Here is a 113,883-nt window from a genome sequence, read left to right as displayed (position 1 = left end):
AAGCCGTATGTCTCCGGCCACTACGCCCCTGTCGTCGACGAGATCACCGCCCACGAACTGACCGTCCACGGCACCGTCCCGCCCGAGCTCAGCGGCCGCTACTTCCGCAACGGCCACAACCCCCGCCCCGGTCAGACCCCCACCCACTGGTTCAAGGGCAGCGGCATGATCCACGGTCTGCGGCTGCGCGACGGCCGTGCGCAGTGGTACCGCAACCGCTGGGTCCGCACCCCCGCCCTGGAGGGCGTTCCCTATATGGGCGCCGACGGGGTACCCGACCTCCGGGCCAGCGACGCCGCCACCCACGTCATCGAGCACGCAGGCCGCATCCTGGCGCTGCAGGAGGTGAACCTGCCGTACGAGATGACGCCCGAGCTCGACACCGTCGGCGCCTTCGACTTCGGCGGCAAGCTGCGGACGGCGATGACCGCGCACCCCAAGACCGACCCGGTCACGGGCGAACTGCACTTCTTCGGCTACGGGCCCTTCCCGCCCCATCTGACCTACTACGTGGCCGACGCCAAGGGCGAGATCGCTCGCGCCGAGGTCGTCGAAGGGGCCGGCCCGTCCCTGATGCACGACTTCGGCATCACACGGCGGCACGTCGTATGGCTCGATCTGCCGGTCGTCTTCAACCCGGCCGAGCAGTCGGGGATCCCATACCGCTGGAGCGACACCTACGCCCCGCGCATCGGCGTGATGCCCCGCTCAGGACCCGCGGTGGTGCAGTGGTTCGAGGTCGAGCCCGGCGCACTGCTGCATGTGGCGAACGCGTACGAGGACGAGCACGGCCGGATCGTCCTGACCGGTCCTCGCTACGACCGCGGCGCCTGGGAGCAGACCTGGAAGTGGTGGGTCGGTGCGCCCGGCCACGCGCCTCAGCCGATGGTCGGTGCGACCGCGCACCGCTGGATCCTCGACCCGGCCACGGGCAGGGCGACGGAGGAGGCCGTGGACGAGCTCGTCACCGAGTTCCCGACCATCAACGAGGAACTGACCGGACTCCCCCACCGGTTCAGCTACTCCGTGGCCTTCCCCGGCCCCGGTCTGAACGAGTACGCCGTCGCCAAGCACGACCACGCCACGGGGAAGCGTGAGCTGGTGCCGATGGGGCGCGGCCGGATGCCCGGCGAGGCCGTCTTCGTACCGGCCGCGGGCGCCACCCGCGAGGACGACGGATATCTGCTCACGGTCGTCAGCGACCTGGAGCAGGACGCCTCGCAGTTGCTGGTCCTCGATGCCTCGGCACCGGCCGGCGCCCCTGTCGCGACGGCCGAACTGCCGCGCCGGGTTCCGTCGGGAATCCACGGCTCCTGGATCGCCGACGCCGACACCCCCACCCACGCCCACACCGGCGAGGAGACCTCGGCATGATCACGACCCGTCACGAGATCACGATCGGCGCGCCCATGGAGACGGTCTGGCGCCTCCACACCGACATCAACGCCTGGCCGGACTGGAACACGGGCATCGACACGGCCGAGCTCTCCGGCGAGCTGGAGGCCGGAGCCTCCTTCCGATGGCTCACCCACGGCCTGGACATCACCTCCACGGTGACGGCACTCGAGCCGGGCCGGCACATCGCCTGGGGCGGACCGGCCTCAGGCATCGACGGAGTTCACCGCTGGACGCTGGAGCCGCGGGAGGACGGCGGCACGCTGGTCGTCACCCAGGAGTCGTGGTCGGGGGCGCCCGTCGACGCCGACCCGGAGGGAATGCTGGCGGCCCTCGACGGCTCCCTGGTCGCCTGGCTGCGGGACCTGAAGCGGGCGGCGGAGAACGCGTTGCCGTAGTCCCGCGCGGGACGCGCCCGCGGACGGCCCGGGCCTCTGTCGCACGGCCGGGACCGGAGCCCGGTGCCACGGCCCGGCCGCCCGCGTGAGCGTCAACGGTCGCCCGTCGCGGCTGCGAGCCGCAGGGCGAATCGACGCAGGGCCCCCGCTCGCCGTGATGCGAGCGGGGGCCCTGTGGCGCTGCTGGTGGGTCTCAGCCCTGCCAGCTGTGCGGGGCGCGGAAGCCGGACTGGCGCTCCAGACGGCGCCACCCGGCGGTGCTGCGGCCGCGGCGCGCCGGGGCGTCCGGCTGTGCGGCGGCGCGAGCGAGCAGGACGGCCGTGATCGCGGCCAGCTCCTCGGGGTCGGCGTGGCCCTTCTCGACGCGGAGCAAGGACTCGGCGGGCATGGTCATCTGCAGTGTTCTCCTCGTGGGTTACTGCGGGGGGTTGCCGTGCTTGCGGGACGGCAGATCGGCGTGCTTGGTGCGGAGCATGGCGAGGGAGCGGATGAGGACCTCGCGTGTCTCGGCCGGGTCGATGACGTCGTCGACCAGTCCGCGCTCCGCGGCGTAGTAGGGGTGCATGAGCTCGGCCTTGTACTCCTTGACCATGCGCGAACGCATGGCCTCGGGGTCCTCGGCGTCGGCGATCTGCCGGCGGAAGATGACGTTGGCCGCGCCCTCTGCACCCATCACCGCGATCTCGTTCGTCGGCCAGGCATAGGTGAGGTCGGCGCCGATGGACTGGGAGTCCATGACGATGTACGCGCCGCCGTAGGCCTTGCGCAGGATCAGCGAGATCCGCGGCACGGTCGCGTTGCAGTACGCGTACAGCAGCTTGGCGCCGTGGCGGATGATGCCGCCGTGCTCCTGGTCGACACCGGGCAGGAAGCCGGGCACGTCCAGCAGGGTCACGATCGGGATGTTGAACGCGTCGCACATCTGGACGAAGCGCGCGGCCTTCTCGGACGCCTCGATGTCGAGCACACCGGCCAGCGACTGCGGCTGGTTGGCGATGATGCCGACGACCTGGCCGTCGAACCGGGCCAGCGCGCAGATGATGTTGCGCGCCCAGCGCTCGTGGATCTCCAGGTAGTCGCCGTCGTCGACGATCTCCTCGATCACCTTGTGCATGTCGTAGGGACGGTTGCCGTCCGCGGGGACCAGGTCGAGCAGCACCTCGGAGCGGCGGTCGGCCGGGTCCTCTGTGCTGACGTGCGGCGGGTTCTCGCGGTTGTTCTGAGGCAGCATCGACAGCAGGTACCGCACCTCGGCGATGCAGGTCTCCTCGTCGTCGTACGCGAAGTGCGCCACACCGCTGGTCTCGGCGTGCACGTCGGCGCCGCCGAGCCCGTTCTGGGTGATCTCCTCACCGGTGACCGCCTTGACGACGTCGGGGCCGGTGATGAACATCTGCGAGGTCTCGCGGACCATGAACACGAAGTCGGTCAGCGCCGGGCTGTAGGCGGCGCCGCCCGCGCACGGGCCGAGCATCACGCTGATCTGCGGGATGACACCGGAAGCCCTGGTGTTGCGCTGGAAGATGCCGCCGTAGCCCGCGAGGGCGGAGACGCCTTCCTGGATGCGGGCGCCGGCACCGTCGTTGAGGGACACCAGAGGGGCGCCCGCCGCGATGGCCATGTCCATGATCTTGTGGATCTTGGTGGCGTGCGCCTCACCCAGCGCGCCGCCGAAGATCCGGAAGTCGTGCGCGTAGACGAAGACCGTCCGGCCCTCGACCGTGCCCCAGCCGGTGACCACACCGTCGGTGTACGGCTTCTTCGCCTCCAGGCCGAAGCCGGACGCCCGGTGCCGCCGCAGCTGCTCGACCTCCCGGAACGAGCCCGCGTCCAGCAGCAGCTCGATCCGCTCGTGTGCGGTCAGCTTGCCCTTGGCATGCTGCGCCTCGGTCGCGCGCTCACTGGGGCCACGGCGCGCCTCTTCGCGAAGGGCGTGCAGCTCTGCCACACGCCCGCGGGCGTCGGTCGGCTCGCCGGCGGTCTCGTCCAAAACGGTCATGTAACGACCCTACGGACCCGAACAAGAAAATCCCGCCGTTGACTCCGTACAGTCTCGCGACCGTTCTCCTGTCAGCCTCGGACAGAACCACTCCGCACTGCAGGCGAAGTACCAGTGTGGGGCTGCCCCGGATTGTCTGGGTCCGACAAGAGCGTCATCCGTCCGTCAGCCGGTGGCCACCTGACCGCGGGGGTGGCGACGGACGCCCACCGGGGTGGTGCGCCACCACGGCGAGCGGCTCCTGGTGAGGGCCTCGGCGGACGGATCACCGGTCGGGTTCCGCCGGAGCGGGCGGCGCCGGGCGAGCTCCAAGAGTTGCCCGGAATGTACTGGTTCATCGAGGTGAGGTGCGGCCGTCCGGCCCGGCCGCGTCCGGATGCGCACCCCCGTCGGGGCCGTCGCGGTCGGCCCGCCCCACCGTACCCGCCGGACGGAACTCCTCTGCGGTGGATCCGGGGGCGCGGACGGCGACCGTCCGAGGCTCGGCGGTCTTGTCGGGGATCTCCAGCCGACCGGGGTTCGCCGCGCGGGCCGTGAGGGCCTTCCGGGAGGCGTCGGGCAGCAGCAGATACGCACGCGCGCCATTCACCGGATCGGCCCCACGGCCGAGCCGGAGGGGCTGACCGGCGGTCCTGCCGAAGGGTTGTGGAGCAGTCGCTCGGCCGTCGCGGCGAGGGTGTGCGACGCTCCGGCCGGCCTCGCGGGGACGTGGTGCGGGCCCGGCCGTCGGCCGGTCCCGGCTCAGGGCCCGCAGTGGAAGCGTGCGCTCCCCCAGTCCGCGTGGTCGTTGCCGTTGCCGTCGCCCCCGTCGTCCACGACGAGTTCCACGTACTTCGCGCCCGTCACGTCGGCGCTCAGGCTCCAGGCGGAGTCCGTGGCCTTCAGCACGGGCGAGGACACTCTCTCCGCACCGTCGGCCGTCACACCGAAACGCACGCTGCCGCGCGACGCCTGGACGTCGTCCACACCCACCTCTGCCGTGAAGGAGGCACATCTGCCGCCCAGGTGGTAGCGGACCTTCGCCGGGGCGTGGGTGCCGAGGCCCTTCTCGTACCCCACGCCCCCGATCGTCAGCGGGCTGCCGTCACCCGTGCCCGTCCCGCCGTTGGAACGGTCCCGCTCGACCGGTCCCCAGCCGTTCTCGGCGGCCGTCCAGTCGAGATCGCTTGCCCATGCGTCGCCTGCGGGCGGGGGCGGCAGGGTCCGCACGGTCGTGACCGCTCCGAGAGTGCGCCCGAGGCCCCCTGTGGTGTACGAGGCCGACGAACCCAGCTCGTACGTGCCGTACCCGGCGTCCACGGGCGGGGTGACCTGCCAGTCGGCCGTGGCCTTGGCGCCGGGGGCGACCGACGCGAAGGAGACGGGGCCCCCGGGCTCTGCCGTCCAGCCCTCGGGGAGGCTCAGCCTCAGCGACACATCGGTGACGGCCGTCGCCTCGTCGTTCGTGAAGACGGCCTTGACCGCGTTCCCTGCGCCCGGCTCCAGCGCTTCGGCCGCGGCCGCCACGCTCAGGGTGCCGCACGCGGGCGCCCGCCCCGACCGTCCGAGATCCGTCACCGTGAAGTTGTCGAGGACGAAGTCCGCCCCGTCCGGTGCGTCCCCGCGCTTGCGCAGTCCGGTCCAGGTGTCGCCGCAGCCCGCGGTGACGGTCCCGGTGTAGCGCCCGGTCGTCCTCCGGGCGCCGATGGGCGTGCGGCGGGTCTCGACCTGGCCGCCGCGGACGCGGTCGTAGCCGGTGACCCACTCGTACGCCCCCGCGTGGCTCGACCGGTAGTCGTACTCCACCTGGTAGCTGTGCCCGTCCCGCATCGGTACGGTCCAGGGAGCGGTCCGGTAGACGAGACCCGCGTTCTCCTCGTGGGACTTGAGGGACTCCGTGCCGCCGAGGACGTCGTCGACGAGCTTTCCGTTCCAGCCCGCCTGTGTGTACGGGGCGTGCAGTCGGCTGATGTGGGTCCGGGGGTCGGTGGCGCCGCCCGCGTCACCCTTCAGGAACGGTCCCCAGCCCTGGTCGACGGCTTCGAAGTCCTCGTGGACGACGGTGCCCGCCTTGGTGGCAGGGGCGTTCCGGACGAGGCGGACGTCGTCGACGCGCACGGTCGCCGCGCTCCCCGCCGCCGCCTCGATCCGGAGGGTCGCGGTCCCGCCGCGCGGCGCGGTGAAGTTGACCTTCGCGCGCTGGAAACGGCTGCCGTGCCGGTCGGACGCGGCGACCTGGTCCTCGACCGCCGACCGCTCGACGGTGACGGACCGGCCCCCGACGCTGAGCGTCGTACGCCGCTCCTTGCCCGGTTCGACCTCGATGAGCGCGGATGCGGTGTACCGCTTGCCCGCCTTCAGGCCGGTGATGCGCTGGGAGAGCGCGGCGGGGGCGGTCCCGGATCCGGCGAGCCGGGCCGCGTTGCGGCCGTGGTCGTCGGTCTCACGGGTGACGGTGCCGGTCCTGCGCCAGTCGCTCAGCTCCAGGTCGTTGAACCCCGGGTCGGCCACGGGCGTGCCTTCGCCCCAGCGGGGTGCGGCCTGCTCGGGCGCCGCCCTGCCGGGGTAGAGGACGTACGGCTGCCCGGCCTGTGCGTCGAGGGTGATCCTGCCGTCGGCCGCGTGGACGGTTCCGGTCTTCACGCGGCCGTTGTCGGTGAGCCGGTGGACGGTGTACGAGGTGCCGGGCACCGCCCAACTGCTGGTTCCGCCGGCCTTGTTGTAGTGGAAGAGCTTCTTCCCGCCGTTCCACGGCAGCAGGTAGCGGTCCCCGTCGAGGACCTTGCGCCCCTGGTCGTAGAACGTCCGGCGGCCGTCCTCCACGGTTGCCCGCATGCCGCCCGTGAACGTGATGTCGTTCCCGTGCCAGCGGGTGATCTCCTGCCGCTGAAGGAACTTCGCGGGAAGGTTGCGCTCCCAGATGTTGGCGTAGAACTTCGTCCAGTCGGTCTCGCCGGTCCAGCCCTCGAAGTCCTCGAGTGCGCTCTGGCCGAGGACCGGGTGGTTGTTCCAGATGTCCTTCTCGCCGTTCCGTATGAACCGGATGATCTGCGAGTTCAGGCCCTTGTTCGTCGCGCCGCCGTAGTCGAGGTCGTTGGCCCAGTGCGACCAGAGCGAGGCCCGTTCGAACTTGTCGGACCACTCGGTCCCGATGGTCCAGCCCTGCGCCTGCACGGCCTGGACGGTCTTGTCGGCGATCCAGCCGTGCGAGTGGTACACGTCGATGTAGAGGAAGCTCAGATTGCGGTCGGTCTCGTCGCGGAGCTGCCGGAATCTGCGGGCGAGGTCACCGCTGCCGATGTCGCGGCGCTGGTCGATGTAGTAGCTCTGGTTCAGCCAGTTCCAGCCCGGCCTGGTCCTGTCGACGAGGGTCTCGCTGAAGTTCCTCGCCTCGGGGTACGACTCGGTGGCGTTGACGTGCACGCCGAAGGCCGCGCCCCACTTCCTGCCGCTCCTCAGCAGCTTGTTGAGGTCGCCGAGTCCACCGGCGCGCTTGTTGTAGTTGCCGCCGTAGTCGGGGTGGGCGGAGTCGTGCCCTTCCGCGCCGTACCCCTTGAGGACGGCGAGCTGCCCCAGGCCGTCCGTGGCGAGCGAGATCCGCTTGACGTCGTCGAGAGTGCGCAGGAAGGGGTGGGTGGCCTGGCTGGCGAAGTTGAAGGGGATGTGGGTGACGACCCGGTCGGGGGTGTCGTCGCTGCCCGGTGCCCTGACGCCGATCGAGCGGAAGGCAACGGCACCGTCCTGCCAGTCGGTCTTCCCGTCACCGTTGGCGTCGGGCGTGACGACGACCTTGGCCCAGGGCAGGTTCCTGCCGCTCTCTGCCGCGGGCGCGCCCGCCCCCCGGTAGGTCCACTGGCCTGACCACACCCCGACCCGGGCGCTGCCGTCCGCGTCCCTGCGGGCCTGGTGCCAGAAGCGGGCGTCGTCGCCGTTCGTGGCGCCGGAGGGCCTGTCGTAACTGGAGTTCGACTCGACGGCGGCGGCGAGGGCGCCGGTGCTGACGAGGGCGTACGAGGCCCCGACGGGCACGGGCTCGGGGGCGGTCGCCTCCGTGACCCGGCCGAACACATCGGCGGTCCTCGTCGAGTCGGGGTCGAGTCGGGTGAACGCGGTCGCTGCGCCCGTATCCGTGCTTGCGACCGAGACCAGGTCGTGCCCGGGGATGTCGATGGTCCCGACCCGGAACTCCTCCGTGTCCCGGACCGCCGTGACCCTGAAGGCGGTGGCGCGGCCTGAGACCGAGAGCGTGGCGTCGATCTCGACACGAGGGAGGCCCGGAAAGGTCAACGTGTACGCGGCGCTCGCGGCCCCGACGACGGGCGCGGCCTTCAGTCTCACCGGATGGGCGGTGCCGTTGATCGTCACCTCGGTGACAGGCCGGGTGCTGCCGGCGAGACGGGCGCCGGTGGCGCGGTCGGTGTAGGACAGCACCCGCGGGAAGTCCTCCGCGACGGCGACGGCCAGCGGGCCCGAGAGGAGGACGGGCGTTCCGCCGTCCGGTTCCGGGGCGGCGGTCACGGGGCCGGAGAGCGACACGACGGCGGCCATGGCGACGGCCACGGCGAGGAGGGTGCGGGGGCTGCGGGTGAGCGGCATGGGGACTGGGTAGCCGCCGCGTCATGGCCCGGTCAACGACGTCGTACGGCTGCGGCGAGCCCAGTCCAAGAAGCCTGTTCTGTCAGTCCAAGTGGACGACCTACGACTCCGCCCGGACGGACAGCCCGCCGTCCGGCGGCGGTTGCCGGGGCGACGGTCACCTCCTGACGCCCGGCCGGTGTCCCGGGCCGTCGGTCGACAGCCCGGGACACCCGCTCGCGTCAAGGCCTCCGTGCGGCTCAGCAACCACCGCAGTTGTAGTACGTCACATCCCAGTGGCTGCCCTCGTCCGCGTAGACGTTCCCTGAGCCGGACCTCCACTGCGGGGCGCCGTCTCCGGGACGGGCGCCGATGTAGGTGAAGGTGTTCTTGATGTAGTTCCCGATGCATGTGTACTTGCTGTAGTCGAGCTTGTAGCCGTTCCAGTGCGAGTACGTGCCTCCGGCGTGCCCGGTCTCCGTACCGCCGGTGATGTTGAGCGCGCAGCCGCTCGCGCTCCTGAGGGTCTGCGCGCCCTTCGCGGTGGCGAGGTTGAGCTGCTCGAAGGACGTGCACGACGGGTTGTTGCGGTCCGAGCAGCCACCGGACGACGACCAGGTGATCCCGGACGACCTGAACATCGAGGTCGCGGTGGCGTGACTGATCTTGGAGACGGCGTAGGCGTCGGTGGCGCCGGTGACGACACCGAATCCAGGGGCGAAGAGTGCGCCGACGACGAGCGCGAGCGCGCTGAGGACCGTGCGGACCTTCATGGCGGGTTCCCTCCTGCTGACCGTGCTGAGCGTGACCGAACGTTGCCGACCGCTACTGACTCATGACGGCACTGAACCGATGACGGAGCTGAACCGATGACGGAGCTGGTGCTGGTGCCCGTGCTTCCGACGGGACCGGGGGTGCAGGTGGAGCAGACCGATGGTGCCCGAGGGCTGCGCGCGTCCGCCAGGGGGCCGCGGCGCCCTCCGGGTGAACTCCGGGAAACCCACACCCGGAATTGTTGAAAGTTGAACGGGAATGGCTCTATGGTGGTCTTTGTTGAACCATCAACGAGTGGCCGGGAAGGTCACTCCACCGCCCGCCCACAACGTCCCAAGGAGCAAGTCATGGGTCTGTTCAACCGCAAGAACAACGAGACCGCCGTCGCCACCGCCCCGCGCGAGGTCGACCCCGCGCTGGCCGCACTGACCGGCGAATACACCATCGACCCGGCCCACAGCAGCATCGGCTTCACCGTCCGCCACGCCATGGTCACCAACGTCCGCGGCACCTTCGGCGAGCACGAGGGCAAGCTCAAGCTGGACGGCTCCGACCCGGCCTCCTCCACCGCCGCCATCGACGTCAAGATCACCAGCATCGACACCGGCATCGCGGACCGCGACGGCCACCTGCGCAGCGGAGACTTCTTCGACGCCGAGCAGTTCCCGCTGATGAGCTTCCGGTCCACCAAGGCCGAGCAGCTGGGTGGCGAGACGTACCGCATCACCGGCGACCTCACCATCAAGGACGTCACCCGCCCGCTGAGCATCGACCTGGAGTTCAACGGCTCCGCCACCGACGTCTACGGCGCCGAGCGCGTCGGCTTCGAGGGCAGCGCCGAGATCCTGCGCTCCGAGTGGGGCCTGACGTGGAACGCGGCGCTGGAGACCGGCGGCGTGATGGTCAGCGACAAGGTCAAGCTGAACTTCGACATCTCCGCGGTCAAGGCTGCCGCCTGATCCCGCTGCCGGGAGCTTCTCCCGGCGCCCTTGCCACGAGCACGCCCGCTACTCCGCTTCCCGGGAAGTCCTCCGGAAGCCGGAGGGGCGGGCGCTCGTGCGTCTGCCGGTCTCGCCTCGGAACGACGGGCCCCTGCGTCACCGGTCAGCCGCGCTTCAGATCCAGGTCACCTGTCGGACACTCCCGCCTCCAGGTCCACCGGACACCGCCCGCGTGGCCTCGTCCTCGACAGCGCGGAGTTTCGTCCGTGGCAGCCCGGAAGTCCGGCGTGAAGTCGGCAACCGTCGATAAACTCCCCCTCATGACCGGGGGACGCGTCGACGATCAAGGCTGGGCGGCCACTCGCGCATGGGTGGAGAAGGGGCTGCCTGCGACCGCCCGCATCGAGGGTGTCGAGCGACTGCGTGGCGGCTGGACATCGGAGATGCGAAGACTGAGCATTTCCGGCCCGGGAGGGAGCGACGGGCATGTGCTCGTGCTCCGGTCCTTCGTCAAGGAGTTCTACGTGCGCCACGCGGAAGGGCTGCTCACCCGCGAGGCCGGCATCCTGCGTCTGCTCGCCGATACGGACGTCCCGGCAGCCCTGCTCCACGACGTCGACGCAACGGCGACGCACTGCGACCACCCTTCTCTGCTCATGTCGCTGCTGCCCGGCAGTGTGCGAGCGGATGACGAGGGCTCGCAGAAGCGGGCCGAGCTCCTGGCCCGTCAACTGGTCCGTATCCACCGGGTGGACGTTCCGGCGGACGCCCGCCCTCGTACGTACGAGGCCTGGACCGCGCCCGATCGGGTAAGGCTCCCCGAGCCCACCGAGCGCCCGGAGCTGTGGCGCCGTGCCGTGGACGCCATCCGCCACGAAGCCCCGGCGTACCACGGCTGCTTCCTGCACCGGGACTTCCACCCCGGCAATGTCCTCTTCGGCGGAGCCGGCGAGGAACTGCGGATCACCGGAGTCGTCGACTGGGTGGAGACCTCCTGGGGACCGGCCGACCTGGACGTGGCCCACTGCTCCACCGCGCTGGCCCTGCTGCACGGCCCCGCCGCCGGAATGCAGTTCGCCGACCGGTACGTCGCGGCGGGCGGCACCTTGGACGAGGATCACGCCGGCCATCTGTACTGGCGGCTGCTCGACGCGCTCGCCTTCGCCCCGGACGCGGAAAAGGTCGCCGTGCCCTGGCGCGAACTGGGGCGGGACGACCTGACTCCCGGCTTCCTCACGCAGCGCCTGGAGGACTACATCCAGGCGCTCTTCGACCGGTACGGCTGAGCCGCGGAACCTCTGCCAGGTCGGCGAATTCGCACCACACGACCTTGCCCGGGTTCCGCTCCCCCACCCCCCATTTGTCGGCGACCGCGGCGACGAGCAGCAGCCCGCGCCCGGACTCCGCGTCGGCGTCACCGACCGGTTCCGGGGCCCGGACCTCGCCGTCACCGCTGTCGTGGACCTCCACCCGCAGCACCTCGTCCAGGCGGAGGTGCAGCCGGAAGCCACGGCCGGGCGGCACCCCGTGCAGCAGGGCGTTCGTCGCCAGCTCGCTCACGCACAGCAGCACGTCGTCGGCACGGCGGGTCACCCGCCAGTCGGCGAGCGCCCTGTCGGCGAACTCACGTGCGGCGGGCACGGATCGGCGTTCACGCCGGTAGAACGCCTCGCGGACGAGGGCGGGTTGGATTGCGTCGTTCATGCGCCCACTGTCACAGCACGTAACTATCGTGGAGCAGTGAGTCAGGCCGTACAGCCGAGTTGTACGGCTCGTGACGGATCGTCGGCGGCGTGCGGCGGGAAGGGCAGCTTCATGCACCCAGCGAAGCGCAACAAGAGGGTCACCTCCTGGCATGTGATCGGCGCCCAACTCGCGGGCTTCCGCAAGGAGGCCCGGATGACCCAGGCCGCGCTGGCCACCCGGTTCTGCGTGGGCGAGGACACGATCGCGTCCATCGAGCAGGGCCGAAGACCGCTGAAGCTGGATCTGGCGATCGCGCTGGACGAGCTGCTCGACACGAAGCGGGCGTTGCAGATCGCGGTGGAGAAGGTGCCGGAGAGGGAGCGGTTCCCGGCGTTCGCGCAGGACTTCGTGGAGCACGAGCAGGAGGCGGTGACGCTGCTGTCGTACCAGACACAGGCCGTACCGGGGCTGCTGCAGACTGAGGACTACGCGCGTGCGGTGTTCTCCTGCCTCTACCCACCTCTGGATGAGGAACAGTTGGAGGAATGGGTACAAGCACGCTTGGACCGGCAGAAGGTCTTCGCGCGCAGACCACGCCCGATGGTCAACTTCCTGCTGGAAGAGTCCATCCTGCATCGCCCGATCGGTGGCCCGGAGGTGTTGCGGAGCCAGAACCAACAACTGCGCCGATGTGCCGAGCTTCCCTTCCTAGGACTCCAGATCATGCCGACAGACCGCGTGACACATGCAGGACTCGACGGTCCGATGGTGCTGCTGGAAACCCCGGATCACCATCAACTGGCCTACATCGAGGGGCAGCTGATCAGCTTCCTTCACGATGACCCGGACAAGGTCAGTGAGCTTCAGCAGAAATATGGGATGCTGCGCTCGCAGGCACTCTCCCCCGACGAGAGCAAGCGCCTGCTGGACAACCTGCTAGGAGCGACATGACCGGCGCAGCAGACCTTGACTGGTTCAAGTCCAGCTACAGCGGCAGCCAGGGCGGCGACTGCATCGAAGTCGCCTACGACTGGCACAAGTCCACCCACAGCGGCAGCCAAGGCGGCAACTGCGTCGAGATCGCCGCCCACCCCTCCGCCGTCCACATCCGCGACACCAAGACCCCCGACGGCCCCGTGCTCACGGTCTCCCCCGCAACCTGGGCCAGCTTCGTCTCCGAGCGCTGACTCAACTGATCGCTGAGTTGCGCAGGCCGAGCCCAAAGATCCGCTTCCCCGGCTCTCCCCGAACCGGGCGTCGGCCGCGGCCGCCTGGACGGACGTCGACGGGCCTCGCAACCGGCCGCTCCGGTAGTCGGGGCGATGCCGCAGCAACCTCCGGAATCGTGCCGCTCACCAGCACGCGGCCGGGGCTCGCAAAAGCCCCGGCCCGCGAGCCGGGCGCCACGCCATCGGCAGGTACCGCGCCGGGCTGACACCGCAACCGGTGGGAGGGACGCGGTGACATCCACGAAGCTTCCTTTGCCCCGGCCACCTGGCTCATCACCGACCAGCACAGCGAGCGTCCTGGTCAGGACTTCTCAGGCAGGGGACTGAGGCACAGGGTGAAGCCGACTCGGCCTCCGGACTCGGCGTACTCGGCGTATTCGGCAAAGCGCTCGCGGTCGCAGCGCGCGTCGACACCTTCGTGTCGCTCCTCGACCTTGAACTGCGCCTCGGGCGAACGGCAGTCGACGACAGCGAAGTCAGGGGCTCTTTCCGTGCCGCTGTTGCGCAGGCACTCACCGACAGCCGCGGTGTTCGCGCTGTCGTCCAGCTTCGCGGTGATCGCGAGGACACCGACGATGAGGAACGGCGCGAAGACGCCGAGCGTTCCGGCACGTCGTACGACCGGCTTGCCGGGATCGAGCGGAGGTCGCAGGCCGTTGGCGGGAGGTGCCATTCGACCGAAGCGGGCGCGAGCGACAAGGTTGGCCAGCAGGGTGACCGGAGCGATCACGAAGGAGGCGATGCCCCACCAGCCCTGCCACAGCGTCTTGGTGGTCATCTCACGGTGAAGGGCGATCCCGCAGGTGCGACAGAAGTACCCCCGCTGCTTGAGGAACCGCATGATGACCAGTAGTCCCTGATGTCCCCGGACTGTGGCCTTGATCGCCGGCAACCCCCCGCAGAACTGGCAGCCTCGCGGGTCGACCCCTGAGGGCCCGTGAAGCGGTGCTGCTGCAGGCCGAGGCTGCGGGGCAGGATGCGGATCAATGTTCTGTGGCGGTGTCGCCATGTTCTTTCCCCCCTGGGAAATGGCCTCTGGATCCCTTGCGGAAGCTGAAGAGTAGGGCAGAGGACCGACACGGCGTCCGTGCGGCGGCTCCGGGCCAACAGCTCCAAACCGACCAGCGGTCGATGAAGTGGCTCTCGCCGCCCTTCACCCCAGTCATGCCTCTGACTGCCGGAACCGCTCAGACGCCGGTCCGCCCGTGTCATCGGGTCACATGATCGTCGACCGCCCACCCCGTGTCGAACAGTTACTCAGCCGCACACGCCACGTTCCACGGCGACGTTCTCGGGCCCCGGCCGATGCATTACTCCCGCAGCCGTCCCACCCGCTCCCCCGTCCGGGTCTCTATCTCCGAGGCCACCTCGTGCATCAGCTCATGGCTCACGCCGCTGAGCGCCCGTGCCACCGCGAGTTCGTCGCCGATGTGGGGGATGTCCTGGTCGGCCCGGTTGCGGTGGGCCGTGCCCTCGCCGACGATCAGTTCTTCGTTCTGGCCGCGGAGACGGGCCTCGGCCGTCGTGGTGCGGTCGTTCTCCGTGATGACGATCTCGACGTTCCACTTCTTGGTGCGCATCAGAAGCCTCCGCCCGCATCGAAGCCGCCTCCGCCGCCCCAGTCGCCGCCACCGAAGCCGCCACCGAAGTCGGAGGAACTGAAGTCCGCGCCGGAGACGTCACCGCCGCTGAAGTCGCCGCCGCCGTACTCGGTCGCGTACGCCGGGGTGGACAGGGCGCTGCCCAGCAGGGTGCCCACCAGCAGACCCGGCAGGATGCCGCCGCCGAAGTAGCCGCCGGCCCAGGGGCCGTACGCGGGGCCCGCCTCCCAGTAGGGGCGGGAGCCGGATTCGGTTTCGACGTGGCGGGCCAGCGGGTCCTGGCCGTCCGCCAGGCGGGCCGCGTCGGCCGCGCAGACGGGGACCTCTCGGGCGACGCCGGTGGCCGGGGTCCAGGTCATGTCGGTCGTGGAGGGCCCGTGGCGCGGGTCGAAGAAGCAGGGCGCGCGACGCTCGGGGAGCGGGGCGCCTTCACGACGGGCGGCGAGGGTCGCGAGCGAGAAGCGGCCTGCTTCCAGGGCCTCGGTCACCGGCCGGACGTCGTGCGGGCGCCGGGCCGCCGCCATGGCGGATTTGGCGTTCTCGTAGGAGTCGAGGGCGCGTTCGTAGTCCGCGCGCATGGCGTCGTCGGCCCCCGGCTCCGACGGGTGGAAGTCGAGCCGGTCGAGTTCCTCGCCGTAGGCGGTGATGTCCTCGTCCACGACGACGCGCAGCTTCTCGAGCGCGGCCCGCTCCTCCTCGGCGCGGCGACGGCGGTTGCGGCGGACGACGGTGTACGTGCCCACGCCACCGGCGAGGAGGACCGTGCCCAGTACGATCAGTGCGCTGAGGGAGACGCCGCCCGCTCCGGCGCCGGATCCGGAGTTCCAGGAGGCGGGGCCGGTGCCCTTCACGGTCGGGAGTGCCTGGTCGACGAAGTTGTTGAGCTGGGTGGCGGCGTCGACGCCGGGGGTCCTCACTCCGGCCACGATGTTCTGTACGGCGTTGGCGGGCATCACGGCGGCGTCCGCGCCCGCGTCGAAGCGGTCTCCGAGGCGGACTCCGTACAGTCCCGTGATCCCGGTCGAGGTGCGCAGATCACGCAGAACGCTGTCCGCGGGGAAGGCCGGGCTTTCGGGCAGTACGGCGATGAACACGGGCTTGTCCGCGTCCTCGATCTTCTGCTCGAGGGCCTTCTCGTCGGCCTTGGAGAGCTGGGAGCGGGCGCCCGGATCGACGTAGACGGGGCCCTGCTTCAGGGCCTTGGCCGCGTCGGAGATGTCCGTGGCCCTGGCGCTCGCGCCAGGGGCCAGGGCCAACAGCAGGAGCAGCGCCAGCCCGGCGAGGGCCGACAGCAAGGTGAACGGCCTGATCCTCATGCTTTGACGCTACCCGAGGGGAACAAATAAGGACATAGCTCACAAGTCAGAGGGAGAGCTCCCGCTCACTCTCCGCGACTTGTCGGCTCCACCGGGCTCTCCGGGGCGACCGGCCGGCCCACCGCTTCGGTGCGGCCGACCGGCGCACTCCGTCGGCTCGGTCTGCCCGGCTACTCCGCCGGCTCGACCCCGGCCCGCACCAGTCCGTATGTGTACGCGTCCTCCAGCGCCTGCCATGACGCCGCGATCACGTTCTCCGCGACGCCTACCGTCGACCACTCGCCGCTGCCGTCGCTCGTCGTGATGAGCACCCGGGTGGTGGACTCGGAGCCGTGGCGGCCCTCGAGGATGCGGACCTTGTAGTCGACGAGCTCCAGCTTGGCGAGCTGGGGGTAGATCCGCTCCAGGCCGACCCGCATCGCCCGGTCCAGGGCGTTGACCGGGCCGTTGCCCTCGGCGGTCGCGACGATCCGCTCGCCCTTGGCCCACATCTTCACCGTGGCCTCGTTGGCGTGCGTGCCGTCGGGGCGGTCCTCGACGATCGCGCGCCACGATTCCGTACGGAAGTACGTGCGCGGTCTGCCCTCCGCCTCCTCCCGCAGCAGCAGCTCGAAGGAGGCGTCGGCGGCCTCGTAGGTGTAGCCCCTGAGCTCGCGCTCCTTGACGCGCTCGACGACGCGGCCGACGAGCTCGCGGTCGCCTCCCAGGTCGATGCCGAGCTCCCGGCCCTTGAGCTCGATCGAGGCGCGGCCGGCCATGTCGGACACCAGCATCCGCATGGTGTTGCCGACCTGCTCGGGGTCGATGTGCTGGTACAGGTCGGGGTCGACCTTGATGGCGGATGCGTGCAGGCCCGCCTTGTGGGCGAAGGCGGAAACACCCACATAGGGCTGGTGCGTGGAGGGCGTCAGATTGACGACCTCGGCGATGGCGTGCGAGATCCGGGTCATCTCCTGGAGCGCGCCCTCGGGGAGGACGCGCTTGCCGTACTTGAGTTCCAGCGCGGCGACGACCGGGAAGAGGTTGGCGTTTCCGACGCGCTCGCCGTAGCCGTTGGCGGTGCACTGGACATGGGTGGCGCCCGCGTCCACCGCGGCGAGGGTGTTGGCGACGGCGCAGCCCGTGTCGTCCTGGGCGTGGATGCCCAGGCGGGCGCCGGTGTCGGCGAGGACGGTGGAGACCACGGCCTGGACCTGGGCGGGCAGCATGCCGCCGTTGGTGTCGCAGAGGATCACGACGTCCGCGCCCGCCTCCGAGGCCGCCCGGACGACGGCTTTCGCGTATTCCGGGTTGGCCTTGTACCCGTCGAAGAAGTGCTCGCAGTCGACGAAGACCCGGCGGCCCTGCTCGCGCAGGTAGGAGACGGTGTCGCGGACCATCGCGACGTTCTCGTCCAGGGTGGTGCGCAGCGCGAGTTCGACATGGCGGTCATGGGACTTGGCGACCAGTGTGATCACGGGCGCGCCCGAGTCAAGGAGTGCCTTGACCTGCGGGTCCTCGGCGGCCGAGCCACCCGCGCGGCGGGTGGCGCCGAAGGCGACGAGCTGGGCGTGCTTGAACTCGATCTCCTGGCGGGCGCGGGCGAAGAACTCGGTGTCGCGGGGGTTGGCACCGGGCCAGCCTCCCTCGATGAAGGCCACGCCGAAGTCGTCCAGGTGCCGGGCGATCGTCAGCTTGTCCGCGACGGTCAGGTTGATGCCCTCGCGCTGGGCACCGTCGCGCAGTGTCGTGTCGAAGACGTGGAAGCTGTCGTCGACATGCGAGCTGTCGTCGCGACTGGCGTCGAGGCTGCTGCCTGTCGTGGTCATGGCGGTGGTGACTCCTGTCGGAAGAGTGGCTCCGGAACTTCTGGCTCCACTTGCCCCCATCTTCGCGCGCGTTCCGAGTCCGGCCGGGGTGTGGCCGAAAAACGAAAAAACCCCTCGCGGGTGCGAGAGGTCTGCGCGCGGGTCTGAGGCACGGTGCCACTGTCACGAAGGTTGCGTCGTGGTCAGTGATCACTGCGGACCGGCGCGCTGCTGCCGATAATCATGGCGAATGCGAGCACGGTGGAAGTCTGCCACAGGTCCACGCATACGTGGACGCCGGTCTCACCATGCGGGCCGCTCTGTGGGCAACGGGACGACGCGCGATCGAGGCGATCCGAGCGCGGGCGCCGTCCGGCCGGCGCCCAGCCGGAGGGACAGCGCCCGCGAGCGATTCCGCCGTCAGATGGAGGCGCCGGTCGTCGATGCCCGCTCGGTCGCCGGGGCCGCCTCGGGATCGGACCTGCCGACCCGGCCCAGATCGATGTCCCGCGTCTCGCGCATCGTCAGGTACACCACCAGCGAGACCGCGGCGCACCCGGCGACGTACCAGTAGAAGCCGGACTCCAGGCCCGCGTCCTTGAACCAGAGCGCCACGTACTCCGCCGTGCCCCCGAAGAGCGCGTTGGCGATGGCGTAGGGAAGCGCCACACCGAGGGCGCGGATCCCCGTCGGGAAGAGCTCGGCCTTCACACAGGCATTGATCGAGGTGTAGCCGGTGATCACGACGAGGGCGAGGAGGGAGAGCCCGAGGGCGGGCCAGAAGGAGCCCGCGTGCTTGAGCATCGTCATGATCGGCACGGTCAGGAAGGTGGAACCCAGCGCGAAGGTGATCAGCAGCGGGCGTCGGCCGATGCGGTCGGACAGCTTGCCCGCGAGGGGCTGTAGGCACGCGAAGACGATCAGCGCGCAGAAGGAGACGAGGGTGGCCGTCTGCTTGGGCAGTCCGGCCGAGTTGGACAGGTACTTCGTCAGATAGGTGGTGTACGTGTAGTACGCGACCGTCCCGCCCATGGTCAGTGCGACGACCAGGAACGCCTCGCGCCTGTGCGCCCACAGTTCCTTGAGGGTGCCCTTGTCCTTCGCCGGGGTGTCGCCGGCCGACTCCTCGTAGACCTCGGTCTCCAGCATGTTGCGGCGCAGATAGAAGACGACGGCCGCGCCGAGGGCACCGATGATGAACGGGATGCGCCAGCCCCAGCTGTGCAGGGCCTCCTCGGACATGGTGCGCTGGAGCACGATCTGCAGCCCGAGGCCGACGATCTGGCCCGCGGTCATCGACACGTACTGGAAGCTGGACGCGAAGCCGCGGTGCTGCGGCGCGGACGCCTCTGTGAGGTAGGTGGCGCTGGCTGCGTACTCCCCGCCGACCGACAGCCCCTGGAGCAGCCGGGCGATCAGCAGGACGGCGGCTCCGCCGTACCCGGCGACCCCGTACGTCGGCGCGATCGCGATCAGCACGGCGGAGGCGGACATCAGGGAGACGGTCAGGGTCAGCGCGGCCTTACGGCCCCTGCGGTCACCGACCCGGCCGAGCAGCCAGCCGCCGACGGGGCGCATGAAGAAGCCGACCGCGAAGATGCCCGCGGTGTTCATGAGTTTCGCCGTGTCGTCGCCGTCGGGGAAGAACGCCCCCGCGAAGTATGTGGCGAAGCTGGCGTACACGAACCAGTCGAACCACTCCACCATGTTGCCGGCGGACCCGACCCAGATCTTTTTCCAGTGCTCTCGTCCCATGTTGGGGAACCGTGCCGCAGGGGGCGGGAGCGGGCAAGGATGCATGCGGCAACGATCGGGAGTACTTGCGTTCGTTATGTTCCCGGAATGAGGGCGTCCGAGAGGAACTCCCCCACATGCTCGAGCACTTGAGCCCGGCTCGTACCCGGTATGCCGACGGCGACATGCACGCTGAAGCCGTCGAGAAGAGCCCGCAGCCGGGCAGCGAAGCGGTCCGGATCGACGGCGCGGAACTCGCCGCGCGAGATGCCCTCTGCGAGCAGCGCGACCAGATCCCGGTGCCAGGCCCGCTCGATCGCGGCCTGACGGACGCGGGCGTCGTCGTCGGCGTTCTGCGAGCGGTTCCAGACCTCCAGCCACAGCGTCCAGTGCGGGTCACGGGGGCCGTCGGGCACGTACAGATCGACGTACGCCTCGAGCCGCTCCCGCACCGGGCCGAGCCTGGACAGCAGCGCGCTGCGCTCGGCGCCGAGGCGGCCCTCGCTCCACTCCAGGGTCTGCAGCAGCAGCTCGTCCTTGGTCCGGAAGTAGTAGAGCAGGTGGCCGCTGCTCATCCCGACCTCCCGGCCGAGCCCGGCCATGGTGAGCCCGTCGAGCCCGCGCTCGGCGATGGTCGCCATCGCCGCGGCCAGCACCTCTTCCCGGGGCGGGGCGACATTGCGACGGCGGCCCGCGGGTGTCATTCGGCGATCTCCAGGAACGGTGGCTTCACTCGTACGTTCTACCTGATCCGGCTCGGTCGGCGTCGCTGATCGTCCAGCCTTCGTCGGCCATGCGGGCGCGAAGCGCCCGGACCTCGCCAGGGGACGGCCTGCCGTGCGAGAGCGCGGACGCCGCGGCGGCGACGGCCTCGTCGCGGTCGATGCCGAAGGCGCCCTCGACCACGAGGCCCACGTCGTGCTCGGAGTGCAGACCGGAGAGAATCACGAGCAGGGGCGGGTACTCGTCCTCGGCGACAACGCCCAGGAACACCTGGCGCAGCTGACGGATCGTCTCGACCAGCTCCGGCTGCAGCCCCATCCAGCCACGACTGTTCCTGATCTCCTCCGCGACCTGGTCCATGAACCAGCGCATGACCTCGTACGGCACGTCCCGGTGCCCGGCGTCGGCGTTGAAACAGACCGTGGGCTCACGACCGGGCTCCTCGTCCGGGACGATCGCGGTCATCAGTGTGGTCCCCTTCGCGGCGTCGTCCAGTTCCAGATACCAGGCGTCGTCGGGCACGGAGTAGAGGATCTGCAGTGCGTACGCGCCTGCGTCGTGCTTGATCAGGGGCATGGCCGCAGGCTGTCACACCCGCGGCCGCCCACCCAGCGGATTTCAGACCTTCGGCTGCTGCTGTGTGATGCAGTGGATACCGCCGCCGCCCGCGAAGATCGCCCGCGCATCCACGGGAGTCACCGTGCGGTCCGGGAAGAGACGGCGGAAGATGCCCGCCGCCACCTCGTCGTTCGGGTCGTCGAACGCGCACAGCACCACACCGCCGTTGCAGAGGTAGTGGTTGATGTACGAGTAGTCGACCCAGTCGCCCTCCTCGTCCTTGAGGACCGTCGGGGCAGGGACCTCGACGACCTCCAGGGCGCGGCCGCGCGCGTCGGTCCGACCCCTCAGGATCTCGATGTACGTGCGGGAGCGCTCGTGGTCCGGGTGGGCCGGGTCCTGCTGGCTGTGCACCAGGACGACCCCCGGCGCGGCGAAGGCCGCGACGATGTCGACGTGCCCCTGGGTGCCGTACATGCCGTAGTCGCCGGTGAGCCCGTGCGGAAGCCAGATCGCCTTCTCGGTGCCGAGCCTGGCGTGGATCTCCGCCTCGACCTGCTCGCGGGTCCAGCCGGGATTGCGCCCGGCGCCGAGCTGGACGGTGTCCGTCAGCAGGACCGTGCCCTCGCCGTCGACATGGATCGCGCCGCCCTCGTTGACCAGGTCCGAGGAGTGGACGGGAACATGGGCGAGGTCCGCGACATGGCGGGCGATCTTGGAGTCGTGCTCCCAGCGCGCCCAGTCCTGGGCGCCCCAGCCGTTGAAGACCCAGTCCACGGCGGCGAGGCCGCCTTTGCCGTCGGTGACGAAGGTGGGGCCGATGTCCCGCATCCAGGCGTCGTCGAGCTCGTGTTCCGCGATGTCGATGTCCGCGCCGAGGAGCTCACGGGCGCCTTCGGTCTGGCCGGGGCCCACGACGACGGTGACCGGCTCGAAGCGGCTCACGGCGCGGGCGACTTCGGCCCAGGCGGCGCGGGCCTCTGCGAGCTCCTCGTCGTTGGTGAAGGTCGGGTTGGGGCCGGGCCAGGCCATCCAGGTGCGCTCGTGGGGGGCCCACTCGGGTGGCATACGGAACGTCATGTCGGGTCCTTGGGTACGGAGATTCGGCGGAATCGGGGAAGGCCGGGGAAGACCTGAGGGGTCGGGGCGGCTTCCTCAGAGGAAGTAGAGGCGGTTCAGGGACATGGACTCGACCGGGTCCGAGCGGATCGGATCGCCGTCGAGGGTGACCAGTCCGCTGTGCGGGTCCACGGCCACATCACCGACCCGGGAGTTGAGGAGCAGGTCCTTCGGGCCGATGCCCCGGGTGCCCCGTACCCCGACCCGGCGGCGCCGCGTGGGCATCCTGTCGTCGCCGAGCGCGGCGGCGGCCCGGGACACGAAGGCCACGGAGATGTCCGCGGGAGTCGCGCCATGGGCGCCGAACTGGGGTCCGAGGACAAGGGGTTCGCAGGTGTCGGTGGCGGCGTTCGGGTCGCCGGTGACTCCGTAGGCGGGGAAGCCTGCTTTGAGGACGAGCTGCGGCTTCGCGCCGAAGAACTGCGGCTTCCACAGCACGATGTCGGCGAGCTTGCCGGTCTCGATGGAACCGATCTCGTGGGCGAGGCCGTGGGCGATCGCGGGGTTGATCGTCAGCTTGGCCACGTAGCGCAGGACGCGCGCGTTGTCGTCGTGCGCGCCGTCGCCTTCCATCGGGCCCAGCTCTGCCTTCATCTTCCCGGCCATGGCGAAGGTGCGGCGGACGGTCTCACCGGCGCGGCCCATGCCCTGCGCGTCGGAGGAGGTGATGCCGATCGCGCCCAGGTCGTGCAGGACGTCCTCGGCGCCCATCGTCCCGGCGCGGATGCGGTCGCGGGCCATGGCGGCGTCGCCCGGCAGATCGGTCTTGAGGTCGTGGACGGAGACGATCATGCCGTAGTGCTCGGCGACCGCGTCCCTGCCGAAGGGCAGGGTCGGATTGGTGGAGGAGCCGATGACGTTTGGTACGCCCGCCATCCTGAGCACGTTCGGTACGTGTCCGCCGCCGCACCCCTCGATGTGGAAGGCGTGGATCGTGCGGCCGTCGAGCACACGCAGGGTGTCCTCGACGGAGAGGCACTCGTTGAGGCCGTCGCTGTGCAGGGCGACCTGGACGTCGTACTCCTCGGCGACCCGCAGCGCGGTGTCGAGCGCGCGGGTGTGCGCGCCCATGTCCTCGTGGACCTTGAAGCCGGATGCGCCGCCCTCGGCAAGTGCCTCGACGAGGGGGGCGTCGCCGGACGACGAACCGCGGGCGAGGAAGCCGATGTTGACGGGCCAGGCGTCGAACGCGTTGAAGGCGTGCTTGAGGGCCCATGGCGAGTTGACGCCAACACCCCAGACAGGGCCGAACTCCTGACCGATGATCGTGGTGACACCGGATGCGAGGGAGGCTTCCATGACACGCGGCGACAGCAGATGTACGTGGGTGTCGACGGCGCCGGCGGTGGCGATGAGGCCCTCGCCGGAGACGATGGACGTGCCGGTGCCGACGACGACGTCCACGCCGTCGAGGGTGTCCGGGTTCCCCGCTCGTCCGATACCGGCGATCCGGCCCTCGCGAATACCGACGGACACCTTGCGGATGCCCTGAACGGCGTCGATGACCAGGACGTTGCTGATGACGACGTCACAGGTGTCGCGAACGGCGGAGGCCTTGAGGTGGAGTCCGTCACGGGCAGTCTTGCCGAAACCGGCGAGGAATTCGTCGCCCGGCTTCTGGGAGTCCGACTCGACACGGACGACCAGTCCGGAGTCACCGAGGACGACACGGTCCCCGGCGCGTGGGCCGTGGACGCTCGCGTACTCGCGCGGATCCATGCCGGTCACTGGTCCTCCTCCGTGGCCGGCGGTGCGGTCCGCGAGGTCCCGGTCCGCGCGGTGCCGGTCCGCGTGCTCTCCCCGGTCTCGGTCGACCCGGCGGTCTGGGCGCCGAGGTAGCCACACGCCACTGCCCTGCGCAGGGCCTCCGTCCGCGCGCCGGGAGCGTCCAGCGGGCCGTCGACCAGGCCCGCGAAACCGATCGCGATGCGCTCGCCACCGATCGGCACCAGTCCGACCTCGGCCTCTCCGCCCGGGTCGAAGCGTACGGACGAGCCGGCGGGGACGCTGAGCCGCATGCCGTAGGCCGCCGCCCGGTCGAAGTCGAGGCGGGGATTGACCTCGAAGAAGTGGAAGTGGGAGGTGACGCTGACGGGGACGACCGCGGTGTTGTGCACGGTCAGCCGGATCGCGGGCTCCGCCTCCGGGTCCGCGGGCACCGGCAGCACGGCGCCGGGCGCTTCGTCGCCGAGGCCGCCGCCACCGATGGGGTCGGAGACGACCGCAAGGCGGGATCCGTCGTCGAAGACGGCCTCGACGTGGACTTCCGTGACGACGTCGGCGACGCCGGGGAGAACGTCGTCGGGGCCGAGGACGGCGCGGGCGGCCGCGATGGCCTCGGCGAGCCGGCGACCGTCACGGGCCGCCTCGCACACGGTGTCGGCGATCAGCGCGGTCGCCTCCGGGACATTGAGTCTGAGCCCTCGGGCACGCCGCGCCCGGGCCAGTTCTGCGGCGCCGAACAGCAGCAGCCGGTCACGCTCGGTCGGGGTCAGTCGCACGTGCCCACGCCTCCCTGTAGATACCCCACACCGGAATCCCCACGTCCGATTCCGGATGATTGAACGACACTCTAACCCTCGCTTTCCCTTATCGAAAGCATTGACGGCAGCTCATGACTCGGCTCATATAGAGCAACACTCAAACACTCGCCGGCGTAGCAGGGAGAGCCCGATGCCGATCGAACAGCGTGGAGTCGACACCATCCCCGAGGTGGAACGGACCAGTGGTCCCCGCGATCTCGTGGCGATCCTGCTCGGCTCCAACCTCTGCCTCGGCGTGATCGTCTTCGGCTGGCTTCCGGTCTCCTTCGGTCTCGGCCTGTGGGGCGCGGTGACCTCGGTGGTCGCGGGTACCGTCGCCGGTGTGGTCGTGACGGCGCCGCTCGCGCTCGTGTCCCTGCGCACGGCGACCAACCTCTCCACGTCCAGCGGCGCGTTCTTCGGCGTGCGCGGACGGCTCATCGGTTCGGTCGTCGGCCTCCTGCTGTCGCTCGGCTACACGGCGCTGACCTTGTGGACAGGCGGCGACGTCATGGTCGGCACCCTCGCCCGGATCGCCGGGCTGCCGGCCGGCGACGTGACCCACTCACTGGTCTACGCCGTGCTCGCCGTGCTCACCGTGATCGCCGCCGTGTTCGGCTACCGGCTGCTGCTGCGGATGAGCAAGATCCTCACTTTCGGCATGATCCTGCTGCTCGCCGTCGGACTCGCCGCATACGCCCCCGACCTGACCGTCACGGCGCCGCCCGGAACTCCATATCTGCTGGGCTCCTTCTGGCCGACCTGGGCGCTCTCGGCGGTGGCCGCGGGGCTCAGCGGCCCGATCGCCTTCATCACCCTGCTCGGCGACTACACCCGCTACATCTCCCCACGGCGGCACGCGCCCCGCACGGTACTCAGGGCAACATGTCTTGGCCTGTTCGCCGGTCTCCTGGTCCCCCAGCTGTTCGGCACCTTCACCGCGCTCGCGGCCCGCGCCTCGCTCGACTACGCGGATCCGCTGGTCGCTGCGGCACCCGCCTGGTATCTGATCCCGTTGCTGCTCGCCGCCGCGGCCGGCTCCGTCGGAAACGCCGGTCTGATGCTCTACTCGATGGGCCTCGACCTGGACGCGATCGTCCCGAGGGCGAGTCGCACGATGGCCACCGTGATCGTCGCGGTCGTCGCCACCGCGTTCGTCTTCCTGGGCCACTTCGCCTGGAGCGCCCGGTCGGCGATGACCTCGTTCGTGCTCGTCCTCACCGCGATAGGCACGCCCTGGGCCGTGATCACCCTGATCGGGCATCTGCGCTGCCGCGGGGCGTACGACGCCGACGCGCTCCAGGTCTACAACCGGCGCGCCCGGGGCGGCGTCTACTGGTTCCGGGCGGGCTGGGAGCCGCGGGCGACTGCCGCCTGGGTGGCCGGCGCGGCGGTGGGTCTGTTCTCGGTCTCGACGCCGTTCTACGAGGGGCCCCTGCTCACGTTGACCGGCGGTGTGGACTGCAGCTTCGTGCTCTCCGGCGTGGTGGGAGGCGTGGTCTACGCGGGGCTGCTCCTACGACCTGGGGGAGCACCCGTCACCGAACCGGCCAGTAAGATCATGGCCGCCGTGGACTGACGGCAGTCGGGGGAGCACATCGGGGAGGAATCATGGAAGAGGCGGCGCTCGTCCTGGGCAAGGTCGTCCGAGGGCTCACGAGCCTGATCTACGTTTTCGGCGACGTCCTGGTCGGTTTCGGGCCGGACGGCTCGTCCAAGGTCGCCGAGCGCAAGCGCCGGCGGGGACGCTGACCGTACGGCACTACGGCGAAGGCCCCCGCCTGCGTGTAGCGCGCGGGGGCCTTCACCGTATGGCGGCAGGGACCAGGGACCTAGGCGAGTTCGTGCACCCAGCCGTGGACGTCCTCGGCCTTGCCGGTCTGGATGTCCAGCAGCGCCTTGCGCAGCTCCATCGTGACCTTGCCGGGCTCGCCGTCGCCCTGCGTCCACTCGGCACTCGCGGACTTCACCTGGCCGATCGGGGTGATGACGGCGGCGGTGCCGCAGGCGAAGACCTCGTGGAGCGTGCCGTTCTCGGTGTCGCGCTTCCAGTCCTCGATGGAGATCCGGCCTTCCTCGGCCTCGTAGCCGAGATCACGGGCGAGCTTGAGCAGCGAATCACGGGTGATACCCGCGAGCAGCGAGCCGGTGAGCTCGGGCGTGATGATCTTGTTGCCGTACACGAAGTAGAGGTTCATGCCGCCCAGCTCCTCGACCCACTTGTGCTCCACGGCGTCGAGGTAGGCGACCTGGGCGCACCCCTGCTCGGCCGCTTCGGCCTGGGCGAGCAGGGACGCGGCGTAGTTGCCGCCGGTCTTGGCGAAGCCGATGCCGCCGGGGACGGCGCGGACGTAGTCCTCGGAGAGCCAGATCGAGACGGGCTTCACGCCGCCCGGGAAGTAGGGCCCGGCGGGAGACGCGATGACGATGAAGAGGTACTCGTTGGCCGGCTTCACACCGAGACCGACCTCGGTCGCGATCATGAACGGGCGCAGATAGAGCGAGGCCTCGCCGCCGTGCGCCGGGACCCAGTCCTTGTCCTGCTGGACCAGGGCGTCACAGGCCGCGATGAAGGTCTCGACGGGCAGCTCCGGCATGGCCAGGCGCCGGGCGGAGATCTGGAAGCGCTTGGCGTTGGCGTCGGGACGGAAGGTCGCGACCGAGCCGTCGGGCCTGCGGTAGGCCTTCAGCCCCTCGAAGATCTCCTGCGCGTAGTGCAGGGTCATGTTCGCCGGGTCGATGGACAGCGGCGCGTAGGGCGTGAGCTGGGCGTCGTGCCAGCCGCGGCCCTCCGTCCACTTGATCGTCACCATGTGGTCGGTGAAGTGGCGGCCGAATCCGGGGTTGGCCAGGATCGCCTCGCGCTCCGCGGCGGACAGGGGGTTCGAGGAGGGCTTGAGCTCGATCGTGGTCGTCGTCATGTCTGCGTGTCCTTCACCGTGTGTGTGTGACGGACCGCTTTCACGTCTGCTGCCGGAACGCCGGTACGTCAGTACTTCTGTACGTCGGTACCAGGACGTCCGGGCTTCCCCGCAAGGCGCGGCCCCACGCTCGATTATCGCAGTGCGTGGGACCGGAGCAGAAACAGCGTGATTGCGGCCCGTGGGTCGATGGTGGCACCCGGAGGCCGCATAGGAGAAGCCGCCGGGTTGGTGGGCCCGGCGGCTTCGAGGTTTCGAGAGTCGACGGGTCAGCCCGCTACTCGTACGGCGAGCGCGTCGCCGATCTCGTCGGTGGTACGGGCGGTGCCGTCCCGCTCCGCCAGGTCGGCGGCGACGGCGTCCTCGATCCGCGCGGCCTCTGTCTCGTGGCCGAGGTGACGCAGGAGGAGGGCGACGGACAGGATCGTGGCCGTCGGGTCGGCCTTGCCCTGGCCCGCGATGTCGGGCGCGGACCCGTGGACGGGCTCGAACATGGACGGGAAGTCCCCCGTGGGGTTGATGTTGCCGGAAGCGGCCAGGCCGATGCCGCCGGTCACGGCAGCGGCGAGGTCGGTGAGGATGTCGCCGAAGAGGTTGTCGGTGACGATCACGTCGAAGCGTTCCGGCTGGGTGACGAAGAAGATCGTCGCGGCGTCGACGTGCAGATAGTCGGTGGTGACCTCGGGGTACTCCTGGCCGACCCTGTCGAAGATGCCCTTCCAGAGGTGGCCCGCGTAGACGAGGACGTTGTTCTTGTGCACCAGCGTCAGCTTCTTGCGGGGGCGGGAGTTGGCCCGCTCGTAGGCGTCGCGGACGACGCGCTCGACGCCGTACGCCGTGTTGACGCTGACCTCGGTCGCGACCTCGGCGGGCGTACCGGTGCGCAGCGAGCCGCCGTTGCCGGTGTAGGGGCCTTCGGTGCCTTCGCGGACGACGACGAAGTCGATGTCCGGGCGGCCGGCGAGCGGGGTCGCGGTGTTCGGGAAGAGCTTCGACGGACGCAGGTTGACGTAGTGGTCGAAGGCGAAGCGGAGCTTGAGCAGCAGCCCCCGTTCCAGAACGCCGGACGGCACGGACGGGTCGCCGATCGCGCCGAGCAGGATCGCGTCGTGGTTCTTGAGGGAGTCGAGTTCCGCGTCCGGAAGGGTCTCGCCGGTGCGGTGCCAGCGCTTGGCGCCGAGGTCGTACTCCTTGGTCTCCAGCTTCACATCCTCAGGGAGGACGGCCGAGAGGACCTTGAGGCCCTGGGCCACGACCTCCTGACCGATGCCGTCACCGGGGATCACTGCGAGATTGATGCTGCGAGACATACCGGAAACCGTACTCCGCGTCCCAGCGCCTGACACGCACCGTCCACCATGCGGACGAGCTTGCGAAGGCCCGCACGCGATTTCGTCGCACTTCGTTCACCCGGCGTCCGGTCGACGGTCGTAAGTTACTGGCAAGTTACCCCGCATGACCGAAGACACCCCACGGGTCGGGATCCCCGACCGGCTTGCACGCGGCATGAGCATGCCCGAGCAGCACGAGTATCTGCGCGCACGGCATGCCCGCCCCAAGGTCTCCCGGCGTGGCGCGCTGACCGGCGGCCTCGCGGGCGGTCTCGCCGCTGCCGGCGGCGGGCTGCTCGCCGGCCGTGCGGGCGCCGCCACCACTGCTCCCACGCTGGTCACCACGGCCGCCGCGGCGAAGGTCGACGGTTCGCTCGTCGCCCCGTTCGGACGTCATCTGGCCTTCGGAGCCGACCCGAAGACCCAGATGCGGATCTCCTGGCAGGTGCCGTTCGCGGTGCGCCGGCCGTATCTGCGGGTGGGACTGAAGCCGTGGGACCTCAGCCGGAAGATCCAGGCCGAGGTGCGTCCGCTGCACACGCCGTCGCTGTCGCGGAAGCTTCCCGCGGTGGACCAGTACTACCTGCACGTGGGTCTGGACGGGCTGAAGCCGGGCACGACGTACTACTACGGCGTGGGCCACGACGGCTTCGACCCCGCCGACGCCTCCCGTATGTCGACGATCGGTTCGTTCCGTACGGCACCGGCGACGCCGGAGAAGTTCGTCTTCACCGCCTTCGGCGACCAGGGTGTGAGCTATGACGCGCTCGCCAACGACCAGTTGATCCTCGGTCAGAACCCGTCCTTCCACCTGCACGCGGGCGACATCTGCTACGCCGACAGCAGCGGACAGGGCAAGGAGTCGGACACGTACGACGCGCGCGTGTGGGACCAGTTCCTGGCGCAGACGGAGAGCGTCGCCTCACGGGTGCCGTGGATGGTCACCACCGGCAACCACGACATGGAGGCCTGGTACTCCCCGAACGGCTACGGCGGCCAGTCCGCGCGCTGGTCCCTTCCCGGGAACGGGCCCGACGCGAGGAACGCTCCCGGGATCTACTCGTTCGTGTACGGCAATGTGGGTGTCGTCGCGCTGGACGCGAACGACGTCTCGTACGAGATCCCCGCCAACAAGGGCTACACGGACGGCGCGCAGACGGCGTGGCTGGACAAGCGGCTCGGCGAACTGCGGGCGCGACCGGAGATCGACTTCGTGGTCGTCTTCTTCCACCACTGCATGTACTCGACATCGACCCACGCGTCGGACGGCGGTCCGCGCGACGCGTGGCTGCCTCTGTTCACCAAGCACCAGGTGGATCTGGTGATCAACGGGCACAACCACGTCTACGAGCGCACGGACGCGATCAAGGGCGGCGAGGTCGGCAAGCCCGTGCCCGTGGGGGCGACGACCGACCCGACGCGCGACGGCATCGTGTATGTCACTGCGGGCGGTGCGGGTGCCGATCTGTACGGCTTCGGACCCGGGGTGAAGGACAGCTACGAGGGCAACGTCCATGACCACGACCACATCGTGACGTTCCACTGGACGAAGCTGCGGCTGCCCGACCCGGACGCGGTCGAATGGTCACGCGTCCGGTACACCGGTTTCTCCTTCCTCGCTGTGGAGGCGGAGACCGGCACGGCTCCGAGGCTCAAGGTCTCCGCGCTCGCCGAGAGCGGCGAGCGCATCGACTACTTCGAGGTCAAACGCTCTGCCTAGTGGCCCGTCTCGCCGCCGTTGTCCCTGCGGTCGAGGGCTCGCTGCAGGGCGGCGGCGGCGTTCTTTCGGTCGGACTCGCTACCGCGGGGCGTGTGGCGGACGCGGCGGCGGAGGATCGTCTCGGACATGATGGTCGACTCCTTGAGATGAGGTGCCACGCGGCGCGGCCGCATGACGTATCTGCGAGGGGCCGGAAGGGGCGGGGAGCGGGCCGCAGGGGTTGCCTGCCTGGAGGCACCGGCTCACGACCGCCATTCGCTGGATCTAGCGAGACGTTCGGCTTCTACAAACGTAAGGGAGCCGGGCCGCTCTGTCTCTACAATTAGTCGGACTTCCTACTATCTGAGACGCGATCTTGAAGCGGTGCTGGTGAGAGAGTTCCGGGCTCTCCTGGGAACGTGCACGGCGAGCGCCCGTGGCGAGGGGACCGAGAGGACCGGGTCGTAAGGAAAGGTCCCTCAGAGCAGATCCCCGTCGCGCCAGTCGAAGAGCAGCGCGCCCGCGCCGTGGTCGGGGAGCTCACGGCCGGCGGCCGGGCGGAGGTATGTGGAATCCTCCTCGCCCGGGAGGCGAACGGGACCCGCAGGGCCGAGCGCCTCGATCCTGCCTTCCCACAGCCGCCAGCCGCGGGAGCGGTACAGCCCGGCTCCCTCGTCGGACGCGGACAGCGTGCCGAAGTCGTACGCCTGGTCGATCACCGTCTCCAGCGCCAGCATCACCCGGCCGCCCAGGCCCTCGCGCCTGCGGTCGGCGCGGACCGCGACCGCTTCGACATGGCCGACGCGGTACGAGCGGCCCGCGTGCAGCACACGGCGCATGATCACACTGCCGTGGGCGGCCGGGCCGCGCCGGTCGCGGACGAATGCATGGATGCCGCCGAGTCCGTGGGTCCAGTCCTCGTCACTGAAGTCACCGCAGAAGGCGGCGTCGAGCATGTTCCTGATGTCGGCGAGCCCGGCCTCGGACAGCTGGTGGGTGTGCGCCGTGCGCAGCAACTCCCTCATCCGCCCACTCTCGCAGGGCCGCCCGCCCGGACGGCACGCGAGCGGGCGGCCCTGACGCGAAACCGCCGTGGAAGGTGAGCCGGGACCATGAACCGCCTTCGCGCTCCCAAGCCACGTGGCGTCGTCCGCGGAACGCGCGGAACGGCGCCGGCCGCCGGCCACCGCCGCGCCGGGCGCGTCAGAGGCGCCCACCGCTGAGGCGGGACAGCGGGCCGCGCTGCTGAAGGCCGGCGCGGCGGCCGAGGGTGTAGGAACCGGCCACCGCAGTGGCGACCCCCACTCCGGCGCCCGCGACAACGGCCTTGCGGGCCTTGACCATCGTCCACACGACGGTTGCCGCCCCAACGGCCTGGCCGGCGGCCGAGGTGGCCGTCCGCTGGACCGCCCGCGCCGCGGACATGGCCTTTTCGGCGGTAGCGCTGCCGACGTCGCGGGCGGACTCGGCAGTGTCGCGGGCCGAGTCCCGCGCGGTCGTCGCGGCACCCCCGGCGGCCTTCTTCGCGGCGCCCTGAGCGCTCTGGGTCTGCTTCTTGGCTGTCGTACGTGCCTGGCTGGTGTTCTTCGTGGTCTCCGTCATGCTGCCCGGGTAACCGCCCTCCGCCGCGGCAAACTGACTCGCCCTCAATCCGCGCCAACCGTCAAACCCACATTGAAGAGTCAGGTCGGTCATGGGGCCGGGTCCAGCTGCTCACGGTCGGGGCGCGTACGAGCCTCTCTCCTGACGTCCGAGCAGGACGCTCACGCCGCGCTGACGCCGTTCGGCCGGTTCATCGCCGCGGAACACGGTGGTGCCCCCGGCCGCGCGGCCAGGAGCACCCTGTGTTCCTACGCCGCCAGGGCCTCTCGTTCGGATCTTGCCGGGCTCGCGTGCCCTGGCGCACCGATCCGGCCTGATCCGAACGAAAGACCCTAAGCGGTGGCCTTCTCGAGCTGCCCGGCCAGTCGTCCCACCCACTCGGTGAACTCCTCGCGGCGGTGCGCCTCGCCCCCGCACAACGCCGCGACCTGCGGGTCCGTGATCCGGTTCGGGCCGCTCTCGGTCAGCAGGCGGTGCATCTCCTTCATCACGGAGGCCAGCCGCCGCGCATCGGTGTGCTCGATCGAGTCGACCCCGTGGCCGGGGCCGAGAGTCGTGGAACCAGGCATGTTGCTCCTCCTCGGCGCGGGCCCCCCTTCCCCAGCAGCGTATGCCTGGGCGGCCGCGCCCGCCGAACGTGAGCCGCCCCCGGCCGGAATTGGGGGTACCGGCGGGGGGCGGGGTTCACGGGACGGGCCGCTCGGGCCCGCTGCGGGCGTCAGCCCATGTGCGGGTAGCCGTAGTCCGTCGGCGGGACCAGCGTCTCCTTGATCGCGCGGGTCAGCGTCCAGCGCATCAGGTTCTGCGGGGCGCCGGCCTTGTCGTTCGTACCGGAGGCGCGCCCGCCGCCGAACGGCTGCTGGCCGACGACGGCACCGGTCGACTTGTCGTTGATGTAGAAGTTGCCCGCGGCGTAGCGGAGCTTCTCCATCGCGTCGGCCGCTGCCGCACGGTCACCGGCGATGATCGAGCCGGTCAGCGCGTACGCGGACACCGACTCCATCTGCGCCAGCATCTCGTCGTACCGGTCGTCCTCGTAGACGTGGACGGCGAGGATCGGGCCGAAGTACTCGGTCGTGAAGACCTCGTTCTCCGGGTCGGTGCACTCGATGACGGTGGGCCGGACGAAATAGCCGACCGAGTCGTCGTACGTACCGCCCGCGACGATCGTGCAGGTCGGGTCCTCCTTCGCACGGTCGATCGCGGCCTTGTTCTTGGCGAAGGCACGCTCGTCGATGACCGCACCGATGAAGTTCGTCAGGTCGGTGACGTCACCCATCCTGATGCCGTCGACCTCGGCGGCGAACTCCTCCTTGAGCCCCGAGTTCCAGATGGAGGCCGGGATGTAGGCACGCGAGGACGCGGAGCACTTCTGGCCCTGGAACTCGAAGGAGCCACGGGTGAGCGCGGTCTTCAGGATCGCGCGGTCGGCGCTCGGGTGGGCGACGACGAAGTCCTTGCCGCCCGTCTCACCGACGATGCGCGGGTAGGAGCGGTACTTCTCGATGTTGTTGCCGACCGTCTTCCACAGGTGCTGGAAGGTCTTGGTCGAGCCGGTGAAGTGGATACCGGCCAGGTCGGGGTGGTTCAGCGCGACCTCGGAGACGGCGATGCCGTCACCGGTCACCAGGTTGATCACGCCCTTGGGCAGACCGGCCTCCTCCAGCAGCTGCATGAGCAGGACGGCGGCGTGGGTCTGCGTGGGGGACGGCTTCCAGACCACCACGTTGCCCATGAGGGCGGGGGCGGTCGGCAGGTTGCCGGCGATCGCGGTGAAGTTGAACGGCGTGATCGCGTAGACGAAGCCCTCCAGCGGACGGTGGTCCAGCCGGTTCCACACACCCGGGGAGTTGGCCGGCGGCTGCTCGGCCAGGATCTGGCGGGCATAGGCGACATTGAAGCGCCAGAAGTCGACGAGCTCGCACGGGGTGTCGATCTCGGCCTGCTGCGCGCTCTTCGACTGGCCCAGCATGGTCGAGGCGGCCAGCGTCTCGCGCCAGGGGCCGGCCAGCAGCTCGGCGGCGCGCAGGATGATCGCGGCGCGGTCGTCGAAGGACATCGCGCGCCAGGCCGGGGCGGCGGCGAGCGCGGCGTCGATCGCGTCCTGCGCGTCCTGCTGGGTGGCACCGGCGAAGGTGCCGATGACGGCCCGGTGGTTGTGCGGCTGTACGACGTCGACGCGCTCGCCGCCGCCCATGCGCTTCACACCGTTGATGGTCATCGGGAGGTCGACGGGGTTCTCGGCCAGCTCCTTGAGCTTGGCCTCGAGGCGGGCGCGCTCGGCCGAACCGGGGGCGTAGCCCTGCACCGGCTCGTTGACGGGCGTGGGGACCTGGGTCACAGCGTCCATGAGTTCCTTTGACTCCTTTTGAGAGGGGTGGGAGGGCTCAGTCCTGGGGCCCTGGGGTCAGTTCTTGGTGATCATCGAACGTACGAAGAACAGCAGGTTGGCCGGCTTCTCCGCGAGCCGGCGCATGAAGTAGCCGTACCAGTCGGTGCCGTACGCCGTGTAGACGCGCATCCGGTGGCCCTCCGCCGCCAGCCGGAGGTGCTCGTCGCTGCGGATGCCGTACAGCATCTGGAACTCGTACTCGTCCATCTTGCGCCCGGCGCGGCGCGCGAGCTCCTGTGCGACGGCGATGAGCCGCGGATCGTGGGACCCGATCATCGGGTACCCCGCACCCTCCATCAGGATCTTCAGGATGCGGACGTACGCCTTGTCGGTCTCGGTCTTGTCCTGGTACGCGACGGAGGCGGGCTCCTTGTAGGCGCCCTTCACGATGCGGACGCGGCTGCCGCTCGCGGCGAGGCGGCGGGCGTCGTCCTCGGTGCGGAACAGATACGCCTGGATCACACAGCCGGTCCGGGGGAAGTCCTTCCGCAGTTCCTCGTGGATGGCGAACATCGAGTCGAGGGTGGTGTGGTCCTCCGCGTCCAGGGTGACCGTGGTGCCGATGGCGGCGGCGGCCTCGACGACACGGCGGACGTTCGCGAGCGCCAGCTCGTGGCCGCCCTCGAGGGACTGGCCGAACATCGACAGCTTGACCGACATCTCGGCCCTGTCCCCGAGACCGAGGTCCTCGAGCCGTGCGATCAGCTCCAGATAGGCGTCGCGGGCGGCCGTCGCCTGCTCGCGGGTGGTGATGTCCTCACCCACGACGTCGAGGGTGACCTCGAGCCCCTTGCCGGTCAGATCCGCGACGATCGGGATGACCTGCTCGACCGTCTCCCCGGGGATGAACCGGTCGACCACCGGCTTGGTCACCGGCGCGGCCGACACAAGACGGCGCATCTTGTCGCTGCGCGACGCGGCGAGGATCACGGGACCCAGCACGGGGCACCTCCACGGAACAAGGGGTTGAAGGAGGCCGGAACCGGGCGGCCCGGGTACGGCACGGAGAACCACCCCGAACCTAAATATCGCTCCGATGCTGGGCCATCGACAGCTGTCACGCATCCGGACTCCGCTCTTCATACATATGTCTGAAGAGAGGGCCTTCCGATGCGAGAATGTCCGGGTGAAGGGCGATTACCAAGAGCTGGTGGACGAGATCTCCGGGCTGCTGGGCGCCCCCGCCACGCTGGAGAACCGGGACTTCGGGCTGATCGCCTTCGGCGCGCACGACAGCGACGACGACAGCGCGATGGACCCCGTGCGTACGCGCTCCATCCTGACCAGGAAGTCCACACCGGCGGTGCGCGCCTGGTTCGAGGGCTTCGGCATCGCCCGCGCCACGGGTCCGGTGCGGATCCCGGCGGCCCCGGAGGCCGGGGTCTTCCGCCACCGGATCTGTCTGCCGGTCCGCCATCACGGGGTGGTTCTCGGCTACGTCTGGCTCCTCGACGCCGAACCGGGCCCCACGCATGACCGGCTGGCCGCGGCCATGGAGGTGACCGAGCGGATCGGCGGACTGCTCGCGGACGAGGAGCGGGCGGGGTCGGATCTGTCGCGGGAGTTCCACGCGGTGCTCACGGCGGAACGGGGCTGGCAGTACGACATGGCGCTCGCGGCCCTGCGCACGGCTCTGGGCCCGGCCGCGGACGGTCTTCACGCGGTGGTGTGCGTGGCCCCGTGGCCGTCCGCCGAGGCCCCTTCCCCGCATACGGTCCCGGGAACGTCCGCGCTGTGCACGGTCCCGTGGAGCGGACCCGAAGCGAGTCGAACGCCCCGGGACGGCACGCCGGGCGCGGGGACGCTCGCACTCGCCGCGCTCGTACGGCTCCGCTCGTCCGACGCCCTCGGCCCCGCACACTCCGCGGCGGCACGACTCGGCGGCACGGCGGGTGTGGCGCTGCCCCGCCGCGGCATCGCCGAGCTCAACACCTCCTGGCGGGAGGCAGCCTCCGCCGCCCGTGCCGCAGTCGCGTCGCCCGGGCTCGGCCCGGTTGCCGACTGGTCCTCGATCGGCCCCTACCGACTGCTGACGGCGCTTGCCCAGTCCCCGTCCCCGGACCCGGCCGCAGCTCCCCTGCTGGCCCCCGCGCATACCGAACTGGCCCGTACGGCAGAGGTGTTCCTGGACTGCGCCGGCCAGGCGGGCCGTGCGGCCTCGGCCCTCGGCATCCACCGGCAGACGCTCTACTACCGCCTGTCGCGGGTCGAGCAGCTGACCGGACTCGATCTGGACGACGGTGAGGACCGTCTGCTGCTCCACATGGCCCTCAAGGCGGCGCGGCTGTAAGAGGCTGTGGCGGGTCTATGACGTCTCGGTGGCGGCCTGGACGACGCGTCGCAGCCCCTCGGTCAGCTCGTCGGCCCGCGTCGCCGTCCCGGGATCGAAACTCCACTGGGCGATGAGACCCATCATCAGGGTCATGTAGAACTTGCCGACCGTGTCGATGTCCTCGTCACTGACCTCGCTCTCCTCGCCGCCCATGAGCCCCGGGATGAGACCCCGCGCCCCCTCGCGCTGGGCCTTGGCCAAATGGTCGCGCAGCTCGGGCATTTGATCGCCCAGAACCACGATCTCCATGCTGAGCCGCCACAGCGAGTCGGGCCCCTGCATGGTGCCGATGACGTTTCCCCAGATCTCCTGGAACCGCTCCAGCGATCCGGGCCGCGACGTGGGGGCGGCCGGCTCCGTGACGGTGAAGTCGTCACCGATCTCCTCGACAAGCGCGACATAGGCCTGAGCGAGCAGCGCGTCCTTCGAACCGTAGTGGTAGCCGATGGACGCCAGGTTCGTTCCCGATTCCTTGACGATGTCGCGCGCCGTGGTGCGCGCGAAGCCCTTGTGGAGCAGGCAGCGCTTCGCGCCTTCGAGCAGATCCTCGCGATGTCCCATGGCGGCAGCGTACCCCGGGCCATACAACCGTCCTATACCGGCGTTTTACACAGTCGTACTAGACGCACGTTTAATACGCCCGTACATTGCTCTGCATGACGAACGCTTCCGCACGTCGCGCAGGCCGTAAGGAATGGACCGCCTTTGCCGTCCTCCTCCTGCCGCTCCTCCTGGTCTCGATGGACGTATCCGTCCTCTACTTCGCGATCCCGGCCATCAGCCGGGAGCTCGGCCCGAGCAGCACCCAGCAGCTGTGGATCTTCGACATCTACGCCTTCGCCCTGGCCGGTCTGCTGATCACCATGGGTTCGCTCGGCGACCGCATCGGCCGGCGCAGGCTGCTCCTGCTGGGCGCCGCCGCGTTCGGAATCGCCTCCGTCGGAGCGGCGTACGCGCAGAGCGCCGAAATGCTCATCGCCGCACGGGCGTTGCTGGGCATCGGCGGGGCCACCCTGATGCCCTCGACCGTGGCGCTGGTACGCAACATGTTCCACGACGACCAACAGCGCAGCCAGGCGATCGGCATCTGGTCAGGCGCGATGGCGGGCGGCATCGCACTCGGCTCCGTGATGGGCGGCTTCCTGCTGAACCACTTCTGGTGGGGCTCGGTGTTCCTGGTCAACGTGCCCGCGATGCTGCTCCTGCTGGTGCTGGCGCCCACGCTGGTACCGGAGTTCAGGGACCCGGCGCCCGGCCGCTTCGACCTGCTGAGCGTCCCGCTGTCGATGGGCGCGGCCCTGCCCGTCGTCTACGGGCTCAAGGAGATCGCGGCCGAGGGGTACAGCCCGGCCAGGGCCCTGTGCGTCACCGGCGGCCTGGCCGTCGGCTTCCTCTTCGTACGGCGTCAGCGCAGCCGGGACGACGCCATGATCAGCCGGGACCTGTTCAGCGGCCGCGGCTTCGGTGCCGGGGTCGCACTCAACACTGTGGCCGCCTTCACCATGATGGGCTCCGCCTACTTCACCACCCAGTACCTTCAGTCGGTGCTCGGCATGGGCACCATGGAGGCCGCCCTGTGGAGCCTCGCCCCCTCGCTCGCCGTCGGCGCCGCCGGACCGCTCGCCGGGGCGGTCGCCCAGAAGGTCGACCGCGCCTATGTGGTCTCGGCCGGATTCCTCGTCACTGCCGCCGGATTCGCGGTGCTGCTGCTCACGGACACCGACTCGCTGTGGATCCTGCTGACCGGCGCGGGCGTCATCGGCTGCGGCGTGGTCACCGTGATGGTGCTGGTCTCCGACCTGGCCATGGCCACGGCCCCGGCCGAGAAGGCCGGTTCTGCGGCCTCGCTCCTGGAGACGGGCCAGGAATTCGGCGGCGCGCTGGGCATGGCCGTCCTGGGCAGTCTCGGCACCGCGGTCTACCGCGACGACATCGCCGGCGCCGCGCCGACGGGGCTGCCGGCCGGGTCCCTGGAGACCGCGCGCGAATCACTCGGTGGCGCGACCGCCGTCGCCGGGCAGGTCCCAGGACGGCTGGGGGACGCCCTGCTGGAGGCCGCCCGTGAGGCCTTCGTCCACGGGATGCAGATCGCCTCGGCCGGCGGTGCGGCGCTGCTCGTCGGCGCCTCGCTGCTCGCCGCCGTGATCCTCCGCTCGGCGGGAACGGCCGAGGCGCCCCGAAAGGCGGACGAGGAAGCGGCCTCCGAGCCGGTCTCCGCTCACTGATCCGCCCCTGTGGACACTGAAGAGGGCAATGACGAAGGGCCCGGTCTCCCGGGCCCTTCGGCGTGCTCAACGGTACGGAGCTCAGTCGGTCAGGTTCACCGAACGGGCCGACGTCGCACCGATCTCCTCGGCGATCTCGTTCAGCACGTTCTGCGGGACGGTGTCGTCGACGGTCAGCACGACCAGCGCCTCGCCGCCCTCCTCCGTGCGCGAGACCTGCATGCCCGCGATGTTCAGCCCGGCCTCGCCGAGGATCCGGCCGACCGTACCGACCACACCCGGACGGTCCTCGTAGCGCGCCACGACCATGTGATCGGCCAGCGCCAGGTCGATGTCGTAGTCACCGACGGCAACGATCTTCTGAAGATGCTTCGGGCCCGCCAGCGTGCCGGAGACCGCGACCTCCTCGCCGTCGGAGAGCGTGCCGCGCACGGTCACCACATTGCGGTGGTCCGGGGACTCCGAGCTGGTGGTGAGGCGGACCTCGACGCCGCGCTCCTGCGCGAACAGCGGTGCGTTGACGTACGACACGGTCTCGTCGACCACGTCCTCGAACACGCCCTTCAGAGCGGACAGTTCGAGCACCTTCACATCGTGCTGGGTGATCTCGCCGTAGACCTCGACATCGAGACGGACCGCGACCTCGCCCGCCAGCGCGGTGAAGATCCGGCCGAGCTTCTCGGCGAGCGGCAGACCCGGACGCACGTCCTCTGCGATGACACCGCCCTGGACATTGACCGCGTCCGGCACGAGCTCACCGGCAAGGGCGAGGCGCACCGACTTGGCCACCGAGATACCGGCCTTCTCCTGCGCCTCGTCCGTGGACGCGCCCAGGTGCGGGGTGCAGACGACCTGGTCGAACTGGAAGAGCGGGGAGTCCGTGCAGGGCTCCTTCGCGTACACGTCCAGGCCCGCGCCGGCGACCCGGCCCTCCTTGAGCGCGCTGGCCAGAGCCTCCTCGTCGACGATCCCGCCACGTGCGGCGTTGACGACGCGGACGGTCGGCTTGACCTTGTGCAGCGCCTCGTCGCCGATGAGTCCCAGCGTCTCGGGGGTCTTCGGGAGGTGGACGGTGATGAAGTCCGAGACCTCGAGCAGCTCGTCCAGGGTCAGCAGCTTGACACCCATCTGGGCGGCGCGTGCGGGCTGTACGTAGGGGTCGTACGCGACGATCTTCATGCCGAAGGCGGACATCCGCTGGGCGACCAGGACGCCGATTCGGCCCAGGCCCACGACGCCGAGGACCTTCTCGCTCAGCTCCACGCCTGTGTACTTGGAGCGCTTCCACTCGCCGTTCTTCAGCGCGGTGTTGGCCTGCGGGATGTTGCGCGCGGTGGCGACGAGCAGACCGCAGGCGAGCTCGGCAGCGGTGACGATGTTGGACGTCGGGGCGTTGACGACCATCACGCCGGCCTTGGTGGCGGCGGAGACGTCCACGTTGTCCAGGCCGACACCCGCGCGGGCGACGACCCTCAGCTTCTTCGCGACCGCGATCGCCTCTGCGTCGACCTTGGTGGCGGAGCGGACGAGGATCGCGTCCACATCGGCGATGGCAGGGAGCAGCTCGGCTCGGTCCGCGCCGTTGCAGTGCCGGATCTCGAAATCCGGACCGAGCGCGTCCACCGTCGCTGGCGACAGTTCTTCGGCGATGAGTACAACGGGTTTACGGGGCGCAGTGCTCACGTGAGTCCTCACTGATCCAATGCGGACGGCCGTCCCGACGGCCGCAGGCTGTGGAGGGGGCTAGCCGCGTGGAAGACGCACGACGCTGTGGGCCTGACCTGACGCGTATGTGTTGACCACTCTAGTGGTGCGGGGGTGCAGGTTTTCCGCCTTGGCGGAAGGATCACCCGTCCGTGGTTGGACCGGTTGTCCAACGGCGTGCGGCGGGCCCGGAGGACCCGCCGCACCGAGGCCTACGCCTCCTCGTTGTCGACCCAGCTCATGAGCTTGCGCAGCTCCTTGCCGGTGGTCTCCAGCAGGTGGTTCTCGTCCTGCGTCTTGTACTCGTTGTACTTCTTCAGACCGCCGTGGTACTCGTCCATCCAGTTCTTGGCGAACGTGCCGTCCTGGATCTCGGCGAGGACCTTCTTCATCTCGGCCTTGGTCTGGTCGTTGATGATGCGCGGGCCGGTGATGTAGTCGCCCCACTCGGCGGTCTCGGAGACCGACCAGCGCATCTTCTCCAGGCCGCCCTCGTACATGAGGTCCACGATCAGCTTGAGCTCGTGGAGGCACTCGAAGTACGCGATCTCCGGCTGGTAGCCGGCCTCGACCAGGGTCTCGAAGCCCGCCTTGACCAGCGCGGCGGTGCCACCGCAGAGAACGGCCTGCTCACCGAACAGGTCGGTCTCGGTCTCCTCGGTGAAGGTCGTCTTGATGACGCCCGCGCGGGTGCCGCCGATGCCCTTGGCGTAGGAGAGCGCCAGGGCGAACGCGTTGCCGGTGGCGTCCTGCTCGACACCGGCGATGCACGGAACGCCACGGCCCTCCTCGTACTGGCGGCGGACCAGGTGGCCCGGGCCCTTGGGAGCCACGAGCGCCACGTCCACGCCGGCCGGGGGCTTGATGAAGCCGTACCGGATGTTGAGGCCGTGGCCGAAGAAGAGGGCGTCGCCGTCCTTCAGGTTGTCCTTGATGGACTCCTCGTACACCTGGGCCTGGATCGGGTCCGGGACCAGGATCATGATGACGTCGGCCTCGGCGGCGGCCTCCGACGGCGTCACCACGCGCAGGCCCTGCTCCTCGGCCTTGGCCTTGGACTTGGACCCCTCGTGCAGACCGACGCGGACGTCCACACCAGAGTCGCGGAGCGACAGCGCGTGGGCGTGACCCTGGCTGCCGTAGCCGATGACCGCGACCTTGCGGCCCTGGATGATGGACAGGTCGGCGTCGTCGTCGTAGAACAGCTCGGCCACTGGGTTTCTCCTTGTTGACTGGTCTTGCTGGCTTTGCGTCCCACCGTACGGCGGGGAGGGACGAGAGGGCTTTACGGTCTCGCTCTGCGAGCACATGTCACAGCGCTCTGCGAGCACATGTCACAGCTCTGCGAGCACATGTCACCGGGTGTCCGGGCGGTGCCGGACCGGTGCCGGAGCTATGCGCTGCGGTCCAGGGCCCGCAGGCTGCGGTCCGTGATGGACCGGGCGCCGCGCCCTATGGCGATCGTGCCGGACTGGACGAGCTCCTTGATGCCGAACTGCTCCAGCATCTTCAGCATGGCGTCGAGCTTGTCACTCGATCCGGTGGCCTCGATGGTGACGGCCTCGGGCGAGACGTCCACGGTCTTGGCGCGGAACAGCTGGACGATCTCGACGATCTGGGAGCGGGTCTCGTTGTCGGCGCGGACCTTCACCAGGACGAGCTCGCGCTGGATCGCGGCGCTGGGCTCGAGTTCGACGATCTTCAGGACGTTGACCAGCTTGTTGAGCTGCTTGGTCACCTGCTCCAGGGGCAGGTCCTCGACATTGACCACGATCGTGATGCGGGAGATGTCGGGGTGCTCGGTGACACCGACGGCGAGCGAGTCGATGTTGAAGCCTCGGCGGGAGAACAGCGCGGCGATCCTGGCCAGGATGCCCGGGGTGTTCTCCACCAGGACGGAGAGCGTGTGCTTGGACATGATTCGTTACGTCTCTCTCTAGTCTCGCTCGGCCTCAGTCGTCTTCGCTGTCGCCGAAGTCGGGGCGGACGCCGCGCGCGGCCATGACCTCGTCGTTGGACGTGCCGGCGGCGACCATCGGCCACACCATGGCGTCCTCGTGGACGATGAAGTCGATCACGACGGGGCGGTCGTTGATCGCGTTGGCCTCGGCGATGACCTTGTCCAGATCGGCGGGGTCCTCACAGCGCAGGGCGACACAGCCCATGGCCTCCGACAGCTTGACGAAGTCCGGGACCCGGGTGCCCTTGCGGGGCGAGGTGGACGCTCCGAGCTGGGAGCCTGCGGTGTGGTGCCCGGTCTCTTCGGCGTGCAGGACGGTGCTGGAGTAGCGCTCGTTGTAGAAGAGCGTCTGCCACTGGCGCACCATGCCCAGCGCACCGTTGTTGATGATCGCGACCTTGATCGGGATGCCGTTCAGCGCGCAGGTGACCAGCTCCTGGTTGGTCATCTGGAAGCAGCCGTCGCCGTCGATCGCCCAGACGGCACGGTCCGGCATACCCGCCTTGGCGCCCATGGCGGCAGGGACGGCGTAGCCCATGGTTCCGGCGCCACCGGAGTTCAGCCAGGTGGACGGCTTCTCGTAGTCGATGAAGTGGGCCGCCCACATCTGGTGCTGGCCGACACCGGCCGCGAAGATGGTGCCCTCCGGGGCGAGCTGGCCGATCCGCTGGATGACCTGCTGCGGGGCGAGGCTGCCGTCGTCCGGCGTCTCGTAGCCGAGGGGGTAGGTCTCGCGCCAGCGGTTGAGATCCTGCCACCAGGCGCTGTAGTCGCCGGTGTTGCCCTCGCTGTGCTCGGCCTGGACGGCCTGGACGAGGTCGGCGATGACCTCGCGGGCGTCACCGACGATCGGGACGTCGGCGGCGCGGTTCTTGCCGATCTCGGCCGGGTCGATGTCGGCGTGGACGATCTTGGCGTACGGGGCGAAGCTGTCCAGCTTTCCGGTGACGCGGTCGTCGAAACGGGCGCCGAGGGCGACGATCAGGTCGGCCTTCTGCAGCGCGGTGACGGCGGTGACCGCACCGTGCATGCCCGGCATTCCCACGTGCAGCGGGTGGCTGTCGGGGAAGGCGCCCAGCGCCATCAGGGTGGTGGTGACGGGGGCGTTGGTGAGCTCTGCGAGGACCTTCAGCTCGGCGGTGGCATTGGCCTTGAGGACACCGCCACCGACGTACAGGATGGGCCGCTTGGCCTGCGTGATCAGCTTCGCGGCCTCGCGGATCTGCTTGGCGTGCGGCTTGGTGACCGGCCGGTAGCCGGGCAGTTCGGTGTGCGGCGGCCAGCTGAAGGTGGTCTGCGCCTGGAGTGCGTCCTTGGCGATGTCGACCAGGACGGGCCCCGGACGGCCGGTGGAGGCGATGTGGAAGGCCTCTGCGATCGTCTTCGGGATGTCCTCGGCCTTGGTGACCAGGAAGTTGTGCTTGGTGATCGGCATCGTGATGCCGCAGATGTCCGCCTCCTGGAAGGCGTCCGTCCCGATGGCCCTGCTCGCCACCTGACCGGTGATCGCCACCAGCGGGACGGAGTCCATGTGCGCGTCGGCGATCGGCGTGACCAGGTTGGTCGCACCCGGCCCTGAGGTGGCCATGCACACGCCGACCTTGCCGGTGGCCTGGGCGTACCCCGTGGCGGCGTGACCCGCACCCTGCTCGTGGCGAACCAGGATGTGGCGGACCCGGGAGGAGTCCATCAGCGGGTCGTACGCCGGGAGGATGGCACCGCCGGGGATGCCGAACACCGTCTCGGCCCCGACCTCCTCGAGAGAACGGATGAGGGACTGCGCGCCCGTGACGTGCTCAACGGTGGCGGAGGTCTGTCCGCCGGTACGGGCCCGCGGCTGCGGATGGGCCCCGGTGGCCTGGTCGGTCATCGGCATTCTCTTCTCGAAGCTGAGGGTTCTAGCGGGGATTTTGCGGTGGTTTGGCACGGTGCCGGTGCAACAAAAAACCCCTCGTGCCGGTAGGCAAGCGAGGGGAGCGCGTCGGTGTGGTCTGCAGGTCCATGCATGGACCTGCTTCAGCCGACGCGCTTTCCAAGTACGAGAATTCGGGTGCGCATGGCACTGACCCTCCCCCCGGCGGCATATCACTGTCAAGTGGGTGGGACAGGCGTCTCATTATTTGAGCGGATCGGCGCACGGCCGATGACCTCGGAACCGGTCGCCGCCGAACGGCGTACGGGCAGGCAGCCCCCGGTGAGAACCGGCAGTGCGCCCGCGTCGGTGCCTCCGGGCACCGGATACACCCCGCGCACCAGGGCACGGCGCAGCCGGTGCTCGTCCAGTGGACCCGAGAATGCCATCCCCTGGCCGTGGCTGCAGCCCATGGCGCGCAGAGCCACCACTTGCTCCGGGCCGTCCACTCCGTCCGCCACGGACTGCATGCCGAGATCGCAGGCGATCCTCAGCAGCCCCGCGGTGATCTTGTGCAGCCTCGCGGACTCGACGACGCCCTCGACCAGTCCGCGATCGAGCTTCAGGACGTCCACGGGGAGCCGGCGGAGTGCGTTGATCGCGGCGTAGCCGCTGCCGAAGCCGTCCAGGGCGATGCGTACGCCGAGCCTGCGGAGACCGACGAGGCGCTGCTCCAGCTCGTCGAAGGAGATCCTCGGATCGCTGTCGGCGAGCTCGAGCACCAGCGAGCCGGACGGCAGGCTGTGCCGGGTGAGCAGGGCCTCGATCGATCCCAGGGGCATCGACCGGTCCAGCAGCCGGCGGGCGGAGAGCCGGACCGAGACGGGAATCGCGTGCCCGAGGCGGCTGCGCTCGGCGGCCTGCTCGACGGCCTCCTCGAGCAGCCAGCGGCCGAGCTCGGCGGTGCGGTCGCTGTCCTCGGCGACCCGGAGGAACTCCGCGGGCGTGAAGAGGATGCCCTGGGCGGAGCGCCAGCGGGCCTGCGCGGCGACGGAGGCGATCCGGCCGGTGGTGAGGTTGACCACGGGCTGGTGGAGCAGGGCGAACTCGCCGTCGTGGAGGGCTGTGCGCAGCCGGGTGGCCAGTTCGGTACGGCGGACGACCTCGGCCTGCATCTGAGGGGCGTACAGCTCGACCCGGTCCTTGCCGCCCGCCTTGGCCCGGTACATGGCCAGGTCGGCGTTGCGCAGCAGATCGCCCGCACTGATGCCGGGCTCGGCGAAGGCGACGCCGATGGACGCGGCGACCCGCACCTCGTTGCCCTCCACGCGGTAGGGCTGGGAGAGCATGAGGCGCAGCCGGTCGGCGATGTCCCGAACCTGGTGCTCGCGGGCCGAGCGGTCACGGGTGCCGTCGCCGAGGATCAGGGCGGCGAATTCGTCGCCCCCGAGCCGGGCGGCGGTATCACCTGCCCGTACGGACTCCTGGAGCCGGCGGGCGGCCTGGATCAGCAGCTCGTCCCCGGCCTGATGGCCGAGGCGGTCGTTCACCCCCTTGAAGCCGTCGAGGTCGATGAAGAGCACGGCCGTGCCGGGGTCGCTCGCGCGGCGGCCGCCGAGGGCCTTGCGGACCCGCTCGGTGAACAGCGCGCGGTTGGGCAGGTCGGTGAGCGGGTCGTGCTCGGCGTTGTGCTGCAACTGGGCCTGGAGGCGCACTCGTTCCGTGACGTCCCGGCTGTTGAAGATCAGCCCGCCCTGGTGGCGGTTGACGGTGGACTCGACGTTCAGCCACTGGCCGGTGCCGGATCTGAAGCGGCACTCGATGCGGGTCGTGGGCTCCTCCGAGGGAGGAGCGGCCAGAAAACGGCGCACCTCGTGGACGACCCGCCCGAGGTCCTCCGGGTGGATGAGGGACGCGAGCTCGGAGCCGATGAGTTCGTCGGCGTCCCGCCCGTAGACGCCCGCGGCTGCGGGGCTGACGTACCGCAGCACGCCGGTCGGCGCGGCGATCATGATGACGTCGCTGGAGCCCTGGACCAGGGAGCGGAAGTGGTTCTCCTTCTGGGCCAGTTCATGTGTGAGCGCGATGTTGTCGAGCAGCATGATGCCCTGCCGGACGACCAGTGCCATCACGACCGTGCAGCCGGTGAAGACCACCACCCGGTCGACCCGGCGGCCTTCGATCACGTTGTAGAGAATGCCGAGGGTGCATACGGCGGCGGCCAGATACGGGGTGAGAGCGGCGAGCGAGCCCGTGATGGGGCGGCTGAACGCCGGATGACCGGCCGGCCGGGGTCCCCGTGGGGGCTGGGCACCGGCCTCCAGCCGACGCACTCCCCAGGGCGCGTACGCGAGGAGGAGCGACCCGGCGAACCAGCCGGCGTCCAGCATCTGGCCGGATCGGTAGCTCTCCCGCAGCAGCGGTGAGGTGAACAGCGCGTCGCAGAGGACGGTCAGGGCGAGGGCCGCGATGGCGGTGTTGATCGCCGGCCGGTTGGCGTTCGACCTCCGGAAGTGCAGGGCGAGGACCATGCTCACCAGGACGATGTCCAGCAGCGGATAGGCGAGCGAGAGCGCCACCTGTGCCACGCTCTCCCCCTGGAAGTGCGCGGTGTGGGCAAGCGCGAGGCTCCAGGAGAGCGTGAGCAGGGAGCCGCCGATCAGCCATGAGTCGAGCGCGAGGCACACCCAGCCGGCCCGGGTGACGGGCCGCTTGGCGAGAACGAGCAGACCGACGATGGCCGGCGGCGCGAAGCAGAGGAAGAACAGATCGGCGAGGGAAGGGCTCGGCACCGGGCGGCCCAGGACCACCTCGTACCAACCCCAGACCGCGTTTCCGCATGCGGCCATCGCGGAGGAGAACGAGAACAGTATCCAGGCGGGCCGGAACCGGACACCGCGTGTGCGGGCGAAGACGCAGCAGGACACCGAAGCGAGCAGGGCGGCGAAACTGAGCCCGAAGTCGCCCATGAACAGGGCAAGTTGGACGGAGCCCCACCCGAATGCGGCGCCCGTCGCGTAACCGCCGGCGGCGAGGGCGAGAAGGACCTGGGGCAGCCGTCCCGTGCTGCCCTCGGAGACGGGCGAACGCGTGAGAACGGCTCCCGGGGCACTCACCGCGCCGCCCCTGACAGAGCTTTCGGCCGGCGCCGTCCTCGCGGACGGCGCTTCAGGGCGCGTTCCGGGGCGCGCTTCGGAAAGCGCGAGACTGGTCGGCGGCACCCCTGCCGCGTCGGATCGTTGGTCCATTGGCCGTGCATCGCCCGTCGCCCCCCTCGAAGTCCGGTCGCTCCGCGGCGCCGCCCCGTGCACGACGCAGCCCCCAACTCGGGACGATACACCAGTCTCGTCACTCAGGGACAGGGGTTCTCTACTCTCAGTGACGAGATGGAGCATTGTCGACACGCGGTGCATCCGAGCGACTCCCCTGAGTGTCCGCCGGGTGCGGGGAGACGTCCACCGGGTGGTGGGGCTCCGCTCCTCCGCCCCGGCGGGCCGGACGCGCTCCCCTGGGCCTACCCGGTGGTCAGGACCACGTTCGCCAGGGGCTCGCCGGCCGCGAAACGCGTGATCTGCCCGGCCAGCAGGCGCTTGGCGCGCGGCATGAACGCCGAAGTGGAGCCGCCGACATGAGGACTGATCAGCACGCCGGGAGCGTGCCAGAGAGGATGCCCAGGCGGCAGCGGCTCCGGGTCGGTGACATCGAGGGCAGCGGTGATCCGGCCGCTCTCGAGCTCCGTGAGCAGCGCTTTGCTGTCGACGACCGGTCCGCGGGCGACGTTGACCAGCAGGGCACCGTCCTTCATCCGGGCCAGGAAGGCGGCATCGGCCAGGTGGTGCGTCGCCGAGGTGAGCGGCGTGGAGAGGATCACCACGTCGGCCTCTGGCAGCAGGGCGGGCAGTTCGGAGAGTGGGTGCACGACACCGCGCTCCGTGGTGCGGGCCGAGCGCGCGACGCGCGCCACCCGCGCACATTCGAAGGGCGCGAGCCGGTCCTCGATGGCCGCGCCGATCGAGCCGTATCCGACGATGAGCACGGACCTGTCGGCGAGCGCCGGATAGAAGCCGGCCCGCCACTCCTCCTGGCGCTGCCCCTCCACGAAGCGGGGAATTCCGCGCAGGGACGCCAGGATCAGGGCGAGGGTGAGTTCGGCGGTGCTCGCCTCGTGGACTCCCCTGGCGTTGCAGAGGCGTACGCCCGCGGGCAGCGATCCGAGACCGGGCTGCACATGGTCGATACCCGCCGAGAGGGTCTGGACCACCCGCACGGAGGTCATGGCGGCCAGCGGACGCACCGCGACCTCCGTGCCCTTCATGTACGGGACGACATAGAAAGCGCAGTCGGCGGGATCGGCGGGAAAGTCCTCTTCGCCGTTCCAGAATCGGTAGTTGAGGCCCGACCCGGCGTGAGCGGGAAGCCCTTCGATCTCTTCGGCCGGGATGGGGAGCCACACATCTGCTGCAGTCATGGTCAGGAGGCTATGCGAAGGCCGGCGGGAGCCAGACGTTAGTTTTGGGGCCGGCACAAGGAGAGGTACGGGCAGGTGGAGCGCAGGACAATCGGCGCGGCGGCGCTCGAAGTGGGCGCGATCGGCCTCGGGTGCATGCCGATGAGCTGGGCGTACACCGGCTCGCAGCAGCGTGGTGACCGCTCGCTTCGCACGGTGCACGCGGCGCTCGACGCCGGTGCGAATCTGCTCGACACAGCGGACATGTACGGCCCGTTCACCAATGAGCTGCTGCTCGGGCGCGTTCTGAAGGAGCGGCGCGCCGACGCGTTCGTGTCGACCAAGGTCGGGCTGCTCGTCGGCGATCAGCACATCGTCGCCAACGGGCGGCCGGGATATGTGCGGCGGGCGTGCGACGCGTCGCTGCGGCGGCTCGGCACCGATGTGATCGACCTCTATCAGCTCCACCGGGCGGACCCGGAGGTTCCGGTGGAGGAGACCTGGGGCGCGATGGCGGATCTGGTCTCCGCCGGGAAGGTACGCGCTCTCGGGCTCTGCGCAGTGGGGGCACGGGCGTCGCGCAGACCGGGCGCGGGTCCGTCCGAACTCTACGCAGGAACGATCCGGCAACTGGAGCGGGTGCAGCAGGTGTTCCCCGTCAGCGCGGTGGAGGCGGAGCTGTCGGTGTGGTCGCCGGAGGCTCTGTCGGCGCTGCTGCCCTGGTGCGAGGCGCACGGTGTGGGCTTCCTGGCGGCGATGCCGCTGGGCAACGGCTTTCTGACCGGGACACTGACGCCCGGCGGTGGCTTCGAGCCCGACGATCTGCGGGCGCGGCACCCTCGATTCACGGCCGAGATGATGGCGGCGAACCAGCCACTGGTCGTGGGACTGCGGAGGATCGCGGAGCGGCACGGGGCGGCGACGACTCCGGCTCAGGTCGCGCTGGCCTGGGTGCTGGGGCAGGGCCGGCACGTGGTGCCGGTGCCCGGGGCCAAGCGGGAACGGTGGGCCGTGGAGAACGCGGCGGCCTCGGGGCTCGGGCTGACGACGCGGGACGTCGCGGAGATCGCGGGACTGCCGCCGGCCAGGGGATCCTGGGACTAGACGGCGTCTTCCGGATCGGGCCGGATCATGGCTCGTTCCAGGGCACGGGAGTCCGGCAGGATCCGAAAGGCATCCCCTGAGTGCCTGTCTCGGGGCTCCCGCGCGGAGATCGGGAACCTGGGGCGGCGCTGCGGTGTATGAACAGTAGACGTGCGGCTCCTGGGGCTCGCACACAGCCCGCTCCCCCGGCGAAGGGACAAGAACAGTGCAACGTCCAGCTGTGACGGCCGTGCTGGCCACTGCCGCCCTGCTGCTCACCGCCGGGTGCTCGTCCGGCGGCGGCACGGGCGGGACGGGTGGCGGGGACGGCGCGGCTTCGCGCCCCGCGTCCTCTCCCGCCACGAGCGGCGGCGCCACTCCCGGACCCCCGCCCGCGAAGGGGACGGTGAAGGTGGCGGCGACGCTGACCAAGGATCTGAAGTCCCCGTGGGGCCTGGCCTCGCTGCCCGACGGTGATCTGCTGGTCTCGTCGCGCGACGAGGGCACGATCACACGCGTCGACGCGACGAACGGCAGGAAGACCGGGATCGGCTCGGTTCCGGGTGTCGCGCCTGCCGGTGAGGGAGGCCTGATGGGCCTCGCCGTCTCGCCGTCCTTCGCCTCGGACCATCTGGTGTACGCCTACTTCACGACGGCGTCGGACAACCGCATCGCCCGCATGCTGTACGACGAGAAGAAGCCGGCGGGGCAGCAGCTCGGCGCACCGGACACGGTCCTCAGGGGCATTCCCAAGGGCATCGTCCACAACGGCGGCCGGATCGCGTTCGGCCCGGACAAGATGCTGTACGCAGGCACGGGTGAGACGGGCGACACAGGCCTGGCGCAGGACAAGGATTCGCTGGGCGGCAAGATTCTGCGGATGACGCCGGACGGGCAGCCGGTGCACGGCAACCCTTGGGCGGATTCCGTGGTGTATTCGTACGGGCACCGCAATGTGCAGGGCCTCGCCTGGGACTCCCGGAAACGGCTGTGGGCCGCCGAGTTCGGCCAGAACACCTGGGACGAGCTCAATCTCGTCGAGCCCGGCAAGAACTACGGCTGGCCCGAGGTGGAGGGCAAGGGCGGCAGGTCCGGCTTCGTGGACCCGGTGGCCCAGTGGCGGACGGACGAGGCGTCGCCGAGCGGAATCGCCTATGCCAAGGGATCGATATGGATGGCCGGCCTCAGGGGCGAGCGGCTGTGGCGGATCCCGCTGGCCGGTGCGGAACCTTCCGCGGACCCCCAGTCGTTCCTCCGGGGAGAGTACGGCCGTCTGCGTACCGTCCTGCCGGTCGGCGGGGCCGGCGGCGGCTCGGCCGTCTGGCTGGTCACCAGCGAGACGGACACCAGAGGCACACCCGAGGCAGGAGACGACAGGATTCTGCGTCTCGAGGTGGAGTGAGAGGTGGGCGGCCTGTGTTCAACCTGATCGAGGAGCTCTTCGCGCCCGGCCGCAAGCACACAGAGGACGAGCGCAACCGGCTGCAGCTGACGCGGGTGGATGTCGGGGACGGCGACCCCGGGCACGGCGAGATAGATCTGGCCTCCGGGAAGGTCGTCATACGCACGCGCCGCGCGGAACCGGAAGCCTGACCGTCCCGCGCCGGCCGGGCGCGGGACGCTCGGGGGCCTCAGGCGGTCGCGGGGAAGAGGCGCAGACGGTGGGCGAGCGCGGCTGCTTCGCCCCGCCCGGTCACACCCAGCTTGGCCAGAATGTTGGAGACGTGGACGCTCGCGGTCTTGGGTGAGATGTAGAGCTCCTCGGCTATCTGGCGGTTGGTGCGGCCGACCGCGACCAGGCGCAGGACGTCCCGTTCGCGTGGGGTCAGCCCCAGTTCCTCCACCGGGGCCGGCGCGGCCGCCTCGACGGCCTGGGGGCAGGGCTCGGTGAGCCGGAGGCGAGCGCGCCGGGCGAGCAGGGCGACGTCCTCGGCGAGCGGGCGGGCTCCCAGCCGCTCCGCGGTCTCATGAGCCTGGCGCAGCAGCCCGGAGGCGCGGTCCCGCTCACCGGCGGCCAGCAGTGACTCGGCGCAACGGTGGCGGACACGGGCCACGTCGTAGGGGCGGTCGACCGTGGCGAAGGCGTCCATCACGGCGGCCCAGGCGTCCGGGGTGTCGCTGTTCTCGGCGCGGAGCAGTTCGGCGCGGACCCACTCGGCGTACGCGATCCAGACCGGCACGGCGGTGGGCACGGCCTTGGCGGCGCGGCGGATGGCGGCGAGTGCCTCGGCTCGGCCCGCCTCTGCGGCCGGCAGCCCGCGGGCGTCTGCCTCGGCCGTGGCCGCGGCGAGCAGCAGCGGCCACGCGTAGCGCTGGGTGCCGGGCGGGAATCCGGCGGCCACGGCACGGTCCAGTTCCGCGCGGGCGTCGAGGATGCGGCCCTCGCCGGCCGCGATGCCGACCGCGATGCGGGCCAGGGGTATCGACTGCTGCGGCATGGGGTCATGGGTGCCGTAGTGGTCGCGGGCCGCGGCGAGCCGGCGGGCCGCCTCGGGCATGTCACCCCGCGCGAGCGCCAGATAGGCGAGCCGGGATGCGCCCATGCCTCGCGGCTTGGCGCTCGGGCCGACGCGCTCGGCGTGCGCGGCGGCCTCGGCCGCCGCGTCCCAGTGGCCGAGGGCATAGCGCGATTCGGACAGATTGCCCCACACCCACGCCTCGGAGTCCAGCAGACCGTACTTCCTGGACAGCACCAGGCCCTCTTCGAGGATGCGCGCAGCTTCCTCGGAGCGGCCGACGCCTTCCAGGACGGAGGGGAGGTTCACATGGCTGCGGCCCACGAGGAAGGCGAAACCCAGCTCGGCGACCCGGTCCTTCACCTCGTACATCTCGGCGAGTCCGGCCTCCACATCACCGGCGTCGACCATGAGACCGCCGAGGGTGATCCGGGCGTTCATCTCGATCTCGTCGGCGCCGACCATCCGGGCGTACTCGACGGCGCGTTCGGCTGCGGCCAATGCGTCGGGTCCTGGTTCATGGAGCATGCACCAGCCCGCGACGGCGACGAGGACCTCGGCGTGCACCTCGGACGGCGGCAGTCCACGCACCAGTTCCAGCGCGGTGGCGAGTTCCTTCCAGCCGTCGCCGCGGGACTGGCTCTGCACCAGCCTGGAGCGCTGGGCCCAGAACCATGCGGCGCGCTGGGGGTCCTTGCCGCCGGCACCGGTGGGCTGGTCGTTCTCCTCCTCCAGCAGCCGCAGGGCCCGCTTGATGACCTTCAGTGCGCGTTCCCGCTCGCCGCTGAGCCGGCCCGCGACAGCCGCCTCGGCCATGAGGTCGAGATAGCGCAGCGGGGTGGTGGCGGCGTCGCAGCCGCAGGGCGGGTAGACCTCGGCGTAGTCGACGGGCCGCAGTTCGGCCCGCACGGCTTCGGGGGTGTCGTCCCACAGCTCCATCGCCCGTTCCAGCAGACCGAGTTGCTCGGAGTAGGCATGCCGTCGGCGGGCCGCGACGGAGGCGTGGAGCACGGCGGGGAGGGCCTTGGCTGCGTCGTGTGCGTAGTACCAGTAGCTGGCCAGCCGGGCGGCCCGCTGGTCGGCGGGGACCAGTCCCGGACCTGCTTCCAGGGCTTCTGCGTAGCGGCGGTTCAGGCGGGAGCGCTCGCCGGGCAGGAGGTCGTCGCTGACGGCCTCGCGCACCAGCGAGTGGCGGAAGCGGTAGCCGTCACCGTCGGGGGTGGCGAGCAGGATGTTGGCGCCGACGGCGGCGCGCAGGGCCTCGATCAGCTCGTCCTCGCAGAGGCCGACCACGGCGGCGAGCAGCGGGTACTCGACGGTGGAGCCGCCCTCGGCCACGATCCTGGCGACCCGCTGTGCGTGTTCGGGCAGGCTCTCGACCCGGACGAGAAGGAGGTCGCGGAGGGAGTCGGTCAGCTCGCAGGGGGATCCTTCGCCCGCGGCCACGGCGAGCTCCTCGACGAAGAAGGCGTTGCCGTCGGAGCGTTCGAAGATGTCGTCGACCAGGGGCGGTGCCGGCTCGCTGGCGAGGATTCCGGCCATCTGGCGGGCCACCTCGTCGCGGCTGAACCGGGGTACCTCGATGCGCTGGACGGTACGCAGCCGGTCGAGTTCGGCGAGGAGGGGCCGCAGGGGGTGGCGACGGTGGATGTCGTCGGCGCGGTAGGTGGCGATGACGACGAGCCGGCCGCGGCGCAGTGTGCGGAAGAGGTAGGCGAGGAGATGGCGGGTGGAGGCGTCGGCCCAGTGGAGGTCCTCGAGCACCATGACGACCGTGCGCTCGGCGGCCAGGCGTTCCATGAGGCGGACGGTGAGTTCGAAGAGCCGGGCCATGCTGTCCTCGTCGTGCCGGACCTGATGGCGTGCCGCCTCGCCGAGCTCCGGCAGAAGCCGGGCCAGCTCCTCCTCCCGTCCGGCGGCCGCCGCGGCGAACTCGTCCCTCAGCCCGCGGCGCAGGCTGCGCAGTGCGGCGGAGAACGGCGCGAACGGCAGCCCGTCGGCGCCGATCTCCACACAGCCGCCGATGGCGAAGACGGCTTCCCTGCGGCAGGCCTCGTCGCGGAACTCCTCGATGAGCCGGGTCTTGCCGACGCCCGCCTCACCGCCGACGAGAAACGCCTGCGGCTCGCCCGCTGTGGCGCGGGCGAGCGCATGGCTGAGCGCGGTCAGTTCGGCGGTGCGACCGACGAACACCGGACTGACGGACCTGGTCTCCACGTCGCCGAGCATCGCACAGCCGTCCGGTTCGACGGCACCGGATTTCGGGGTGACCACCATCGGGATGACCGTCATGGCGCGGACTCAGGCGGCCCGCTGGAACCGGCTCCTGATGTTCACCCGCCCCTCTGGGGCGTTGTCCGCGGATCGGCGGGCCTGGCGCAGCTGACGGGCCAGCCGCTCGGTGTCGGCCCGGCGGACCAGCTCGGCGTGGTTCACCTGGTGCAGCTCGTACTCGAACATGTGGTTCTCCTGGTGGCGAGGGGTGAGTGGCTCGTGCGAGCCTCGCTCTCTGCGATGCCTCAACTCTCGTCTCCCAGGGGGTCCGGCCACATCGGGAGCCTGCCGCATCTTGGCGGCGCAAGGGCCTTAGGCGGCGGGGTCCGGTTCACCGGCCCGCCTAAGGCATGCCCCTCCGGTACTCAGGAACGGCCGGCCCGGGGCCGTTTGCGCCAGTCGGGGGCAAGGACGGACCAGACTTCCATGTCGTGTCGCACGCCCTGCCAGGGGAAGCTCTCGCGGAGCACCCCGTCGCGGCTGAAGCCGAGCCGCTCGGCGGTGCGGACGGAGCGGTGGTTGGCGGAGGAGGCCAGCCATTCGACGCGGTGCATACCGCGCTCGTCCACGGCCCAGTCGACGATGTGCTCGACGGCCCGGGTGATCAGTCCCCGGCCGGCCGCGGAGGGCTCCAGCCAGACCCCGACCTCGCAGCACTCGGTCATGGTGTCGAAGATCCGGAAGAGCACGCCGCCGACGATGGTTCCGTCGAGCCGGATCGTCCACAGCCAGCCGGTGTCCGCGGCCTGCTTGTCGGCAAAGTCCTGGAGGAAGGTGCGCGCGGACTCGAGGTCGGTCACCCTGACCGTGAACGGAACCCACGGTCCGGTGTACTCCCGAGCCCGGTCGACATGGGCGAGGAACTCCTCGCTCTGCCAGGGGCCGATGGGCCCCAGCTCCGCGCCGTCTCCCAGGGATATGGAGAACATCCCGCTCCTTCTCGTCGATGTGCCCCGGTGCTGAGGTACCTGGGCGCCCGGGCGCCCGGGTGCTGGGGCGCCGGGCTAGCGCGCGAGCGGGCTGTCCTCGCTCACACGTATTTCCGGGATCTTCGCATGTGCACGCTTCCGGTTCCCGGGAGTTTCGATGCTGATCCGCGGCAGGCACCGGTCCAGCCGGCGGGGCAGCCACCAGTTGGCGCCGCCCAACAGGTGCATGAGCGCGGGCACCAGGAGCGTACGGAGGACGAAGGCGTCCAGGGCGACGGCCGCGGCCAGGCCGATGCCGAACATCGCGATGACCCGGTCGCCGCTGAGGACGAACGCCAGGAAGACGGAGATCATGATGACCGCCGCGGAGTTGATGACGCGACTGGTCTCGGTGAGTCCGACGCGGACCGCCCGCCGGTTGTCCCCGGTCTCCAGCCATTCCTCGTACATCCTGCTGACGAGGAACACCTGGTAGTCCATGGAGAGACCGAAGAGCACGGAGACCATGATCACCGGCAGGAAGGGCTCGATCGGCCCGGCGCTGCCCAGACCGAGCAGTTCGCTCCCCCAGCCCCACTGGAAGACCGCGACGACGATCCCGAAGGCCGAGGCGACGGCGGCCACGTTCATCAGCGCGGCCTTGAGCGGGATGCCGAGGGAACGGAAGGCGAGCAGGAGGAGCAGACAGCCCAGTGCGATGACGGCACCGACGAACAGCGGCAGCTTGCCCACGATGATCTCGGCGAAGTCGTCGTAGCTCGCGGTCACACCGCCGATATGGATGTCGAGGGAGGTGCCGCTCGCCGCCGCGGGAAGCACGTCGTCACGGAGATGGTCGACGAGCGCGCTGGTCCGCTCCGACTGCGGTGACGTCTCGGGCACGACGGTGAGGACGGCCGTGTCGGTGCTGCCGTTGTACGTGACGGGCCCGACGGAGGCGACGCCAGGGGTGTCCCGGAGCGTAGCGGGCAGTCCCTCGAGCGCCAGCCGGTCGTCGGCACCGTCGAGTTCGGCGACCAGGGTGAGGGGGCCGTTCACGCCGGGCCCGAATCCCTCGGCGATCAGGTCGTACGCCTTGCGGGTGGTGCTGGAGGCGGGGTTGTTCCCCTGGTCGGACGTGCCGAGATGGAGCGAGAACGTGGGCAGCGCCAGGACGAGCATCACCACGGCCGCGACCGAGCCGAGCAGCTTGGGGTGGCGTTCGACGAAGACGGACCAGCGGGCGGCGAATCCGGTCGGGAGCTCGGGCCGCGGGCCGCGCCTGGCGAGCCTGCGCCGCTCGGGCCGGCCCAGTGCGCGCATCCCGATGAAGGACAGCAGGGCGGGCAGAAGCGTCACGGAGGCGGCCACGGTGAGCAGGACCGTCAGACAGGCCGCGATCGCCACGCCGTTGAGGAAGGAGAGCCGCAGGACGAGCATGCCGAGCAGGGCGATGCAGACGGTCGCTCCGGCGAACACGACGGCGCGCCCGGTGGTCGCCACGGCATGCTCCGCCGCCTCGGCGACGGGCAGTCCGCGCCGGAGGCCTTTGCGGTGCCGGGTCACGATGAACAGCGCGTAGTCGATTCCCACCCCCAGCCCGATCAGCAGGCCCAGCATGGGCGCGAAATCCGCGACGGCCATGGCGTGCCCGAGCAGCACGATGCCCGAGTAGGCGGTGCCGACGCTGACGAGTGCGGTGGCGATGGGCAGCAGGCTGGCCGCGAGCGAGCCGAAGGCCAGGAAGAGGACTACGGCGGCGACGGCCACGCCGACGGCCTCTGCGATGTGTGCGGAGGGCGCCTCGGTCAGGGCGGTGACGCTGCCGCCCAGTTCGACCTGCAGCCCGTGGTCCTCGGCGGCTTCGGCCGTTGCGACGACGGCCCGGGCCTGCGCCTCGGGGATCTGGTCGGCCCGCTTGTCGAAGGTGACGGTGGCGTAGGCGGTGTGCCCGTCCTCGCTGATCTGCCCGGTGCCGGAGGAACGGGTGGCCTGCGCGCCGGTCTTCCCGGTCTTCCCGGCGTCGGCGTTGTCGGCGGCGTTGTCGGCGGCGTTGTCGGCGGCGTTGTCGGCGGCGTTGTCGGCGGCGACATCGTCGCGCTTGCCTGCGGCGCCCGCGCTCCCCGCCCGGTCCCCCTTGCCCGGCCTACCCGGCTTGCTCGCCTTGCCCGGCCTGCTCGCCTTGCCCGCTTCGGCCGTCCTGCTCACCTCGGCCGTGCCTTTGGAAGCGCCACCGGCACTGTCGTAGGGGCCGATGACCGAGGCGACCCCGTCCAGTCCGGCGATCTCGTCGAGCGCCTTCTTCATGGGCTGCTGGACGGCGGCGGCCCTGACACTCCCCCGGGGTGTGTGCCAGACGACGGTGTCGCTCGCTCCGCCCTGCCCGTGGAATCCCTCCCGCAGCAACTCGGTCGCGCGGCCCGACTCGGTGCCGGGCACCTCGTAGTCGTTGGAGTACGCGGCGCCCGCGAACACAGCCGCGGCCGTGACACCGCCGAGGGTGAGCAGCCAGAGAAGTACGGCGAGAAGGCGATGTCTCACACACCACCGGGCAATGGCTGCCAACGGACGAGCTCCCTGTGGGTTCCTGGATCTTCACTGGGAACTGCCCGCAAAGAACGCACGACCTTCGGGGGCTCACTCTCTCAGGAGACGGTGATCGTTTGGTGATCGTTCGCCCTGTTCGTGGTGATACTCACATTCATGGTGGTACCTGCAGGGGTGCACGGAAGCTCCGGAACGGGATCCCCGCTCCCGCGCACCCCTGGGTATCAGCCGGAGACGCTGGGGCGCCCGTTTTCGATGTGGCCCATCAGGCGCCTCCGGAAGCCGCTGTCGCCGTCGGCGGTCACCTCGACGTCGTACCAGCCGTGGGCGTCGGCGGCCGAGTGGACGACGCTGCGGCTGCGGCCGGGCTTCACCTTGAGCTCCCTGGTCCAGTCCCGCAGGTCCTCTTCGTCGACGTAGCCGAGCGGACGGACGGTGAAGGTGACGGCCCGGTCACCGTTGTTGCGGAACGTGAGGTGCAGATCGCGGTCGTGGTGGTCGATCCGCGACGTGACCTCGGCCCCGGCGCCGTCGGCGCGGCCGGCGAACTCACGCCGGAAGCCGTTCGGCCCGGTGATCGTGAAGCGGTACGCGTCCCCCGCGAGGGGCACGCTCCACTGCGCCCTGCCCTTGACGTCCTTGTGCTGCGGGACGGGGAACTCACCGGCGTACGGGTAGAGCGCGAAGTGGGCGCTCGCGCGCCCCGTGTTGCTGAGCGAGACCGTCAGCGCGCCGCCGGCGAGCTTCGCGGAGGCGTCCGGCTGGTACGGCAGCGGGCGGGCTCGCCGGGTGCCGGGCTCCTGCACGGGCATGTGCTGGACCAGCGGGGGCTGCGGGCGCCAGCGGCCGGTGAACGCCGGGATCTCTCCGGGCTGCTCCACCTCCGGCTGCGGGTGCCCGCGCCGGAAGTCGAAGGCCGAGCTCAGATCGCCCGTGACGGTGCGCCGCCAGGAGGTGATGTTCGGCTCCTCGATGCCCGTCCACTTCTCCAGGAAGCGGACGACCGAGGTGTGGTCGAAGACCTCGGAGCACACATAGCCCCCGACGGTCCACGGCGAGACGACGAGGAGCGGCACGCGGATGCCGAGGCCGGTGGGCTTGCCCTGCCAGCGCTCCTCGGTGTTGTCGGCGGGCGGGACCGGCGGGGGTACGTGGTCGAAGAAGCCGTCGTTCTCGTCGTAGTTGATCAGGACGACTGTGTGCCGCCAGACGTCGGGGTGCGAGCCGAGGGCGTCCAGCACCTTGTAGACGAGGGTGGCGGAGGCGATGGGCGAGGACGAGCCGGGGTGCTCGGAGTCGATCGCGGACGGTACGAGGTACGACACCTCGGGCAGCTCGCCGGCGGCCACGTCCGCGCGGAACTGCTCGGCGAGCGACCCGGTCTCGCCGCGCCGCAGCCCGCGCTCGAAGAGCGAGCGCTCCTCCTTCGTGAGCGTGGCCACGCCCTCCTCCAGGGCGGCGAGCAGCCGCGCCCGCTCCGCGGTGTCGGCGGTGTCGCGGACCTTCGCGTAGAAGGCCTCCATGAAGGTGAAGCCGCCGGCCTTGGCGAGGGCCTTCCGCGCGATCTTCTTGAAGGTGGTGAAGAACTCGATGTTGTTGTCGGTGAAGTTCTCCCACTCCTGGTACGTCTTCCAGGTGCGGCCGGCCTTCTCCAGACGCTCGGCGTACGTCGGCCACGGGTAGCCGGGGTGGGTGTCCTCGGCGTACGCGGCGTTGGTCACGGCGCGGCTGCCGTCGGCCTCGAAGCCGGTCCAGCCGCTCCACAGATGGTTGCGGTTGGGGCTCGTCGACGTATGGATCGAGGAGTGGTAGGCGTCGCAGATGGTGAACGTGTCCGCGAGCTCGTAGTGGAGCGGGATGTCCCGGCGGTCGTAGTAGGCCATGGTCGCGGCGGTCTTGGCCGAGACCCATCCGTCCATCCAGCCGTCCCGCCAGGCCTTGCCCCCACCGCTCCAGGAGTGATCGAGGTCGCCTATGTACTGCAGGTCCTTCTTCTGCGTCTCCGCGGCGTCGCGCACCGGGAAGGGCAGCACGGTGCGCAGCGGGCCCGGCTGTTCGAACACCGGCTTCCCTGAGGGAAGTTCGACGGCGTTGCGGTCGCCGAAGCCGCGGACGCCCCGCAGGGTGCCGAAGTAGTGGTCGAAAGAGCGGTTCTCCTGCATCAGGACCACCACGTGCTTGATCGCACGCAGTCCGCCGGACGGCGGCTGGTGGGCGAGCGCCGTCTGCAGCGAGGGCGGCAGCAGGGACCCGGCGGCTGCGGCACCGAGGGCGCCCCCGCCGAGTGCGAACAGCCGTCGCCGTGAGATGTCCGTGGCCAAGTGATCCTCCTGAGTCGCGCGTTACCGCCCGGAAGCTAGTGAGAGCAGATGGCGCCGGAAAGACCCGTGGACGACAGCCGAATGAACGTCCAAGACGACCTGCGGGGAGTCCAGGCGAGATCACGCCGTCCGGCCCGGAGTCGGAAGATCTGGAAATGGCAGCGTTGTCAGCAACGCCTGGCAGCATGGACACATGACCAATACGGGGGCATCGAAGACCATCGCCGTCAGTTCACCGGAGGAGGCTGCCTGGCTGGGCCGGCAGCTGTACGACGCACCGGAGGAGCACTTCGGCCGCCCGCCGGTCACGGTCGTGTCCTACGGGCCGGGGGCCGGGCGGATGGAGCGGCGCGAGGCCTTCCGCGAGGTGTACGACGCGATCGTGGCCCGGATCGGCGAGCCGACGCTCTACGGCGGTTCTGCGCAGGGGCCGAGCATCCGCTGGCGCGACGACCGCCGGCTGGTGCTGTTGTCCGGCGACCGGTTCGGCGCCCGGCTGTCGGTGCACCGTCCCGAGGCGCTGGAGGCCGAGGAGTACCGGAGCTTCGAATGGAGCGGCGCCGGGTCGGCGGCGGAGCCGCATGACTTCGATCTCCTGCCGTACGTCTGGCAGTTGTACCGGGGCGGGACGGGGGAGCGACCGGTCACCCGGCCCGGTGCGCGGCTCGCCGGCTGCTGGGAGCATCTGGAGACCGGTCTCGAGCTGATGCTCGCGGCCTGGGCGGAGCAGCTCCCGGTGCAGGTGCCCGGCGACTGGGCCGGCTTCATGATCCTTTCCCGCCGGGACAGGGGGCGCCATGTGGTCGTCTCGTACAGCCCGGGCGAAGGGCTGGGGGTGGCCGTCGACGACCGGGACGCCGAACAGGGGCCGGAGCGCGAGCGGCAGATGATGATGCGTGGCTGGCAGACGAGCGACCGGGGCTGGTGGCAGTCGGCGTTCCTTGAGGCGGACGAGGGCTCGGCGGCAGCGGCCGCCCGTCTGACCGTCGCCGAGCTGAGGGCGCGAGGCGCAGTCTCTCCCGAGGAACTCGAGGCGCGGGATGTGAGCGTCAACGACCGGGGCGAGCTGTGGCTCCCGGGCCTGGGCATCCGGACGGGCTGAGGGCGTACCGCGGGCCGGGCAGCGCGGCCGGGCGAGGCGTCCGGGCGAGGCGTCCGGGCGGCATGGCCGGACGCGAAGGGCACCCTGACGGTTTCCCGGCGGCGCGTGCGGAGCCGGCGGCGTACGCACGGGCGCGGGTTCGGCACCGGAGCGTCGAAGGACCGGCGCCTCCGGACGGACCTCCGGACGGAAGCGGGATCTCTCAGTCCCCTCTCGCCCGCCCCGAGCTGCCTTGTGCGGCCGTTTCCGCGGCCGTTAGATTCTGCTCGCCCTGACCCCCCAGACGTGATCGCCTTGCGCGCCCGTACTCCGGCGTGCCCCGGCGCGTCCCCGAGGCACGGTGGTGAGCACCGCGATGCAGACGTACAGGAAGTCCGGCGGCACAGGGTTACGACAGCTCCTGCTCGCGCAGTCGCTCAGCCAGTTGGGCTTCTGGCTGATGAGCCTGGCGATGCCGCTCCTCGCCGCGACCACACTGCACGGGTCGCCGTTCGAGGTGAGTGCGGTGTCGGCCAGTCAGACCGCCGCGTTTCTGCTGGTCGGGCTGCCCGCCGGGGCATGGGTGGACCGGATGCGCAAACGGCCGGTGATGATCGTGACCGATCTGGGCCGGGCCCTGGTGCTGGGCAGCGTGCCGGTCGTGTGGGCCCTCGACGGGCTGTCGATCGGCTATCTGTGTGGCGTCGCGCTCGCGACCGGCGTGCTGACCGTCTTCTTCGACATAGCGGACCAGAGTTTCCTGCCCCATCTCGTCGGTCCCCAGGAACTCGTCCCGGCCAACGCCAAGCTGGTCGGCGTCGAACAGGTGGCGGCGGTCTCGGGCCCGGGCGCGGGAGGGTTCGTCATCCAGCTCGCCGGAGCGCCCCTGGCGTTGATGGGCACGGCCCTCGGATATCTCTGGTCAGCGGTGTGCCTGACGTTCATCAAGGACCACGAGCCCAGGCCGGTCCGGGACAGGGACGCGCGCCTGCACCGGGATGTCGCGGACGGGGTGCGGTACGTGGTCGCCGACCGTTTCCTGCGTCCGCTCGTCTGTTGCTCGACCACGATGACGTTCTTCTGGAGCATGGGGTACGCGATGCTCCTCGTCCTGCTCGCCCAGGACCTGGCCGTACCGGCCGGCACGATCGGGCTGCTGTTCACGTTCGGCAGCCTCGGTGGTCTCGGCGCCACGTTCGTGGCCCGCCGGATCATCGACGCCCTCGGCGACAGCACCACGGTCAAGCTCAGCGTGGCCGTCGCCGCCCCCTTCACCCTGCTCTCGGCCCTGGCCGAGCCGGGCTGGCGGCTGGGGTTGGTCAGTCTCTCCAGCTTCGCCTTCGGAGCGGGGCTCGTCCTCTACAACGTCGCCCAGGTCAGCTTCCGTCAGCGCAGTGTCCCGGCCGCCCTGCTCGGCCGGGTCAACGCCACGGTGCGGTTCTGTGCCTGGGGAGCCCGGCCGCTCGGGGCGCTGTGCGGCGGTGCGATCGCCGAGATCGCGGGCGTGCGCCAGGCCGTGTGGGTCGGGGCGGCCGGCACGTCGCTGGCGGTCGTCTGGCTTCTCCTCTCCCCGCTGCGCGGCCTGCGCTCGCTGCCGGTCGATGCGGCGCTCACCGGCGCCGGCGGCGATCCCGTCGCCTCGGGCCCCGGGGACCCCGGCCCGGTCTCCGCCGAGGCCGACATCACCGACAAGGAGCGAACATGACCGAGCTCGTCTGGATCACCTGCCCCGACAACTACGATCCCGTCGTCCAGGAACGGCTCCGGCGCGCGGGCTCCGAGCGGGTCGACCTCCTCAGGTCGCGGGGCTTCGACCTCACCGTGGTGCACGCCAACGAGATCGTCCCCGCGTGGAACGACGGCCCCCGCCTGTGGCAGGGCGAAACGGATCTCCTGAGCAAGGGCCGCGGCTTCATCCTGTCCTCCTGGACCTGGGACGCGGGCGCCGGCCGTCACCTCCAGGCGATCGCCCGTACGATCCGGGCCTCCGACAGCGTTCTGCTCAACGACGGCATCAAGGACCCGGAGGCGCTCGGCAACGACAAGCTCGCCATGTACCACCACGCCGGTACGCTCGGGATACCCGTACTGCCCAGCGTGTCCATCCCTTTCGGCCGCTACGCGCGCCGCGCCCTCGCCACGGTCTCCGCCCGGCTGGACGGCGCCGACGGCTATCTGGTGAAGCCCCGCGAGATGGCCATGGGGTACGGCGTGCTGAAGGCCGACACCTTCGAACAGCTGACCGCGGCCATCGATCTGCTCACGCCGGGCGCGCTCGGATGCATCGTCCAGCCTTTCCGTCCGAACTCCGGCGATGTACGGGTCTACGTCCACAACGGCACGTTCGTGGCCGCGCTGCTGCGTGAACCCGCCGAGGGCAGCTATCTGGCCAATGTCAGCGAGGGCGGTACGGGTTCGGCCCTGCCGGGAGAGGTGCCGGCGGAGGTGTCCGGGATGAGCGAGCGGCTGGCGCGCAGCCTCGACGCGCCCTACCTGTGCGTGGACTGGCTGCTCTCACCGGCCGGGCCCGTGCTCAACGAGTGGATGACCATCTCGGCGGCGTACGAGGATCTGCCCGAACCTCAGCGTTCACGGGTCGAGGACGCCCTCATCGCCTGCATCGGCGACCGGCTGAAGGACGCGGGCGAGCCGGCCGCCTCCTGATCCGGAAGGACCGGAACACCGCGGGACCGAACACCGCAGGACGGAAAGCTGTAGGGCGAACGCGGAAGCACCCACAGCACAAGGGCGGGACACCTGTCGGTGTCCCGCCCTCCGTGCGACCGGTCGAGGATCAGCCTTCGGTGACTCCGAGCTTCTCCAGGATCAGTTCCTTGACGCGCGCCGCGTCGGCCTGGCCCCGGGTGGCCTTCATGACCGCGCCGACCAGGGCGCCGACCGCGGCGACCTTGCCGCCGCGGATCTTGTCCGCGATGGCCGCGTTGCCGGCGATGGCCTCCTCGACGGCGGTGCCCAGCGCGCCCTCGTCGGAGACGACCTTCAGGCCGCGCTTCTCGACGACGGTGTCCGGGTCGCCCTCGCCCGCGAGGACGCCCTCGATGACCTGACGGGCCAGCTTGTCGTTCAGGTCACCGGAGGCGACGAGCGCGGTGACCCGGGCGACCTGCGCCGGGGTGATCGGCAGCTCGTCGAGCGACGTGCCCGACTCGTTGGCGTTACGGGCCAGTTCACCCATCCACCACTTCCGGGCGGACACGGAGTCGGCACCCGCGTCGATCGTGGCGACGATCAGGTCGACCGCCCCCGCGTTGAGGATCGACTGCATGTCGTGCTCCGAGATGCCCCAGTCCTCACGGAGCCGGTTGCGGCGCACCCGCGGCAGCTCGGGCAGTCCGGCCCGCAGTTCCTCGACCCACTCGCGGGACGGGGCGACCGGGACGAGGTCGGGCTCCGGGAAGTACCGGTAGTCCTCGGCCTCCTCCTTGATCCGGCCGGACGTCGTCGAGCCGTCCTCCTCGTGGAAGTGACGGGTCTCCTGGACGATCGTCCCGCCGCCGCCCAGTACGGCGGCGTGGCGCTGTACCTCGAAGCGGGCCGCACGTTCGACGGAACGCAGCGAGTTGACGTTCTTCGTCTCGCTGCGCGTACCGAACGTCGAGCTGCCCTTGGGCATCAGCGAGAGGTTCACGTCGCAGCGCATCTGGCCCATCTCCATCCGGGCCTCGGAGACACCGAGCGCACGGATGAGCTCGCGCAGCTCGGCGACGTACGCCTTCGCGACCTCGGGGGCACGCTCACCGGCACCCACGATGGGCTTGGTGACGATCTCGATCAGCGGGATGCCGGCGCGGTTGTAGTCCAGCAGGGAGTGGGACGCGCCGTGGATACGGCCGGTGGCGCCGCCGACGTGCGTCGACTTGCCGGTGTCCTCCTCCATGTGGGCGCGCTCGATCTCCACCCGGAAGACCTCGCCGTCCTCGAGCTGGACGTCCAGATAGCCGTTGAAGGCGATCGGCTCGTCGTACTGCGAGGTCTGGAAGTTCTTCGGCATGTCCGGATAGAAGTAGTTCTTCCGGGCGAAGCGGCACCATTCGGCGATCTCGCAGTTCAGCGCGAGACCGATCTTGATGGCGGACTCGACACCCACGGCGTTCACGACCGGCAGGGAGCCGGGCAGGCCGAGGCAGGTGGGGCAGGTCTGCGAGTTGGGCTCGGCGCCCAGCTCGGTCGAGCAGCCACAGAACATCTTGGTCCTGGTGCCGAGTTCGACATGGACCTCGAGGCCCATGACGGGGTCGTACGACGCGAGGGCGTCCTCGTACGACACCAGGTCAGTCGTGACGGTCACGGTGAAACTTTCCCTCTCAGCCGAACAGGACGTCGTCGTCGCCCAGGCGCTTCAGCTCCCGGTAGAGGATCGCCAGTCCGGTGACGATGGCGGCGGCGGACACGGCCGCGTCGATCAGCCGGAGCGTGTCGTTGTCGAGGCGGGCCTTCTTGGCCTGCTTCGCGACGCTGATGGCTCCGAATGCGGTCGTGGCAATGGACAGGTAGGTGCCTGAACGGGACTTCTTGAACCCCTTGGCCTTGGTCAGTGCGCTCACAGTGACGGTGCCTCCTCCAGCAGCGGGTGGCCCCAGCGTGCCACGAAGGCGGCCTCGACGGCGGCACCCACCTTGTAGAGGCGGTCGTCCTTCATGGCGGGGGCGATGATCTGCAGACCGACCGGGAGGTTGTCCTCCGGGGCCAGGCCGCAGGGCAGCGACATCGCCGCGTTGCCGGCCAGGTTGGTCGGGATGGTGCACAGGTCGGCGAGGTACATCGCCATCGGGTCGTCGGCGCGCTCCCCGATCGGGAAGGCGGTGGTCGGGGTCGTCGGGGAGACGATCACGTCGACCTGCTCGAAGGCCTTCTCGAAGTCGCGGGTGATGAGCGTACGGACCTTCTGGGCGCTGCCGTAGTACGCGTCGTAGTAGCCGGACGACAAGGCGTACGTGCCGAGCATGATGCGGCGCTTGACCTCGTCGCCGAAGCCGGCCTCACGGGTGAGGGCGGTGACGTCCTCTGCGGACTTCGTGCCGTCGTCGCCGACCCGCAGGCCGTAGCGCATGGCGTCGAAGCGGGCGAGGTTCGACGAGCACTCCGACGGCGCGATCAGGTAGTACGCGGACAGGCCCAGGTCGAAGGACGGGCAGTCCAGCTCGACGATCTCGGCGCCCAGCTCGCGCAGCAGCTCGACGGACTCGTCGAAGCGCTGCACCACACCGGCCTGGTAGCCCTCGCCGCGGAACTGCTTGACCACACCGACCCGCATGCCCTGCACACTGCCGTTGCGGGCGGCCTCGACGACCGGCGGGACCGGGGCGTCGATGGAGGTCGAGTCCAGCGGGTCGTGCCCGGCGATGACCTCGTGCAGCAGCGCCGCGTCCAGGACCGTACGGGCGCACGGGCCACCCTGGTCGAGGGACGACGAGAAGGCGACCATGCCGAAGCGGGAGACCGCGCCGTAGGTCGGCTTGACGCCGACGGTGCCGGTGACGGCCGCCGGCTGGCGGATCGAACCGCCGGTGTCCGTGCCGATGGCGAGGGGGGCCTCGTAGGAGGCGAGGGCGGCCGACGAGCCACCGCCCGAGCCGCCCGGGATCCTGGTCAGGTCCCACGGGTTGCCGGTCGGGCCGAAGGCGCTGTTCTCGGTCGAGGACCCCATGGCGAACTCGTCCATGTTGGTCTTGCCGAGGATCACGACGTCGGCGTCCTTCAGGCGCTTGGTGAGCGTCGCGTCGTAGGGCGGGATCCAGCCCTCGAGGATCTTGGAACCGACCGTGGTCGGGATGCCCTCGGTGGTGAAGATGTCCTTGAGCGCCAGCGGAACACCGGCCAGCGGGCCGAGCTTCTCGCCGCGCTCACGCTTCTGGTCGACGGCGCGGGCCTGCGCGAGCGCACCCTCGCGGTCGACGTGGAGGAAGGCGTGGACCTTCTCGTCCACGGCCTCGATCCGGGCCAGGTGCGCCTCGGTGACCTCGACGGCCGTGAGCTCGCCCGAGGCGATCCTCGAGGCGATCTCGGCAGCGGTGAGCTTGATGATGTCCGTCATGACTGCTTAGTCCTCCCCCAGGATCTGCGGCACCTTGAAACGCTGCTGCTCCTGGGCAGGCGCGCCGGAGAGCGCCTGCTCGGGGGTGAGCGACGGACGGACCTCGTCCGCGCGCATGACATTGGTCAGCGGCAGCGGGTGGGAGGTCGGAGGTACGTCTTGGTCGGCGACCTCGGAGACGCGGGCGACCGCGCCGATGATGTCGTCGAGCTGTACGGCGAAGTGGTCGAGCTCTTCGGCCTTCAGCTCCAGACGTGCCAGCCGGGCGAGGTGGGCGACCTCCTCGCGCGTGATGCCAGGCATGCAGCGATCCTCAGGGGTGAGTGTGCGGGTTTTGGCCCAATCCTATGGGGCCGCCGCCCATCCCCGCGAAACGCTTTGCCCGGCCTCGCACCGGCTCCCCGTGCGAGCCGGGCCCTCCGGCTCCCGCAGCCGGGCCGCCCGGCCCGTTCCAGGCCTGTCGGCCCCGGCCCTCGACCTGCCCACGGAGCCGCGGTCTCCTGCTGCCCCGCCCGGCCGGGAGTCGCGTTTCCTGCTCCGCCGGCCCGCCCGCGGGGCCGCTGTTCCTCGCGCGACTGAGACCCGCGGGCCTCGAGCCGGTCCCCGACGACGAGCGCACCGGCCACGTCCGCCCCTCCGCCCGCCCAGGGGGCCGCGTTCCGCCGCTCTCCGGTCGCCGGTCATGTCCTGTTCATGTCGAGTGCGCCGACACCTGGCTCACTGAACGAAGTTGTCCGAACAACTTCAGGCACCGGGGGTCCCTCCCGGGGCGGAGAGGACCTTCAGTCCGGTGTCCCCACTCAGAACCGCCGCCGCGTCCGGCAGCACACTGTCGCTGCTGTCACCCACGAGCCCTCGCGAGGGCGACCGGCTCACCTTCCGCTGGTCCACCGACGCGCCCCACGCCAAGAACTGGATCGGCATCTACGACGGAGACCGCAAGCCCGGCGTCGGCTCCTCGCTGGTCTGGTCGTACGTGACGGCCGCGTCCGGCGACGCGGTACTCGACACCTCCGGCCTCGGCGAGGGCACGTACACCGCCTATCTGCTGGCCAGGGACGGGTACGACATCCTCGCCAGGACCGAGCCGTTCGCCGTCGCGCTCAGGCCGCCCGTCACTCCCCCGCACTGCGTCGTCGACTCCTTCACGACCGGCGACTGCGCGCCGGGCTCCCGCGTCTCCGTCGCGCTGGGCCCGCTGTGGATCCGGCCTGAGGGCAATGCTTCGGGCACACCGTCGTTCCGGCGGCTGGCCGGGGACTCCTGGCTGGGCGTGTCCTCCGACGGCCGGATCAGCGGCACCGCGCCCACCAGGCCGGGCACGCACCCGGCAAGGATCACCGTCGCCGTGAAGGACAGCGCGGGCGGCGCCGACACCGTGACCGTGCAGGTTCCGGTCCGGGCCGCCTCTGCACGGACCCGGCTGACGGTCGCCTCTCTGAACCTGTGGGAGGCGGGCAGCAACACGGCCGGCGGTCACGAGAAGCTGCTCCGCCTGATCCTCGGGCAGGACCTCGACGTCGTGGCCCTCCAGGAGACCGGTGGCACCGCCGCCGGGCCGCTGGCCGAGGCGCTGGGATGGCATGCCTACGACACCCCGGCAGGGGTGGGGCTGATCAGCCGCTTCCCGCTCGCCGCCGCCTCGGCACCGCTCGCGGACCTGCCCGCGGTGGTGGCGACCCTCCAGTTGCCCGGCGACCGGACCGTACGGCTCTGGGCGGCTCAGCTCGACGAGACCGCCTACGGCCCGCATGCGCTCAGGGAGGGCCGGACACCGGCCGAGGTCGAGGCCGCCGAGCTGAAGACCGTCCGCTACCGGCAGACCGGCATGCTGCTCGCCGCCATGCGGGCCGACCTGAGCGCGTGCCGCACCACGCCGGTGGTCCTCGCCGCCGGGCTGGCATCCCCCTCGCACCTGGACGCCAAGGGCCGGGGCACGGTCCGCTGGCCGGTCACCAAGGCCCTCGGCAAGGCGGGGCTGAACGACGCCTTCCGGGATGAGCACCCGGGCGCCGCGCGAGAGCCGGGCACCACCTGGTCACCGGTGCGCCCCGAGGAGCCGCAGGACCGGATCGACCAGGTCCAGTACGCCGGGCCGTTGCGGGTCGAAGGCGCGTACACCCTCTGCACCGGGTGGCCGCTGCCCGTCCCGGGCGCCTCCGCGAACGGCTGGCCGTCCGACCACGCCGCCCCGGCGGTCACCTTCTCCCTCCGCTGAGCCACGTCTCCTCCCTCGGCCGGGCCACGTCTCCTCCCTCGCCGAGGCACGCCACCGCTGAACGCCGAACCGAAGGACTTCCACACCCATGACTCCGCTGAGCCGCCGCGCCTTCGTCGGCGCGTCCGCCGCGACCGCGGCCGCTGCCGCCGTCGGCCTTCCAGAGGCGGACGCCTCTGCCGCCTCCAGACCCCGCGGGTCCGTCAAGGACGTGAAGCACGTGGTGATCCTGATGCAGGAGAACCGCAGCTTCGACCACTACTTCGGAACCCTCAAGGGTGTCCGGGGCTTCGACGACCGGCAGGCACTGACCTTCCCCGACGGCGAGTCGGTCTTCAAGCAGCCGGCCCCCGGCCGCGCCGACGGCTTCATGCTGCCGTACCGGATGGACACGACGAAGTACAACGCCCAGAACGCCTCCGGCCTCCCGCACGACTGGGGCACCGGCCACACCGCCGTCAACGGCGGGGCGATGAACAAGTGGGTCGCCGCCAAGGGCGAGCGCACCATGGGCTACTTCACCCGCGAGGACATCCCCTATCAGTTCGCCCTCGCCGACGCGTTCACGCTCTGCGACGCCTACTTCTGCTCGCAGGCGGGCCCGACCGACCCGAACCGCCTGTATCTGTGGTCGGGCAGCTGCGGCCCCGGCAAGGACGGCACGACGGGCCCCTGGACGGACAACACTCCGGTCACCGACAACCCGGTCGCGGACTGGACGACCTACGCCGAGCGGCTGGAGGAGGCCGGCGTCAGCTGGCGCGTCTACCACAATCCGTCCAAGGACGAGCGGTACGGCGACTACGACGACAACGGGCTCTCCTACTTCGGCCAGTTCCACAAGTTCGCCAAGGACGACCCGCGTTACATCAACGCGATGACCAAGTTCGATCTGACCGCCTTCGACGCACACTGCAAGGACGGCACACTGCCGACGGTCTCGTGGCTCGTGGCGCCGTATCTGTTCTGCGAGCACCCCGAAGCGGGCCCCAACTACGGTGCGCACTGGGTGAACACGGCACTGCAGTCGCTGTTCTCGAACCCCGACGTGTGGAAGCACACCGTCTTCCTGCTGATGTACGACGAGAACGACGGCTACTTCGACCACGTCGTGCCGCCGTTCCCGGAGCCCGGCACTCCTGAGGAGTTCGCCGACGGCCGTCCGATCGGCCTCGGCAACCGCGTGCCGCTGTGGGCGGTCTCTCCCTGGTCGCGCGGTGGATACGTCAACTCCCAGGTCTTCGACCACACTTCCGTACTGCGGTTCCTCGAGGTCGTGACGGGGGTCCGGGAGCCGAACATCTCGGACTGGCGCAGGGCCGTCTGCGGCGACCTGACCACCTGCTTCGACTTCAGCAGGCCCGATCACTCGATTCCGTGGCTGCCGGACACGAACGAGCTGATGGCCAAGGCGGACGCGGCCAACGCACTGCCCGCGGTGAAGCTGCCGCCGAGCGGAGGGCAGTCGATGGCCACACAGGAGCCCGGGACCCGGCCGCACCGTCCGCTGCCGTACCGTCCGTGGGCCGAGGTGGCGGTGGACCGGGCGAGCGGAAAGGTCGTCTGCACCCTGGCCAACCACGGTACGGAGACGTTCCACTTCACGGTGCTGCCGAATGTGGTCAAGCCGTTCACGGGCACCCCGTTCACCGTCGCCCCGGGCGCCTCGAAGACCTACACCTGGGACACCTCGGAGACCGACGGCCGGTACGACTTCACGGTGATGGGCGCGGACGGGTTCGTGCGCCGTTTCTCCGGCACGGTCGTGCGCAAGGGGCGCGAGGCAGGTGCACCGGTGCCCTCGGTGACGGCGTCGCTGCACGGGCGCCGCCCCGAACGCGCCACCGTGGAACTGAAGTTCACCAACGCCGGGGCGAAGGAGGTGTCGTTCACGGTGACACCCGACGGCGACGTCAAGGCGGCCCGTACGGTGTGGGTGGCTCCGGGCGGCCGGTCCTCGCTGACCTGGGAGGTGCGCGAGGGCAGCTACGACCTCGAGGTGACGGCGGCAAGCGGGTCCCGCTTCGTCCGGCGTTACGCGGGCACGGTGCACGCCGTGGCCTGAGTTCCGTCGGGTGGGCATTGCCGACGGTCCGGTGGGTTCAGGGCCTCGCGTGGCGGGGCCCTGAACCAGGTCCGGAGGTTACCGCCAGGAACCCGACTGCCATGGAGAAGAGGTCCGTTCTTCGAGTGCGAGCAGTGGTGGATCCGTCCATTACTCGCGAGTCGGGCCGTCACGAGGATACCGGGGGCGTGCGTCATGCCCCGGGAGACGCCTGGGGCAACCCGTCGTCCCAGGAGGTCTCATGAGCACCAGAAGAAGCAGGCAGGCCCTCGCGGGCCTGGCCGGTGTCGCCCTGGCGTTAACCGCACTGCCGGCCACGGCGGTCCAGGCGGCCGACCGGGCCCCGTCCGGCTCCGGCTCCGCCCCCGTCTCCGCGACCGAGAAGATCCAGGACCGGCTGGCCCGGGACACCGCGGCTTCGCTCGGCGATGCCCGGTGGAGTGCGCAGCTGCGTACCGCAGCCCTGGGATCCGCCGCGGTCGATCTGCTCGCGCTGAGCGACCGGTCCGGCGCTCCGGCGGGCAGGCGCCTGGAGGCGGCCGCCGCGGAAGCCAACCGGGACCTGGCCGCGGCCAAGGGCCTGGGAGCCGGCAGCGGCTCGCTGCTCCGTGTCGGACTCGCCGATCCGTCGATGCGTACCGCCCTGGCGAAGGGCGTGAAGCCGCTGGTGGCTGCCGCCGTGTCGGACGACCGGCGGAATTCCGTCACCGCCTACGACGGCGCGGGCCGGACCTACCGTCTCAGCGCGGACAAGGTCCCGGACCGGCCGGTGTACCTCATCGACGTCGACACCTCCAAGGCTCTCGCCGCCGGTCTGGACGTTCTCGACCGGGAACTGGCGAAGCTGGGTGTGGGCGCGGCAGGCTCGCCGAAGGCCGCCGGACCGAGGAGGTCGTCGGCGTCCACCGGCGGAATGTGGACGACGAAGATCACGTCCATCCGTCTGAACGACGACCAGGAGCCCTGGATAAAGGGCGGGGCGGAGATCTACGCCCTCGTCACCGGCTGGGGCCAGGACGGCGTCGCGCGCGTGGACACGGTGCAGATGCCGTACCTCGACGACGACGGCCGGACGTACTACCCGAACCAGGTCCTGGTGAACTGGTTCAACTACAAGTACAACCTCGCCGACGTGGTCCTGATGGAGGACGACGGCGACACGAACTACAAGGAGCTGGCCCGCGCCATCGCAGCGATCCTGCTGACCGTCACCGACCAGGGTGCCTATACGCCCCTGGTGGATGCGGTGCTCGCGGCCATTCCCGACTCCTGGTACACGGACGACCCGGACTATGTGGACTCCTGGTACACGCTCTCCCGGCAGGAGCAAGGGAGTCGCACGGGTGCCGCGGCCAACGGCTGGATGACCGTCGAGCCGTACTGGGTCCAGCAGTTCTGACAACGGCAGCGCCGGCCCCGTGGTGGCCGGCGCTGTCGTGGCCGGATGCCTGAGGCCACCCCGCCGGGTGGCCGACGGTGTCCGGGCCTGTCCTTCGGGACCGGACCCTTGGAGGTCTTTCGTCCGGCGGCGTGCATCGCCAGGCGGAGGTAAGGAGAGCCCACGCGGTGGGGGCACCTCCCAGCGGTGGCCGGGGGACGTCGGCGACCGACGACAACGCAGCGAGGTGCGCCGCCGGGGCACACGAGTCCGGCAGGATCCGAACGAGAGGCCCTGGTGTTCTGAGTCAGGCTTTCGTCGGCAGTTCTCCGTCCGTGAATTCCGACTCGGGGCACTAGTTCACGACGTGGCCCGACGGGCGGTCCGCCTCCGCCGGTGCGGCGGGCAGTTCGCCGACGGGACGGCGCCAGCCGTGCACGCCGCGCGCGCGGAGCCAGGCCGTGGTCTCCTGCGGGGGCATCGCGGCGGCGACCAGCCAGCCCTGGACCGCGTCGCAGCCCAGGTCGCGCAGACGCTCCCAGGTCTCGTCGTCCTCGACGCCCTCCGCGACCACGAGCAGGCCGAGCGAGTGCGCGAGATCGATCGTGCAGCGCACGATCTCCGCGTCCTCCGTGTCGACCGCCAGCCTGGCCACGAACGACCGGTCGATCTTCAGCTCGCTCACGGGCAGCTTGCGCAGATGGACAAGGGACGAGTACCCCGTGCCGAAGTCGTCGAGCGACATCTTCACCCCGTGGGCCGTCAGCCCGGCCAGGGTGTCCGCTGCGCGCTGGGGGTCCTCCAGCAGCACATGTTCGGTTATCTCCAGCTGGAGCGCCCACGCCGGGACCCCGTGGCGGGCCAGCCGGGCCGCGACCGCGCCCGCGAAACCCGGGGTGTGGACGTCGCGCGGCGAGACGTTGACGGCGACGGGCACATTCAGTCCCTGTGCCCGCCACTTGGCGACCTGGCCGAGTGCCGTCTCCAGGACGTACTCCGTCAGATGGGGCATCAGCCCGGAGGACTCGGCGATGGCGATGAACTCGTCCGGAGGGACCCGGCCGCGGTCCGGGTGCACCCAGCGCACCAGCGCCTCGAGGCCCGCCACATGGCCGTCGAAGCCGACCTTGGGCTGGTAGTGCAGCTCCACATCGCCCGCGTCGAGCGCCCGCCGCAGATCGCCGAGCAGACCGAGCCGGTCCGGCGTGTTGGAATCCCGTTTGGACTCGTACACCTCGACGCCCGTGCGGTCGCGCTTCGCCTGGTACATCGCCACATCCGCACGCCTGAGGAGCCCTTCGGCGTCCAGGGCGTGGTCGGGGTACACGGCGAGTCCGGCGCTCGCCTCCAGGACGAGCGTGAGCCCGTCGAGGTCGAGCGGTGAGGAGAGCCGGCCGACCAGATGACGGGCGACGCGCTGCGCGCTGGTGGCGGAGTCCGCCGTCGGGAGGAGCACGGCGAACTCGTCGCCGCCGAGGCGGGCCGCCTCGGCGCCGCGCGGCAGGGCGAGCCGGAGCCGTTCCGCTATCTGGAGCAGCAGCCGGTCACCCGCCAGATGGCCGAGGGTGTCGTTGACGGAACGGAATCGGTCGAGGTCGATCAGCACGAGGGCGGAGCGCGCTCCGGCGCCTTCGGCCTCTTCCAGCGCCGCCCAGGTGCGCTCGAGCAGCCACTGACGGTTGGGCAGGCCCGTGAGCGGGTCGCGGAGTTGTTCCTCTGCGCGTGCCCGGGCGATCCACAGGGTCGAGTCGAGGGCGATCAGCGGCACGGCGAAGAGCGGCAGCAGGATCGGCAGAGCGGTCGCCACCACACAGATCAGCGGGGTGATTCCGAGCAGGGCCACGACCACAAGGCCCTGTCGCAGCAGGGCCGAACGGGCGACGGTGGGCAGCCCGCTGCCCTGCGGGGACAGCGCGTACCAGAGCAGCACCCGGGTGACGGCGAGATACGCCGCCGCCGCGAGCCCCAGCTCGGGCACCGCGGCCACGCCCCATTCCAGGGGCTGCCAGGGCTGCTCCACCGTCGGCGCCTGACCGAACGCGGCAAGGGCCAGCGCCGCGGCGCCGACGCCGAGGATGTCCGCCGCCCCGTGCAGCACTCCCTGGCGCCGGCGGTGCCGGCGGGCGGCGCCGACCAGCACCACGACGGCCAGGCTGACGAGCCCGGCGGGCACCCAGCCGTACAGCAGCAGCACGGCAAGGGTGAGCGCGGCACCGGAGCCGGTGCCGCCCCACCAGCGGTCGCGGCCGAGCGCGACCAGATGGCCGACGATGATGCCGGTGAGCACGGCGAGGGACCAGCCCTCTGTGCCGCCGGGGAACAGCGCGTGGCCTTCCCTGACGGCGCTGACGACTCCCGTCGTCAGGACGACGGCGGCAAGCCCCACGATCACGAAGGGCGTCCTGACGGCGAAGCCCGCAATGCCACGCGGCCGTGGGACCGGGGCGGCGCTCTCGGTCGGTTCCATTCCCGTCCCTCTCACAGCCGGCGGTGCCGATGCCACGCGATGGCTCCCATGTCATGCCACCACGACCGGAGCCTCTCCACGCAGCCGTGCACGACAGGCGCACAACTCAACAGTAGGCCGCGGATGGCTCTGACGGGCAGCGCTCTACAGCTCTTGCCCGATTGCGACCCGGCCACCCTTAAGCATCTGATATGCGCCGAACGGGTGACCTGCGCGCGGGACTTCGGACCGAGCGGTGACCGCTACTGCGCGGCCGGAACCGCTGCTTCCCGGGCTGCTTCGGGCCCCTGTTCGAGCAGCACCGCGAAGCCGTCCTCGTCGAGCACGGGCACCTTCAGCTGCATCGCCTTGTCGTATTTCGAGCCGGGGTTGTCACCCACCACGACGAACGCGGTCTTCTTGGAAACGGAACCGGTCACTTTCGCACCAAGGCTCTGGAGCGCTTCCTTTGCGCCATCCCGGGTGTGGTTCTGCAGAGTTCCGGTGACGACGACGGTGAGGCCTTCGAGCGGCCGTGGCCCCTCGTCCTCACCTGCGCCCTCTTCCTCCATCCGGACGCCCGCGGCCCGCCACTTGCGCAGGATCTCGCGGTGCCAGTCCTCCTCGAACCACTGCTTGAGAGACGCGGCGATGGTCGGCCCCACGCCGTCGACGGCCGCCAGCTCTTCCTCGGTCGCCTGTTCGATCCGCTCGATGGAACGGAATTCGCGGGCGAGGGCCTCGGCAGCCACCGGTCCGACATGGCGGATGGACAGGCCGGTGATGATCCGGGCCAGCGGGCGCTGCTTCGCCGCCGCGATGTTCTCCAGCATGGCCAGCGTGTTCTTCTTCGGCTCACCCTGCTGGTTGGCGAAGACCGTGACGATCTTCTCTTCCCCGGTCCTGGGGTCACGCTTGGGCAGTCCGCTGTCCTGGTCGAGCACATACGCCTTGATGGGCAGCAGTTGCCCGACGGTCAGGTCGAACAGATCCCCCTCGTCCGCCAGCGGCGGATCGGCCGGCTCGAGGGGCTTGGTCAGCGCCGCGGCGGCGACGTAGCCGAACGCCTCGATGTCCAGGCACTTGCGGCCCGCGAGATAGAAGAGACGTTCACGCAACTGGGCCGGGCAGGAGCGGGCGTTGGGGCAGCGGAGGTCGATGTCCCCCTCCTTCATGGGCCGCAGAGCCGTGCCGCACTCGGGGCACTCGGACGGCATCACGAACTCCTGCTCCGTGCCGTCCCGCAGATCGACGACGGGCCCCAGGATCTCCGGGATGACATCGCCCGCCTTCCGCAGGACGACGGTGTCGCCGATGAGGACTCCCTTGGCCTTCACCACTTCCTGGTTGTGCAGCGTGGCGAACTCGACCTCGGAGCCCGCCACCGTGACCGGCTCCACCTGGGCGTACGGAGTGACCCGCCCCGTACGGCCCACGCCCACGCGGATGTTGACCAGTTTGGTGTTGACCTCCTCCGGGGCGTACTTCCATGCGATGGCCCAGCGGGGCGCCCGTGAGGTCGAGCCGAGCCGGCCCTGGAGCGGGATCTCGTCCACCTTGACGACGACCCCGTCGATCTCGTGCTCCACGGAGTGGCGGTGCTCGCCGTAGTAGGAGATGAACTCGCGTACGCCGTCGAGCGAGTCCACCACCTTGTAGTGCCTGGCGGTCGGCAGGCCCCACTCGTGCAGCAGCTCGTACGCCTCCGAGAGGCGGCTGATCTCCAGGCCCTCGCGCGCGCCGATGCCGTGCACCACCATGTGCAGCGGAAGCCTCGCGGTGACCTTGGGATCCTTCTGGCGCAGCGAACCCGAGGCGGAGTTGCGGGGATTGGCGTACGGCTGCTCCCCCGCGGCGACACGCCGGGCGTTGAGCTCCTCGAACGCCTCCATCGGGAAGTAGACCTCGCCGCGGACCTCGACGAGATCCGGGACGCGGTCGCCCTTGAGCCGCTCCGGGATGTCGGCGATCGTCCGCACATTCGGCGTGATGTCCTCGCCGGTGCGGCCGTCGCCGCGGGTGGCGGCCCGGGTGAGCCGGCCCTTCTCGTACGTCAGGTTGACCGCGAGGCCGTCGACCTTCAGCTCGCACAGGAAGTGGTACTCCGACGTGCCGACCTCCTTGGCGACCCGGTCGGCCCAGGCCGCCAGCTCCGCCTCGTCGAAGGCGTTGTCGAGCGAGAGCATCCGCTCGCGGTGCTGGACCTTGGCGAGCTCCGTCTCGTACGCCCCGGCGACCTTCTGGGTCGGCGAGTCGGGCGTGCGCAGTTCCGGATACTCCTCCTCCAGCGCCTCGAGCGACCGCAGCAGTTGGTCGAACTCCGCGTCACTGATGACCGGCTGGTCCTTCACGTAGTACCGGAAGCGGTGCTCCTCGATCTGCTCGGCCAGCCGGGCGTGGTTCTCCCGTGCCTCCGCGGGCACCGTTCCCTGCTGTTCGACAGCCACCGTTACGTCCTCCCGTTACCTCAGCCCCGAGCCCGTCACTCAGGGTTGTCCGCGAGCGATCTCGCAGCCCGGACGCAGTGCGCGAGGGCCGCCCGCGCATAGGCGGGCGAAGCGCCCGCCAGCCCGCACGCGGGAGTGACGACCACGGACTCCTGGAGAGTCCCCGGATTCAGCCCCAGCCTGCGCCACAGCGTCCTGACACCCATGACGCTACCGGCAGGGTCGGACAATGGACCGTCCGTGGAGGCCACGACTCCCGCGAAGAGCTTCGTACCGCCCTCGACGGCCTCGCCGATCGCCTCCTCGTCACGCTCGGTGAGAAGACCGAAATCGAACGAGACGCCCGCGGCGCCCGCCCTGCGCAGCAGCGCGAACGGCACGTCCGGTGCGCACGAGTGCACCACCACCGGCCCGTCCGCGACGAGCGTCACGTCCCGCAACGCGCTCTCGACGATCTGCCGGTCCACCGCCCGGTGCGTCCGGTACCCGCTGGCGGACCTGATCTGTCCGCGCAGAACGGCCGTGAGGGACGGCTCGTCGAGCTGGAGCACCACACGGGCCCCGGGGACACGCCGCCGTACCTCGGCGAGATGGCCGCGCAGCCCCTCGGTCAGCGAGGCCGTGAGGTCCCGGCAGGCGCCGGGGTCCCCCAGGGCGGCCTCGCCGTTCCTGAGCTCCAGGGCCGCCGCGAGCGTCCACGGTCCGACGGCCTGGACCTTCAGCGGCCCCTCGTAGCCCTGGGTGAACTCCTCCAGCGCGTCCAGGTCCTCGCCGAGCCAGGACCGCGCGCGCCGGGTGTCCCGGCCCGGCCGGTCGCTGACGCGCCAGCCGCTGGGCTCGACGTGCGCGTACATCTCGACGAGCAGGCCGATGGTCCGCCCGATCATGTCGGCGCCGGGACCCCGGGCGGGCAGCTCGGGCAGATACGGGAAGTCCTCGAAGGAACCGGTGACGGTCCTGGCGGCCTCGCGCGCGTCGCCGCCGGGCATGGAGCCGACGCCGGTCGCGGGTGCCCAGACAAAGGTGTCGTCGTTCATCGTCCCGGCCGTACCGTCAGATCGTTGATCTCGGCGTCGCGCGGCAGATCGAGGGCCATGAGGATCGTGGTGGCGACCGAGTCGGGGTCGATCCACTCCGACGGGTCGTACTCCTTGCCCTCCTGGGAGTGCACCTTGGCCTGCATCGGGCTGGCGGTGCGCCCCGGATAGACGGAGGTGACCCGGATGCCGTTGGCCTTCTCCTCCTGGCGCAGGGAGTCGGCGAGCGCCTTGAGGCCGTGCTTGGACGCTGCGTACGCGCTCCACTCCGCGTGGGCATTGAGGCCGGCGCCGGAGTTGACGAACAGCACCTGGCCCCGGGAGGCGCGGAGTTGGGGCAGGAGCAGCCGGGTCAGCTCGGCCGGGGAGACCAGATTGGCATTGAGCTGCTGGTGCCACGTCCTGGCCCGCAACTCGGCCACGGGGCCGAGATCGACGACGCCCGCGACATGGAGCAGCGAGTCCAGGTGGTCCGGCATCGGCTGGTGCGAGAAGGCCCAGGAGATGCGGTCCGGGTCGGCGAGGTCGGCGACGAGGGTGCGGGCACCGGGGTACCGGGCCGCGAGCTCCTTGGCGCGTCCGGCGTCGCGCGCGAGCAGCACGAGGTCGTCGCCGCGCTCGTGCAGCCGGCGCGCGACAGCCGCGCCGATGCCGGAGCCGGCCCCGGTGATCAGATGTGTAGCCATGCGAGCCATGCTCGCATCACTGCACGCCTGCGCTCTCCTCGAGGTAGGCCAGCGCCCCCACGGCGTCCTCTGCGAAGAAGACCAGGTCGGTGAGAGGAACGGGAAGGAAGCCTTCGTCCTCCATGCGGCGGAACTGCTGCTTCAGCCCGTCGTAGAACCCCGCGGTGTTGAGCAGCACCACCGGCTTCGTGGTCCTGCCGTGCTTCTTCAGCTCCAGGATCTCCGTGGCCTCGTCCAGGGTGCCCGTGCCGCCGACCATGATCACGACCGCGTCGGACCTGGCCAGCAGCAGGGCCTTGCGCTCCGCCAGGTCACGGGCGACAACCATCTCGTCGGCGCCGGGCCTGGCCTTGTGCTGCAGGAACTCCACCGACACCCCTATGAGACGACCGCCCGCCTCCTGCACGCCGTCCGCGACGACCTTCATCAGGCCGACGTCGGAACCTCCCCAGACGAGGGTGTGGCCACCCGTGCCGAGCAGCTCGGCGAATTCGCGGGCGGGGCGGGTGTAGCGCTCGTCGAGGTCGGCGGCGGAGAGGAAGACGCAGATGTTCATGCGGTCACCGTACGGGCCACCGCCGGCACTCGGCCCATGCGGCCGGGGCGCCGAAGGGATCCCGGGGACGTCCCGTCCGGTGCCGACGGGTGACAGAGGCGGCGCCGGTCCGTACGGCACGGCGCTCGCTCGGCAGGAGCGCGTCAGGCGACCGCGGTCGCCCTGCGCGTCGTGGCCGCGATCGTCGCGGAGCCGACCACGCGCGTGCCGTCGTACAGCACGATCGCCTGGCCGGGGGCCACACCCCGCACAGGCTCGGTGAACGTCACCCGCAGCTCGCCGTCCACCAGCTCGGCCGAGGCCTCCGTCTCGCCGCCGTGGGCGCGAAGCTGGGCCGTGTACGTGCCCGGGCCCTCGGGAGGCGCCCCGCACCAGCGGGGCTTGATCGCGGTGAGCGCGCCGACCCCGAGCGCCTCGGCCGGTCCCACCGTCACGGTGTTGTCGACGGGCGAGATGTCGAGGACGTACCTCGGCTTGCCGTCAGGGGCGGGGTGGCCGATGCGCAGACCCTTGCGCTGGCCGATGGTGAAGCCGTACGCACCGTCGTGGGTGCCCACCTTGGTGCCGGACTCGTCGACGATGTCGCCCTCCGCCTTTCCGAGGCGGGAGGCGAGGAAGCCCTGGGTGTCGCCGTCGGCGATGAAGCAGATGTCGTGGCTGTCGGGCTTCTTCGCGACGGCCAGGCCGCGGCGCTCGGCCTCTGCGCGGATCTCGTCCTTGGTGGTGAGTGTGTCGCCGAGCGGGAACATCGCGTGCGCGAGCTGCTTCTCGTCGAGCACACCGAGGACGTACGACTGGTCCTTGGCCATGTCGCTCGCCCGGTGCAGCTCCCGCGTGCCGTCCTCACCCACGACCACCGTCGCGTAGTGGCCGGTGCACACGGCGTCGAAGCCCAGGGCCAGCGCCTTGTCCAGCAGGGCCGCGAACTTGATCTTCTCGTTGCAGCGCAGACAGGGGTTCGGGGTGCGGCCCGCCTCGTACTCCGCGACGAAGTCCTCGACCACGTCCTCGCGGAAGCGCTCGGCGAGGTCCCAGACGTAGAAGGGGATGCCGATGACATCGGCGGCGCGGCGGGCGTCGCGCGAGTCCTCGATGGTGCAGCAGCCCCGTGCGCCGGTGCGGAAGGACTGCGGGTTCGCGGAGAGCGCCAGGTGCACCCCGGTGACGTCGTGGCCGGCCTCGGCGGCACGGGCGGCGGCGACGGCGGAGTCCACACCGCCGGACATGGCGGCGAGCACACGGAGGGGGCGCTGGGGTGTCTGAGTCATAGCCCTACCAGAGTAAGGGGCCGCGGGAACCGGAAGCTCGCGGATAGACGTTCGGGAGGTGACGAGGGTCCGGGAGGACCCGGCAAGGGGTGGCATGGGTACGGGGAAGGCGCGGACCGGCATCGGCCGGCGGGCTGTGCTGATCGGCGGCGGAGCGTCGCTCGTCGGGGCGGCCGTGGCGGCGCAGGACGAACTGAAGCGCCTGTGGTGGCGGCTGCCGGGCATGGAGAAGAAGCGCGTGGAGGGCGAGCTGGACCATGCGGGCGCGCGGTGGACGGCCGCTGCGGCGGCGAACTGGCGGCGGGCGGACCGTCCCGACGACTACACGATCGACCGGGTCGTGATCCATGTCGTGCAGGGCAGCTTCCTGACCGCCCTGAAGGTCTTCAGGAACCCGGGGCACCGCGCGGCGGCGCATTACGTGGTGGGCAAGGACGGGCGGATCGCCCAGATGATCCGCGAGCTCGATGTCGCCTACCACGCGGGCAACAGGGACATGAACGAGCGAAGCGTCGGCATCGAGCACGAGGGCTTCGTCGACCGTCGGCGGGACTTCACGGACGCGATGTACGCGGCGTCGGCGCGGCTGACGGCCGGGATATGCAAGCGCTACGCAATCCCGGTCGACCGCGAGCACATCCTCGGCCATGTCGAGGTGCCGGGCACCGACCACACCGACCCCGGCCCGTACTGGGACTGGGACCGGTACATCAAGCTGGTGCGGCGGGCCATGACGGCCCCGGCGCCCACCTCGGGGGACACGCCTTAGCTGAGTCCCGCCGTGCGGGCCCGCTCGACGGCCGGGCCGATGGCCTTCGCGACGGCCTCCACGTCCTCCTCGGTGGAGGTGTGGCCGAGGCTGAAGCGGAGCGTGCCGCGGGCCAGGTCCGGGTCTGCGCCCGTGGCGAGCAGGACATGGCTGGGCTGGGCGATGCCGGCCGTGCACGCGGAGCCGGTGGAGCACTCGATGCCCTGGGCGTCGAGAAGCAGCAGCAGGGAGTCGCCCTCGCAGCCGGGGAAGGTGAAGTGGGCATTGGCCGGGAGCCGGTTGCCGGGATCACCGCCGAGGGCAGCGTCCGGTACGGCCGTCCTTACGGCCTCGACCAGGTTGTCGCGAAGGGCGCCGATCTCGCGGGCGAAGTCGTCGCGCCGCTCGGCGGCCAGCCGGCCGGCGACGGCGAAGGCGGCGACGGCGGGCACGTCCAGGGTGCCGGAGCGTACGTGGCGTTCCTGGCCGCCGCCGTGCAGAACGGGCACCGGGGTGTACTCCCGGCCGAGGACCAGCGCGCCGATGCCGTACGGCCCACCGATCTTGTGGCCGCTGACGGTCATCGCGGCGAGGCCGGAGGCCCCGAAGTCGACATCGAGCTGCCCGAAGGCCTGAACGGCGTCGGAGTGCAGCGGAATACCGAACTCCGCTGCCGTTTCCGCGAGTTCACGGACCGGCATGACGGTGCCGATCTCGTTGTTGGCCCACATCACGGTGGCGAACGCCACGTCGTCGGGGTCGCGCTCGATGGCCTCGCGCAGCACCTCGGGGTGCACGCGACCGTGCCGGTCGACGGGGAGGTACTCGACGTTCGCGCCCTCGTGTTCACCGAGCCAGTGCACGGCGTCGAGAACGGCGTGGTGCTCCACGGGAGTGGCCAGGACCCGGGTGCGGCGCGGGTCGGCGCCCCGCCTGGACCAGTAGAGGCCCTTCACCGCCAGGTTGTCGGCTTCGGTGCCGCCGGAGGTGAGGACGACCTCGCTGGGCCGTGCCCCGAGTGCCTCTGCGAGCGTCTCGCGGGCCTCTTCGACGGTACGGCGGGCCCGGCGGCCCGCGGCGTGCAACGACGAGGCGTTGCCGGTGACGGCGAGCTGGGCGGTCATCGCCTCGATCGCCTCCGGAAGCATCGGAGTGGTCGCGGCGTGGTCGAGGTATGCCATGGTGACCCCGATTCTACGAGCGCGGCGGGGTCCGCTTGCGCCGCCGGGTACCCGGCACCTCCACCGCCGGGGGAGCGGCGGTGGAGGCGTGCATGTCACCGGCGTCCGGGTCGGCCGGTTCCTGGGCCGGCTTCCGGTGCGCGCGACCGGGAGGTCAGCCGCCCAGGGTCCAGGTGAATGTGCCGTTGACGCTGACGAGCACCGCGAGGACGGCGAGATCGGCCACGCCGAGCGCGAGACCCAGCAGGGCCCGGAAGCGGCGGGTGGTGCCGCGCCACAGGGCCAGGACGGCGAGTACGACCGCACTCGGGCCGAGGACGACGTTCATCACGAGCAGCCCGATCAGGCCGATCACGAACGAGGCGACGGCCATGCCGTCGGCGTCGCGCGTGCCGCTGAACCTGCGGGCGGTCGGGGTGAGTTCCATGGTCCGGCTCCTCGGGGTCAGTGGGTCCTGCGGTGCCCGTGGCGCTCACGCACGGCGAACACGATCAGCCAGACCCCGATCAGGGCGGCGGCCACGGCGGACACAGGCACGGGGATCTGAGCCACGGCGCCCAGAAGGACTCCCAGAAGCAGGAGTGCGGCGACGAGGGCGATCATCATCGACCTTTCTTCGGAGGAGAGGTTCAATTACAACTGTTCACTGACTACCCAGTCTAGTCTTCCCTGAATCGGAGAACGGTTGTTTACTGAATGGCATGAGTCACACCGTCGGCATCCGCCAGGCCCAGAAGCTGAAGACCCGTCAGGCACTCCTGGACGCGGCCCTGCGACTGCTGGAGGGCCAGAGCCTGAGCAGCCTCGGACTCCGTGAGGTGACGCGGGCCGTCGGGGTGGCACCGGCCGCGTTCTACCGGCACTTCGCGGATCTCGCCGAGCTCGGCGTCGCGCTGGTCGAGGAAACGCTGGGCAGCCTGCACGGGCTGATCGGAGAACTGCTCGCGGAAACGGGCGACGCCGAAGTACGGATCGAACGCACCGTGGATCTCATCGCGCGTCATGTCCGGGAACAGCCGGCCCACTTCCGTTTCATCGCCCGTGAGCGGCACGGTGGTGTCGGACCTGTCCGCGCGGCCATCGCGGCTCAACTGCAGCGGTTCACCGCGGAGGTCGCCGGGGCGCTCGCCCGGGAGCCGGGGTCCGAGGGCTGGAGCGAGACCGATCTGCGGATGCTGGCGGGCATGTATGTCGACCACATGGTGATCACGTCGTCGGCGTTTCTGGAGGCCCAGGAGATCGCAGAGGCCGGTGGGTCCGGTCCGGACGAGGCGGACGTCGCACGCACCGCCCGCCACCGTATGCGCCTCGTCGCATTGGGCCGCCGTCACTGGCTGGACGGCCGCACCACGGACGGCCGCACCACGGACGGGCGAGCAACGGGCGGACGAGCAACGGGCGGACGCACCACGGAGACGGACGACCCAGCTCCCCGCGGACGCCGGGACTAGGGCCTCCCGTTCGGGTCCTGCCGGGCTCGCGTGCCTGGCGCCGCAGTTCACCGCGTTGCCGTCGCCCGGCGTCGGGATCCGCGCGCCGGGTCCCCGGAGCCGCCTCGACCAGGTGGTGCCGATCGGCGACGCCGACCTGGCCGGCGTGGGGCGAGCGTGGCACGCCGGCGCCGGCACTCCGGCGGACCGACACTCCTCACGCACCCGAACCGGTGCCGGTCCGCACCTGCGCGGATGCACCGCGCCCCGCCGCACGGCGGGACCACGCGGGACACGGCTCGGGGTGGCTCAGAGGCAGCGGGCCGTGGGCCCGGCATCCCGACGGGCCTGTCCGGACGGGGCAGGCCGCGGTGGCCGCACCGGCGCGCGGAGCCCGGCACCTCCGCGGAGACCCCGGCATGCGCGAACGGGCTCCGTGCCTGCCGCGTCGGCGACAGGCCCGGAGCCCGTGAGCGGTGACTGCCGTGGCCGGCGAGCGCCCACCCGCCGCGCTACTGCGGTGCCTTCGCCAGCTGACGGGACTGGGCGACCAGGCGGTCCGCACTGTCCCAGACCTCGGCGTCCTCCTCCAGGAAGCCACCGGCGAGATTGCGGGTGGTGATGGCGACCCGCAGCGGCCCGGGCGCCGGACGGCACCGGACGTGCGTGGTGAGCTCGACGGTCGGGGTCCAGCCCTTGAGCCCCAGCTCGAACGAGGTCGGCGGGAGCGCGTCGACCGTCAGCAGAAGGGACAGCGGATCCGCGTCGCGGCCGTCGGCCAGCCCGAACCAGCCGCGCATCTCACCGTTGCCGGAGGGAGCGCCGACGGCCCAGCCCACGGTGGCGGGATCGAGCTTGATGTGCAGCCGCTCGGTGATCGCGGAGGAACCGGGGATGGCCGGCGTGGGCCCGTCCGCCGGGCCGAGGCAGTGCTCGTACGGCGGGATGGCCGGCGGCTTCGCGGTCGTACGGACATCGTCCGACAGCCCGTCCAGGTCGCCGTAGGTGGCGAGAACACGGATGCGCTCCACCTCGGTGCCGTCCTCCGCGTACTGGAAGAGGGATGCCTGACCGGTGGAGAGGGTGCGTCCGGTACGGATCGTCTCGGTGCGGATCACCGCGGGGCCGGGCGCGGACGGGCTGAGGTAGTGCGCCGAGACGCTGAACGGATCCGGGTGCGGCAGTGCGTCGCCGAGCGCACGGCCGAGCATCGCCAGCAGATAGCCGCCGTTGACGGCGCGGATGATCGTCCAGCCCGCGGAGAGCTCCGCGTCATAGACGCCCGGAACATCCGGGTCTCGCAGGGTGACAGCGGTGTCGCGGTCGAACTCGCTGTTCCCGATGGTTGCCTGTGCCACCTGGGTCATGCCAGAACCGTACATCAGAAAACTACTAAGCGGTAGCTTTGCCCAGGCTCTCGTCCGCGGGCTCGGTTGCGGCAGACCGCCGGTTCCACGCACGCGGTGCCCGCCAGTGGAACCGCATGGCGAACAGACGCAGGACGAAGGCGGTCACCACGGCGAGTCCGCTGGTCACGGCGTTCAGCGCGTCGAACTGGATGCAGATCACCACCATCGTGGCCCCCACTATCGCGGGGACGGCGTACAGGTCCCGGTCCCAGCGCAGCAGCGAGGGCACCTCATTGGCGAGGACGTCGCGCAGCACACCGCCACCGACGGCGGTGGCGAGTCCGAGCACGGCCGACGAGGTCAGACCGAGGCCGTACTCGTACGCCTTCGTCGTTCCGGTGACGCAGAACAGACCGAGCCCTGCGGCGTCGAAGATGTTGACCGAGCCCTGGATGCGTTCGACCTCGGGATGCAGGAAGAAGACGAGGGCGGCCGCGACGAGCGGCATCAGGAAGTATCCGAGATCGGTGAACGCGGAAGGCGGCACCGCACCGATCACCAGATCCCGGAAGAGGCCGCCGCCGAGCGCGGTGACCTCGGCGAGGACGGCGATGCCGAAGACGTCGAAGTTCTTGCGTACGGCGAGGAGAGCCCCGGAGATCGCGAAGACGAAGATCCCGGCGAGGTCGAGCGCATGCTGAACGGAGGGCGTGAAGAGTTCGTGGAGCACCGCCCAATTGTGCCGTCCGGGCTTCGCGTCCCGGCCCACCCGGGGGTCCCGCGAGTGCACCGTGCGCGTGAATGCGCGCGAATGCGCGCCGGGGGGCGCGCTCCGGGATCGTGTTCCGAACGCCGGAGCGTGATGTGCGGCGGTCGCCATGGTCCCACGCCGGCCGGGACACGAGCCCGGAACGCCCCGACGGAAACGGCCCGGCACAGGCGGGGGCCGGGCGGTCCGGGTCCCGGCCGTGCGGCCGGGACCCGGTGAGTGTCAGCCCTTCGGCCGGGCGGGCGCTTCCTCGGCCTCGTCGGCCCCGTCGCCCTCCGGGGCGTTCTCGGCGTCCTCGGCGTCCGCAGCCTCTTCGGCCACCTTGGGCGCCTCGGCCTCTGCGGCGTCCTTGGCCTCCGCGGCTTCCGCGGCCTCGTCGGCAGCATCGACATCGGTCTGGTCGCCGGAGGCTTCCACGACATCGGACACCACGTCAGGCTTCACGTCGGCCGCCGGGGCAGCGTCCGAAGCCTCTGCCTCGTCCGATGCAGATGCCGAAGCCGATGCCGATGCCGATGCCGACTCCGGTGCCGCTGCCTTCCGGGGTGCCGGCACCCGCGTGGAGTCGGTGACCGGAATCGCGTCCGGGTCCACGTCCTCCACGCCTTCCCGCACCGCCGGGACGACCTCTCCCGACGTCCGCCGGATCTCGCCGGACGCGATCTCGGCCGCGAAGTGGCACGCCACCTTGTGACCGGACCCCAGGTCCTTCAGCTCGGGCCGGTCCGTCGCGCAGAGCGTGTCCTGCTTCCAGGGGCAGCGCGTGTGGAAACGGCAGCCCGCGGGCGGGTTCGCCGGGGACGGAAGGTCCCCACGCAGCAGAATGCGCTCACGGTGGTCCTCGACCTCGGGGTCGGGAACCGGTACCGCGGACATCAGGGCCTTGGTGTACGGGTGCTTCGGCTCGGCGTACAGCGCGTCGCTCGGAGCCTCCTCCACCAGGGAGCCGAGGTACATGACCCCGATGACGTCCGAGATGTGCCGGACGACCGCGAGGTCGTGCGCGATGACCAGATACGTCAGGCCCATCGACTCCTGGAGTTCCTCCAGCAGATTGATGACCTGGGCCTGGATCGACACGTCCAGCGCCGAGACCGGCTCGTCGCAGATGATCACGTCCGGCTCCAGCACGAGCGCCCGCGCGATGCCGATGCGCTGGCGCTGTCCGCCGGAGAACTCGTGCGGGTAGCGGGAGAGGGCGTTGGTCGGCAGTCCGACCTTGGCCAGGATCTCCCTGATCTTCTCCCGGCGCTCGTCCTGGTTGGCCCCGATCCCGTGCGCGGCCATGCCCTCGGACAGGATCGACTCGATGTTCTGCCGCGGGTTGAGACTGCCCAGCGGGTCCTGGAAGACCATCTGGAGCCGCCGCCGGAAGCTGCGCATCTCCTTCTCCGGGAGCTTCGCCAGATCCGTGCCGTCGAGGACGACCTCGCCGTCCGTGATCTCGACGAGCCGCAGGACCGCCCGCCCCAGCGTCGTCTTGCCGCAGCCCGACTCGCCGACCAGGCCGTACGTCTGGCCCGCCTCGACCGAGAGCGAAACCCCGTCGACGGCATAGACGTGGCCGACCGTACGGTCGAAGAGGATGCCCTTCTTGACGGGGAAGTGGACCTTCACTCCGTCGAGTTCGAGCAGGCTCATGCCGGGACCTCCGTCTTGGGCAGGACCGGGTTGACGCAGCGGGCCTGGTGTCCGGCCTCGCGTGGTTCGGTCAGTTCGGGCGTGCCGGTCAGGCAGTCCATCTCGTAGCGGTCGCAGCGCGGCGCGAAGGCGCAGCCCTCGGCCCAGGCGATCTGGTCGTTGATGGACCCGCGGATGGGGTTGAGCGGCTCGCCGCGCGGCGCGTCGAGCCGCGGGATGGAGCCGAGCAGTCCGTGCGTGTACGGATGCGTCGGATGCGCGAACAGCTCGCGCCGGCCCGACGATTCGACGACCTTGCCCGCGTACAGCACATTGACCTGGTCGCACAGCCCCGCGACGACACCCAGGTCATGGGTGATCATCAGCAGCGCGGTGCCTTCCTGGTCCACGAGCTCCTTGAGCAGCTCCAGGATCTGCGCCTGGATGGTGACGTCGAGCGCGGTGGTCGGCTCGTCGGCGATGAGCAGCCGCGGCGCGCAGGCCACCGCCATCGCGATGAGGGCGCGCTGCCGCATTCCGCCCGAGAGCTGGTGCGGATACTCCTTGAGCCGCCGGGTCGGGTCCGGAATGCCGACGCGGTCGAGCAGGTGCGCGGCCTCCTTGCGGGCCGCCTCCCCCTTCAAGCCCCGGTGGCGCTGGAGGATCTCGGTGATCTGCACGCCGATCGGGATGACCGGGTTCAGCGACGACAGTGGGTCCTGGAAGATCATCGCGAGCTTGCTGCCGCGCAGATCACGGATCTTCGAGGGGCTCATCGACAGCAGGTCACTGCCGTCGAACTCCGCGCGCCCGCCGAGGGTGACGCCCTTGCGGGGCAGCAGGCCCATCAGCGCGAGCGAGGTGACGGACTTGCCGCAGCCCGATTCGCCCACCAGGCCGACGACCTGGCCCTGGTCGACGGAGAAGGAGACTCCGTTGACGGCCCTCACGTCCTTGCGGCCGCGTCCGCCGAAGGTGACGGTGAGTTCGTCCACATTGAGCAGTGGCATGACATCAACCTCGCAGCTTCGGGTCGAGGGCTTCGCGCATGGCCTCGCCGAGCAAGGTGAAGCCGAGGGCGGTGATGATGATGCCGACCGCCGAGTACATGGACATCATCGGCGCGTTGTCGAAGAAGCGCTGGGCCTGGGAGAGCATCACGCCCCACTCCGGGACGGACGGGTCGGGGTTGCCGAGACCCAGATAGGACAGTGCGGCGGCCTCGATGATGGCGGTGGCGAGGCTGAGTGTCGCCTGGACGATCACCGGGCTCAGCGAGTTGGGCATGATCTGCGTCAGGACGATCCGCCGCTTGCGTATGCCGAGGGCGCGCGCGGCGAGGACATAGTCGCTGCCGCCCTGCGCGAGCATCGAACCCCGCAGCAGCCGGGCGAAGATGGGCACCTGGACCACACCGACGGCGATCATCACGGTCGTCAGCGACTGTCCCATCACCGCGGCGATGGAGACGGCCAGCAGGAGGGAGGGCAGCGCCAGCATGATGTCGGTGATACGCATGACGACGTCGTCGATGCGCTGTCCCGTGCGCCCGCCGAGCGTGGCCGCCGCTCCGGACAGCGCGCCGATCACCGCGCCCGCGATCAGGCCGATGAGCATGGAGACCACACCGACCAGCAGGGTCTGCCGGGCGCCCACGAGCCACCGGGAGTACATGTCGCGGCCCAGGTGGTCCAGGCCGAACCAGTTCTCCCCGCGCGGGCCCACGAACTTGCCCTGGTTGGGGAAGACCTCGCCGCGCCAGGTCTGGGCGGTGGGGCCGTACGGGGCGAGCCACGGGCCGACGATCGCGACCAGCACGAACAGCGCGATGATCACCGCGCCGATGATCGCCGCTTTGCTGCCTCGAAGCCGCCGGAACGCCTCGCGCCACAGGCTCGCGCCGCTGGACGACTCGCTCTTCGCCGTCAGTTCGGCGAGCCGGTCGATCTTCGACGTCTTGGTTGTCTGCAGGCTCATCAGTGCACCCGCACCCTCGGATCAATGACGCTGTACGCAAGGTCGACCAGCAGGTTGACCAGCACGTACACCATCGCGATGAACATGATGAAGCCGACGAGCACCGGATAGTCGCGGGCGTCGATGGCATCACGGATGAAGTCGCCGATACCGCCGAAGGAGAACACCGACTCTGTGAGCACCGCGCCGGACAGCAGGCTGCCGGTGAGCAGGCCGATGGTGGTGACCACGGGCAGCAGCGCGTTGCGCAGGATGTGTCGGCCGCGGACGACGCGCCGCTCCAGGCCCTTGGACTCGGCGGTGCGGATGTAGTCCTCGCCGAGGACCTCCAGCACGCTGGCGCGGGTCATCCGCACGATGACCGCGAGCGGGATCGAGGCGAGCGCGATCGCGGGCAGCACCAGGTGCATGATCGCGTCCCAGGAGGCGTCGAACTCCCCTGTGAGGACACCGTCGAGGACGGCGAAGCCGGTCACGGAGGTCGCGTCGAGGCCGGTGGCCTGACGGCCGAAGCTGGGGAAGATGCCCAGCTCGACGGAGAAGATGCCCTTCAGGAGCAGTGCGAGGAAGAAGACCGGGATACAGATCCCGATCAGCGACCCGGAGACCGAGGCCACGTCCAGCCAGCCGCCGCGCCTACGGGCGGCGAGATAGCCGAGCGGGATGCCGACCACGACGGCGATCACCATGGCGGCGACGCTGAGTTCCACGGTGGCCGGGAAACGCAGCACGAACTCGTCCCACACCGGCTGTCCGGTCTGTGTCGAGGTGCCGAGGTCCAGTTCGAAGAGCCGCTTGAGGAAGCGGCCGTACTGGACGTAGAGCGGCTGGTCGAGTCCCAGCGCCCGGTTGATGCGTGCCACTTCGGCTTCGGTCGCCCGCTCTCCCAGGATCGCTGAGGCGGGTCCGCCGGGCAGCCGGTTCAGCCAGAGGAACAGCAGAACCGACAGGCCGAGCAGGGTGGGTATCAGCTGGAGCAGTCGTCGTACGACGAGTCGCAACACCCCGCATGCCCCTTTCTTACGTGTTTCGTACGAGTGAACGGGAAGTGGATGCGGGTCCGCCCGGCCAACGGTGTTCCGTGGCCGGGCGGACCCCCATGCGGTGTGCTACTTGAAGGAGACCTCGGCGAAGTTCTCCTGCGTCAGCGGGGAGACCTTCGGCGGGTTGACGTTCTTGCCGAACGCGATGGCCGGCGGCGAGGAGGACAGCGGCACGCCCGGCAGGTACTCCATGATGGCCTCGTTGGCCTTCTTGTAGAGGTCCGTGCGCTTGGCCGGGTCGGCCTCGACGGAGCCGGCCTTCACCGCGGCGAAGACCTTGTCGTCCTTGAAGCCCCACTGCTTGTCGTAGCCGGCGAACCAGGTGCCGATGAAGTTGTAGCCGTCGTTGAAGTCACCGGTCCAGCCCAGCATGTGCAGGGCGCAGGAGCCGGCCTCGGTGGCGTCCAGGTAGTCCGGGGCCCACTTCATGGGCTTCGGGGTGACCTTGATGCCGGCCTTCTCCAGGTCGGCCTTGATCAGCTCGAAGATGTCCTGCGGGGCAGGCATGTAGGGGCGGGTGACCTCGGTCGGGTAGCAGAACTCGACCGACAGCTTGTCCTCCTTCGCGGAGGCCAGCAGCGACTTCGCCTTGGCCGTGTCGAAGGGGTACTTCTTCACGTTCTCCGAGTAGCCGAGGATCGTGTCGGGCATGAACTGCGTCGCGACCTTGCCGCCCTCGGGCAGCTGGGTCTTGACGAGGTTCTCGCGGTCGATGGCGTGCGCGATGGCCTGGCGGACGGCGGGCTTCTTCAGCGCCGGGTTCTTCTCCTGGGACATACCGAGGTAGAAGAGGTTGAAGACGTCACGGGTCGGCACCTTGAAGCCGGCGCTCTCGAGCGTCTTGATGTCGGCGGGCGCGACCAGGTCGTAACCGTCGATGTCACCGGCCTGCAGGGCCTGACGCCGGGTGTCCTCGGTGTCGATCGTGCGGAAGACGAGGTTCTTCACCTTCGCCTTGTCGCCCCAGTAGTCGTCGAAGCGCTCGAGGGAGACTTCCTTGTTGCCCTTGTTCCACTTCGCGATCTTGTACGGGCCGGTGCCGGCGACCGTGCCGGCCTCCTGGCTGTACTTGGGGTACGTGATGGCGTCGCCCTTGGCGCTCGCCTCCTGCTTCTCGTACTCCTTGAGCGCCTTCGGCGAGTGAATGGCGAGGGCCTGGAGCGAGAAGCCGCCGGGCAGGTTGGCCGAGGGCTCGTTGACCTCGATGACCGCCGTGTTCTCGTCCTTCGCGGTGCAGGACTTGTAGTTCGCCTTCGGCGTCTCCTTGTCCTCGTTCTTCGCGAAGCCGCCCATGATCGTCTGCCAGTAGTACGAGACCGCGCTCGACTGGTACGTGCCCGTCCAGTTGAACCAGTGGTCGTAGTTGGCGCAGACCGCCTTGGCGTTGAACGCCTCGCCGTCGTGGAACTTGACGCCCTTGCGCAGGTTGAACGTCCAGACCGTACCGGCGGGGTTGCTCGACCACTTCTCGGCGAGGCCGCCGACGAGCTTGCTGCCCCCCGACTCGTGCTCGAGCAGCGCCTCGAAGGCCTGACGGGTGACGCGGAAGGTCTCGCCGTCGCTCGCGAGGGCCGGGTCGAGAGACCCCGGGTCGCCGGGCGCACCGAAGACAAAGGTGTCCTCCGCACCCTTGTCGCCGTCCTTGCCCCGTTCACTCGAGCAGCCGGTGGCGATGAGGCCGACCGCAAGGACCGCCGTTATCGCCCGAGCGGCTCGGGACTTGAATATTCGCATGGGTCCACCCCTGGGTCGCCATGTGTGGTCTTGACCGGCCGAACACTACTCACGAGCGTCAGACCAGTGAACAGTCCGCATAGCGGTGATACCGACCTGAGACCCGGACACTTGCCAAAACGGGCGGATGCGGGACATCGCAGCGCTTCGGTTAACTTGCGGGACACAAAGCGCTGTTGAAAGCGGGCCGGTGAAAGGGGCCGCGCGCGGCTCTCAGCGGTGCTGCGCGGTGGGGGTGCCGCCGGCGAAACCGGAGGGCGGGTATCCGTATCCCGGCTGCTGGGCCGGCGAGCCGTGCGCCTCGCGGTCGTAGAACGGGCGGGCGTTGGCCCGCAGCCACATCGTCACCGGGTCGTACTCGTCGGACATGGCGACGGTCGAGACGGGAAGGCCGTCCGGGACGGCGGCGATCGACTGCTGCATCATCGCGCGGACGGTGTCGACGGACTGCTGGCCCGTGTCGTACAGATCCAGGCCGATCGCGAGATACGGGGCGCCGAGCGCGGGCTGCACCCAGGCCCTGCGCAGCGAGCGGACGGCGGGGGTGCGGTGGGCGTTCTGCGTGAGCAGGGCGTAGAACTGGGGGATCTCGATGGCGGGCTCGCTCAGCCGCAGCGGTCCTGCGGGCATCCGGTCGAGTCCGGTGGCGATCCGGCGCAGATCGGGCCAGGGGATGCCCACACCGCCGCCCGGGGCGTGCGGGTTGAGCCAGATGCCGTAGCGGTCGGGGAAGAGGGCGCGGGCGATATCGGTGGCGGTGACGACTTCGTGCGCGCGGTTCCAGCCGCATGCGGCGAGCTCCTGGGCCGAGGTGACACAGGGGGCGTAGCTCTGGCCGTCGACCTCCATGTTTCCGTACTGCGCGTCCGGGGAGCCGGACCTGCCGTGCCAGAGCAGCATCCAGATCCGGCCGGCCGACGGGTCGGCGAGTGCGTGCAGCAGGGCCTCGTACGCGTCGTAGCGTCCGGGCGTCACCTGGCGCAGCATGTGCTCGACCTGCCCGGTCGCCGCGGTGCCTGACGCACTCACTCTGGGTCCCGCCCCTCTTCGATTCGCCATGGTGTGTGCAGCCGCACCGGCGCAAGTGCGGCGCACGTCATCAAACCAGCTTATGCGGCCGTACTGACACCGACTTGACGACTATGCGTGCGACTGCGGGTGCTGCCTCGTGTAGAAGGGCCGGACGCGGTTCAGCATCCAGTCGCCGACAGGGTCCTGGGCGATGTCCAGAAGGACCAGGTTGACCGGCCACTTCACGGCGACCCGGCCGAGCGCGCGGCCCAGGGCGTCCATGGGCGCGGTGCGGTGGTGACCCTCCCAGGTGGAGAGCTGCACTCCGACGAACAGAGTCGGCGCCTCTCCCTCGACGCTCGCGAGAACCCGGCGGGCCGTCTGCACGACACCGGTCTCCTCGAACTCTCCGGCCGCCGCGGCGAGGAAGTCGATCGGCTCCTCCTGCCAGTCCGGCTCGAACAGCCGCACCCGGCCCCCGCTGGCGGGCCCCTCCAGCGGAGTCCGCCCGGCCCGGCACAGCTCGGCGACCGCGAGCGGCGGCAACGGTACGCCGACCGCTCCGCCGGGGTTCACGGCGATACCGAGCTGCGGCGGCAGTCCCCGCGCGAACTCGACCGCGGGGGCGACGGTGCCCGGCATCCGGTCCCCCACGCACTGCAGGAACTGCTGCTGGGAGCTGTAGACCGGCACATACGGGGCGCCGTCGATCTCGAGCGTCGGCAGATCGAGGCTCGGGCTGTCAGGGCCGCCGCCGTTGGGCAGCGGCACCCAGACATGGCTGCGTCCGAGCACCTCGACGAGCCGGCCCCCCGCGCCGGGGCTGCCGACGGACGCGCTCAGCACCTCTTCGAGCTCGTTGGCGGGCCATGTCGTATCCACTGCGTCCCCTGCTTCCCCGTCCGGCCCGTACCGGGCCGCGATGTCCTGCGCTCAGCAGGGTAACCGCTGCGGCGTGCCGTACGACGGCCCGGACGGGGTGCCGTACGACGGCTCACACCTCGGCGGTGAAGCCGATCCGCGTCAGCGCCGTCGCCGCGTCGCGGTCCAGCAGGGTCGCCGTGCTGCAGCCCCGCGGGAGGCGGCCCCCCTCCGCGTCCCGGACGAGGCGGGAGACCGCGCGGCGGTGCCGGCCGAAGGCGTAGGGGGAGACGCCCCGGCCGCGCTCGCGCTGGCCCGCGCGGGCGACGGCCGGGGTGACGTCCAGCAGGAGCAGATGAAGGGACCTGCCGCGTCGGCGTGCCTCCCGGGCCAGCCAGCGGCGCACCCAGGACTGGGTGCCGCAGTCGTGGACGACCACGCTCGCGCCGGAGCGCAGTGCTCGCCACATCCCGGCGTAGTGGGCGAGGCGGACCAGTGGGCGGTAGGAGGCGTACGGCAGCAGCCGGGGCATCCGCGCGTCCCAGCGGTCGCGGGTGTTCTGGGAGTCGATCCCGCCGCCGTCCGCGGCGCGCCGGATCAGGGTGGACTTGCCGCTGCCGGGCAGCCCGGAGATCACGACCACGTCCCCCTCGGCGAACTCCAGGCTCCGCGGGCCGTGACCGACACGGTCCCGCAGGTCGCGCACCACGGGCGCGGACACCGGCGCGGACGCGGGCGCGGACAGGCCAAGCAGCCGGCGCGCCGGCCCGGCCTGCCCGGCGGGTACGCCCGCTGTCGTCGTCATATAGGCACCTGACCGCTGCAACGTCATTGCTCTCCCCCTTGTCGGGTCACCGGGACCCTGCCCAGGAAGCTTAAAGAAAAGGTAATGACCTACAAGTGATTTGCTGATCGTGGCGCCCGTGCAATGATGTCCGCGCCAACTGCATACCGGCCGCTTGAATCCGCGCGGGAGAGTCCTGGCCACTGTGTGTGCCGGGCGCCGAAGGAGCAAGTCCCTCCCTTGAATCTCTCAGGCCCCGTACCGCGAGGATGAGGCAGATCTGAAAAGCGGGCCGCTCTTGCGGCTCCACCCAAGGTGCAAATCATGCCCTTTGCGTACGTCATGTACGTGTGGTCATGATGAACCTCTCAGGTTTCGATGACAGATGGGGAGGATCGTCCTCGCCAGTCATGCCCTGGGAGTCCTATCCATGAGCACCACCCCCCGTCTCACCGCCCTCGATGCCCTGCATCGCTCGCTGGGCGCGACCATGACCGACTTCGCCGGCTGGGACATGCCGCTGCGGTACGCGAGTGAGCGCGACGAGCACACCGCCGTACGCACCAAGGCCGGACTCTTCGACCTTTCCCACATGGGTGAGATCACTGTCACCGGGCCCGACGCCGCCGCCCTTCTGGACTACGCGCTGGTCGGCAACATCGGCGGGGTCGCCGTCGGCCGGGCCCGCTACACGATGATCTGCCAGGAGGACGGCGGAATCCTCGACGACCTGATCGTCTACCGTCTCGGCGACACCGAGTACATGGTCGTCGCCAACGCCTCGAACGCACAGATCGTCCTGGACGCCCTGACCGAGCGCGCGTCCGCCCGAGGCGGGTTCGACGCGACCGTGCGCGACGACCGCGACGCCTATGCGCTGATCGCCGTCCAGGGCCCCGAGTCCCCCGGCATCCTGAAGTCCCTCACGGACGCCGATCTGGACGGCCTCAAGTACTACGCGGGTCTGCCCGGCACCGTCGCCGGCGTCCCCGCGCTGATCGCCCGCACCGGCTACACCGGCGAGGACGGCTTCGAGCTCTTCGTCGAGCCGCAGCACGCCGAGAAGCTGTGGCAGGCGCTGACCGAGGCGGGCGAGCCCGCCGGCCTGGTCCCCTGCGGCCTGTCCTGCCGCGACACGCTGCGCCTGGAGGCCGGCATGCCGCTGTACGGGCATGAGCTGACCACCTCGCTGACCCCGTTCGACGCGGGTCTGGGCCGGGTCGTGAAGTTCGAGAAGGAGGGCGACTTCGTGGGCCGCGAGTCCCTCGAGGCGGCCGCCGAGCGCGCCGCGACCAGTCCCCCGCGCAAGCTGGTCGGCCTGATCGCCGAGGGCCGCCGGGTGCCCCGCGCCGGAATGCAGGTGGTCGCGGGCGGTCAGGTGATCGGCGAGGTCACCTCGGGTGCCCCGTCGCCGACCCTGGGCAAGCCTATCGCCATCGCCTACGTGGACGCGGCGCACGCCGCGCCGGGCGGCGAGGGCGTCGGTGTCGACATCCGCGGTACTCATGAGCCGTACGAGGTCGTTGCGCTTCCCTTCTACAAGCGCCAGAAGTAGACCCTCCCCCTCCCCGTCAGCAGCAGTCCACCGCGTACAGGAGAATTCAGGCCATGAGCAACCCCCAGCAGCTGCGTTACAGCAAGGAGCACGAGTGGCTGTCGGCCGCCGAGGACGGCGTGTCGACGGTCGGCATCACGGAGCACGCGGCCAACGCGCTCGGCGATGTCGTGTACGTCCAGCTCCCCGAGGTCGGCGACACGGTGAGCGCGGGCGAGACCTGCGGCGAACTGGAGTCCACCAAGTCGGTCAGTGATCTGTACTCCCCCGTGTCCGGCGAGGTCACCGAGGTCAACGAGGACGTCGTCAACGACCCTTCGCTGGTGAACAGCGCCCCGTTCGAGGGCGGCTGGCTGTTCAAGGTGCGTGTCACGGAGGAGCCGGCCGAGCTGCTCTCCGCCGACGAGTACACCGACTTCGCCGGCTGACCGAAGACCACAGGCCACAAGGGATCGCGTGATGTCGCTTCTTAACACTCCCCTCCATGAGCTCGACCCGGACGTCGCCGCCGCCGTCGACGCCGAGCTCCACCGTCAGCAGTCCACCCTCGAGATGATCGCCTCGGAGAACTTCGCTCCGGTCGCGGTCATGGAGGCCCAGGGCTCGGTCCTCACCAACAAGTACGCCGAGGGCTACCCCGGCCGCCGTTACTACGGCGGCTGTGAGCACGTCGATGTCGTCGAACAGATCGCCATCGACCGCATCAAGGCGCTCTTCGGCGCCGAGCACGCCAACGTCCAGCCGCACTCGGGTGCCCAGGCCAACGCCGCCGCGATGTTCGCGCTGCTGAAGCCGGGCGACACGATCATGGGTCTGAACCTCGCGCACGGCGGGCACCTGACCCACGGCATGAAGATCAACTTCTCCGGCAAGCTCTACAACGTGGTCGCCTACCACGTGGACGACGCCACGGGCCAGGTCGACATGGCCGAGGTCGAGCGGCTCGCCAAGGAGTCCAAGCCCAAGCTGATCGTCGCCGGCTGGTCCGCGTACCCGCGCCAGCTGGACTTCGCCGCCTTCCGCCGGATCGCGGACGAGGTCGGCGCGTATCTGATGGTCGACATGGCCCACTTCGCGGGCCTGGTCGCCGCGGGACTGCACCCGAACCCGGTGCCGCACGCCCATGTCGTGACCACGACCACCCACAAGACGCTGGGCGGCCCGCGCGGCGGTGTGATCCTCTCCACGGCCGAGCTCGCCAAGAAGATCAACTCGGCGGTCTTCCCCGGTCAGCAGGGCGGTCCGCTGGAGCATGTGATCGCGGCCAAGGCCGTCTCCTTCAAGGTCGCGGCCACCGAGGAGTTCAAGGAGCGCCAGCAGCGCACCCTGGAGGGCTCGAGGATCCTCGCAGAGCGGCTGGTCCAGGACGACGTCAAGGAGGCCGGAGTCTCGGTCCTCTCCGGCGGTACCGACGTCCACCTGGTCCTGGTCGACCTGCGCAACTCCGAGCTGGACGGCCAGCAGGCCGAGGACCGTCTGCACGAGGTCGGCATCACGGTCAACCGCAACGCGGTTCCGAACGACCCCCGCCCGCCGATGGTCACCTCGGGTCTGCGCATCGGTACGCCGGCGCTCGCCACCCGCGGCTTCCAGGCCGAGGACTTCCGCGAGGTCGCCGACATCATCGCCAAGGTGCTCAAGGCCCCCTCCGGCTTCGGGGAGGCCGACGCGGAGGCCCTCAAGGCCCGGGTGACGGCCCTGGCCGCGAAGCACCCGCTTTACCCTGGTCTGTAGCAGCCAAAGCAAAACAAACGGGGCACCGCACACACTTTCCCGGTGAATGCGGTGCCCCGCACCACGCACCGCCCGTTTGTTCTTCTGCACCACCCTGGCAGACGACGGCGTCTACCACCCACAAGGAGTACCCCGTGGCCATATCGGTCTTCGACCTGTTCTCGATCGGCATAGGCCCGTCCAGCTCCCACACGGTCGGCCCGATGCGCGCAGCCGGCCTGTTCGCCCGTCGCCTGAAGAACGAGGGCCTGCTGGCCCACACCACCACGGTGCGCGCCGAGCTCTACGGCTCGCTGGGCGCGACCGGCCACGGCCACGGCACTCCCAAGGCCGTCCTGCTGGGCCTGGAGGGCGAGTCGCCCCGTACCGTCGACGTCGAGACCGCCGACGAGCAGGTCGAGCTGATCAAGAGCAACGGGCGGATCAGCATCCTCGGTGTGCACGAGATCGGCTTCGACTTCGACGAGGACCTGGTCCTGCACCGCCGCAAGGCGCTCCCCTACCACGCGAACGGCATGACGCTGTGGGCGTACGACGCGGAGGGCGCGACGCTGCTGGAAAAGACCTACTACTCGGTCGGCGGCGGCTTCGTCGTGGACGAGGACGCGGTCGGCCAGGACCGGATCAAGCTCGACGACACCGTGCTGAAGTACCCCTTCCGCACCGGTGACGAGCTCCTGCGGCTCTCCCGCGAGACCGGTCTGTCCATCTCCGCGATGATGCTGGAGAACGAGAAGGCGTGGCGGACCGAGGAGGAGATCCGCGAGGGCCTGCTGGAGATCTGGCGGGTCATGCAGGCCTGTGTCTCGCGCGGTATGTCCCGCGAGGGCATTCTGCCCGGCGGCCTCAAGGTCCGCCGGCGCGCCGCCACCACCGCGCGCAAGCTGCGCTCCGAGGGCGACCCCCTGGCCCTCGCGATGGAGTGGATCACGCTGTACGCGATGGCCGTGAACGAGGAGAACGCGGCGGGTGGCCGCGTCGTCACCGCCCCGACGAACGGCGCGGCGGGCATCATCCCCGCGGTCCTGCACTACTACATGAACTTCGTGCCCGGTGCCGACGAGGACGGGGTCGTCCGCTTCCTGCTCGCGGCGGGCGCGGTCGGCATGCTCTTCAAGGAGAACGCCTCGATCTCCGGCGCCGAGGTCGGCTGCCAGGGCGAGGTCGGCTCGGCATGCTCCATGGCGGCGGGCGCGCTCGCCGAGGTGCTGGGCGGCTCCCCCGAGCAGGTGGAGAACGCGGCGGAGATCGGCATGGAGCACAACCTTGGCCTGACCTGCGACCCTGTCGGCGGTCTGGTCCAGATCCCGTGCATCGAGCGCAACGGCATGGCGGCGGTGAAGGCGGTCACGGCGGCGCGGATGGCGATGCGCGGCGACGGCAGCCACAAGGTCTCCCTGGACAAGGTCATCAAGACCATGAAGGAGACCGGCGCGGACATGTCGGTCAAGTACAAGGAGACCGCGCGCGGCGGTCTCGCGGTGAACATCATCGAGTGCTGAGCCCGGCGGGTTCCCGGACGCTCACGGCCTGCGGCCGGAACGGCCCGGCCCCCGCAGGAACGGCCCGGCCCCCCGGCACGTCGCCGGGGGGCCGGGCCGTAGTACACCTGGGGCATCAGTCCTTGTTGAGCGACGCCCAGAACTCGTCGAAGGTCAGCAGGCCGTCGCCGTTGCTGTCCTTGGCCTTGATGACGGCCTCGGCGACGGGCTCGGTGACATGGAAGTCGCCCAGCTGCGCCATGACGCTCTTGTACTCGGCGGCCGAGATCAGCCCGTCGCCGTTCATGTCGTACCGGTCGAAGGCCTTACGCGCCGACTCGATGTCCGCCACTGTCCACCCCTTCTTGGTGCATTACTGACGAGGGTCAGATTATCGGCGGCGACCTGGCTTCGTGTCCCGGGGCGGTGGTGCTCCCGGGAGGGGGTTCCCAGGGGGACCATGGAGTCATGAGCGACGCGCTGGCACGGATCCTGGCGGCGGCGGAGCGGGGAGAGTTTCCGCCGCCGGACGGCAGGACCACGGTGATCCCGCAGCCGAATCCGCGGGACGCCGGAGTGCTGGCCTTCACCGCGCACTCGGTGGTGTTCACGGACGAGGACCCCGAGTGGGTGCGTGCGGCCCTTGCGGCCACCGCCGGCGATCCCCTCGCCGCGAGTATGAACCCCGGCTTCCTCAGCAAGCTGATGACCAGGACCGGGCGCTCCATGAACACGATCGACCTGCTGACCGTCGCTCCCTCACGGGCGGGCTCGCCGGAGCTGCCTCTGCGCGAGATCAAGGACCCGGAGCATCCGAGGGTCGCACGGGCCCACAAGTTCCGTGACGACGTACGGGTCTGGGCCACGGACGGCGGTGTACTGCTCCTGGGCCGGGGGGTCGCGGACCGCTGGGAGGCGGCGATCGAGGTGGAGCTGCCCTCGCGCGGCGCCGGGCTCGGGGTGCGGCTCGCGGATGCCGCGCGCCATCTGGTCCCGGACGGGGCGTACGTCTGGGCGCAGCAGTCCCCGGGGAACGCGCGCAGTGTGCGGACGTTCCAGCAGGCCGGGTTCCGGCCCGTCGGTTCCGAGGCGCTGCTGACGGCCGGGTGACGTGCACCCCGGCCCCCGGCTCAGCGGAAGACGCCCGTGTGGCCGAGCGAGTAGCGGCCGGGCTGCGGATAGACCGCGAGGCCGTGGGGGCCGCCGCCGACCGGGATCCTGGCCCGCAGCTTCCCGTCCGCGGTGCCGATCGCGTACACCTCGGAGTTGTAGCGACCGGACAGCCACAGAACCTTGCCGTCCGCGGAGACTCCGCCCATGTCCGGTGAGCCGCCACCCGGAAGGCGCCACTTCTTCGCGAGCCTGTCCTGGGCGAAGTCGAAGACCGAGATGGTGCCCTCGCCTCGGTTGGTGATGTACATCTCCTTGGAATCACGGCTGATGTAGAGGCCGTGGGCGCCCTTTCCGGTGGGCAGCAGGTTCGGCGTGGTGAACTTCTCGCCGTCCAGCACCCACATGCCGTGGGCCGTCATGTCGGCGATGTAGAAGGTCCTGCCGTCGGGCGAGATCTTCACGTCCTGCGGCATCGCGCCGTGGAAGGGCAGCTTCTGCTGGGCGATCACCTCCAGCCGCTCGGTGTCGACCTTGAGCAGCTCGCCGGAGAACTCGCAGGACACGATGAAGTACCGGCCGTCGGCGGAGAAGTCGGCGTGGTTGACGCCGTAGCAGGAGACCGGCACGGTCTTGATCCGGTGCATGGTGTGGGGGTCGCGGAAGACCAGTTCGCGGTCGAGCGAGGCCATGACGACGGCGTACCGGCCGTCGGGCGTGAAGTAGAGGTTGTACGGGTCGTGCACCTCGACGGGCTCACCCGCCTCGCCTGTTGCCGGGTCGATGGGGGTGAGGCTGTGGCCACGGTTGTTGTTGACCCACAGCGTCCTGAGGTCCCAGGACGGGACGACGTGCTGCGGCTGGACCCCTACGCGAATGGTGTCGACGACCTTGTACGTCTCCGGGTCGATGACCGTGACCGTGTTGGACAGGGTGTTGGGGACGTACACCCGGGACGGGAAGTCCTTCACGACGGGCGACAGTTTGCCGGGCCGGTCCGCGGCGTAGAGGTCCTCGGGGTCGAGAACCGGGGGCATACCCGGCAGTCCGGCCGGGACGGCCGCGGCGCTCCCGGACCGCACCGGCCCGGCGGGCTCTGGCCCGTCCTTCTCCGCCGGGGTGCTGCAACCGACGGCGATGACGGCGAGCACGGCGGCACCGAGAAGGGCCGTGGAGCGCCTCGACCGCCCGGTGGGACGGGTGAAACGTGCGGCGCGGTACGGGTGTGCGAGGCGCGTGAGGTGTGTGAGGTGCGGCATCAGGTCAGCAGCTCCGTGGTCGTCACCGCACGCAGTCCGCGGCGGTCCAGTTCGTCGAGGAGGGCGGGCAGTGCGGCGACCGTGTGCTGGTAACCGAAGTGCAGGCTCACCACAGAGCCGCGCCGGACGGCCCTGGCGACATTGCGGGTGATGGCCGGCGCGCCGGGCGAGGTGTGGTCCAGCGAGTCGACGTCGTACGAGAGTGTGTGCGGGTAGCCCGCCCGGGCGGCCAGTCGCCGGACGAGCGGGGTGGCGTCGCGTGTGCGGGACGGACGGAACCAGGTGCCGATCGAGCCGGTCAGCCGCCGCAGCCGCTCGGCGCAGCCGGTGATCTCGTGGTACGCCTCGGCCTCCGCCATCGAGGAGATGTCGAGGTGGCGCAGCGTGTGGTTGCCGAGGTCATGGCCGCCGTCGAGGATGCGCCGGGCGAGGGCCGGGTGCTCGTCCAGCCAGGTCCCCACGGCGAGCACCGTGACGCGGGCCCCCGCCCGCTCGGCTTCGGCGAGCAGGGCGCGGGCGGTGGCGGGGTCGCCCCCGCCGTGGAAGGTGAGGGCTACGGCAGGACGCTCGCGCGGGCCGTTCGTGATCTCGGCGGGCATCCCGGGAAAGCGGCGGGGCCCGGGGGCCCGGCCTGACGCCTGCTGCGGGGCGACGGGGGCGGAAGGTGCGGACGGGTCCGGGGACGGGGACGCGGCTGTGCGCGGGGAGGGGCCGGCGTCCGCGCATCCGGTGGCGAGGAATCCGGCGAGCAGTGCGCCCGCACGTGTACCCGCGCGCAGGGCGCCGCGGCGGCCGATCCGATTCACACGACCACGTTATGGGCGAGAGGGGCGAAAGATAACGATTTGCCTACTTCGAGATCGGTGCGGGTCGCGCCACCCGGGAGGCACCCCAGCGGCCCTCGATCCATGAATCACTCACGTTGACCCATATCTATTCAGCGTTTGCCAGGCAGGTGGCTCATTTCACCTTGGATTCACTTTCTCAATGCCTGACTATGCGGTATTTTGCCCCGGTAGGGACTTTTGGCGCCAAGGCCCCCCGTCTGCCATAGTCGGTGCCACGACCCCCATTGACCCGGGCCAGGTCGTCCAGCGGTCGTGGACCCCACCCCTCCAGTCCACGGCCGCACGCATGAAGCCCCCTGACGCCGCACGACGGCACGAGGGGGCTTTCGTGTACGTGACGCAAGGCCTGCGGTCAGCGGTCAGCGGTCAGCGGTCAGCGGTCAGCGGTCAGCGGTCAGCGGTCAGCGGTCAGAGATTCGCATCTCGAACCAGGTCGTCTTGCCGCGCGGCAGCAGATCGACCCCCCAGCGGTCGGAGAGCTTGTCCACCAGGAAGAGGCCGCGTCCACTCGTGTCCAGCTCACGCACGGGCATCAGACACGGCAGCCCGCGCGAGGGGTCGCGGACCTCCACCTTGATCCAGCCGCGCCTGCGCAGCATCCGCAGCCCGAAGACCCGCGCCCCGGTATGGCGCACGGCATTGCCGACGAGTTCGGAGACGAGCAGGATCGCGTGCTCGGCGATCTGCGGGGACAGCGCCCACTGGCGCAGCACGACATACTGCGTCAGCCTGCGGGCGGTCGCGGCCGATTCGGGCCGGGACGGCAGCCGGACCTCTTCGTCCGTCGGGTTCCCGAACAACTCGAGCGCCTTGAGCGCCTGTTCGTCCTCGACGGCCGGCATCCACCGCGCAGCGGTCGCACCACCCCGCTGCCGCGGTTGCTCCACACCCTCCAGCCCCGCCATGTCCCCCATCATGGCCGCACAGAAGGGGCTCCGGGGCCGTTCCTGACGATTCGATGCCCCGGAATGAGCTGTTCCGGGGCATCAGGTCGGCATATGCCAGAGGCAGAACGAGGTTCACCACAACCCATCTGACCTGTGACGACGCAGCGCTCACAAATGATCGCGAAGTGCTGCGAACACCTTTGTCTTAAGGGTCTCTTAAGGTTCGTTTAAGCCACTCAAGAGGTTGACGCAAGCGATGCCCGTGTACAACTCGGCCTGCCTCAAGGCGACTTCACGGGCGATCAGAGGAACTTCGCCTTGCCCGGGCCCTCCTCGACGAAGCTGCGCATCCCGCGCTCACGGTCCTCGGTCGCGAACAGGCCCGCGAACCAGTTCCGTTCGATCGCCAGGCCCGTGTCGATGTCCGTCTCCAGACCCGCGTCCACCGACTCCTTGGCGGCACGCAGCGCGAGGGCCGGTCCCTGGGCGAGCTTCGCCGCCCACGCGTGCGCCTGCTCGTACACCTCGGCCGCCGGTACGACCCGGTCGACCAGGCCGATCGCCAGCGCCTCGTCGGCCCTCACATGACGGCCCGTGAAAATGAGGTCCTTGGCCTTGGACGGGCCGACCAGACGCGCGAGCCGCTGGGTGCCGCCGGCGCCCGGGATCAGCCCGAGCAGGATCTCCGGCTGACCCAGCTTCGCGTTGTCCGCGGCGATCCGGTAGTCCGCGCAGAGCGCCAGCTCGCAGCCGCCGCCCAGGGCGTAGCCGGTGACGGCCGCGACGACGGGCTTGGGGATACGTGCGACGGCGGTGAACGAGTCCTGCAGCGCCCTGGACCGCTTCACCATCGCGCTGTGGTCCATCACCTGCATCTCCTTGATGTCCGCGCCCGCCGCGAACACCTTCTCGCCGCCGTAGAGGATGACGGCCCGGACATCGTCGCGGTCGGTGGCCTCGGCGGCGAGTTCACGCAGCCGGTCCTGAGTGGCGATGTCCAGGGCGTTCATCGGCGGACGGTCCAGGCGGATGGTGCCGACACCTTCGGAGACTTCGAGATTGACTGTCATACGGGGAGGTTAGCCCCCGTTAACGGATGCGGGCCCGGTGCTGTCCGTCACAGCACCGGGCCCGCACACGTGCAGGTGGCGTCGTTCTACTTGGTCCACTCCGCCCAGGACATGTTCCAGCCGTTCAGCCCGTTGGACGGGGCGATCTGCTTGTCCTTGGAATTCTTCACGATCACCACGTCGCCGATGATCGAGTTGTCGTACATCCATGCTGCCGGGGCCTTCTCGTCCCAGCCGCCGCGCACGTCCCTGAGCCCGACACAGCCGTGGCTGACGTTCGCAGAGCCGAAGGTCCCGGACGAGGCCCAGTAGTTGCCGTGGAGGAAGGTGCCGGAGGCGGACAGGCGCATCGCGTGCGGCACGTCCTTGATGTCGTACTCGCCGCCGAAGCCGACCGTGGCGCCGTTCATCCGGGTCACCTGGTACTTCTCGCTGATGACCATCTGGCCGTTGTACGTCGTCGTCGACGGCGCGCCCGCGGTGATCGGGATGTTCTTGACGACCTTCCCGTCCCGCACGATCTCCATGGTGTGCTTGCGCGCGTCGACGGTGGAGACCTGGCTGCGGCCGATGGTGAACTTCACCGTCTTGGACTGCTTGCCGTACACCCCCGGCCGGCCCTCGACACCGTCCAGGTTGAGCTTGACCGTCACCTTGGTGCCCGCGGCCCAGTACTTCTCCGGCCTGAAGTCCAGGCGGTCGTTGCCGAACCAGTGGCCCTCGACCGGGACGGAGGGCTCTGCGGTCACCTTGACGGCCTTCTCGACGGCTTCGGGGTCGGTGATACCGCGGGTGAAGTTGATGGAGACCGGCATGCCGACGCCGACGGTGGAGCCGTCCTCGGGCGTGTAGTGGCCGACGAAGGTGTTCTTGGGGACGAGGGTGGTGAAAGTGGTGTCCTTGGCGGACTCACGGCCCTCGGGGTCCTTGGCCACCGCGTGCACCTTGTACTTGGTCGCGGCGGCGAGATGCGCCAGCGGCTCCCAGGCGGCGCCGTCCGCGGCCAGCTTGCCCTCGATCGCGTTGCCCTTGTCGTCCTTGACGGTGACCGCGGTCAGCTTCCCCTTGTCGGCGGTGACCTTCAGCGCGCCGCTGGTGGCGACGGAGGCGGCGCCGTCCTTCGGCGCCACGGTCACGACCGCCTGCGAGGCGGCGGTCGCGGCCTTGCCGCCGTCCGCCCTGCCCTTGTCCCCGTCGTCCTTGCCGGAGCCCCCGCCCCCGCATGCCGTCACCAGCAGCAGCAATGCACCCAGGACCAGAGCCGGAACACCCGTGCTTGCCCGTCCGCGCCCGCTGCGCTCCCCGGCCGATGCCCCCGATATCGGCTGCCCGTTCACGATTGGCCTTCTCCCCTCGCACGGCCTGGCCCCGCCACGGCCCGTGGAACCCGGCTGCACGCCGGGCCTCTACCCCCATGCGCTTCTGCGCGCATCTGGCGATAGATAATCACACCGCGAGCCGTGGTAACTCCCCACGGATGTCACCGTTCAGTCCCAACATGTCCAGGACAGGGGCGGGCCATGCAGGCCGGACGGGGGTCACCCCACGGCGGAACCGGCCAGCCACTCGTTCCAGGTCATGTTCCAGCCGCTCAGACCGTTCCAGGGATCGACCTTCCGGTCCGGCGAATTGACGACCTCCACGACGTCCCCGATCAGTGTCCGGTCGAAGAACCACCCGGCAGGGGAGTCCTGGCTGCCGCCCTTGTCGTCGCGCAGGCCGACACAGCCGTGGCTGACGTTCTCGTAGCCGAAGACGGAGGGGTCGGCCCAGTAGTTCCCGTGCAGGAAGGTGCCCGAGGTGGTGAGCCGCATCGCGTGCGGTACGTCCTTGATGTCGTACTCGCTCTTGCCCTTGCGGGTCTTGAAGCCGACCGTGGCGCCGTTCATGCGGGTGACGTCGAACATCTCGCTGACCACCATCCTGCCGTTGTACGTGGTCGTCCTCCTCGCCCCCGCCGTGACCGGGAGGGTCGCCAGCAGCCGGCCCTCGCGGCGTACCTCCATCGTCCGCTGCCGCACGTCGACCGTGGAGATCTGCGACCGGCCCACGGTGAAGCCGACGGTCTTCTGCTGGACCCCGAACACCCCTGGCGCGGCCTCCACATCACGCAGCCGGAGCTCGACGGTGACCTTGGTTCCGGGCTTCCAGTACTCGCGCGGCCGGAAGTCGAGCCGCTGCCCGTCGAACCAGTGGCCCACGACCTTCACCGGAGGGTCGGAGGTGATGCGGATGGCGCGCTGCACGGCCGCACGGGCCTCGATCCGCCGGTTGAAGACGAAGGAGACGATCATGCCGGTGCCGACGGTGGAGCGGTTCTCCGGATTGAAGTAGGTGGTGAAGCGGTGCTCGGGAACCAGGGTCGTGAAGGTCGTGTGCCGGGCCGAACGGCGGCCGTGGCCGTCGAGCGCCACCGCGTCGACCCGGTACTTGGCCGCCAGGGCGAGGCGGGTGCCGGCGTCGGGCCGCCAGCGCAGCCCGTCCTGCGAGAGCGCGCCGGGAACCTCGGCCGGCTGGGCGTCCTCGATCCGGGTGACCCTGACCCGCTCCAGCCGCCCGTCGGCGAGCGTCACCTCCAGCCTGCCGTCGGCCGCGACTCCCTTCGCCCCGTCGTCCGGGGTGATCCTGATGGTGTCCCCGGCCGACCGCGGCTTGCCGCCGAGGTCCAGGTCACCACCGGTGCAGCCGGCCAGCCCGGCCATCAGTCCTGTCCATACGAGGGCGGCGGCCAGTGTGGCCCTCGTCCGCCTCACCGCGTTGCTCACAGAGTCCACCTCGTGGGGTCGCAGAGACACAGCTCGTCCCGCCCAACGACCGCCCCCCTCGTAGGGGTACGTGGGCGCGGGTCATGTTGGGAGTAGCACAGCGCGGGCAGAACAGGTGGGAGGACCACGCGTGGGCCCTGTCCGGCGATCGGGCCCGATCGCCGGACAGGGCCCAGGAGCCGCGGCCGGGACGCCGCGTGCGGCAACCGCTGTGGCCCGACGAGCCGCGGGAGGCCGACACGTGTCGAGCGCAGCCGAGCAGGAGGCAGTGCGGGAAGAGGGGCTGCCGTCCCCTGATGCGGTGCGGCACCCCGCGTTCGGCGGACGGTACAAGGACCACGCGGAGCCGGAGCTCCGCGCTCCCGTGCCGGATGTCTGGCCAGGGGCGCCGACGCCGCTCGGCGCGCGCTTCCGGGTCGGGCCCGAGGGGCTTGCCGGGACCAACTTCGCGCTGTGGGCCGGCGGGGCGGAGGCGGTCGAGTTGTGTCTGTTCGACGGGGCGGGGACCGAGACCCGGCTCCCGCTGACCGAGCTCACCCATGAGATCTGGCACGGCTTCGTGCCGGGCGTGCGGCCGGGGCAGCGGTACGGCTTCCGGGTGCACGGCCGCTGGGATCCGTGGACCGGCGCACGCTGGAACCCGGCCAAGCTGCTCCTCGATCCCTACGCACGCGCCGTGGACGGCGAGTTCGGGGGCAGGGGCGCCGGTCCCCGGGTCGAGTACCGCTCGCTGCCGCCCGAGGTGTACGGCCACGTCCGCGACTGGCCCCAGCAGCATGTCGCCGACACCGTGCGCGACGACCGCGATTCGGCTCCCCACGTTCCCAAGGGTGTCGTCGTCCACGACGACGCGCCCGACGACGAATGGGCCGACGACCGCCGTCCCAAGACGCCGTGGGCCGACTCGGTCATCTACGAACTGCACGTGCGCGGCTTCACCATGCTCCACCCGGACATCCCCGAGGAGCTGCGCGGCACGTACGCGGGCCTCGCGCACCCGGCCGCCGTCGGCCATCTGGTACGCCTCGGCGTGACCGCGGTGGAGCTGCTGCCGGTGCACCAGTTCGCGCACGAGGACCATCTGCTGCGGCGCGGAATGAAGAACTACTGGGGCTACAACTCGATCGGCTACTTCGCACCGCACGCCGCCTACAGCGCGTCGGGGACGGCGGGGCAGCAGGTCGGCGAGTTCAAACGGATGGTGCGGGCGCTGCACGCCGCGGGCATCGAGGTCATCCTGGACGTCGTCTACAACCACACCGCGGAGGCGGGCGAACTCGGCCCCACCCTCAGCCTCAAGGGCATCGACAACCGCGGCTACTACCGGCTTCAGGCCGACGCCCGCCGGTACGCCGACTACACCGGCTGCGGCAACACGCTGCACGTCGTCCAGCCCCATGTGCTGCGGCTGATCACCGACTCGCTGCGCTACTGGGTCACCGAGATGGGTGTGGACGGCTTCCGCTTCGACCTCGCCGCCGCGCTCGCCCGGTCGATGCACGACGTCGACATGCTCTCCCCCTTCCTCGCGGTGATCGCGCAGGACCCGGTCCTGCGCCGGGTGAAGCTGATCGCCGAACCCTGGGACGTGGGCAGCGGCGGCTATCAGGTCGGCGCCTTCCCACCGCTGTGGACCGAGTGGAACGACCGCTACCGGGATGCCGTACGGGACTTCTGGCGCGGCGCGCTGCCCGACGTACGGGACCTGGGCTACCGGCTCTCCGGCTCCAGCGACCTCTACGCCTGGGGCGGACGGCGGCCGTACGCCTCGGTCAACTTCCTCACCGCCCACGACGGGTTCACCCTGCGCGACCTGGTCTCGTACGAACGCAAGCACAACGAGGCCAACGGCGAGGGCAACCGGGACGGCACGAACGACAACCGTGCCTGGAACTGCGGCGCGGAGGGCGAGACGGAAGATCCCCGGATCAACGCCCTGCGCCGCCGCCAGGTCCGCAATCTGCTCACCACGCTGCTGCTGTCCACCGGGGTGCCGATGCTGGTCGCGGGCGACGAGATGGGCCGCACCCAGGGCGGCAACAACAACGCCTACTGCCAGGACAACGAGGTCAGCTGGGTCGACTGGTCACTGCGGGACGAGCCGGGGCCCGGCGGGCTGCTCGCGCTGACCTCCCGGCTCCTGGCGCTGCGCGGCGCCCATCCGGTGCTGCGGCGGCGGGCGTTCTTCTCCGGCCGCCCGCAGACCGCGGACGGGCTGAGGGACCTTGCCTGGTTCACTCCTCGCGGCACCGAGATGACGGAAAGGGACTGGTACGCACCCGCCTCGACGGTCGCGTTCTATCTGTCGGGCCGTGACATCCCGGGCCGTGACGCGCGCGGCGAACCGGTCGTCGACGACAGCTTTCTGGTCGTCCTGCACGCGGGGCACCGGCCGGCGGGCTTCCAGCTGCCGGGGCCACCGTGGGCGGATTCGTACGAGCTGCTCGTGGACACCTCGCTGGAGGACCAGGAGGCGGAGCCGGGGACGGTCCTCCGGGGTGGCGAGAGGGTGACGGTGCCGGCCCGGTCGGTGCTGCTGCTGCGGGTCGGGGGCGGCTGACGCGGCGGGCGCGGCCGGCGCGGCATCACCACGGCTCAGCCGAGGATCTTCCGGTCGTACCCGACGGCGACCGCCGCCGCACGGTCCTCGACGCCCAGCTCTCCTGCAGCTGTGCCCCGAACAGGTGGGTCACGCGCTCCACGGCGGGGCGCCCCCCGTAGGCCTGGCGCAGTCCGTTCACTTCGACGATCGCCATGGGTACGAGGGCGGCGGCGGCCGGCTGCCGCGGACATCGCCCGAATCGCTCGAATCGCTCGAAAAGGCATCGTCCGATCGGTTGATGAGGCGGTACGACCGGGTGGTACGAGGCCGGTGGAGTGGCCGGAAAAACTCGGTGGGCAGTGTCAGTGGTGAACCGTAGGCTCGCGCCTGATGCCCAGTACAGATGCAGTCCCCGAGGATCACCGGTCCGCCGTCCGTTCGCTGCTGCGGCTGTGGCCGTATGTGCGACCGGTGCGGGCACGCCTGTTCACCGCGGCGTTCGTCGCGGTCGTCGCGTCGTGTCTGAGCCTGGTCTTCCCGCTCGTCCTCAAGTGGATGGTGGACGGACCGGTCGCGGAGGGGGATGGCCGCGGGGTGTGGCTGGGCGCGTTGTATCTGCTGCTGCTCGGGATCGCGGAGGCGGTCCTCTTCGGCTTCCGGCGGTGGCTGGTGGCGAGGCCGCTCGCGGGTGTGGAGGCGGCGATGCGGGCGGATCTGTTCCGGCATCTGCAGCGGGTGCCGGTGGCCTTCCACGACCGTTGGGCGTCGGGGCAGTTGCTGTCGCGCGGGACCACCGACCTGATGCTGCTGAGGATGTTCCTGGCGTTCCCGCTGACGTTCCTGCTCGTCAACGGGGTGACGATCCTTGTCGGCGCCGGGATTCTGCTGGCGCAGCAGTGGACGCTGGGCCTGATTCTGCTGACGCCGGTCGTGCCGCTGGTGTTCCTGGTCATGAGGTTCGAGGCGCGCTACTCGTCTGTCGCGCGCACCGCGCAGGACCAGGTCGGGGATCTCACGACGGTCGTCGAGGAGAGCGTGCTCGGCATCCGCATCATCAAGGGCTTCGGCCGTCACCGCAGTCAGGCGGCGGCCTTCCGTGGGCTCGCGCAGCGCCTGCGGGGCACCGAACTGGTCAAGGCGCGCCTGCTGGCGGGCATCTTCGCCGCGATCATGATCGTGCCGGAGCTGACGATCGCCGCCGCGCTGGTGATCGGCACGATCCAGGTGGCGGACGGGGAGCTCTCGGCCGGCACGCTGGTGGCCTTCCTGTCGACCGCGCTGGCACTGCGCTGGCCGGTGGACGCCATGGGCTTCCTGCTGGCGATGAGCCAGGAGGCGGCGACGGCGACGGACCGTTTCTTCGAGGTCATGGACGCGGCGGAGGAATCCGGGGCGGAGGACGGGGCGTCCGTCCGGGCCCACGAGGCCGGCACCCGGGCGTCCGGCACCCGCGCCGGCGTGGGGACTTCGCCGGGCGCCGACGGAGCGACCGCGTCGGCCGGTGACACGCTGCCGACGCCCGACCCGGCCGACGGCCGGTCGGGGGCGCACGTACGTCGGGCGCCCGGTGGCCGTGAGACCACGGCCCGCCCGGCGGGCGGGGACGGCCGGGCATCCGTCGCTCTCGCACTGTCCGGCCACGCCGGCGGCGGGGCCGACCACGCCGGACCACCGGGCGGGCGGCCCTCGGCGACCGCCGTGGCCGGAGAAGGCCGCGGGGACGCACGCGGCGGACTCGCCTTCGACGGGGTCGAGTTCCGCTATCCCGACGCCGGTCCGGACTCGACGCCCGTACTGCAGCGCATCGATCTGCATGTCAGGCCCGGCGAGACCATGGCGCTCGTCGGCGGGACGGGGTCCGGGAAAACAACGCTGACCGCCCTGGTGCCGCGGCTGTACGAAGTGACCCGGGGCCGGATCACGCTCGACGGGCGGGACATCGCCGCGATGCCGCGCGAGGAACTGCGGCAGCTCGTCTCCATGGCCTTCGAGGAGCCGACCCTGTTCTCGGCCGGCGTCGGGGAGAACGTACGCATGGGGGCCGAGGGCGCCACGGACGAAGAGGTCCTCCGGGCACTCGAGCTGGCTCAGGCCGGATTCGTGGAACGGCTCCCGCAAGGTGTCCTCACCGAGGTCGGCGAGCAGGGGCTCAGTCTCTCCGGAGGCCAACGGCAGCGGCTCGCGCTCGCCCGGGCGGTCGTCGGCCACCCGAGGTTCCTGGTTCTCGACGATCCGCTGTCGGCGCTCGATGTGCACACCGAGGCCCTCGTGGAGGCCGCACTCCGCCGCGTCCTGGAGGGCACCACCGCTCTCGTCGTGGCCCACCGGCCGTCCACGGTGCTGCTCGCCGACCGGGTGGCGCTGCTGTCCGGCGGCCGTATCGCCGCCGTCGGCACGCACCACGAACTGCTGCGGGACAACGCCGAGTACGCCTGGCTGATGTCGGGCAACCATGCCGAGGAGAAGGCCCGATGACGTCTGCGAGCGACCCGTTCGAC

General features: G+C 70.4%; 96 protein-coding genes and 1 riboswitch (2 of these 97 cut by a window edge). Of the genes, 30 read left to right on the top strand and 66 right to left on the bottom strand.

Annotated elements, in window-relative coordinates:
* Positions 1–1,374: the 3' portion of a carotenoid oxygenase family protein gene (locus ACFU5O_RS12500; protein WP_384239381.1), read on the top strand. 33 nt of this gene lie to the left of the window's left edge; only the last 1,374 of its 1,407 coding nucleotides appear in the window; the start codon falls outside the window, past its left edge; its stop codon occupies positions 1,372–1,374.
* Positions 1,371–1,793, top strand: coding sequence for an SRPBCC family protein (locus ACFU5O_RS12495; RefSeq protein ID WP_384239380.1), 423 nt, complete (start codon positions 1,371–1,373; stop codon positions 1,791–1,793). Before ACFU5O_RS12500 ends, ACFU5O_RS12495 begins: the two co-directional genes overlap by 4 nt.
* 193 nt (positions 1,794–1,986) lie before the next feature.
* Here the strand turns inward: ACFU5O_RS12495 and ACFU5O_RS12490 are convergent, their stop codons facing one another.
* The 5 genes from ACFU5O_RS12490 to ACFU5O_RS12470 all read right to left on the bottom strand — a co-directional run bounded on the left by ACFU5O_RS12490 (position 1,987) and on the right by ACFU5O_RS12470 (position 9,119).
* Complete coding sequence (locus ACFU5O_RS12490) at positions 1,987–2,187, bottom strand: acyl-CoA carboxylase subunit epsilon (protein WP_384239378.1); 201 nt, start codon at positions 2,185–2,187, stop codon at positions 1,987–1,989.
* A gap of 21 nt (positions 2,188–2,208) precedes the next feature.
* Entirely contained in the window at positions 2,209–3,792 is a 1,584-nt protein-coding gene (locus ACFU5O_RS12485; protein ID WP_384239376.1) for an acyl-CoA carboxylase subunit beta, read from the bottom strand.
* A 334-nt stretch (positions 3,793–4,126) separates the two neighbouring features.
* Positions 4,127–4,381, bottom strand: coding sequence for a hypothetical protein (locus ACFU5O_RS12480; RefSeq protein WP_384239375.1), 255 nt, complete (start codon positions 4,379–4,381; stop codon positions 4,127–4,129).
* A gap of 152 nt (positions 4,382–4,533) precedes the next feature.
* On the bottom strand, positions 4,534–8,319 hold the full coding sequence (locus tag ACFU5O_RS12475; RefSeq protein WP_384239680.1) for an endo-alpha-N-acetylgalactosaminidase family protein: 3,786 nt from the start codon (positions 8,317–8,319) through the stop codon (positions 4,534–4,536).
* A gap of 287 nt (positions 8,320–8,606) precedes the next feature.
* On the bottom strand, positions 8,607–9,119 hold the full coding sequence (locus ACFU5O_RS12470; RefSeq protein WP_384239373.1) for a hypothetical protein: 513 nt from the start codon (positions 9,117–9,119) through the stop codon (positions 8,607–8,609).
* Between the two features lie 348 nt (positions 9,120–9,467).
* Here ACFU5O_RS12470 and ACFU5O_RS12465 point away from each other — a divergent pair, with 348 nt between their 5' ends.
* Both ACFU5O_RS12465 and ACFU5O_RS12460 read left to right on the top strand, forming a co-directional pair.
* On the top strand, positions 9,468–10,079 hold the full coding sequence (locus tag ACFU5O_RS12465; RefSeq protein ID WP_384239371.1) for a YceI family protein: 612 nt from the start codon (positions 9,468–9,470) through the stop codon (positions 10,077–10,079).
* Positions 10,080–10,381: 302 nt separating this feature from the next.
* A complete protein-coding gene (locus tag ACFU5O_RS12460; protein ID WP_384239370.1) occupies positions 10,382–11,347 on the top strand; it encodes a phosphotransferase family protein in 966 nt (321 codons plus the stop codon).
* On the opposite strand, the gene ACFU5O_RS12455 is transcribed toward ACFU5O_RS12460, so the two are convergent.
* A complete protein-coding gene (locus ACFU5O_RS12455) occupies positions 11,295–11,765 on the bottom strand; it encodes an ATP-binding protein (RefSeq protein WP_384239369.1) in 471 nt (156 codons plus the stop codon). The genes ACFU5O_RS12460 and ACFU5O_RS12455 overlap by 53 nt on opposite strands.
* A 111-nt stretch (positions 11,766–11,876) precedes the next feature.
* On the opposite strand from ACFU5O_RS12455, the gene ACFU5O_RS12450 reads away from it, so the two are divergent.
* Together ACFU5O_RS12450 and ACFU5O_RS12445 are read left to right on the top strand one after the other, a co-directional pair.
* Positions 11,877–12,698, top strand: coding sequence for a helix-turn-helix domain-containing protein (locus ACFU5O_RS12450; RefSeq protein ID WP_384239368.1), 822 nt, complete (start codon positions 11,877–11,879; stop codon positions 12,696–12,698).
* The gene (locus ACFU5O_RS12445; protein WP_384239366.1) at positions 12,695–12,934 is read left to right on the top strand and encodes a DUF397 domain-containing protein; all 240 of its coding nucleotides are present in this window, start codon (positions 12,695–12,697) and stop codon (positions 12,932–12,934) included. The genes ACFU5O_RS12450 and ACFU5O_RS12445 overlap by 4 nt, the downstream gene beginning before the upstream one ends.
* 343 nt (positions 12,935–13,277) lie before the next feature.
* On the opposite strand, the gene ACFU5O_RS12440 is transcribed toward ACFU5O_RS12445, so the two are convergent.
* From ACFU5O_RS12440 to ureA, 10 genes are all read right to left on the bottom strand, one after another.
* On the bottom strand, positions 13,278–13,817 hold the full coding sequence (locus tag ACFU5O_RS12440; RefSeq protein WP_384239364.1) for a hypothetical protein: 540 nt from the start codon (positions 13,815–13,817) through the stop codon (positions 13,278–13,280).
* Positions 13,818–14,286: 469 nt separating this feature from the next.
* A complete protein-coding gene (locus ACFU5O_RS12435) occupies positions 14,287–14,556 on the bottom strand; it encodes a DUF1876 domain-containing protein (protein WP_384239362.1) in 270 nt (89 codons plus the stop codon).
* The gene (locus tag ACFU5O_RS12430; RefSeq protein ID WP_384239361.1) at positions 14,556–15,893 is read right to left on the bottom strand and encodes a hypothetical protein; all 1,338 of its coding nucleotides are present in this window, start codon (positions 15,891–15,893) and stop codon (positions 14,556–14,558) included. The genes ACFU5O_RS12435 and ACFU5O_RS12430 overlap by 1 nt, the downstream gene beginning before the upstream one ends.
* 170 nt (positions 15,894–16,063) lie before the next feature.
* A complete protein-coding gene (gene cimA / locus ACFU5O_RS12425) occupies positions 16,064–17,701 on the bottom strand; it encodes a citramalate synthase (RefSeq protein WP_384239359.1) in 1,638 nt (545 codons plus the stop codon).
* 399 nt (positions 17,702–18,100) lie between these two features.
* Positions 18,101–19,435, bottom strand: coding sequence for an MFS transporter (locus ACFU5O_RS12420; protein WP_384239357.1), 1,335 nt, complete (start codon positions 19,433–19,435; stop codon positions 18,101–18,103).
* A 74-nt stretch (positions 19,436–19,509) separates the two neighbouring features.
* The gene (locus ACFU5O_RS12415; RefSeq protein WP_384239355.1) at positions 19,510–20,118 is read right to left on the bottom strand and encodes a TetR/AcrR family transcriptional regulator; all 609 of its coding nucleotides are present in this window, start codon (positions 20,116–20,118) and stop codon (positions 19,510–19,512) included.
* A gap of 25 nt (positions 20,119–20,143) precedes the next feature.
* The gene (locus ACFU5O_RS12410; protein ID WP_384239354.1) at positions 20,144–20,713 is read right to left on the bottom strand and encodes a hypothetical protein; all 570 of its coding nucleotides are present in this window, start codon (positions 20,711–20,713) and stop codon (positions 20,144–20,146) included.
* 42 nt (positions 20,714–20,755) lie between these two features.
* Complete coding sequence (locus ACFU5O_RS12405) at positions 20,756–21,775, bottom strand: agmatine/peptidylarginine deiminase (protein WP_384239352.1); 1,020 nt, start codon at positions 21,773–21,775, stop codon at positions 20,756–20,758.
* Between the two features lie 75 nt (positions 21,776–21,850).
* The gene (locus tag ACFU5O_RS12400; RefSeq protein WP_384239678.1) at positions 21,851–23,533 is read right to left on the bottom strand and encodes an urease subunit alpha; all 1,683 of its coding nucleotides are present in this window, start codon (positions 23,531–23,533) and stop codon (positions 21,851–21,853) included.
* Positions 23,534–23,538: 5 nt separating this feature from the next.
* Entirely contained in the window at positions 23,539–24,315 is a 777-nt protein-coding gene (gene ureA, locus ACFU5O_RS12395; RefSeq protein WP_384239350.1) for an urease subunit gamma, read from the bottom strand.
* Positions 24,316–24,487: 172 nt separating this feature from the next.
* Between ureA and ACFU5O_RS12390 the strand changes: the two genes are divergently transcribed.
* Together ACFU5O_RS12390 and ACFU5O_RS12385 are read left to right on the top strand one after the other, a co-directional pair.
* Positions 24,488–25,915 (top strand): cytosine permease, encoded by a 1,428-nt coding sequence (locus ACFU5O_RS12390; protein ID WP_384239349.1) that lies wholly within the window; start codon positions 24,488–24,490, stop codon positions 25,913–25,915.
* Positions 25,916–25,947: 32 nt separating this feature from the next.
* Complete coding sequence (locus ACFU5O_RS12385) at positions 25,948–26,088, top strand: hypothetical protein (RefSeq protein WP_384239347.1); 141 nt, start codon at positions 25,948–25,950, stop codon at positions 26,086–26,088.
* A gap of 80 nt (positions 26,089–26,168) precedes the next feature.
* Here ACFU5O_RS12385 and ACFU5O_RS12380 read toward each other — a convergent pair whose 3' ends face one another.
* Both ACFU5O_RS12380 and ACFU5O_RS12375 read right to left on the bottom strand, forming a co-directional pair.
* Complete coding sequence (locus tag ACFU5O_RS12380) at positions 26,169–27,257, bottom strand: branched-chain amino acid aminotransferase (protein ID WP_384239346.1); 1,089 nt, start codon at positions 27,255–27,257, stop codon at positions 26,169–26,171.
* Between the two features lie 269 nt (positions 27,258–27,526).
* Entirely contained in the window at positions 27,527–28,567 is a 1,041-nt protein-coding gene (locus ACFU5O_RS12375; RefSeq protein ID WP_384239344.1) for a 3-isopropylmalate dehydrogenase, read from the bottom strand.
* 145 nt (positions 28,568–28,712) lie between these two features.
* Between ACFU5O_RS12375 and ACFU5O_RS12370 the strand changes: the two genes are divergently transcribed.
* Positions 28,713–30,308, top strand: coding sequence for a purple acid phosphatase family protein (locus tag ACFU5O_RS12370; RefSeq protein WP_384239342.1), 1,596 nt, complete (start codon positions 28,713–28,715; stop codon positions 30,306–30,308).
* On the opposite strand, the gene ACFU5O_RS12365 is transcribed toward ACFU5O_RS12370, so the two are convergent.
* The 6 genes from ACFU5O_RS12365 to ACFU5O_RS12340 all read right to left on the bottom strand — a co-directional run bounded on the left by ACFU5O_RS12365 (position 30,305) and on the right by ACFU5O_RS12340 (position 35,223).
* Positions 30,305–30,436 (bottom strand): hypothetical protein, encoded by a 132-nt coding sequence (locus ACFU5O_RS12365; RefSeq protein WP_384239340.1) that lies wholly within the window; start codon positions 30,434–30,436, stop codon positions 30,305–30,307. The genes ACFU5O_RS12370 and ACFU5O_RS12365 overlap by 4 nt on opposite strands.
* A gap of 330 nt (positions 30,437–30,766) precedes the next feature.
* Complete coding sequence (locus tag ACFU5O_RS12360) at positions 30,767–31,312, bottom strand: aminoglycoside 2'-N-acetyltransferase (RefSeq protein ID WP_384239338.1); 546 nt, start codon at positions 31,310–31,312, stop codon at positions 30,767–30,769.
* Positions 31,313–31,490: 178 nt separating this feature from the next.
* Positions 31,491–31,889, bottom strand: a complete 399-nt coding sequence (locus ACFU5O_RS12355; protein WP_384239336.1) for a hypothetical protein — start codon at positions 31,887–31,889, stop codon at positions 31,491–31,493.
* A 332-nt stretch (positions 31,890–32,221) separates the two neighbouring features.
* Positions 32,222–32,458: a hypothetical protein gene (locus tag ACFU5O_RS12350; protein WP_384239334.1), complete on the bottom strand. Its 237-nt coding sequence runs from the start codon at positions 32,456–32,458 to the stop codon at positions 32,222–32,224.
* Positions 32,459–32,607: 149 nt separating this feature from the next.
* Positions 32,608–34,239, bottom strand: a complete 1,632-nt coding sequence (gene pruA, locus ACFU5O_RS12345; RefSeq protein WP_384239332.1) for an L-glutamate gamma-semialdehyde dehydrogenase — start codon at positions 34,237–34,239, stop codon at positions 32,608–32,610.
* Positions 34,240–34,296: 57 nt separating this feature from the next.
* The gene (locus ACFU5O_RS12340; RefSeq protein ID WP_384239330.1) at positions 34,297–35,223 is read right to left on the bottom strand and encodes a proline dehydrogenase family protein; all 927 of its coding nucleotides are present in this window, start codon (positions 35,221–35,223) and stop codon (positions 34,297–34,299) included.
* A 184-nt stretch (positions 35,224–35,407) separates the two neighbouring features.
* Here ACFU5O_RS12340 and ACFU5O_RS12335 point away from each other — a divergent pair, with 184 nt between their 5' ends.
* Complete coding sequence (locus ACFU5O_RS12335) at positions 35,408–36,571, top strand: PucR family transcriptional regulator (RefSeq protein ID WP_384239328.1); 1,164 nt, start codon at positions 35,408–35,410, stop codon at positions 36,569–36,571.
* 15 nt (positions 36,572–36,586) lie between these two features.
* On the opposite strand, the gene ACFU5O_RS12330 is transcribed toward ACFU5O_RS12335, so the two are convergent.
* Positions 36,587–37,174, bottom strand: a complete 588-nt coding sequence (locus tag ACFU5O_RS12330; protein WP_384239326.1) for a TetR/AcrR family transcriptional regulator — start codon at positions 37,172–37,174, stop codon at positions 36,587–36,589.
* A gap of 95 nt (positions 37,175–37,269) precedes the next feature.
* On the opposite strand from ACFU5O_RS12330, the gene ACFU5O_RS12325 reads away from it, so the two are divergent.
* Positions 37,270–38,838 (top strand): MFS transporter, encoded by a 1,569-nt coding sequence (locus ACFU5O_RS12325; RefSeq protein ID WP_384239324.1) that lies wholly within the window; start codon positions 37,270–37,272, stop codon positions 38,836–38,838.
* An 81-nt stretch (positions 38,839–38,919) separates the two neighbouring features.
* Here the strand turns inward: ACFU5O_RS12325 and serA are convergent, their stop codons facing one another.
* The 6 genes from serA to ACFU5O_RS12295 all read right to left on the bottom strand — a co-directional run bounded on the left by serA (position 38,920) and on the right by ACFU5O_RS12295 (position 48,807).
* Positions 38,920–40,521: a phosphoglycerate dehydrogenase gene (gene serA / locus ACFU5O_RS12320; RefSeq protein WP_384239322.1), complete on the bottom strand. Its 1,602-nt coding sequence runs from the start codon at positions 40,519–40,521 to the stop codon at positions 38,920–38,922.
* 233 nt (positions 40,522–40,754) lie between these two features.
* Positions 40,755–41,756, bottom strand: a complete 1,002-nt coding sequence (ilvC, locus tag ACFU5O_RS12315; protein WP_384239320.1) for a ketol-acid reductoisomerase — start codon at positions 41,754–41,756, stop codon at positions 40,755–40,757.
* 179 nt (positions 41,757–41,935) lie between these two features.
* Positions 41,936–42,460: an acetolactate synthase small subunit gene (gene ilvN / locus ACFU5O_RS12310; RefSeq protein WP_019889675.1), complete on the bottom strand. Its 525-nt coding sequence runs from the start codon at positions 42,458–42,460 to the stop codon at positions 41,936–41,938.
* Between the two features lie 34 nt (positions 42,461–42,494).
* Positions 42,495–44,378, bottom strand: a complete 1,884-nt coding sequence (locus ACFU5O_RS12305) for an acetolactate synthase large subunit (RefSeq protein WP_384239318.1) — start codon at positions 44,376–44,378, stop codon at positions 42,495–42,497.
* A gap of 215 nt (positions 44,379–44,593) precedes the next feature.
* Positions 44,594–47,470 (bottom strand): putative bifunctional diguanylate cyclase/phosphodiesterase, encoded by a 2,877-nt coding sequence (locus ACFU5O_RS12300; RefSeq protein ID WP_384239316.1) that lies wholly within the window; start codon positions 47,468–47,470, stop codon positions 44,594–44,596.
* A gap of 398 nt (positions 47,471–47,868) precedes the next feature.
* A complete protein-coding gene (locus ACFU5O_RS12295; protein ID WP_384239677.1) occupies positions 47,869–48,807 on the bottom strand; it encodes a 2-hydroxyacid dehydrogenase in 939 nt (312 codons plus the stop codon).
* Between the two features lie 90 nt (positions 48,808–48,897).
* Here ACFU5O_RS12295 and ACFU5O_RS12290 point away from each other — a divergent pair, with 90 nt between their 5' ends.
* From ACFU5O_RS12290 to ACFU5O_RS12280, 3 genes are all read left to right on the top strand, one after another.
* Positions 48,898–49,905: an aldo/keto reductase gene (locus ACFU5O_RS12290; protein ID WP_384239314.1), complete on the top strand. Its 1,008-nt coding sequence runs from the start codon at positions 48,898–48,900 to the stop codon at positions 49,903–49,905.
* A 220-nt stretch (positions 49,906–50,125) separates the two neighbouring features.
* The gene (locus tag ACFU5O_RS12285; protein WP_384239313.1) at positions 50,126–51,286 is read left to right on the top strand and encodes a PQQ-dependent sugar dehydrogenase; all 1,161 of its coding nucleotides are present in this window, start codon (positions 50,126–50,128) and stop codon (positions 51,284–51,286) included.
* Between the two features lie 14 nt (positions 51,287–51,300).
* Positions 51,301–51,477, top strand: a complete 177-nt coding sequence (locus tag ACFU5O_RS12280; protein WP_384239311.1) for a DUF6191 domain-containing protein — start codon at positions 51,301–51,303, stop codon at positions 51,475–51,477.
* Between the two features lie 38 nt (positions 51,478–51,515).
* Here the strand turns inward: ACFU5O_RS12280 and ACFU5O_RS12275 are convergent, their stop codons facing one another.
* From ACFU5O_RS12275 to ACFU5O_RS12255, 5 genes are all read right to left on the bottom strand, one after another.
* Complete coding sequence (locus ACFU5O_RS12275) at positions 51,516–54,569, bottom strand: AAA family ATPase (RefSeq protein WP_384239676.1); 3,054 nt, start codon at positions 54,567–54,569, stop codon at positions 51,516–51,518.
* Between the two features lie 72 nt (positions 54,570–54,641).
* Positions 54,642–54,800 (bottom strand): hypothetical protein, encoded by a 159-nt coding sequence (locus ACFU5O_RS12270; RefSeq protein WP_384239309.1) that lies wholly within the window; start codon positions 54,798–54,800, stop codon positions 54,642–54,644.
* Positions 54,801–54,979: 179 nt separating this feature from the next.
* On the bottom strand, positions 54,980–55,543 hold the full coding sequence (locus ACFU5O_RS12265) for a GNAT family N-acetyltransferase (protein WP_384239308.1): 564 nt from the start codon (positions 55,541–55,543) through the stop codon (positions 54,980–54,982).
* Positions 55,544–55,618: 75 nt separating this feature from the next.
* Complete coding sequence (locus ACFU5O_RS12260) at positions 55,619–58,030, bottom strand: MMPL family transporter (RefSeq protein ID WP_384239674.1); 2,412 nt, start codon at positions 58,028–58,030, stop codon at positions 55,619–55,621.
* Between the two features lie 263 nt (positions 58,031–58,293).
* Positions 58,294–60,390: a phosphocholine-specific phospholipase C gene (locus ACFU5O_RS12255; RefSeq protein WP_384239306.1), complete on the bottom strand. Its 2,097-nt coding sequence runs from the start codon at positions 60,388–60,390 to the stop codon at positions 58,294–58,296.
* 193 nt (positions 60,391–60,583) lie between these two features.
* Here ACFU5O_RS12255 and ACFU5O_RS12250 point away from each other — a divergent pair, with 193 nt between their 5' ends.
* The 3 genes from ACFU5O_RS12250 (at position 60,584) to ACFU5O_RS12240 (ending at position 64,135) form a co-directional block, all read left to right on the top strand.
* Positions 60,584–61,492 carry a hypothetical protein gene (locus ACFU5O_RS12250; RefSeq protein ID WP_384239304.1) on the top strand — a complete coding sequence of 303 codons (909 nt, stop codon included), beginning with the start codon at positions 60,584–60,586 and terminating at the stop codon, positions 61,490–61,492.
* A 355-nt stretch (positions 61,493–61,847) separates the two neighbouring features.
* Positions 61,848–63,176 carry an MFS transporter gene (locus ACFU5O_RS12245; protein WP_384239303.1) on the top strand — a complete coding sequence of 443 codons (1,329 nt, stop codon included), beginning with the start codon at positions 61,848–61,850 and terminating at the stop codon, positions 63,174–63,176.
* Positions 63,173–64,135 carry a RimK family alpha-L-glutamate ligase gene (locus tag ACFU5O_RS12240; protein ID WP_384239301.1) on the top strand — a complete coding sequence of 321 codons (963 nt, stop codon included), beginning with the start codon at positions 63,173–63,175 and terminating at the stop codon, positions 64,133–64,135. The genes ACFU5O_RS12245 and ACFU5O_RS12240 overlap by 4 nt, the downstream gene beginning before the upstream one ends.
* Positions 64,136–64,265: 130 nt before the next feature.
* Here ACFU5O_RS12240 and gatB read toward each other — a convergent pair whose 3' ends face one another.
* Genes gatB through gatC form a run of 4 tightly spaced genes read right to left on the bottom strand, consistent with a single transcriptional unit; the run spans position 64,266 to position 67,829 of the window.
* Positions 64,266–65,780 carry an Asp-tRNA(Asn)/Glu-tRNA(Gln) amidotransferase subunit GatB gene (gene gatB, locus ACFU5O_RS12235; RefSeq protein ID WP_384239299.1) on the bottom strand — a complete coding sequence of 505 codons (1,515 nt, stop codon included), beginning with the start codon at positions 65,778–65,780 and terminating at the stop codon, positions 64,266–64,268.
* Positions 65,781–65,796: 16 nt separating this feature from the next.
* Positions 65,797–66,036 carry a hypothetical protein gene (locus ACFU5O_RS12230; protein WP_384239297.1) on the bottom strand — a complete coding sequence of 80 codons (240 nt, stop codon included), beginning with the start codon at positions 66,034–66,036 and terminating at the stop codon, positions 65,797–65,799.
* Positions 66,033–67,526 (bottom strand): Asp-tRNA(Asn)/Glu-tRNA(Gln) amidotransferase subunit GatA, encoded by a 1,494-nt coding sequence (gatA, locus tag ACFU5O_RS12225; RefSeq protein WP_384239295.1) that lies wholly within the window; start codon positions 67,524–67,526, stop codon positions 66,033–66,035. The genes ACFU5O_RS12230 and gatA overlap by 4 nt, the downstream gene beginning before the upstream one ends.
* Positions 67,527–67,532: 6 nt before the next feature.
* Entirely contained in the window at positions 67,533–67,829 is a 297-nt protein-coding gene (gene gatC / locus ACFU5O_RS12220) for an Asp-tRNA(Asn)/Glu-tRNA(Gln) amidotransferase subunit GatC (protein ID WP_365358419.1), read from the bottom strand.
* Between the two features lie 487 nt (positions 67,830–68,316).
* Here gatC and ACFU5O_RS12215 point away from each other — a divergent pair, with 487 nt between their 5' ends.
* The 3 genes from ACFU5O_RS12215 (at position 68,317) to ACFU5O_RS12205 (ending at position 73,208) form a co-directional block, all read left to right on the top strand.
* Positions 68,317–69,744 (top strand): endonuclease/exonuclease/phosphatase family protein, encoded by a 1,428-nt coding sequence (locus ACFU5O_RS12215; protein ID WP_384239293.1) that lies wholly within the window; start codon positions 68,317–68,319, stop codon positions 69,742–69,744.
* A gap of 88 nt (positions 69,745–69,832) precedes the next feature.
* Entirely contained in the window at positions 69,833–71,809 is a 1,977-nt protein-coding gene (locus tag ACFU5O_RS12210) for a phosphocholine-specific phospholipase C (protein ID WP_384239291.1), read from the top strand.
* Between the two features lie 241 nt (positions 71,810–72,050).
* A complete protein-coding gene (locus ACFU5O_RS12205) occupies positions 72,051–73,208 on the top strand; it encodes a DUF3103 family protein (protein WP_384239289.1) in 1,158 nt (385 codons plus the stop codon).
* A 334-nt stretch (positions 73,209–73,542) separates the two neighbouring features.
* On the opposite strand, the gene ACFU5O_RS12200 is transcribed toward ACFU5O_RS12205, so the two are convergent.
* From ACFU5O_RS12200 to mnmA, 6 genes are all read right to left on the bottom strand, one after another.
* Complete coding sequence (locus ACFU5O_RS12200; protein WP_384239287.1) at positions 73,543–75,654, bottom strand: putative bifunctional diguanylate cyclase/phosphodiesterase; 2,112 nt, start codon at positions 75,652–75,654, stop codon at positions 73,543–73,545.
* Between the two features lie 242 nt (positions 75,655–75,896).
* Positions 75,897–78,080 carry an NAD-dependent DNA ligase LigA gene (gene ligA / locus ACFU5O_RS12195; RefSeq protein WP_384239286.1) on the bottom strand — a complete coding sequence of 728 codons (2,184 nt, stop codon included), beginning with the start codon at positions 78,078–78,080 and terminating at the stop codon, positions 75,897–75,899.
* A 35-nt stretch (positions 78,081–78,115) separates the two neighbouring features.
* The gene (locus ACFU5O_RS12190) at positions 78,116–79,117 is read right to left on the bottom strand and encodes a methionine synthase (RefSeq protein ID WP_384239284.1); all 1,002 of its coding nucleotides are present in this window, start codon (positions 79,115–79,117) and stop codon (positions 78,116–78,118) included.
* The gene (locus tag ACFU5O_RS12185; RefSeq protein WP_384239282.1) at positions 79,114–79,803 is read right to left on the bottom strand and encodes an SDR family oxidoreductase; all 690 of its coding nucleotides are present in this window, start codon (positions 79,801–79,803) and stop codon (positions 79,114–79,116) included. Before ACFU5O_RS12185 ends, ACFU5O_RS12190 begins: the two co-directional genes overlap by 4 nt.
* A 16-nt stretch (positions 79,804–79,819) precedes the next feature.
* Positions 79,820–80,359: a TIGR00730 family Rossman fold protein gene (locus ACFU5O_RS12180; RefSeq protein ID WP_384239280.1), complete on the bottom strand. Its 540-nt coding sequence runs from the start codon at positions 80,357–80,359 to the stop codon at positions 79,820–79,822.
* A gap of 143 nt (positions 80,360–80,502) precedes the next feature.
* Positions 80,503–81,627 (bottom strand): tRNA 2-thiouridine(34) synthase MnmA, encoded by a 1,125-nt coding sequence (gene mnmA / locus ACFU5O_RS12175; protein ID WP_384239278.1) that lies wholly within the window; start codon positions 81,625–81,627, stop codon positions 80,503–80,505.
* A 94-nt stretch (positions 81,628–81,721) separates the two neighbouring features.
* Between mnmA and ACFU5O_RS12170 the strand changes: the two genes are divergently transcribed.
* Positions 81,722–82,396, top strand: coding sequence for an N-acetylmuramoyl-L-alanine amidase (locus ACFU5O_RS12170; protein WP_384239276.1), 675 nt, complete (start codon positions 81,722–81,724; stop codon positions 82,394–82,396).
* Here the strand turns inward: ACFU5O_RS12170 and ACFU5O_RS12165 are convergent.
* The 3 genes from ACFU5O_RS12165 to ACFU5O_RS12155 form a co-directional block, all read right to left on the bottom strand.
* Positions 82,393–83,556, bottom strand: a complete 1,164-nt coding sequence (locus ACFU5O_RS12165) for a cysteine desulfurase family protein (protein WP_384239274.1) — start codon at positions 83,554–83,556, stop codon at positions 82,393–82,395. The two genes, ACFU5O_RS12170 and ACFU5O_RS12165, sit on opposite strands and share 4 nt — an antisense overlap.
* Before the next feature lie 154 nt (positions 83,557–83,710).
* A complete protein-coding gene (locus tag ACFU5O_RS12160) occupies positions 83,711–83,983 on the bottom strand; it encodes a DUF4190 domain-containing protein (RefSeq protein WP_384239273.1) in 273 nt (90 codons plus the stop codon).
* 17 nt (positions 83,984–84,000) lie between these two features.
* Positions 84,001–84,162, bottom strand: coding sequence for a hypothetical protein (locus tag ACFU5O_RS12155; RefSeq protein WP_384239700.1), 162 nt, complete (start codon positions 84,160–84,162; stop codon positions 84,001–84,003).
* Between the two features lie 95 nt (positions 84,163–84,257).
* Here ACFU5O_RS12155 and ACFU5O_RS12150 point away from each other — a divergent pair, with 95 nt between their 5' ends.
* Entirely contained in the window at positions 84,258–85,007 is a 750-nt protein-coding gene (locus ACFU5O_RS12150; protein WP_384239271.1) for a TetR family transcriptional regulator, read from the top strand.
* A gap of 491 nt (positions 85,008–85,498) precedes the next feature.
* Here ACFU5O_RS12150 and ACFU5O_RS12145 read toward each other — a convergent pair whose 3' ends face one another.
* From ACFU5O_RS12145 to ACFU5O_RS12100, 10 genes are all read right to left on the bottom strand, one after another.
* On the bottom strand, positions 85,499–86,368 hold the full coding sequence (locus tag ACFU5O_RS12145; protein WP_384239269.1) for a thioesterase family protein: 870 nt from the start codon (positions 86,366–86,368) through the stop codon (positions 85,499–85,501).
* Between the two features lie 10 nt (positions 86,369–86,378).
* Positions 86,379–87,065: a trimeric intracellular cation channel family protein gene (locus ACFU5O_RS12140; protein WP_384239268.1), complete on the bottom strand. Its 687-nt coding sequence runs from the start codon at positions 87,063–87,065 to the stop codon at positions 86,379–86,381.
* Between the two features lie 261 nt (positions 87,066–87,326).
* Positions 87,327–88,745, bottom strand: coding sequence for an ABC transporter ATP-binding protein (locus ACFU5O_RS12135; RefSeq protein ID WP_384239266.1), 1,419 nt, complete (start codon positions 88,743–88,745; stop codon positions 87,327–87,329).
* Positions 88,742–89,734 carry an ABC transporter ATP-binding protein gene (locus ACFU5O_RS12130; protein WP_384239264.1) on the bottom strand — a complete coding sequence of 331 codons (993 nt, stop codon included), beginning with the start codon at positions 89,732–89,734 and terminating at the stop codon, positions 88,742–88,744. Before ACFU5O_RS12130 ends, ACFU5O_RS12135 begins: the two co-directional genes overlap by 4 nt.
* Positions 89,735–89,738: 4 nt before the next feature.
* Entirely contained in the window at positions 89,739–90,701 is a 963-nt protein-coding gene (locus ACFU5O_RS12125; protein WP_384239262.1) for an ABC transporter permease, read from the bottom strand.
* A complete protein-coding gene (locus ACFU5O_RS12120; protein ID WP_384239260.1) occupies positions 90,701–91,705 on the bottom strand; it encodes an ABC transporter permease in 1,005 nt (334 codons plus the stop codon). The genes ACFU5O_RS12125 and ACFU5O_RS12120 overlap by 1 nt, the downstream gene beginning before the upstream one ends.
* Positions 91,706–91,810: 105 nt before the next feature.
* Positions 91,811–93,478, bottom strand: a complete 1,668-nt coding sequence (locus ACFU5O_RS12115) for an ABC transporter substrate-binding protein (RefSeq protein WP_384239258.1) — start codon at positions 93,476–93,478, stop codon at positions 91,811–91,813.
* A 213-nt stretch (positions 93,479–93,691) separates the two neighbouring features.
* Positions 93,692–94,507: an enhanced serine sensitivity protein SseB C-terminal domain-containing protein gene (locus ACFU5O_RS12110; RefSeq protein WP_384239256.1), complete on the bottom strand. Its 816-nt coding sequence runs from the start codon at positions 94,505–94,507 to the stop codon at positions 93,692–93,694.
* A gap of 111 nt (positions 94,508–94,618) precedes the next feature.
* On the bottom strand, positions 94,619–95,371 hold the full coding sequence (locus tag ACFU5O_RS12105; RefSeq protein WP_384239254.1) for an enhanced serine sensitivity protein SseB: 753 nt from the start codon (positions 95,369–95,371) through the stop codon (positions 94,619–94,621).
* A gap of 112 nt (positions 95,372–95,483) precedes the next feature.
* Positions 95,484–96,182 carry an AAA family ATPase gene (locus ACFU5O_RS12100; RefSeq protein ID WP_384239252.1) on the bottom strand — a complete coding sequence of 233 codons (699 nt, stop codon included), beginning with the start codon at positions 96,180–96,182 and terminating at the stop codon, positions 95,484–95,486.
* 128 nt (positions 96,183–96,310) lie between these two features.
* A riboswitch (glycine riboswitch) is annotated at positions 96,311–96,408 on the top strand.
* 156 nt (positions 96,409–96,564) lie between these two features.
* Between ACFU5O_RS12100 and gcvT the strand changes: the two genes are divergently transcribed.
* The 4 genes from gcvT (at position 96,565) to ACFU5O_RS12080 (ending at position 100,925) form a co-directional block, all read left to right on the top strand.
* Positions 96,565–97,689, top strand: coding sequence for a glycine cleavage system aminomethyltransferase GcvT (gene gcvT / locus ACFU5O_RS12095; protein WP_384239251.1), 1,125 nt, complete (start codon positions 96,565–96,567; stop codon positions 97,687–97,689).
* A 53-nt stretch (positions 97,690–97,742) separates the two neighbouring features.
* Positions 97,743–98,117 carry a glycine cleavage system protein GcvH gene (gene gcvH / locus ACFU5O_RS12090; protein WP_384239250.1) on the top strand — a complete coding sequence of 125 codons (375 nt, stop codon included), beginning with the start codon at positions 97,743–97,745 and terminating at the stop codon, positions 98,115–98,117.
* 31 nt (positions 98,118–98,148) lie between these two features.
* Entirely contained in the window at positions 98,149–99,423 is a 1,275-nt protein-coding gene (gene glyA, locus ACFU5O_RS12085; RefSeq protein WP_384239248.1) for a serine hydroxymethyltransferase, read from the top strand.
* A 134-nt stretch (positions 99,424–99,557) separates the two neighbouring features.
* Positions 99,558–100,925 (top strand): L-serine ammonia-lyase, encoded by a 1,368-nt coding sequence (locus ACFU5O_RS12080; protein WP_384239246.1) that lies wholly within the window; start codon positions 99,558–99,560, stop codon positions 100,923–100,925.
* Between the two features lie 115 nt (positions 100,926–101,040).
* Here the strand turns inward: ACFU5O_RS12080 and ACFU5O_RS12075 are convergent, their stop codons facing one another.
* Positions 101,041–101,256, bottom strand: a complete 216-nt coding sequence (locus tag ACFU5O_RS12075) for an EF-hand domain-containing protein (protein WP_384239244.1) — start codon at positions 101,254–101,256, stop codon at positions 101,041–101,043.
* A 116-nt stretch (positions 101,257–101,372) separates the two neighbouring features.
* Here ACFU5O_RS12075 and ACFU5O_RS12070 point away from each other — a divergent pair, with 116 nt between their 5' ends.
* Complete coding sequence (locus ACFU5O_RS12070; protein ID WP_384239243.1) at positions 101,373–102,014, top strand: GNAT family N-acetyltransferase; 642 nt, start codon at positions 101,373–101,375, stop codon at positions 102,012–102,014.
* A gap of 20 nt (positions 102,015–102,034) precedes the next feature.
* Here ACFU5O_RS12070 and ACFU5O_RS12065 read toward each other — a convergent pair whose 3' ends face one another.
* The 6 genes from ACFU5O_RS12065 to ACFU5O_RS12040 all read right to left on the bottom strand — a co-directional run bounded on the left by ACFU5O_RS12065 (position 102,035) and on the right by ACFU5O_RS12040 (position 108,843).
* Positions 102,035–103,273, bottom strand: a complete 1,239-nt coding sequence (locus ACFU5O_RS12065) for a YncE family protein (protein ID WP_384239241.1) — start codon at positions 103,271–103,273, stop codon at positions 102,035–102,037.
* The gene (locus tag ACFU5O_RS12060; protein ID WP_384239240.1) at positions 103,273–104,079 is read right to left on the bottom strand and encodes a polysaccharide deacetylase family protein; all 807 of its coding nucleotides are present in this window, start codon (positions 104,077–104,079) and stop codon (positions 103,273–103,275) included. Before ACFU5O_RS12060 ends, ACFU5O_RS12065 begins: the two co-directional genes overlap by 1 nt.
* 443 nt (positions 104,080–104,522) lie before the next feature.
* Positions 104,523–105,038, bottom strand: a complete 516-nt coding sequence (locus ACFU5O_RS12055) for an ATP-binding protein (protein WP_384239238.1) — start codon at positions 105,036–105,038, stop codon at positions 104,523–104,525.
* Between the two features lie 272 nt (positions 105,039–105,310).
* Positions 105,311–106,078: an enoyl-CoA hydratase/isomerase family protein gene (locus ACFU5O_RS12050; RefSeq protein WP_384239236.1), complete on the bottom strand. Its 768-nt coding sequence runs from the start codon at positions 106,076–106,078 to the stop codon at positions 105,311–105,313.
* An 86-nt stretch (positions 106,079–106,164) separates the two neighbouring features.
* Complete coding sequence (locus tag ACFU5O_RS12045; RefSeq protein ID WP_384239234.1) at positions 106,165–107,415, bottom strand: Ig-like domain-containing protein; 1,251 nt, start codon at positions 107,413–107,415, stop codon at positions 106,165–106,167.
* Positions 107,416–107,616: 201 nt separating this feature from the next.
* On the bottom strand, positions 107,617–108,843 hold the full coding sequence (locus ACFU5O_RS12040; protein WP_384239233.1) for an Ig-like domain-containing protein: 1,227 nt from the start codon (positions 108,841–108,843) through the stop codon (positions 107,617–107,619).
* Positions 108,844–109,084: 241 nt separating this feature from the next.
* Between ACFU5O_RS12040 and glgX the strand changes: the two genes are divergently transcribed.
* The 3 genes from glgX to ACFU5O_RS12025 form a co-directional block, all read left to right on the top strand.
* Complete coding sequence (glgX, locus tag ACFU5O_RS12035) at positions 109,085–111,403, top strand: glycogen debranching protein GlgX (RefSeq protein ID WP_384239231.1); 2,319 nt, start codon at positions 109,085–109,087, stop codon at positions 111,401–111,403.
* Between the two features lie 372 nt (positions 111,404–111,775).
* Positions 111,776–113,860 (top strand): ABC transporter transmembrane domain-containing protein, encoded by a 2,085-nt coding sequence (locus ACFU5O_RS12030; RefSeq protein WP_384239230.1) that lies wholly within the window; start codon positions 111,776–111,778, stop codon positions 113,858–113,860.
* Positions 113,857–113,883, top strand: the beginning of a protein-coding gene (locus tag ACFU5O_RS12025) for an ABC transporter ATP-binding protein (RefSeq protein ID WP_384239228.1). Its footprint extends 1,776 nt past the window's final position; the window shows 27 of its 1,803 coding nt (coding positions 1–27); its start codon is at positions 113,857–113,859; the stop codon falls past the right edge of the window. The genes ACFU5O_RS12030 and ACFU5O_RS12025 overlap by 4 nt, the downstream gene beginning before the upstream one ends.

The organism is Streptomyces sp. NPDC057445, assembly GCF_042802855.1.
In the GTDB taxonomy this organism is placed as follows: Bacteria; Actinomycetota; Actinomycetes; order Streptomycetales; family Streptomycetaceae; genus Streptomyces.
Note: the sequence above shows the minus strand (reverse complement) of the source record. Positions and strands in the feature narration are given on the sequence as shown.

What these genes read in the sequence shown, in the direction of transcription:
- ACFU5O_RS12245 (WP_384239303.1), top strand. Translation starts at nt 61,848, where the DNA reads ATGCAGACGTACAGGAAGTCCGGCGGCACAGGGTTACGACAGCTCCTG.
- ACFU5O_RS12495 (WP_384239380.1), top strand. Translation starts at nt 1,371, where the DNA reads ATGATCACGACCCGTCACGAGATCACGATCGGCGCGCCCATGGAGACG.
- ACFU5O_RS12415 (WP_384239355.1), bottom strand. Translation starts at nt 20,118, where the DNA reads ATGACACCCGCGGGCCGCCGTCGCAATGTCGCCCCGCCCCGGGAAGAG.
- ACFU5O_RS12055 (WP_384239238.1), bottom strand. Translation starts at nt 105,038, where the DNA reads ATGATGGGGGACATGGCGGGGCTGGAGGGTGTGGAGCAACCGCGGCAG.
- ACFU5O_RS12275 (WP_384239676.1), bottom strand. Translation starts at nt 54,569, where the DNA reads ATGCTCGGCGACGTGGAGACCAGGTCCGTCAGTCCGGTGTTCGTCGGT.
- ACFU5O_RS12165 (WP_384239274.1), bottom strand. Translation starts at nt 83,556, where the DNA reads ATGGCATACCTCGACCACGCCGCGACCACTCCGATGCTTCCGGAGGCG.
- ACFU5O_RS12115 (WP_384239258.1), bottom strand. Translation starts at nt 93,478, where the DNA reads ATGCGAATATTCAAGTCCCGAGCCGCTCGGGCGATAACGGCGGTCCTT.
- ACFU5O_RS12170 (WP_384239276.1), top strand. Translation starts at nt 81,722, where the DNA reads ATGGGTACGGGGAAGGCGCGGACCGGCATCGGCCGGCGGGCTGTGCTG.
- ACFU5O_RS12155 (WP_384239700.1), bottom strand. Translation starts at nt 84,162, where the DNA reads ATGATGATCGCCCTCGTCGCCGCACTCCTGCTTCTGGGAGTCCTTCTG.
- ACFU5O_RS12180 (WP_384239280.1), bottom strand. Translation starts at nt 80,359, where the DNA reads ATGAACATCTGCGTCTTCCTCTCCGCCGCCGACCTCGACGAGCGCTAC.
- ACFU5O_RS12145 (WP_384239269.1), bottom strand. Translation starts at nt 86,368, where the DNA reads ATGTACGGTTCTGGCATGACCCAGGTGGCACAGGCAACCATCGGGAAC.
- ACFU5O_RS12250 (WP_384239304.1), top strand. Translation starts at nt 60,584, where the DNA reads ATGACCAATACGGGGGCATCGAAGACCATCGCCGTCAGTTCACCGGAG.
- ACFU5O_RS12465 (WP_384239371.1), top strand. Translation starts at nt 9,468, where the DNA reads ATGGGTCTGTTCAACCGCAAGAACAACGAGACCGCCGTCGCCACCGCC.
- ACFU5O_RS12490 (WP_384239378.1), bottom strand. Translation starts at nt 2,187, where the DNA reads ATGACCATGCCCGCCGAGTCCTTGCTCCGCGTCGAGAAGGGCCACGCC.
- ACFU5O_RS12410 (WP_384239354.1), bottom strand. Translation starts at nt 20,713, where the DNA reads ATGCCCCTGATCAAGCACGACGCAGGCGCGTACGCACTGCAGATCCTC.
- ACFU5O_RS12265 (WP_384239308.1), bottom strand. Translation starts at nt 55,543, where the DNA reads ATGTTCTCCATATCCCTGGGAGACGGCGCGGAGCTGGGGCCCATCGGC.
- ACFU5O_RS12435 (WP_384239362.1), bottom strand. Translation starts at nt 14,556, where the DNA reads ATGCGCACCAAGAAGTGGAACGTCGAGATCGTCATCACGGAGAACGAC.
- ACFU5O_RS12190 (WP_384239284.1), bottom strand. Translation starts at nt 79,117, where the DNA reads ATGAACGACGACACCTTTGTCTGGGCACCCGCGACCGGCGTCGGCTCC.
- ACFU5O_RS12475 (WP_384239680.1), bottom strand. Translation starts at nt 8,319, where the DNA reads ATGGCCGCCGTCGTGTCGCTCTCCGGCCCCGTGACCGCCGCCCCGGAA.
- ACFU5O_RS12420 (WP_384239357.1), bottom strand. Translation starts at nt 19,435, where the DNA reads ATGGGACGAGAGCACTGGAAAAAGATCTGGGTCGGGTCCGCCGGCAAC.
- ACFU5O_RS12440 (WP_384239364.1), bottom strand. Translation starts at nt 13,817, where the DNA reads ATGCGGTTCCTCAAGCAGCGGGGGTACTTCTGTCGCACCTGCGGGATC.
- ACFU5O_RS12135 (WP_384239266.1), bottom strand. Translation starts at nt 88,745, where the DNA reads ATGAGCCTGCTCGAACTCGACGGAGTGAAGGTCCACTTCCCCGTCAAG.
- ACFU5O_RS12130 (WP_384239264.1), bottom strand. Translation starts at nt 89,734, where the DNA reads ATGCCACTGCTCAATGTGGACGAACTCACCGTCACCTTCGGCGGACGC.
- ACFU5O_RS12455 (WP_384239369.1), bottom strand. Translation starts at nt 11,765, where the DNA reads ATGAACGACGCAATCCAACCCGCCCTCGTCCGCGAGGCGTTCTACCGG.
- ACFU5O_RS12405 (WP_384239352.1), bottom strand. Translation starts at nt 21,775, where the DNA reads ATGACGTTCCGTATGCCACCCGAGTGGGCCCCCCACGAGCGCACCTGG.
- ACFU5O_RS12360 (WP_384239338.1), bottom strand. Translation starts at nt 31,312, where the DNA reads ATGAGGGAGTTGCTGCGCACGGCGCACACCCACCAGCTGTCCGAGGCC.
- ACFU5O_RS12370 (WP_384239342.1), top strand. Translation starts at nt 28,713, where the DNA reads ATGACCGAAGACACCCCACGGGTCGGGATCCCCGACCGGCTTGCACGC.
- glyA (WP_384239248.1), top strand. Translation starts at nt 98,149, where the DNA reads ATGTCGCTTCTTAACACTCCCCTCCATGAGCTCGACCCGGACGTCGCC.
- ACFU5O_RS12050 (WP_384239236.1), bottom strand. Translation starts at nt 106,078, where the DNA reads ATGACAGTCAATCTCGAAGTCTCCGAAGGTGTCGGCACCATCCGCCTG.
- ACFU5O_RS12205 (WP_384239289.1), top strand. Translation starts at nt 72,051, where the DNA reads ATGAGCACCAGAAGAAGCAGGCAGGCCCTCGCGGGCCTGGCCGGTGTC.
- ACFU5O_RS12375 (WP_384239344.1), bottom strand. Translation starts at nt 28,567, where the DNA reads ATGTCTCGCAGCATCAATCTCGCAGTGATCCCCGGTGACGGCATCGGT.
- ACFU5O_RS12460 (WP_384239370.1), top strand. Translation starts at nt 10,382, where the DNA reads ATGACCGGGGGACGCGTCGACGATCAAGGCTGGGCGGCCACTCGCGCA.
- ACFU5O_RS12070 (WP_384239243.1), top strand. Translation starts at nt 101,373, where the DNA reads ATGAGCGACGCGCTGGCACGGATCCTGGCGGCGGCGGAGCGGGGAGAG.
- ACFU5O_RS12200 (WP_384239287.1), bottom strand. Translation starts at nt 75,654, where the DNA reads ATGGAACCGACCGAGAGCGCCGCCCCGGTCCCACGGCCGCGTGGCATT.
- mnmA (WP_384239278.1), bottom strand. Translation starts at nt 81,627, where the DNA reads ATGACTCAGACACCCCAGCGCCCCCTCCGTGTGCTCGCCGCCATGTCC.
- ACFU5O_RS12150 (WP_384239271.1), top strand. Translation starts at nt 84,258, where the DNA reads ATGAGTCACACCGTCGGCATCCGCCAGGCCCAGAAGCTGAAGACCCGT.
- gcvH (WP_384239250.1), top strand. Translation starts at nt 97,743, where the DNA reads ATGAGCAACCCCCAGCAGCTGCGTTACAGCAAGGAGCACGAGTGGCTG.
- ACFU5O_RS12325 (WP_384239324.1), top strand. Translation starts at nt 37,270, where the DNA reads ATGACGAACGCTTCCGCACGTCGCGCAGGCCGTAAGGAATGGACCGCC.
- ACFU5O_RS12365 (WP_384239340.1), bottom strand. Translation starts at nt 30,436, where the DNA reads ATGTCCGAGACGATCCTCCGCCGCCGCGTCCGCCACACGCCCCGCGGT.
- ACFU5O_RS12350 (WP_384239334.1), bottom strand. Translation starts at nt 32,458, where the DNA reads ATGCCTGGTTCCACGACTCTCGGCCCCGGCCACGGGGTCGACTCGATC.
- ACFU5O_RS12185 (WP_384239282.1), bottom strand. Translation starts at nt 79,803, where the DNA reads ATGGCTACACATCTGATCACCGGGGCCGGCTCCGGCATCGGCGCGGCT.
- gatC (WP_365358419.1), bottom strand. Translation starts at nt 67,829, where the DNA reads ATGCCTGGCATCACGCGCGAGGAGGTCGCCCACCTCGCCCGGCTGGCA.
- ACFU5O_RS12100 (WP_384239252.1), bottom strand. Translation starts at nt 96,182, where the DNA reads ATGACGTTGCAGCGGTCAGGTGCCTATATGACGACGACAGCGGGCGTA.
- ACFU5O_RS12305 (WP_384239318.1), bottom strand. Translation starts at nt 44,378, where the DNA reads ATGCCGATGACCGACCAGGCCACCGGGGCCCATCCGCAGCCGCGGGCC.
- ACFU5O_RS12210 (WP_384239291.1), top strand. Translation starts at nt 69,833, where the DNA reads ATGACTCCGCTGAGCCGCCGCGCCTTCGTCGGCGCGTCCGCCGCGACC.
- ACFU5O_RS12380 (WP_384239346.1), bottom strand. Translation starts at nt 27,257, where the DNA reads ATGACGACGACCACGATCGAGCTCAAGCCCTCCTCGAACCCCCTGTCC.
- ACFU5O_RS12390 (WP_384239349.1), top strand. Translation starts at nt 24,488, where the DNA reads ATGCCGATCGAACAGCGTGGAGTCGACACCATCCCCGAGGTGGAACGG.
- ACFU5O_RS12330 (WP_384239326.1), bottom strand. Translation starts at nt 37,174, where the DNA reads ATGGGACATCGCGAGGATCTGCTCGAAGGCGCGAAGCGCTGCCTGCTC.
- ACFU5O_RS12430 (WP_384239361.1), bottom strand. Translation starts at nt 15,893, where the DNA reads ATGAGGATCAGGCCGTTCACCTTGCTGTCGGCCCTCGCCGGGCTGGCG.
- ACFU5O_RS12470 (WP_384239373.1), bottom strand. Translation starts at nt 9,119, where the DNA reads ATGAAGGTCCGCACGGTCCTCAGCGCGCTCGCGCTCGTCGTCGGCGCA.
- ACFU5O_RS12125 (WP_384239262.1), bottom strand. Translation starts at nt 90,701, where the DNA reads ATGAGCCTGCAGACAACCAAGACGTCGAAGATCGACCGGCTCGCCGAA.
- pruA (WP_384239332.1), bottom strand. Translation starts at nt 34,239, where the DNA reads ATGGACGCTGTGACCCAGGTCCCCACGCCCGTCAACGAGCCGGTGCAG.
- ACFU5O_RS12355 (WP_384239336.1), bottom strand. Translation starts at nt 31,889, where the DNA reads ATGACGGAGACCACGAAGAACACCAGCCAGGCACGTACGACAGCCAAG.
- ACFU5O_RS12270 (WP_384239309.1), bottom strand. Translation starts at nt 54,800, where the DNA reads ATGTTCGAGTACGAGCTGCACCAGGTGAACCACGCCGAGCTGGTCCGC.
- ACFU5O_RS12485 (WP_384239376.1), bottom strand. Translation starts at nt 3,792, where the DNA reads ATGACCGTTTTGGACGAGACCGCCGGCGAGCCGACCGACGCCCGCGGG.
- cimA (WP_384239359.1), bottom strand. Translation starts at nt 17,701, where the DNA reads ATGACCACGACAGGCAGCAGCCTCGACGCCAGTCGCGACGACAGCTCG.
- ACFU5O_RS12065 (WP_384239241.1), bottom strand. Translation starts at nt 103,273, where the DNA reads ATGCCGCACCTCACACACCTCACGCGCCTCGCACACCCGTACCGCGCC.
- ACFU5O_RS12030 (WP_384239230.1), top strand. Translation starts at nt 111,776, where the DNA reads ATGCCCAGTACAGATGCAGTCCCCGAGGATCACCGGTCCGCCGTCCGT.
- ACFU5O_RS12160 (WP_384239273.1), bottom strand. Translation starts at nt 83,983, where the DNA reads ATGGAACTCACCCCGACCGCCCGCAGGTTCAGCGGCACGCGCGACGCC.
- ilvN (WP_019889675.1), bottom strand. Translation starts at nt 42,460, where the DNA reads ATGTCCAAGCACACGCTCTCCGTCCTGGTGGAGAACACCCCGGGCATC.
- ACFU5O_RS12385 (WP_384239347.1), top strand. Translation starts at nt 25,948, where the DNA reads ATGGAAGAGGCGGCGCTCGTCCTGGGCAAGGTCGTCCGAGGGCTCACG.
- gcvT (WP_384239251.1), top strand. Translation starts at nt 96,565, where the DNA reads ATGAGCACCACCCCCCGTCTCACCGCCCTCGATGCCCTGCATCGCTCG.
- ACFU5O_RS12450 (WP_384239368.1), top strand. Translation starts at nt 11,877, where the DNA reads ATGCACCCAGCGAAGCGCAACAAGAGGGTCACCTCCTGGCATGTGATC.
- ACFU5O_RS12240 (WP_384239301.1), top strand. Translation starts at nt 63,173, where the DNA reads ATGACCGAGCTCGTCTGGATCACCTGCCCCGACAACTACGATCCCGTC.
- gatA (WP_384239295.1), bottom strand. Translation starts at nt 67,526, where the DNA reads ATGACGGACATCATCAAGCTCACCGCTGCCGAGATCGCCTCGAGGATC.
- ACFU5O_RS12400 (WP_384239678.1), bottom strand. Translation starts at nt 23,533, where the DNA reads ATGGATCCGCGCGAGTACGCGAGCGTCCACGGCCCACGCGCCGGGGAC.
- ACFU5O_RS12445 (WP_384239366.1), top strand. Translation starts at nt 12,695, where the DNA reads ATGACCGGCGCAGCAGACCTTGACTGGTTCAAGTCCAGCTACAGCGGC.